Origin of the sequence: Streptomyces sp. NPDC088812 (assembly GCF_044750285.1) — a bacterium.
In the GTDB taxonomy this organism is placed as follows: Bacteria; Actinomycetota; Actinomycetes; order Streptomycetales; family Streptomycetaceae; genus Streptomyces.
In genome coordinates this window covers 1-112,679 of sequence record NZ_JBIVJP010000021.1, presented here as the reverse complement: position 1 = coordinate 112,679, position 112,679 = coordinate 1, and the positions used below count along the sequence as shown (strand labels likewise).

Below are 112,679 nucleotides of genomic sequence, written 5' to 3'. Positions count from 1 at the left end.
TGACGCGCCAGGGACACCGCGTGGCGACCGCTGCGAGCGGTGAGGACGGTCTGAAGCTGCTGCGCGAACAGCGGCCGGATCTGATCGTGCTGGACGTGATGCTGCCCGGCATCGACGGATTCGAGGTGTGCCGGCGCATCCGGCGCACCGACCAGCTGCCGATCATCCTGCTCACCGCGCGCAGCGACGACATCGACGTGGTCGTCGGGCTGGAGTCCGGCGCCGACGACTACGTCGTCAAACCGGTGCAGGGCCGGGTGCTCGACGCCCGGATCCGCGCCGTGCTGCGGCGCGGGGAGCGCGAGTCGAACGACTCGGCGACCTTCGGCAGCCTCGTCATCGACCGCGCCGCGATGACGGTGACGAAGAACGGCGAGGACCTCCAGCTCACCCCGACCGAGCTGCGGCTGCTGCTCGAACTGAGCCGGCGCCCCGGTCAGGCGCTGTCCCGGCAGCAGCTGCTGCGCCTGGTCTGGGAGCACGACTACCTCGGCGACTCCCGGCTGGTGGACGCCTGCGTCCAGCGGCTGCGCGCCAAGGTCGAGGACGTACCGTCGTCCCCCACCCTGATCCGTACCGTGCGCGGGGTCGGCTACCGCCTGGACGCCCCTCAGTGACACAGCGGCAAGGGGGGATCCGCGGCTGGTCCGCGGCGCGCAAGGGACATCTGTCACGGCTGCGCCTCACCAGCCTGCGGCTGCGGCTCGTCGTGGTCTTCGGGCTGGTGGCGCTGACCGCGGCCGTGTCCGCGTCCGGCATCGCGTACTGGCTCAACCGCGAGGCCGTGCTGACCCGTACCCAGGGCGCGGTGCTGCGCGACTTCGAGCAGGAGATGCAGAACCGGGCCGGCTCGCTGGCGGAGTACCCGTCGCAGGACGAGTTGCAGTACACGGCCGGCCAGATGGCCACCAGCAGCCAGCGGTTCAGCGTGCTGCTGGTCGCCGAGGACGGCACCGGCAAGACGGTCTACGGCAGTTCCGGGGGGCTGAACGGCTTCTCCCTGGAGGACGTGCCCGAGTCGCTGCGCAGGGCGGTGAACAAGCAGCAGGGCACGACCGCCGGCAACACGTCGCCGTACCACCTGTACTGGCAGCGGGTGGTCGACCACGGGACGCCGTACCTGGTGGCCGGGACGAAGGTGATCGGGGGCGGCCCGACCGGCTACATGCGCAAGTCGCTGGAGCCGGAGGCGAAGGACCTCAACTCGCTGGCCTGGTCCCTGGGCATCGCCACCGGTCTGGCGCTGATCGGCGCCGCGCTGCTCGCGCAGGCCGCCGCCACGACCGTGCTGAAGCCGGTGCACCGGCTCGGCGTGGCCGCCCGCCGTCTGGGCGAGGGCAAGCTGGACACCCGGCTACGGGTCTCCGGGACGGACGAACTGGCCGATCTGTCCCGTACGTTCAACCTCGCCGCCGAGTCGCTCGAGAAACGGGTGGCGGACATGGCGGCCCGGGACGAGGCCTCCCGCCGCTTCGTCGCGGACATGAGCCACGAACTGCGCACCCCGCTCACCGCCATCACCGCCGTCACCGAGGTGCTGGAGGAGGAACTGGACGCGGAGTCCGGTGGTATCGACCCGATGATCGAGCCGGCCGTCCGCCTGGTGGTCTCTGAGACCCGGCGGCTGAACGACCTGGTCGAGAACCTGATGGAGGTCACCCGCTTCGACGCCGGCACGGCGCGCCTGGTCCTGGACGACGTCGACGTCGCCGACCAGATCACCGCGTGCATCGACGCGCGCGCCTGGCTGGACGCCGTCGAGCTGGACGCCGAGCGCGGCATCCACGCCCGCCTCGATCCGCGCCGCCTGGACGTGATCCTCGCCAACCTCATCGGCAACGCCCTCAAGCACGGCGGCTCGCCGGTGCGGGTGTCCGTTCGAGCGTCGGCCGACGAGGTCGTCATCGCCGTGCGCGACCACGGCCCCGGCATCCCCGAGGAGGTCCTGCCCCACGTCTTCGACCGGTTCTACAAGGCGAGCGCCTCCCGCCCCCGCTCCGAGGGCAGCGGGCTGGGTCTCTCCATCGCCCTGGAGAACGCCCACATCCACGGCGGCGAGATCAGCGCCGCCAACTCCCCCGAGTCGGGCGCGGTCTTCACCCTCCGCCTGCCCCGGGACATCTCGGACCTGGCGGAACAGGGCGAGCAGAAGGACAAGGAGGCCACCTGATGACCGTTCACGCCACGTCCGTACGCCGCCGCCTCGCCCTGCCTCTCCTCCCTCTGCTCCCCGTCCTCGCCGTCCTGCTCACCGGCTGCGGCATCCGCGCGACCGAGGTGCCGACCGACTTCGGCCCGGCCCCCTCCCGGGTCCACTGCTCCCTCTCCGGGCCCGAGGTGACCGCCCAGGCCTCCGGGGGCGTTCCCGTACGGGTGTTCCTCCTGTGCGGTTCCTCCCTGGTCGCCGTGGACCGCACGGTCCCGGTCCCCGACGGCACGGCCGACTCCGCGCGCCGCCTCCTGGTCGCCCAGGGCCTGCTGGACGAACTGGCGCAGTCCCCCTCGGCCGCGGAGAAGGAAGCCGGCTACACCACGGACGTGCGGGGCGGAACGGCGGTGAGCGGCCCGGCCGCCGAGGACCCGGACGACACCCTGCGCCTGAGCACCTCGCCGGACGACCTGACCTCGTACGCCCTGGCCCAGATCGTCTGCACCTTCTCCGACTCGGCGGCGGCGGAGGGCGACGGCTCGGTGGTCCTGGGCGGTCCCACGGGCCCTCCCCGCCGCTACCAGTGCACGGACGAGGTCCGCTCCCGCCCGGGCTCGGCGGAACCCCCGTCGACGGAGGTCACGGGGGGCTGACGGCGGGCGGGGGCATGGGCCGCTGCCGGTCCTGCGAGCCAGGCGGGCTCGGCCGGTTCAGGCGACAGGCGGGCTCGGCCGGTTCGGCGGGCCCCGTGTGGTCCCGTCCGGCCGCCGCCGTGGCGCGGGCCCCGGTGCGGCTGCCGCGGCGCCGGAACCGATCCCGCCGCCTCCTGCGTCTAGGGGGACGTGCAGCGTCAAGGCTCCATCGGCGGCAGCGCCGCGTTCCGCGTTCGCGCGACCGGGAGTGTTCTCCTGGTCGCCCACCTCGTGTTCGTCGCCTGGTGCACGCTGCGCCCCCTGGACGTTCCCTGGGTGATGCCTTCCAACCTGCACCCGTTCGCCGGCATCCGCGCCGACCTGGAGCTGGGCTGGCCGCAGGCGGCCTGCCGGATCGGCGGGGGCCTCGCCCTCCTGGCACCGCTGGGCGTCCTCCTCCCCCTGACGCACGGCAGGCTCCACGTCTCGCCGCTCGTCTCCCTGGTCCGCACGGTCACGGCGGGCGCCCTGCTGTCGCTGGCCATCGAGCTCCTCCAGACCGGGGTGCCCGGCCAGGTGGCCGACGTGGACTCGCTCCTGCTCAACACCGTGGGCGTGGCCCTGGCGCACACCGCGGTGGTCCCCGCGACCCGCGCCCGCCTGCGGCACCGGGCCGAACGCCGTACGGACCGGGCAGACCGGGCGGACCGCCAGGAGGAGCCGGCTCAGGGGCGGACCCCGACGATTCCCAGGGTCGGGATCGCCCCGTAGGGCGACGTTTCACCCGCTTCGTCTCCGTAGCGTGGACATCAGACGGGGCAGCCACCGAAAGGCCGCCCCGGACCGACTCACGAAGGAGCCGCAGATGTCCAGCAGCCTCGCCCGCCCCACCCACGGCCGCATGATCGGCGGAGTGTGCGCCGCGCTGGCCCGGCGCTTCGGCACCTCCGCGACGACGATGCGCGTGATCTTCCTGCTGTCCTGTCTGCTGCCGGGCCCGCAGTTCCTGCTCTACATAGCGTTGTGGATCTTCCTGCCGTCCGAGGACAAGGCCCGCACGGCCTGGTAGGCACCGGGTACGGAACGAGCCGCGTACGGAACGAGCCGCGTACGGGAAAAGCCGTCGGGCGCACCCGGAGGACCCGGATGCGCCCGACGGCGCCGCGACGCGCGGGACTCAGCCCAGCGGGATCCCGTTCACCCCCACGCCGTTCGTGGGCAGGCCCTTGAGGACGGGCAGACCGCCGAGCAGATCGCCGACCGGCGCGGTCGGCTGCTCGGCCACCGCCTGCTGGGCGATCGGCTGCACGGCGGCCAGGCCGGCGCCGAGCGTCGGCTGGGCCTGCTGGACCGCGTCACCGGCTCCCGGCAGCGCCGTGGCGAGCTTCTCCGCCGGCAGCGACTGGGTGATGCCGCCCAGTGCCTGGGTGGCGTCCGGGACGGCCGGGGCCGCGGTGGCGGCGCCCGCACCGGCAGCGGCGAAAGCGGCACCGAGCGCGGCGACGCCGAGGGTCTTGGCAGCAGACTGCTTCATGATAAATGCGTCCTCGAATATCGGGGAACTGAGCGGTCCACGACCGTAAACACAAAAAGGCACCCACCGCAAACATCAGAATGCGGACAGGCCGTGAAGGCCCGCCCGCATTCTGATCCGGAAATTCGCGCCCCTCAGCTCTCCCCGGCCACGGAACCCCTGGTGGAGGCGGTCTGCTGGAACAGCCATTCGGACTTGAGCTCGGCATAGCCGGGCTTGATCACGTCATTGATCATAGCCAGTCGTTCATCGAAAGGAATGAATGCTGACTTCATAGCATTGACCGAGAACCATGCGAGATCGTCGAGCGTGTAACCGAACGCGTCGACAAGGTGCTCGAATTCCCGGCTCATGCCGGTGCCGGACATCAGCCGGTTGTCGGTGTTGACCGTGGCCCGGAAGTGCAGTCGGCGCAGCAGCCCGATCGGATGCTCGGCGTAGGAGGCGGCCGCCCCGGTCTGGAGGTTGGAGCTGGGGCACAGTTCCAACGGGATGCGCTTGTCCCGGACGTACGAGGCGAGCCGTCCGAGCTTCACGGAGCCGTCCTCCGCGACCTCGATGTCGTCGATGATGCGGACGCCGTGCCCGAGGCGGTCGGCGCCGCACCACTGCAGCGCCTGCCAGATGGACGGCAGCCCGAAGGCCTCCCCGGCGTGGATGGTGAAGTGGTTGTTCTCCCGCTTCAGGTACTCGAAGGCGTCGAGGTGCCGGGTGGGCGGGTAGCCGGCCTCGGCGCCGGCGATGTCGAAGCCGACCACGCCCAGGTCGCGGTAGCGGTTGGCGAGTTCGGCGATCTCCAGGGCGCGGGCGGCGTGCCGCATGGCGGTGAGGAGAGCGCCCACCCGGATGCGGTGGCCGTTCGCCCGGGCGAGCCGTTCGCCCTGCCGGAAGCCCTCGTCGACGGCCTCGACGACGTCCTCGAGGCGCAGACCGCCCTCCAGGTGCTGCTCGGGCGCGTAACGGACCTCGGCGTAGACGACCCCGTCCTCGGCGAGGTCCTCGGCGCACTCGCGGGCGACCCGGACCAGGGCCTCCCGGGTCTGCATGACGCCGACGGTGTGCGAGAAGGTCTCCAAGTACCGTTCCAGGGAACCGGAGTCGGCGGCCTCCCGGAACCAGAGGCCGAGCTTTCCGGGGTCGGTCTCGGGGAGCCGTGCGTACCCGGTCTCCCGGGCGAGGTCGACGATCGTGCCGGGGCGCAGCCCGCCGTCGAGGTGGTCGTGCAGCAGAACCTTGGGCGCCCGGCGGATCTGGTCCGCGCTCGGGGTGACGCCCTGTCGAATGGTCTGGCTCGTCATTTCCGCACTCTAACTCCTACGCGCGTAGATCGCGCGCTGTACACCTGCGTCGATATGTAACGGTGACCGCACGGACGGGTGGAGTACACCGGCGCTTCTGACACTGTTCTGTCATGGGACAGCAAGCGACGCCGGTGCGAACGGCCAGGCTGGGGAAGGGAATCGGCCCGGAGCCGGAGACGGTGAGCGGCGTGGTGCTGCTGCTCCCGGGGGGCGACGAGGTCTCCGACCGCAGACCCTCGCCCCTGTGGGGGAACGGCCCGGTGCGTGCCGTCGGGCGCAGACTCGCCCGCGCGGCCCGGCAGGACGGCCTGGCCGTCCACGTGGTGCGCTACCGCTGCCGGGGGTGGAACGGCAGCGAGGCCCATCTCGCCACCGACGCGTCCTGGGCCGCCGACGAGGCCGTACGGCGCTACGGGGACGTCCCCGTGTGCCTCGCCGGTGTCGGCATGGGCGGGCGGGCCGCGCTGCGCGCGGGCGGCCACGAGGCCGTCAACTCGGTGCTCGCGATCGCCCCTTGGCTGCCGGAGGAGGACGTCGCGGCACCACCCGAACCGGTGAAGCACCTGGTGGGACGGCAGGTGCTGATCGTGCACGGCACGAACGACCAGCGGACCGATCCCGAGCTGTCCTTCCGGTTCGCGGCGCGGATGAAGAAGGTGAACCGGGAGGTGTGCCGGTTCGAGGTGCACTCCGACGGGCACGGGCTGCACCAGTACCGGCAGGAAGTCCTGGCCCTGGCGGAGGACTTCGTGCGGGGCGTGCTGTTCGGGCACGGCTTCTCGCGGCCGGTGCGGGACGCCCTGGCGGCGCCTCCGCCGCTGGGGTTGAGGATGCCGTTGGCCGCGGGGTTCGGCAGTTCGCTGCGGCGCTGACCTGCTCCTCGGGCTGAAGCCCGAGGACGGACGACGGAACCGCCGGGTCCGGTGCGGGCGTGCTTGACCACATGGGTGATCGGGGTGGCGAGCCGGAGCCGGTACGGGGACGAGGCGGCGGACGCCGGTGGGCGATCGCGGGCGGCGCGGCGGCCCTGACGCTGGCCGTCGTGGTCGGGGCCGTCGTCGCACGGGACGGCGACGGGACCCTCACCGCCCCGCACGCCTGTCACACCTCCGCCCACGGCACCGCACCGGCCGGGGGCAGCGCGGCGACGGGCGGCGGGACCCCGGCCGGGGGCGCCCCCGCCGCCGACTTCGACGGGGACGGCCACCCCGACCTGGCCATGGGATCCCTGGGCGACGTGGAGAACGGCAGCGGCGGCGGCAGCATCGAGGTGGCGTACGGATCGGGCGACGGGACCGGCCTCGCCCGCTGCCAGTACCTCACGCAGAACGACGCCGGGATACCGGGCGAGGGCCGCGACGAGGCGTTCTTCGGCAGCGACGTGATGGCCCGCGACTTCGACGGGGACGGCTGCACCGACCTCGCCGCCTCCGTCTTCGACTGGAAGCCGAGCGTGATCGTCATGTGGGGTTCGGCGGACGGCCTGAAGAGCGCCGTGCGGGTGCCGGGCACGGACGGCAGTGACGTGCCCTGGATGACGGATCCGATCCTGGAGGAGCAGCTCGTCGCCGGGGACTTCGACGGGGACGGGCATGCCGATCTGGTCTTCGGGCTCGGTTCCGGCAGGGGCCTGCTCAAGGGCCCCTTCGGGCGCGACGGCACACCGGCGGCCACCGCCCCGGTCCCCGCCCCGCGCCGGCCGGCGAAGGACGTCGACGGCGCGAACTATGCGGAACTCGTCGCCGGGGACCTGGACGGCGACGGCGCCGACGACCTGGTGGCCTTCCACGACGACTCGCCCCCCGACGCGGCCTGGTCCGAGGAACACCGGCCGGTGAGTCACCTCCGGGGCGGCCCGGACGGCTTCACCCAGCCCGACGACGTCGGCCTCCCCGACGCGGCGACGGGCGCGGCCGGCGACGTGGACGGCGACGGGATCGCGGACCTCGTGCTCAGCCCCCGCGGCGGTGACGTGAGCCGCAGTGCGGTGACCGTGGTGTACGGCTCGGAGTCCGGGCCGGGGAAGGGCCGGCGGACGACGACCCTCGACCGTGGCGCGCCGGGGGTGCCCGGCGAGGAACCTCAGGACGAAGACGCCGCCTTCACCTCCCTGGACACCGGTGACGTCGACGGCGACGGCTACGCGGACGTGGTGGCCGGTTCGCCCCGCGACCAGGTGTACGCGAAGGCGGGTCCGGAAGAGGTGCTGTTCCTGCGGGGCGGCCCGGACGGCCTGACCGGCGAGGGCGCCCGCGCCTTCGGGGAGGCCGGTCTCGGCGGCGACCCGGACGTGCGGCGCGTGTTCGGCGCGGCGGTGCGCCTGGTCGACATGGACGGCGACCACCGGTCCGACCTGGTCGTGGCGGCACCCGGCACCGACAGGACCGACAGCTCCGCGTGGCTCCTGCCCGGCACGGCGGACGGGCCGGCCACCGGGGCAGTCACCCGGCTGTACGGCGACGGCTTCGACTCCACCGAGGGGCTGGACCTCTCCATGGGAGGCGGGGGGATCGCCCGCTAGTGCCGTTACACGGGAGGCGGGGGGAACGCCCGCCAGTGCCGTGACCCGCCGGTGCCGTGACCGGAGACAGGGCCCGGCAGGGCCTACGGAAGCAGACTGCCCCGCCGCGACAGCAGGAACCTCTTGAAGGCCGCCACGGGGGGTGTGTCCGGGTGGCCGTCCAGCCAGGCCACGCCGATCTCCCGGACCGCCCGCGGTGCCGTGACCGTCAGTTCCACCACGCCGGGCCGGGGTACGGCGGGCGGGGGCAGGAGGGCGACGCCGAGGCCGGCCGCCACCAGGCCGCGAAGGGTCTCCGCCTCCTCCCCCTCGAAGGCGACCCGGGGGCGGAAACCGGCCTCCTGGCAGAGGTCGTCGGTGATGCGGCGCAGGCCGTAGCCGGGTTCCAGGGTCACGAAGGTCTCGTCGGCGGCCTCGGCGAGCCGGACGCGCTTGCGGGCGGCGAGACGGTGGTCGGCGGGGACGACCAGGCGCAGTTTCTGCTCGTCGAGGCGGCGGGCGACGAGGTCGGGGGCGTCCGGCACCGGCGAGGTCAGGCACAGGTCGAGCTCGCCGGCCCGCAGCCGCTCCAGCATGGCCTCGCCGTAGTTCTGGACGAGGCTGAAGCGGACGCGGGGGTGGTCGGCGCGGAAGGCGTGGATCAGGCCGGGTACCGTCTCGGCGCCCATGGTGTGCAGGAAGCCGAAGGCGACCTTGCCGGTGGCGGCGTCGGCGTCGGCACGCACCTCGTCGGCGGCGCGCTCGACCTCGGCGAGGGCGCGCTCGACGGAGGTGAGGAAGGTGCGACCGGCGGGGGTGAGGGAGACGGTCCGGCCGTGGCGGGCGAACAGCTCGACGCCCAGGTCCTGTTCGAGGCGGACCATGGCCCGGGAGAGCGTCGACTGCGGGACCTGCATCTCCTGCGCGGCCCGCGTGACGTGCTCGGTGCGGGCGACGCCCGCGAAGTATGCGAGCCGTGGCGCGAGCAGCGTGACGATGTCTTCTGTGTCACTGGACGGTGACAGGCGCGCCCGTGACCTCTGCTGATGCTCCATGGGAACGATTATGACGATTCCATGCATTGGACGGATGAGTGGGGTCGTCCTAGGTTCGGGGTATGTCTCCCGCCAGTACCGGGGCGTCCACCGTCGTGGGCGCCGTTCCGTCCGTCCCGTCCGTCCCGTCCGTCCCGTCCTCCTCCGACTCCCGTATGACCCCGGGCGGTCCCGGCTACCGCCGGATGAGCCTCGCCCTCTTCCTGGCCGGCGTGGCGACCTTCGCCCTCCTGTACTCCACGCAGGCGCTGCTGCCGCTGATCTCCGGCGAGTTCGGCGTCGCGGCGAGCGAGGCGAGCTGGACGGTGGCGGCGGCGACCGGCGGGCTGGCCCTGTTCGTGCTGCCGATGAGCGCCCTGTCGGAGCGCTACGGCCGCCGTACGGTGATGACGGCCTCGCTGGCGGTCGCGGTGGCCGTCGGGCTGCTGGTCCCCTTCGCCCCGTCGCTGGGCGCGCTGGTCGTGCTGCGCGGTCTCCAGGGCGCCGCCCTGGCCGGGCTGCCGGCCTCGGCGACCGCCTATCTGGCGGAGGAGGTGCGGCCCAAGGCGCTGATCACGGCGATCGGCCTGTTCGTGGCGGGCAACAGCGTCGGCGGGATGAGCGGCCGGGTCATCACCGGCTGGGTCGCGCAGGAGTGGGGCTGGCGGGTGGCCGTCGGCGTGATCGGCGCGGTCGCGGTGGGCTGCGCGGTGGCGTTCCGGATGCTGCTGCCGGCGCCGAAGCACTTCGTGGCGGGCTCGCTGCGCCCCCGCGTCCTGGCCCGCACGGTCCGCGACCACCTCACCGATCCGCTGCTGCGCCGCCTGTACGCGATCGGCGCGCTGTTCATGACGGTGTTCGGCGGGGTGTACACGGTGATCGGCTACCGCCTGACGGAGGCGCCGTTCTCGCTCCCGCAGGGCATCGTCGGCTCGATCTTCCTGGTGTACCTGGTGGGGACGGTGTCGGCGTCGACGGCGGGCCGGCTGGTCGGCCGGCTGGGCCGCCGCGGGGCGCTGTACCTGGCCGGCGGCACGACGGCGGCGGGCCTCCTGCTCTCCCTGGCGGACTCGCTGGCCCTGGTCCTGCTGGGCCTGGTCCTGATCACGTCGGGCTTCTTCGCGGGCCACGCGGTGGCGTCCTCGGCGGTCAGCAAGACGGCGACCACCGGCCGGGCGCAGGCCTCCGCCCTCTACCAGTCCGCGTACTACATCGGCTCCAGCGCGGGCAGCACCGTCGGCGCGACGGCCTTCCACGCGGGCGGCTGGGCCGGCACGGTCGGCGTGGGCGTCCTGGCGGTGCTCGGCGTCGTGACGATCACGGCGTTCGGCACGCGGGCGGCGCGGGTCGCGGCCCGTCGGGAGCCGCTGGCCGCGCACTGACCTTCGCCGCACCCCTTCCGTCCCCCCGCTCCGGACCGTCGGTCCGTGGTCGCCGCCGGCTCCGGCGGACCACGGCCGGTCCGGGCGGGGGGTCCGTCGGGTACCGGGCCGGATGCGGCCGGTCCGGCACCCGACGAAACCCCCTCCACCTGGGCTTTCGTCGACTCGGGGGGCCGTTGTCAGTGGCCTGCGTTAGCTTCTGGAGTACTGGACGCACGCACAGGCGCGTGACAGAAACGGCCACAGGGGTGGGTGGACGACGATGACGGACGGTACGGCGACGGTGGACGACCTCGACGCCAGGCTGGAGCGACACCGGGTCGAGCTGACGGGCTACTGCTACCGGATGCTCGGCTCGTCCTTCGAGGCCGAGGACGCGGTGCAGGACACCCTGGTGCGCGCCTGGCGCAGCTACGACACCTTCGAGGGCCGTTCCAGCCTGCGCTCGTGGCTCTACCGCATCGCGACCAACGTGTGCCTGGACATGCTGACGGCGGGCAACAAGCGGGCCCGGCCGATGGACCTCACGGAGTCCACCCCGCTCTCCCGGGCGGTCCTCTCCCCCCGCCCGGACACCACCTGGCTGGAGCCGATGCCGGACGCGCGGGTGCTGCCCGCGGTCGAGGACCCGGCGGAGGCGGCCGTCGCCAGGGAGTCGGTGCGGCTCGCGTTCATGGCCGCGTTGCAGCGGCTGCCGCCCAAGCAGCGGGCGGTGCTGATCCTGCGCGAGGTCCTGGCGTGGCGGGCGAGCGAGGTCGCCGAGCTGCTCGGCACGACGGTCGCCTCGGTCAACAGCGCCTTGCAGCGGGCCCGCGCGACCCTCGCCGAACAGCGGGACCGGGCGGCGGACGCGGCCGTGTCGGACCCCCTGGACGAGGAGCAGCGGAAGCTGCTGGAGCGCTATGTGGCCGCCTTCGAGGAGTACGACATGACGGCGCTGACGCGGCTGCTCCACGAGGACGCGGTCATGACGATGCCGCCGTTCGACCTGTGGCTGACGGGCCACGCGGACATCACCGGCTTCATGACCACGATCGGCTCCGCCTGCACGGGCTCACGGCTGCTGCCGGTCCAGGTCAACGGCGCGCCGGGCTTCGCCCAGTACAAGCCGGACCCCGAGGCGGGCGGACACAGCCCGTGGGCGATCCAGGTGCTGGAGATCTCAGACGGCGGCCTCACCGGTTTCCACTTCTTCCTCGACACCCAGCGCTTCTTCCCCCTCTTCGGCCTGCCCCTCCACCTCGAAGCGGAGTCCGACGAGGTCGAGCAGGGCGCGTAGCGCCGGGTCGGGGGCGCGCAGCCGGAGGCGCCCCCCGGCACGGCGGGCCGTGAGCCGGAGCCGGGCCAGCGCGTCGACGGCCGCCAGACCCGGTGGCCCAATCCCGGCGACGTCGCACACCACGACCGCCGCCCCGGTCCCGTCCAGCAGCGCCCTCAGGTCGTCGCAGAGGCCCGCCACCCGGCTCGGGGTGAGGGGTCCGCTCAGGCCGATCACCGGCGGTGTCGTCGCGTCCACGAGCGGTAGACCGGGCGGAACGGCACAACTCATCGCCTCCTCTCTCCTAACATGTCTAGGGCGTCGGCTAAAACTTGTAGGCAAAGCCGTGGTCGACGTCAGTGACGGCCGCGACGAGACCGGAGACCTCCATGGCACGCGCAGGGCTGACTCCCGAACGTCTGGCCCGGGCGGGGGCGGAACTCGCCGACGAGGTCGGCTTCGAGCAGGTCACCGTCTCGGCGCTCGCCCGGCAGTTCGACGTCAAGGTCGCGAGCCTGTACGCGCACGTGCGCAACTCCCACGACCTGAAGACGAAGATCGCCCTGCTGGCCCTGGAGGAACTGGCCGACCGCGGATCCGCCGCCCTCGCCGGCCGCGCCGGCCAGGACGCCCTCGCCGCCCTGGCCAACGTCTACCGCGACTACGCCCGCGAGCACCCCGGCCGCTACGCCGCCGCCCGGTTCCCCCTGGACCCCGAGGCCGCCGCGGCCGGCGCGGGCCCCCGGCACTCCCGGATGACCCGCGCGATCCTGCGCGGCTACGACCTCACCGAGCCGGACCAGACCCACGCGGTCCGCCTGCTGGGCAGCGTCTTCCACGGCTACGTCAGCCTCGAACTGGCCGGCGGCTTCAGCCACAGCGCCCCCGACTCCCAGGAGTCCTGGGACCGCATCCTCGACGCCCTCGACGCCCTGCTGCGCACCTGGCCCCCGGCGCCGGCGGGCCACGGCGGTGCGGCGCGGGCCGACGCCCACGACCTGCCCTGAGGGATGTCCCGCCACCGCGTTTCCCCGGCCGCCGAGCGGACAGCCGCTGGGGAAGCCCCGTACCCCGCCGACCCGGAACCGAGGCCATGCCCACCGAGAATCCCTGGATCACCACGCCCGTCACGGCCGACCTCCTGCGGGGAGCCCTGGAGGTGGAGCGCACCGACCACGGCGTCCTGCCCCACCGCCTGCCCGCCACCGCCCGCGCCCAGTGCGCCGACGCCCAGCTCGCCATGGTGGAGTCACAGCCCTCGGGCGTACGGCTGGCCTTCCGGACCCGGGCGACCGCCGTCGAACTCGACTCGCTGCGCACCCGGCGCGTCTACGTCGGCGCCCCGCCCGTCCCGGACGGCGTCTACGACCTGCTCGTCGACGGCCGCCTGACCGGGCAGGCGAGCGTCACCGGCGGCCGCACGGTGACCATCGACATGACCGACGGGACCGTCGAGCACCGGACCGGCGAACCGGGCACCGTCCGCTTCACGGACCTGCCCCCGGGCCGCAAGGACATCGAGATCTGGCTGCCCCACAACGAGACGACCGAGCTCCTGGCACTGCGCACCGACGCCCCCGTCGAACCGGCGCCGGCCGACCCGAGCCGCAAGGTCTGGCTGCACCACGGCAGCTCGATCAGCCACGGCTCCGACGCCGCGAGCCCCACCGCCATCTGGCCCGCCCTGGCCGCCTGTCTCGGCGGCGTGGAACTGGTCAACCTGGGGCTGGGCGGCAGCGCCCTGCTCGACCCGTTCACCGCGCGGGCCATCCGGGACCACCCCGCCGACCTGATCAGCGTCAAGGTGGGCATCAACCTGGTCAACCTCGACCTGATGCGGCTCCGCGCGTTCGGACCCGCCGTCCACGGCTTCCTCGACACCGTCCGGGAGGGCCACCCCACCACGCCGCTGCTGGTCGTCTCGCCGATCCTGTGCCCCCTGCACGAGGAGACGCCCGGCCCCAGCGCGCCGGACCTCGACGGGCTCGCCGAGGGGCGGCTGGGCTTCGTCCCGCTGGGCGACCCGGCGGAGGTGGCGGCGGGCAAGCTGACGCTGCGGGTCGTCCGGGCGGAGCTGGAGCGGATCGTCGCGCAGCGGACCAAGGAAGATTCTCACCTGCACTATCTGGACGGGCGGGAGCTGTACGGGGAGGCAGACGCCGTCGAGCTGCCGCTTCCCGACGGGCTGCATCCGTCCGGCGACGCCCACCGGCGCATGGGGGAACGGTTCGCCGCGCTGGCCTTCGGGGAGGGCGGGGCGTTCGGGTGAGGGCGGGGGCCCGCCCCCGCCGCGGCCTTCACCGTGGGCACGCTCACCAGCCGTGAGTACCTGCGCGTGTCCCAGGACGGCGACCTTGAGTTCCGGACTGGGCTCCCGGGTCGGCGCCCCGGGCGTTGCCGACTACGCGGCGACCAAGTCGGGGGTCGAGAGGTACACCATGGGGCTCGCACGGGACCTCGGACCCCGGGACATCACGGCCAACGTCGTGGAGGCCGGCCTGATGGAGGGCGGCATGGAAGGGCCGGACCCCGAGACCCTCAAGGCCCTGGTCGGCTCGCTGTCCCTGCAACGCATGGGCCACCCCGAAGAGATCGCCGAGGGGATCGCGTATCTGGCGAGCCCCGCCGCGTCGTACGTCACCGGCGCGGTGCTGGACGCCCACGGTGGCTACAACGCCTGAACCGAACCCCTGCCGCGCGCTCCGGAGGACACCACGCCTTCGGGGCGCGAGGCCTGAGCGGGGTTGCCGATGCCGCTTCTCGGCATCTGATGGGCCGATGCGGACTTCCACGAGGGCAGGCGGCGCCACCGACCCGGTTCCCGCGAGGACCTGCGCAAGAGGCCACTTGGACAGGGAAATCGCAACTTCGACATGGCTCGTAGAGGCGGCTACCGTCACCTGGTCTTCGGTGATCGCCACGGTCGCACAGGGGGTTCCTTCAGGCTTCAGGCTGGGCCGGCCGTGACGGAACGAGTCGGTCGCGCCCCACAAACCCTCGCCCCCCTGCGTAAGCCACCGAACCGGGTCCACGCCAGGCAGCCCCCATCAGGGAGAGACGCATGCCCCATCTTGCTCTGTACACATTCGGCGTCCTGAAGTCACCTCTCGCCGATCCCGCACCTCTCACGCGCGAGTTCTACGACATCGGTGAGGCCGTCTACCGGAAGATCGGTCAGCACCCCGGATACCTCGCTCGTGCCGAAGCGGCAGACGGTGACCGGGGCTCGCTCTTCGAGGCGGACTGGGGTGTATGGGGAGAGTTCGCCGTACCGACGTGGTACGGCAAGGGCCGTACGGTGGACACCACCGCCCTGGCCGCGACCCTCTCCCTCTGGACCGACCTGCGCCCCGCATTCGACGCCGTCTACACCGGTCTGCACCGTGAGGCGCTGAACAGGCGTTACGACTGGTTCGAGAGGACCGAGCACCCGAATTACGTGTTCTGGTGGGTCTCCGACGGCGTGATACCCACCTGGCAGGACGGGGTTTCCAGGCTGGAGCACCTCCACGCCCACGGCCCCGCGCCGCACGCCTTCACCTTCCACGACTCCTTCACCCCGGGCGGAACGACCAGGATCAAAGGAACCGAGCCGGAGAGCGACCAGATTCGCTGACAAGGAAGCCTGAACAACCAAATTCGCTGTCACACGCCTCGATGGGATGACGACGAACACCACGCAAACAAGATCGTGTCACGAGCTCTCAGCCTTGAGAGGTTATCGACACTCCCCTTGACCACAGCTCTTCGGCGTGATCGGCGAACCGGGCAAACATTCCGGTGTCACCGATCTTCCGTAGGTGCAGCAAAGGCGAGTCATGCCCGACCAGTCGGGCCAGATGAGGGGTTACCAGCGCCTCGTCATCGAAACGGAAGACCGACAGCGAAACGTGATTGATCGCGTCACCCGCCGCGGAGAAACGCGCCTCCAAGCCCTGGTGTGCACCGAGTTTTCCCAGATGCTCAAGCGTGATGCGAATACGCGTGGAAACAGTGAGGGCCACGTCTTCGATCTGCTCGCGGTTGCGCGTCACCTCACCGTCGGGGTCACCCAGCAGGAAGCGCACACGACATCCGCTGTCGAGTTTCTGCCGCAGGGTTGAAACGAACGCAGGCTGGTCAATCCAGAGGAAATAGTTGGTGTACCCCGCGAAAAGGATGTCTGTTTCCGACCTTTCGATGAGTTCGGCCCAGACCGTCGATGGACAGGAGGACCGATAGGGGTAGGAGTGGATGATCTCACGGTCCCCACCGGTCTTGATTCGGTCCTTTACCGCTTTCGGCCACAGCATTTCTTCGTCAACCCCCAATGCCTTACAGGCACCTTCCCGGCTTCTGGCATGCGGCATCAGTCCGGCGTCCGCCACCCACCGTTCCACCGTCTTGCCGGAAACGCCTACCCGTACCGCCAACTACTTAGGCGACAGGTCGGCCGACTGCATAGCCGATCTCAGTGCGCCCTCTTAGGCGCCGATAACCTTCAAACCCTTGTACGTCTCGCGCAAGTCGGATGCTTCCGGTAGTTGCCTAGCCTCAACCACCTTGACAACCTCCAGCGCCCGCCAATGGTTCGAGGGAACCACCCGACCACTCAGTATGGCCCTCTGGGCGGAGTCGCAGGCTTCATCAAGGCGGTTGTCCGTAAGGAGGACAAGTGCCAGATCAATGTTGGCAGAAGCCACCCGACGGGGCCATTTGCTGATGTCGTCTGAGGGGCTGAGTCGCGCGATCACTTCACGCGCGTACGGCTCCGCAGCCACGTCGCCCAACCACGCGAGAGTTGTTGCCGTATACGCGAGGCACTTTGCCGGATCATATTGGTAGTGGTGCTCTGTCGGATGCTCAGGGGTTCCAAGCTTGGCAGCCATTTTCTGCACCCGGTCGATAGCCGCGTATGTCTCTGCCCCGTGGCCAAGTCTTGCGCGTGCGCGGCCTTCCTGGGCGGTTGCCTGAATGAGGGCGGAGGTACCTCGCGGGGCAACGTTTTGAGCGGCTAGGGACAACTCCAGTGCGCGCACATAGTCACCGTCCGTGAGAACACGCCACGCGTCGGTTTCGAAGCACCATGCTTCGAGTTCAGGATGTTCCGCCTGTCGGGCAAGGGATACCGCGGCTTGTAGTCTGGCCGCTGCCGCATGCTCCTGTTTCAGGTCGATATGGAGCGTGGCACCGAGCAGTGACAACCAACCGCCTACGACCAACAGACGCCGATGTTCCGAAAGCGTCTTACGGGCGTCGAGCAGCTTCATGACGTAGGTGGAATGTTGCCGTACGCGTTCCAACAGTCGCGCCGGAGGGGTTGTCGGGTAAGCAGTCGCCAACTGATCAAAGGCGCGCTCTAGGCGGGTCAGTGTCTCGGACCCCACATCGCTTGCCTGCACGCGTCGAGACAACTCCCAAGCGGCCACTTCATCATCGGTGGCCGGTGCGCCGGGGATGGCCCAACTGGGCGCCACGACAACGGGCAGAACGTCTGCTGCAAGTGCTTCCTCAAGCTCTCTGGAGGTGAGTCGTAAGAGCTTTGCCATCTTCGGCCGTTGATGCGGTTGCGGGTCAACTTCCCCGCGTTCCCAGCGCTGCACCGTGGTGCGGTCGACGCTCAGGGCGTCCGCGAACTGCTCTTGTGTGTAGCCGCTCGACTTCCGACGCTGGGCCAGACGTTGCCGCTTCACTGCCATACCCGTACTCCGTCCGGGATGCCGTCTCCGCTGGTCAGAGTAGCGCGTGCAGCCTTCCTGCCGCCCAGATGCGGCATTTCTGCCGTGGTGCGACCTGTGGGCGGCGCGGAAGTGTGGCCCAGACGCAAGGACCCCCGCAGCCGCGCGAACGGCCCGGGGGCATGGCCCACGCTGACTAGGAGCGTCGACAGTCCATGCTTATCACGCAGCTACTCGAATGGGTGAGAGTGGTCCTGTTCGGATCGCGCACCCCCGGCAGGCACAGGCGCCTTGCCATGCACCCCGTGACACTCCCTGCCCCCTCGCACCGTCTGTCGCCGGACGTCTGGGGCGCCCGGTTGGTCACCGTGCGCAGGCTCCGCGCGAAGAAGCGCCCAACGCCCCCGCGGTCGTTCTGCCATGTGGAGGCAGAGGAAGCCTGGGAGCCCACGGGCGCCCTTGTCCGGCCCTATGTCGCGCACCTGGGCGCCTCGCCCAGGAACAACCGCGCAGATGACCAGGCAACGCCCTGGGCAGGCCCCTGGGCGCACCCCTGGGGGGATGTCCGGTGACGATGACGATCGCGGTCTATCGGATCGATCCGCGGACCGGCGTCCGCACCCAGGTACGGCCGTTGCGGACCGTCGAGCCTCCGGACGTACCCGAACTCTTCGGCAGGTTTCCGCCCTGCGCCTGCCCGCGGTGCCGGGCGGGGACGGACGCGAGGCTGCGCGCCCAGGTGGCGGAGGTCAACAGGCGGAGCCGGGAGGCACTGTGACGCGCTCGGTCGTCACAACGGCTGAATGGACGCTGGGGCCGGAACCGGCAAGGGCGCCCCGCAGGCCGTCTGCTCCGCACTGTGCATGACGTGCAGGGCAGAGGCACCGGCATCGGACAACTCCCCTGCGTGTCCCGGTGCCCGCGTCCGGTACGGGCAGCGCCCCGACTGCGGAAGCAAGGGCCGCAGTCGGGGCGCATCGCTTCCAGCGTCAGGCGATCCGCTCCAGTACCACCGGGGACGCCTCGTACGGCGTCCCCGCGGCGGCGATGTCGTAGGAGCCCGCGATCGCCTCCAGGGCGTACGCGAAGCGTTCGGGGGTGTCGGTGTGCAGGGTCAGCAGGGGCTGGCCCGCGGTGACCGGGGTGCCGGGCTTGGCGTGGAGTTCGACGCCGGCGGCCGCCTGGACCGGGTTCTCCTTGCGGGCGCGGCCGGCGCCCAGGCGCCAGGCGGCGATGCCGATGTCGTAGGCGTCGAGGCGGGTGAGCACGCCCGAGGCGGGGGCCGTGACGACGTGCTGTTCCCGTGAGGTGGGGAGGGGGGCGTCCGGGTCGCCGCCCTGGGCGGCGATCATGCGGCGCCAGACGTCCATCGCGGAGCCGTCGGCGAGGGCCTTCGCCGGGTCGGCGCCCGTCACGCCGGCCGCGTCGAGCATCTCGCGGGCCAGGGCGATCGTCAGCTCGACGACGTCGGCGGGGCCGCCGCCCGCCAGGACCTCCACCGACTCGCGGACCTCCAGGGCGTTGCCCGCGGTCAGGCCGAGCGGGGTCGACATGTCGGTCAGCAGGGCGACCGTCCGCACACCGTGGTCGGTGCCCAGGCCCACCATCGTCGATGCCAGCTCACGGGCGTCCTCGATCGTCTTCATGAAGGCGCCGGAGCCGACCTTGACGTCCAGGACGAGCGAGCCGGTGCCCTCGGCGATCTTCTTCGACATGATCGAGGAGGCGATCAGCGGGATCGCCTCGACGGTGCCGGTGACGTCCCGCAGGGCGTACAGCTTCTTGTCGGCGGGGGCCAGGCCGTCGCCCGCCGCGCAGATCACCGCGCCGGTGGTGTCGAGGACGTGCAGCATCTCCTGGTTGGAGAGCAGGGCGCGCCAGCCGGGGATCGACTCCAGCTTGTCCAGGGTGCCGCCGGTGTGGCCGAGGCCGCGGCCGGAGAGCTGCGGGACGGCCGCGCCGCAGGCGGCGACCAGCGGGGCCAGCGGCAGGGTGATCTTGTCGCCGACGCCGCCCGTGGAGTGCTTGTCGGCGGTGGGGCGGGACAGGGAGGAGAAGTCCATGCGCTCGCCGGAGGCGATCATCGCGGCCGTCCAGCGGGCGATCTCCCGGCGGTTCATCCCGTTGAGCAGGATCGCCATGGCGAGCGACGACATCTGCTCGTCGGCGACCTCGCCGCGGGTGTACGCGTCGATGACCCAGTCGATCTGCTCGTCGCTGAGTTCACCGCGGTCCCGCTTGGTGCGGATGACGGAGATGGCGTCCATGGCCATGGCTTTCCTTCCGGTGGTGCACAAGACGTCTGAAGGGGGAGACGTGCGGGACGTGCGCGGCCCCCCCCACCCGGGTCGAGCGAGTCGGAGGGGCCGCCGTGGAGTTACTTGAGGTGGTCGGGGCCGAAGGCCTGCGGGAGCATCTCCGCCAGCGGCAGGATCCCGGCCGGCGTCTCCAGCAGCAGCTCGGGACCGCCGAACTCGTACAGCAGCTGCCGGCAGCGGCCGCACGGGACGAGGATCTCGCCCCGGCCGTCCACGCAGGTGAAGTGCGTGAGCCGGCCGCCGCCGGTGCGCTGGAGCTCGGAGACCAGCCCGCACTCGGCGCACAGGCCGATGCCGTAGGAGGCGTTCTCGACGTTGCAGCCGGAGACCGTGCGGCCGTCGTCGACCAGGGCCGCGACCCCGACCGGGTAGCCCGAGTAGGGGGCGTAGGCGTGGCGCATGGCCTCCCGGGCCAGCTCCCGCAGGGCGTCCCAGTCGACAGCGGCGGCCGGGGTCACTTGCCCTGCCCCTTCCGGTACGGCAGGCCGTCCGCCTTGGGCATGCGCAGGCGTTGGGCGGACAGCGACAGCACCAGCAGGGTGACGAGGTACGGGGCGGCGGAGACGACCTGGCGCGGGACCTCGTCCACGCTGGCGTACCAGAGGAACATCACCGCCGAGATCACCAGGGTGACGACGGCGGAGACGTACTTCTTCTGCCAGGCCAGGTAGGCCGCGCCGAACACCAGCAGGATCGCCAGCAGCAGGATCAGCGCGTGGACGTTGGTGGTGCCGCCGCGCAGGTTGAGGCTGTCGGTGTAGCCGAACAGGCCGGCGCCGAGGGCGAGGCCGCCCGGCATCCAGTTGCCGAAGATCATCGCGGCGAGGCCGATGTAGCCGCGGCCCGCGGTCTGGCCGTCGAGGTACACGTTGGACGCGACGATCGACAGGAAGGCGCCGCCGAGGCCGGCGAAGCCGCCCGAGACGATCACGGCGATGTACTTGTACTTGTAGACGTTCACGCCGAGGGACTCGGCCGCGACCGGGTTCTCGCCGCAGGAGCGCAGGCGCAGACCGAAGGCGGTGCGCCACAGCACGTACCAGGTGGCCGGGACGAGGGCGACCGCGACGACGGTGAGCGGCGAGAGGTTGGTGACCAGGCCGCCGACCAGGCCCGCGAGGTCGGAGACCAGGAACCAGTGCTTCTCGTTCAGGGTCTCCAGCCAGGACGACAGGCCGGGGATGTCGAAGGTGCCGAGGGAGTCGATCGGCGGGGACTGCTTGGAGGAGCCCTGCGGGACGTCCTCGAAGGTGAACTTCGACAGGTAGCGGGTGGTGCCCAGGGCCAGGATGTTCAGGGCCACACCGGAGACGATGTGGTTGACGTTGAAGGTGACGGTGGCGACGGCGTGCAGGACGGCGCCGAGCGCGCCGCCGATGATGCCGAAGGCGACACCGGTCCACGGGCCCCACTGGTAGCCGGCCCAGGCGCCGAACCAGGTGCCGAGGATCATCATGCCCTCGAGGCCGATGTTGACGACGCCCGCGCGCTCGGCCCACAGGCCGCCGAGGCCGGCCAGGCCGATCGGGACGGCCAGGCGCAGGGCGGTGGACATCTGGCCGGTCGAGGTGATGCCGTCCGCGCCGCTGATCAGGCGGACGATCGAGGTGAGGACCAGCACGCCCGCGATGACCAGCAGGAGTACCGGGAGAGACATGCGGCGGCCGCCCTTGCCGGGCTGCTTCGCCTGCGGCTTGGCGATGGTCGCGGTGGACATCAGGCCGCCACCTCCTTCTTGGCGTTGTTGTCGGCGGCCTGGGCGGCGAGCTCGGCGCCGACCCGCTTCTGCTGGCGGCGCAGCCCCCACTGGCGTACGGCCTCGTAGGAGATGACGACCGCGAAGACGATCAGGCCCTGCATGATCGTGGCGATCTCCTTCTCGTACGCGACCGGGGTGGCGTAGTCGAGGGCGGGGGACGTCTTCTCCAAAAAGGCCCACAGCAGGGCGGCCAGGGCGATGCCGCCCGGGTTGTTGCGGCCGAGCAGGGCGATGCCGATGGCGGTGAAGCCGAGGCCGGCCGGGAAGCTGAGGCTGTAGGTGTGGGCGTCGCCGAGCAGCAGCGGCAGGCCGGACAGGCCGGCGACCGCGCCGGAGATCAGCATCGCGGTGAGGACCATGCGCTTGGCGTTGACGCCGGAGGCGGCGGCCGCCGTCTCGGAGGCGCCGGTGGCGCGCAGGTCGAAGCCGAAGCGGGTGCGGTTGAGGACGATCCAGTAGCCGATGCCGAGGGCGGCGGCGAGGAAGACCAGGCCGTAGATCTCGCCGACGTCCGGGCCCAGGTCGATGCCGGGCACCCAGCCGGACTCCTTCATCTCGCCGGTGGTGACGTTGTCGCCGACCAGGACGCCGAAGTTGTCGCGGAGGGTCAGGTAGCCGATGAAGCTGGTGGCGATGGCGTTGAGCATGATCGTCGCGACGACCTCGCTGACGCCCCGGGTGACCTTCAGGACGCCCGCGATGCCCGCCCAGAACGCGCCGGTGAGCGCGCCGACCAGCAGCAGCAGCGGGATCTGGAGGAAGGACGGGAGCGCCACGTGCGCACCGACCACCGCGGTCATCATGGCGGCGAGGCGGTACTGGCCGTCGACGCCGATGTTGAACAGGTTCATCCGGAAGCCGAGGGCGACCGCGAGGGCGGCGATGTAGTACAGCGACGCCTGGTTGACGATCAGAACCTGGATGTCGGAGAAGGGGATCTGCTCCAGCATCAGCCGGTACGGCTCGAAGGGGTTCTTGCCGGAGGCGATCAGCACGACCGACGTCAGCAGGATCGCCGAGACCAGCGCGATGGCCGGGCCGGCCACCGCGAGGAGCAGCCGCTCCTTGTCGAACTTCTTCATCGGGCCTCGTCCTTAGGGGCGGCTTCTTCTTCGACGTGCTCGAGGTGCCCGGACGCGGCGCCGGTCATGGCCGAACCCAGTTCCTCCGGGGTGATGGTCGCGGGGTCCGCGTCGGCGACCAGCCTGCCGTCGTAGATCACGCGCAGGGTGTCCGACAGGCCGATGAGCTCGTCGAGGTCGGCGGAGATCAGCAGTACGGCCAGTCCCTCGCGGCGGGCCTCGCGGATGCGGTCCCAGATCTGCGCCTGCGCGCCGACGTCCACACCGCGGGTGGGGTGGGCGGCGATCAGGAACTTCGGGCCGTGGCTCATCTCGCGGCCGACGATCAGCTTCTGCTGGTTGCCGCCGGAGAGGGAGGCGGCGGTGACGTCGATGCCGGGGGTGCGGACGTCGTACTCCTCGACGATCCGGCGGGTGTCGGCCTGGGCGCCCTTGGGGCTCAGCCAGAAGCCCTTGGCGTTGGGGGTCTCGGTGACGTGGCCGAGGATGCGGTTCTCCCAGAGGGGGGCCTCCAGGAGCAGGCCCTGGCGGTGGCGGTCCTCGGGGACGTAGCCGACGCCGGACTCGCGGCGCTTGCGGGTGGGCCAGCCGGTGATGTCCTCGCCGAGGAAGGCGATGGTGCCGGAGTCGGCGTGCCGGGTGCCGATCAGCGCGTCGATCAGCTCGGTCTGGCCGTTGCCCTCGACGCCGGCGATGCCCATGACCTCGCCGGCGTGGATGGTGAAGGTGACGTCGTCGAGGACGCGCTTGACGTCGCCGCCGCCCGCGAACTCGGTGAGGCCCTCGCCCGCGGGCTCCTCCTCCCAGCCGACGGAGGCACCGCCGGCGGCGTGGACGGTCAGGTTCTCCACCGTGATGACGGGCCGGTCGGTGACCGTGGACTCGGCGGTCTGAGGGGTGGGCAGCTCGCTGCCGACCATCATCTCGGCGAGCTGGCGCGGGGTGGTCGCGGAGGGGACCGCGGTGCCGACGGTGGTGCCGCGGCGGATGACGGTGATGTCGTCGGCGACGGACAGCACCTCGCCCAGCTTGTGGGAGATGAAGATGACGGAGAGGCCCTCGGACTTCAGCTCGCGCAGGTTGGCGAAGAGCGCCTCGACCTCCTGCGGGACGAGGACGGCGGTCGGCTCGTCGAGGATGAGGGTGCGGGCGCCGCGGTAGAGGACCTTGAGGATCTCCACGCGCTGGCGGTCGGCGACGCCGAGGTCCTCGACCAGGGCGTCGGGGCGGACGCCCAGGCCGTAGCGGTCGGAGATCTCCTTGATCTTCCTGCGGGCGCCGCCGCCGATGCCGTACAGCTTCTCGCTGCCGAGCACCACGTTCTCCAGGACGGTCAGGTTGTCCGCGAGCATGAAGTGCTGGTGGACCATGCCGATGCCGCGCGAGATCGCGTCGGCGGGGCTGCCGAAGCTCACCTGCTCGCCGTCGACCGCAATGGTGCCTTCGTCCGGCTTCTGCATGCCGTAGAGGATCTTCATCAGGGTCGACTTGCCCGCGCCGTTCTCACCGACCAGGGCGTGCACGGTCCCCTTGCGGACGGTCAGGTGGATGTCGTGGTTGGCGACGACACCGGGGAATCGCTTGGTGATGCCCGCGAGCTCCACCGCGATGGTCGACGGGGCGGTGGGCGGAGGGCTGCTGGACGCGTCGATGGCGCACTCTCCTCGGGAAAGGGGCCTCTCTACGCGCGTAGCGCCCCTGCATTGAATAGTGCCCGGATCTGATCGACTCGTTGGAGCCGATCTGTTCCGAGCATTCTGCCGCGCGAACGGGGCACCGGGAGGTCATGTTCCCAGGGCCCCGTTCCGTGGCCGTAACGCTGTCATCACAGCGCCCTTTTGGCCATGCCTTCGACAAGCCCTCGACAGGCCTGCGACACGGTCGTCAGGAGGTCTTCACCGTGATGGTGCCGGCCTTGATGGCCTCCGCGGCCTTGGTGACGGCGTCCTGGATCGTCTTGTCCGAGGAGAACGTCGGGTTGGAGGAGGCCAGGCTGACACCGCCGTTGGAGAGGCTGCCGCGGACCACGCCGGACTGCGGCTTGCCGTCCTTCACGGACTTCGCCAGGTCGTAGACCGCGCCCTCGACGTTCTTCATGGCGGAGGTCAGGATCGAGGACTTGTACGCCTTCAGCGCGTCCTGCTGGTACTGGTCGGAGTCGACGCCGATCGCCCAGATCTTGGCGGCGCTGGCGGCCTTGATGACACCCTGGCCGGACAGGCCGGCGGCCGCGTAGACGATGTCCGCGCCGGCGTCGATCTGGCCCTCGGCGGCGCTCTGGCCCTTGTCGGGGCTGGAGAAGCCGCCCTCGGCGGCGGTCTCGGTCAGGTACTGCTCCTTGACCGTGACGCCCTTCTTGGTGTCCTGGACGCCCTGCTTGAAGCCGGCCCCGAACTTGTGGATCAGCGGGACGTCGACACCGCCGACGAAGCCGACCACGTTCGACTTGGTGGCCTTGGCGGCGGCGACGCCGGCCAGGTAGGAGGCCTGCTCCTCGCTGAAGACGAGGTCGGCGACGTTGTCGGCCTTGACCTGCTCGTCGTCGACGATGCCGAAGGTGGTGTCCGGGAACTTCGCGGCGGCTTCCTTGACGGCGGGCGCGTAGGCGTAGCCGACGCCGACCACCGGGTTGTAGCCCTGCTTGGCCAGGGTCTCCAGGCGCTGCACCTTGTCCGCGTCCGACTCGCCGTCCTGCGGCTCCACGGCGGTGGACGTGTAGCCGAACTCCTTGTCGGCCTTCTCCATGCCCGAGGTGGCGGCGTCGTTGAAGGACTGGTCGCCCTTGCCGCCGACGTCGTACGCGAGGGCGAGGCCCAGGTTCTTGTCGTCGCCGGAGGAGGCGGCGGACGACGTGGACGAGCTTCCGCAGGCGGAAACGGTGACGGCGAGGGCTGCGGTGGCAACACCCGCAACAGCGATACGGGACACCCGGCGCATGGAACGAGACTCCTTCGTGCAAGCGCCCAAACCAGGCGCTGGTTCCGCCGCAGCGTAACGCGCGTAGACCGGACGGAAAAACCCTTCTGTCCGGTCCGTTATCGAGCTGTGGCCACAGTTACTGTCCAGACTACGGACAGCTGAGCGCCCCTTGCCGTGGGCAAGGGGCGCTCAGCTGCGAGGACGCCGGCAGAGGCGTATCAGGGGCCGGACGGAGGTCCGGGTGGGCGGAAGCGCTACTTGGTGTTGACGGTGACCTTGCCGTCGACGATGTCCTGCTTGGCCGCGTTCACGGCGGCGACGACCTCGGTCATGGCCTGGTACTTGGGGTTGGAGTCGGCGAAGCCGACGCCGTCGTTGGAGAGGCTGCCGCGGACCACGCCGGACAGGGGCTTGCCGTCGTGGACGGACTTGGCGAGGTCGTAGACCGCGCCGCCGACGTTCTTCAGGGCGGAGCCGAGGATGTAGTCCTTGTAGTTGGCGAGCGAGCTCTGGTTGTACTGGTCGGAGTCGACGCCGATGGCCCACACCTTCTTGGCGGCGGCCTCGGAGATCACGCCCTGGCCGGAGAGGCCGGCCGCGTGGTAGATGACGTCGGCACCGGCGTCGATCTGGCCGCTCGCGCCCGCCTTGCCCTTGTCGGGGCTGGAGAAGCCGCCCTCCTGGGGGGTCTCCGTCAGGTACTGCGACTCGATCTTGATGGCCGGGTCGACGGACTTGGCGCCCTGGACGTAGCCGGCCTCGAACTTGTGGATCAGCGGGATGTCCACACCGCCGATGAAGCCGATGTGGCCCGCCTTGGACGCCTTGGCGGCGGCGACGCCGGCCAGGTAGGAGGCCTGCTCCTCGTGGAAGACCAGGTCGGCGACGTTCTTCGCCAGGACGGTCTCGTCGTCGATGATCCCGAAGGTGGTGTCGGGGAACTTCGCGGCGACCTCCTTGACGGCCGGCGCGTAGATGTAGCCGACGCCGATCACCGGGTCGTAGCCGGCCTGGGCGAGCTGGGTGAGGCGCTGTACCTTGTCCGCGTCCGACTCGCCGTCCTGCGGCTCGACGTCGCGGCCGCCCATCTTGAATTCCTTGTCGGCCTTCTGGAAGCCCGCGTAGGCGGCGTCGTTGAACGACTGGTCGCCCTTGCCGCCGATGTCGTAGGCGAGGCCGATGCCCTTGCCGGAGTAGGTGCCGGACTCCTTGTCGTCGGCGGCCTTGGAGCCGGTGCTGGACTCGCCGCAGCCGGCGGCCGCGAGCGCGACGACCGCGACGGTCACCGCGGCCCGGGAGAACCCGGTCCTCCGAGATATGAGACGCACAGCAGCCACCCCTTCATCCCCACGGCGCCGTCACCGGCCCGCTCGTCCCCAATGTGACGCCTGCGGCGCGGCTCCCCGACGGGCCGTTCCGGCTGGCGATTCCGGCGCACAGTAACGCGCGTAGAAGGGGAGGGGAACGGGGTTCCTCGCGGCCGTTATCGATTCGTGCCGACCGTGCGTTACGGGCGGCCTCCGCCGGTTACGGCGGGGTGACGCGAGCGGACGAAGGGGCGCCTTTCCGGCGCCCCTCCGGTCGGTACGGCGGCCGGCGCGCTCAGTTCACGCGGGTCGCCGCGTCGAGCAGCGCGGCGGCGGTGAACAGCTCCACACCGACCTTGATCGAGAGCTCGTCGGCGTCGAAGTCGCCCTGGTGCAGGTCGCGGACGGTGCGCTCGCCGGGGGTGCGGACGCCGAGGCGGGCCATGGCGCCGGGCACGCGCTCCAGGTACCAGGAGAAGTCCTCGCCGCCGAGGCTCTGCTCGGTGCTCTCGACGGTCTCCTCGCCGTGCCGGGCGAGCATCGCGTCCCGCAGGAGGGCGGTGACGCCGGGCTCGTTGACGACCGGGGGGACCCCGCGGACGTAGTTGATCTCGGACTTGGCGCGGTGCAGGTTGGCGACCTCGTCGATCGCGGCGACCACGAGGTCGGGGGCCTGGCGCCAGGCCTCGATGTCCAGGCAGCGCACGGTGCCGGACAGCTCGGCGTGCTGCGGGATGACGTTCGGGGCGTGGCCGCAGTCGATCCGGCCCCAGGTCACCGCGAGGCCGGCCCGGGTGTCGACCCGGCGGCCGACGAGCGCGGGGACGTCGGTGACGACCCGGGCGGCGGCGGTGACGAGGTCGGTGGTCAGGTGGGGGCGGGCGGTGTGGCCGCCGGGCCCGTCGAGGGCGATCTCCAGCCGGTCGCAGGCGGAGGTGATGGCCCCCTCCCGCAGTCCGATCAGACCGGCGTCGACGCGCGGGTCGCAGTGCACGGCGATGATCCGGCCCACGCCGTCCAGCGCGCCGTCCTCGATGGCGTCGGCGGCGCCGCCCGGCAGCACCTCCTCGGCGGGCTGGAAGATCAGCCGCACCGGGCGCGGGAGCCGGCCCTGACGGTGCAGGTCGGCGAGGACGAGGCCGGCGCCGAGGACGACGGTGGTGTGCACGTCGTGGCCGCAGGCGTGCGCGCGGTCGGGCACGGTGGAGCGGTAGGAGCACTCCGTCTTGGTGTCCGGGATGGGCAGCGCGTCGATGTCGGCGCGCATCGCCAGGACGGGGACGCCGTCGTCCGCCCAGTCGCCGATGTCACAGATGAGCCCGGTGCCGCTGGACAGGACGCGCGGCTTCAGGCCCGCCTTCTCCAGACGCTCCTTGATCGCTGCGGTCGTGCGGAACTCCTGGTTGCCGAGCTCCGGGTGCATGTGCATGTCGCGGCGGAAGGCGACGAGCTCGGCGCGCAGGGATTCCGGAAGGGTGCCGGGGAGCGCGTCTTCCCCGGCGGAATCGGCCTCGGGCTCTCGGGACATCAGTTGCTTCACCCTCTGAAGGGTAGGACGCCGAGGCGGTCAACTGACCCGATCAACAAAACTTCAACCCATTCGGTGAAGAAAAGTTGGCCGCGCGGCGCATGGCTGTCATTCGAGATGGGTAAACTCGGCCGACTTCGCCCGAGTGATCATGACATCGTCACCCATCTCACTCTTTTCTCCCTCCACGGATACCACGGCCCACGCGAACCACGCCCCGGTTGTCCAACTGCCGGAACCCACGTCGCGGTCCGCGTACCGGTTCCGGCACGCGGAGGTACCGGCTCCGGGCGTCTCCGTGACCCCGGGCGGCGGTTCGTCCGGGGGGTTCGGCCGTTGGGAGGACGGCCGGCGCGGGCCGGAGGACGGACGCGCGGGCCGGCGGAGGCGGGACGCGCGGGGCCCGGGGGCGGGACGCGCGGGGCCCGGGGGCGGGACGCGCGGGGCCCGGAGGCGGGACGCGCGGGGCCCGGAGGCGGGAGCGGGGTGTGTCGGCTCATGACGGGTCATGGCGGCTCATGACGGGTCATGGCAGGTCATGGCGGGTCATGCGGTGGGGATGTCCGCCACCAGTCCGGTCTGGCGAAGAGGCGTCGGCGGAACGCGCGGGGCGCGGTCTCCGCCGCGGGCACAGGCTCCGCCGCGTCCGCCGCGGGCGCCGCGTCCGCCACGGGCGCCGCGTCCGCCACGGGCGCCGCGTCCGCCACGGGCGCCGCGGGCACAGGCTCCGCCGCGGGCGCGGGTCCGACCGCGGGCGCGGGTCCCCCGGCGGCCGGGGCTCCGGCGGACGCCCGGTCCCCGGGAGGCTCGGGCGCCGGTCGCGGCGCGGCGGCCGGCATCGCCGGGCCGGGGGCGGGTCCCCGGTCCGACGGCGCTGCCCCCGTGGCCGCCCGCGGACCGCGTATCCGTTCCTCATGGGCCGCGCGGCGTTCCAGGAGGAGAGTGACGTACTCCTCGATGGAGACGTCGCGGTCCTGGCGCAGTCCGTTGGCGGCGCCCCGGATGTTGCGCGGCACCCCGGCGCACAGGTCCACCAGCCGGGCCAGCGCCTCGGGCTCCCGGGCCGGGCGGCTCTCCCCCTCCACGCCCAGGTGCAGCAGCGACTCGACCAGACGCAGGGCGTGCTCCGTGGACAGGGGCCGCAGCGGCAGCTGGTGGGCGTCGAGGTCGACGAGATCGGTGAGGCCGCCGCGGGAGGTGACCAGAACGCGGTGATGGGCCATCCCCGGGCGCAGGCGTTCGATCTGGCCGGCGGTCCGCGCGTGGTCGAGCACGAGGAGCGCGGGGCCCGGCCGCTGGGCGAGGCAGGTCTGGTAATGGCCGTCCCAGGCGGCGGGGATTCCGGAGAGTTCCTGGTCACCGACGCCCAGGGCGCTGAGCAGGACCCGCAGGGCCTCGTGGTCGGACAGCGGTTGCGTACCCGCGCGGTGCAGGTCGAGGTAGAACGTGCCGCCGGGGAACATGTCCCGGGCGACGGCCCGATGGGCGGCGTGCACGGCGAGGGCCGACTTGCCCATCCCGTCGTCCCCGGACACCACGCACACGGGCGGATGCGGGTACGCCGGGTCCCTGGGCGGGTTCGCCGGGTCGAGGAGCCGCAGCAGCTGCTCCGCCTCGTCGTCGCGGCCGACGAAGACCGTGGGCGTGCCGGGCAGCGACGAGGAGGCCTCGCGCGGGGCCCGTGGGTGGTAGTGCTCCTCCCGGGCGTTGAGGGTGTCGATGCGGGCACCCCGGAAGTCCTGGTGGTCGCCGCGGTAGGCGCTGCCCCCGGACGGACCGTCCGCCCGGCCCGGGTCTCCGGGTTCCCCCGCCGCCATCTCAGTGGGCGCCTTCGGCCTGGCGCCGCGCCTCCGCCGCCTCGGCGGAGGCGCCGGCCCGGTCGTAGGCTTCGGCGGCTCCCGACCAGTACCCGCGGGCCGCGTCCCGGTCGGCGGCGGCGAGGGAGAGGGCGAGGTTGTGGAGGGAGTTGCCCTCCCCGTAGGCGTTGCCGGTGTTGCGGTGGAGGTCGGCCGCCCTCCGGAAGGCGGCGACGGCCTCGTCGAAGCGGCCGGTCGACTGGAGGGTGATCCCCAGATTGTTCAGGACGTCGCCCTGGCCGGCCGCGTGGCCGATCTCCTCGAAGGAGTTCATGGCCCGGGCGAACGCCGATACCGCCTCGTCCGCCCGCCCGGTGTCGCGCAGGGCGATACCGAGGTTGTTCCAGACGGCGGCCTCACGGACGGTGTCGCCCGCCTGCCGGTAGCCGAGCAGGGCCCGGGTGAAGGCGTCGACCGCCTCGGACGTCCGTCCCGTGTCGTGGAGTACGGCGCCGAGGCGGTCCGAGCTGACCGCCTCGCCCTCCGCGTCGCCGAGGCTCCGGAAGAGGTCGCGTGCCCGGTCGAGGGCCTCGACCGCCTCCTCCGTCCGGCCCGCGTGCGACAGGGCGAACCCCAGTCCCAGGCAGGCGTGGGCCTCGCCGCCGCGTTCGCCGGACCGCCGCGTGGCGTCCAGCGCGATACGCCCCAGGACCAGCGCATCCTCGGTGTGGCCCTCCGAGGCCAGGTACGGCAGCAGGGTCAGCGCCAGGACCGCACCTGGTTCGGCATACCGCTCGTCCCGCGCCCACTCGGCCGCCGCGATCAGGTTGGGGCGTTCCTCCCGCAGCCAGCTCAGGGCCTCCTCACGGTCGGCGAAGCCGCCGTGGCCGGCTTCCGGCCGGTCGGCCGGCCAGTGCAGGGGAGCCTCGACGCGGTCCTGGTAGAAGGCGAGGAGGCGGCACCTGGCGCGATGCGCCTCCTCGTCTCCCGCCGGTATCAGCCCGAGTAGGTAGTCGCGCAGGAGGTTGTGGAGCCGCCAGCGGCTGTCCTCGGGGCGCGGGCCGGAAACCCGCACGACGAGGGCGTGCACCGCCAGTTCCTCGAGGAGGGCCGTCGTCTCGGCGACGGACTGGGCGGCCAGGACGGCGACCGCGTCGGCGCCGGTCTCATGGGTGGGGGCCAGGGCCAGCATGCGCAGCGTACGCGCGGGCCCGGGCGGCAGACGCCGGTAGGAAGAGGCGAAGACGTGCCGCGACTGCTCCGCGACGACCGCGTTCCCGGCGTCGTGCAACTCCTCCACCAGCGAGGCGACGGTACGCCCGGGACTGCGCCCGAGTTGCGCGGCCGCCAGGGCCAGGGCCAGCGGCAGACCGCCGCACAGATCGGCGAGCGTGGCCAGGGCCTCCGGCTCGCGGGCGAGGCGGGGGTCGTCGGGGTCGCGGATGCGCAGCGCGCGGACGAGGAGGTCGACCGCGTCGTCGGGTGGCAGGGGGCCCAGGTCGAGCAGGCGGGCCTCCAGCTCCGCGAGCCGGTGGCGTGAGGTGACGATGACCCGGTGGCGGTCCGTGCCCGGCAGCAGCGGCAGGATCTGACCGGGCCGGGAGGCGTTGTCGAGGATGAGCAGCACCGGATCGGTGCGCTGGGCGAGCAGGGTCCGGTAGAGCGCGAACTGCGCGGACGGGGTGGGCGGCAGCTGCGGCCCGGGAACGCCGAGCGCGCTCAGCAGTGCCACGACGGCCTGGTCGGGGCCGACCGGGTCGTCGTAGCCGCGGAGATCGACGAAGAGGGCGCCGCCGGGGAACCAGCCCCGCTTCAGGGCCTCGTGCCCGGCGCGCAGCGCGAGGGCGGTCTTGCCGATGCCGCCGAGCCCGGACACCGAACAGATGAGGACGGGCGTCCGCCCGGCCGCGTCGGGCGCCAGGACGGCGAGCAGCCGGTCCAGGGTCTCGTGCCGGCCGGTGAATCCCGCCGGAGGCGCGGGAAGGGAGGAGGCCGCCACCGGGACGGAGCCATGGGCGTTCGACACCGAGCCGGCGTCCGACGCGACGCTGAAATTGTTGAAGTCGAACTGCCCGCCCGCTGGTTCGCTCATCGGCCGCCCCCCTTGGCTTTCGCCATCGTAGGGCCGTGACCGCGGCGGCCGGGCCCGATCGGCGATGCCCCTGACCGCCCTGCGCAGCCACGCTCCACGCCTGTGGCCACGCCGTGCGCCACGCCACGCACGCCCACACCACACGCCGTGCGCCACGCCAGGCACGCCCCACGCCGTGCGCCACGCCGCACGCCGTGCGCCACGCCACGCACGCCCCACGCCGTGCGCCGCGCCGCACGCCGTGCGCTAGGCCACGCTCACCGTCGCCAGCCGGTCCACCCCCCGGGCCGTTCCCGTCACGCCGGAGAGGAAGCCGTGGGCGCGGGGGGAGGCGTGGGCGGTGAGCCAGGTGGGGTCGATGTCGCAGACGGCGACGCGGACGCCGGTGCCGGCCAGGGCGAGGGGGAGGGTGTGGACGACGGTGGAGGGGAAGCTGAGGACGGTGCTGCCGATGGGGCCCCGGCGGGCGATCAGTTCGAGGGGGAGCTCCGGGCGGACGACCTCCAAGCCGGTCTCCCCGGCCAGCCGGTGGAGCTTGTCGGCGCTCTCGCGGCGGTGGGCGAAGTAGCGGGTGGCGCCGTGTGCCCGGGAGAGGGCGCCGACGGCGTGCAGGTAGCGGTCGCCGTCCACGACGCCCGTCTCGACGAGGGAGGTGCCGACCAGGTCCGCGCCCCTCGTGACGCGGGGCGGGCCGAAGCGGGCGCGGGTCCAGGCGAAGGTGTGGGGGGTGACCGTGACGTCGGCGGGGGCCTCGGTCACCGGCATGGAGGTGAAGACCTCCACCCGCCGGTCCGCGCGCGGTGTCAGGCGGCGCCGGGCGGAGGCGGACACCGGGGCGAAGAGCAGGTCGCGGGGCCCGGGAGTGCCGCCCTTGCGGTGCCAGCGCACCAGGCGTTCGCCGCGGGCGAGCTGTCCGACGAACTCCATGGTGGCCGTGCCGTCGTCGACGACGACCAGGTCGGCGGCCCGGGTGATGGTCAGCAGGAGCTGGACGTAGCGGGAGAAGGGGTCCCCCATGACGACCCGGCGTGCCCCGCGCAGCAGGGGGGCGAGGCCGCCGATGGTGCGGAAGGGGGCCGTGGTGCCACCGCGGGCCTCCTCCCAGCGGACCTCGTGGCCCTCCTCGCGGGCCAGCTCGGCCATGCGGCGCAGCTGGCCGCGGGTCATCGGGTCGGTCGGGGACAGGACGACGAGGGTGAGCCCCACGCCGGGTTCCTCCTGGGGGTGGAGTGCCTGGGCGTGCGCCCACTCCAGGACGTTCAGGAGCTGCACCGGGCTCTCGACGAACGCGAGGGTGTGGGGGGTGGTGCCGGTGGACCCGGCGCGAGGGCTCATCGTCGTACGACCGTCCCGTAGGGCACTGGTGGCGGTGGTCGGAGGGGGGTCCGGGGTCGGGGTCCGGGTCAGACCGCGACGGGCTCGCCGGCCGCCGCGGCGATCTCCGCCTCGGCGACGACGCCGGTGACGCGGCGCAGCTTCTTCATCGGGCCGAGCTCGGAGTCGTAGACCTTCTTGACGCCGTCTCCGAGGGAGGCCTCGATGGTGCGGATGTCGCGGACGAGGCGGGTGAGGCCCTGCGGTTCGACGGAGGCGGCCTGGTCGGAGCCCCACATGGCGCGGTCGAGGGTGATGTGGCGCTCGACGAAGCCGGCGCCGAGGGCGACGGCGGCGAGGGTGGTCTGCAGGCCGGTCTCGTGGCCGGAGTAGCCGATCGGGACGTTCGGGTACTCGGCCTGGAGGGTGTTGATGACGCGGAGGTTGAGCTCCTCGGCCTTCGCCGGGTAGGTCGAGGTGGCGTGGCAGAGCAGGATGTTGTCGCTGCCGAGGACCTCGACGGCGTGGCGGATCTGCTTCGGGGTGGACATGCCGGTGGAGAGGATCACCGTGCGGCCGGTGGCGCGCAGGGCGCGCAGCAGCTCGTCGTCGGTGAGGGAGGCGGAGGCCACCTTGTGGGCGGGGACGTCGAACTTCTCCAGGAAGGCGACGGCCTCGGTGTCCCACGGGGAGGCGAACCAGTCGATCCCCTTCTCCTTGCAGTACTCGTCGATCTGCCGGTACTCGTCCTCGCCGAACTCCACGCGGTGGCGGTAGTCGATGTACGTCATCCGGCCCCAGGGGGTGTCGCGCTCGATGTCCCACTGGTCGCGCGGGGTGCAGATCTCCGGGGTGCGCTTCTGGAACTTGACGGCGTCGCAGCCGGCCTCGGCGGCCACGTCGATGAGCTTGAGGGCGTTGTCCAGCTCGCCGTTGTGGTTGATGCCGATCTCGCCGCAGATGTACACGGGCTGCCCCGGGCCGGCGGTGCGCGAGCCGAACTGGCGGAGGCGGGAGTTGGTGCTCATGTCAGGAAGTTCCTTACTGGGTGACGGGGTCGAGAGAGTCGAGAGAGGGTCCGAGGATCCAGCCGGCGATCTCCCGGATCGCGCCGTCGCCACCGGCGAGGGTGGTGACCGCGCGTGCGGCGCCGCGTACGACGTCGTGGGCGCTCGCGACCGCCACGGGCCAGCCCACGAGGGCGAAGCACGGGAGGTCGTTGACGTCGTTGCCGACGTAGAGCACGCGCTCCGGCGCGATGCCCTGCTCCTCGCACCACTGCTTGAGGGCGAGGTCCTTGCGGTCGATGCCGTGCAGCACCGGCAGCCTCAGCTTCCGGGCGCGGGCGGCGACGACCGGGTTCTGTTCCGTGGACAGGATGAGCAGCTTCAGTCCGCTGCGGCGCAGGGCGGCGATGCCCAGGCCGTCCCCGCGGTGCACGGAGACGAGCTCCCGTCCGTCGGAGTCGATCAGCACCCGGTCGTCGGTCTGGGTGCCGTCGAAGTCGAGGACGACCGCGTCGATGTCGTCGGCGGTCGGAAGGGCGCCGGGCAGGTCCGCGTCGAGGAGGGGCGCGAGGGCGCGGGCCCGGGCCAGGTCGTGCGGGTCGTCGATCTCCAGCACGCGGGCGGGGTCGGTGCGGACCAGGTCGGTGCGGCCGAAGAAGCGGTGGCCGTGCTCGCGGAAGCCGGCCGCGTCCATCGCGTAGGCGGCGCCGGTCTCCAGGAAGTCCTGGGGGCGGTCCTGGCGGCGGGGGCGGTAGGACTTGTCGTGGTTGACGCCGTGGCCGCCGGTGCCGTTCCGCGCGTCCCCCGACGCGCGCTCCGCGGCCCTCGGCGCCTCCTCCCCGACCCCCGGCGCGCGCTCCGCGACCCTCGGCGCGCTCTCCCCGACCCCCGGCACGCTCTCCGCGACCCTCGGCGCGTCCTCCCCGACCCCCGGCGCGCTCTCCACGGCCCTCGACTCGCCGGCGTCGCTCGGCGTGTCCTCCGCGTCCCGCCACACGAACCCGTGGAAGGGGGCGACGGTCACCGCCGTGTCCGCTCCGTTCTCGACGACGGCCGCGGCGACCCCATCGACGTCCTCACGGACCAGGAACGGGCTGGTGCACTGCACGAGCAGCACCACGTCGACGGCCGCGCCGTGCAGGGCCTCGTGGGCGTCCAGGGCGTGCCGGACGGCGGCCTCGGAGGTGGCGGTGTCGCCGGCGATGGCGGCGGGCCGCAGCACGACCTCGGCGCCGGCCTCGCGTGCCGCCGCCGCGATGGCCCGGTCGTCCGTGGAGACCACGACGTCCGTGACCAGGCGGGCGGCCCGGCACTCGCGCACGGCCCGCACCACCAGCGGCACACCGCCGACGGCGGCGAGGTTCTTCGCGGGGACGCCCTTGGAGCCGCCGCGCGCCGGGATCACGGCGAGCACCCGGCGTACCCCGGCCTGGGAGTGGGACATGGGCTGGACTCCTTGACGTGGAAGCGGGACTCCCCGGCGGGAGGGGCGGTGGTTCACGACGCCCCCCGTGCTCCCCGCCCGGCAGCCCGGCGGTGCGGCGGTACGGCGGTCTCCGGGCGGTGGGCGTTCACAGCTCCCCCATGCGCCGGATGACGGGTGCCACGCGCTGGACGCCGTGCCGGTAGGCGCCGCGGGCCGCGCGGCGGACGATCTGGCGGACCGGTCCGGGGGCCCGGTCGCCGGCCGGGGCGTTGGGCAGGGGACTGCCGTCGGCGGCGAGGTGGTGGCGGGCGAGGATGCCGGGGAGGTAGCCGGGGGCGGTGGCGGGGGTGTAGTAGGGGGTGAGCGGCGGGAGGCCGCCGGGCCGGGCGAGGAGGTCGGTGATGCGGGCGCGGGCGGTGTCGTAGGCCCGGTCGTACCCGCCGTCGGCGGCGACGCCCTGTCGGGCCACCCAGTCCTCGTCGGGGGTGGGGCGGTGGCCGGCGTCGAGCTGGTCCCAGGAGGCGAGGCAGCCGGAGCCGACGAAGTGGTGGTTGCCGAGCGCCTCGCGGATCCCGAGGTCGGTGAGGATCGCGGTGGGGACGCGGCGGTGGAGGGATTCGAGGGCGGCGGTGGAGCTGACCGTGACCAGCAGGTCGGTGCGGTCGAGAACCTCGCCCATGTTGCCGTACACCAGGCGGAAGTTGGACGGCGCGTCGAGCTTCTGCGCCAGCTTCTGGTAGGGCAGTTCCTCGATGTGGGTGGTGTGTTCGCCCGGCCGGGAGCGCAGCTTGAGGAGCACTTCGCGGTCGGGGTGGAGCCGGGCGTGCCGGATGAGCCGTTCCAGCAGGTAGGTGCGGTCCCTGCGGTTCTCCGGCACGGAGGGCTGGGCGGCGAAGACCACCGTGCGGGTGTCGGGTCCGCCCGGGTGGGCGGCGCCCCCGAGGAACGGCAGGGCGACCTCGGTCACCGAGGAGGCGTCGGCGCCCACGCCCTCGTACACCGCGCGGAAACGTTCCGCGTCCTGGCGGGAGTTGGCGAGGACGAGGTCGGCGCCGTGCCGCAGCAGCAGACCGTCGGCGAGCTTCTCGTAGACGACGCCGACGTAGCCGGTGACGACGACGGGCCGCTCGCTCGTGCCCTCCGTGATCCGCTTCAGCCCGTGCAGGACCGCCTGGACGCCGCCGCCGACGAGGGCGAGGACGAGGACGTCGTACCGCTCCCGCGCCATGGCGCGCAGGAACTCGACGGCGGTGACCTCGTGCAGGGAGTCGGCGCGCACGCCCACCTCGGCCAGCTGCCGGGGGGTGGGGGTGGCGCGGCCGCGCAGGAGGAAACCGTCGAGAACGGGGGCGGCTTGCGCCGCGTCCGGGGATCCGGCTTCGATGGCCGGGCCGCCGGGCGCGATCCGGGCCGCGGTCGCCGCACCCCATTTCCAGCGGGTGTCGGAGTCCGCGAGCACGGCGATCCGCAGGGGGTTCGAAGTACGTGGTGGCACGTCGAAGACGCTAGGAAGCGAAATCCAGGTCCGGCCCAACCTCGACTCAACAGGAAGTTAACAACGCCCCACCGGTCACCGAACTGGCCCGTCGATTCATGGGAATTACATGGGGTGCACCGTTCCGTCACACCGATTTCATCGCCCGTACCCGCGCCGGAAATACTCGCTGTCCGGCGCGCTCCTAGGCTTTCGCGGGTGCCAAAGCTCTCCGTGATCGTGCCGTTCTACAACGTGCAGCAATACGCCCCGGACACCCTCAGAAGCCTTCGGACGAACGCCCGTCCGGACTTCGAATTCGTCCTGGTGGACGACCATTCGAAGGACGGAACCCCGGCCATTCTCGAACGGGCGGCCGAGGGGTTGTCGGCGGTCGCCCGGGTGCGCCTGATCCGCCACGCGGAGAACGGGGGACTCGCCACCGCCCGCAATACCGGCCTGGACGCCGCGCAGGGCGAGTACGTGACGTTCCTGGACGGCGACGACTGGCTCGCGCGCGGCTATCTGGACGAGCTGGTCACCGCGATCGAGGAACTGGGCTGCGACTTCGTGCGCGTCGACCACGTGCAGGCCACCGGGCGCGCCCGCACGCTCGTCCGGCACCCGCTCGGGCGGCGCGGGGAGGTGCTCCGGCCGCGCGAGGCGATCCTGCCCGCCGACCGCACCACGTCCGTGGACTACGCCTACGCCTGGGCCGGCGCCTACCACCGCCGGCTGCTCGACAAGGGCCTGCTGCACTTCACCGACGGGCTGCGCACCGCCGAGGACCGGCCGTGGATCTGGAAGCTGCACCGGGAGGCGGAGTCGTTCGCGGTGCTGAACCTGCACGGCGTCTTCTACCGCCGCGGGGTCGCCTCCTCCCTCACCCAGATCGGTGACGTCCGGCAGCTCGACTTCATCCGCGCCTTCGACCAGGTCGTCGACGAGACCGCGCGGGACCCCGACGCGGACCGGCTGCTGCCCAAGGCGGTGCGCACCTACTGCGCGATCATCGCCCACCACCTCGCCGAGACCGAGAAGTTCGAGCCGGCCGTGGCCCGGCAGCTGCGCACGATGAGCGCGGCGGCCATACAGCGCATGCCCCAGGAGCTGCTCACCGACGTCCTGGACCGCATGGACCTGCGCCGCTCCGCGAAGCTGCGCCGTCTGCGCCGCAAGATCACCTCCCAGAAGACCGGCCCGTCGAAGACCGGCACGTCCAAGCCCGAGGCTTCGAAGACCGGCACATCCGAGGCGGCCGCCTGATGACCCGTACGACCCAGATCCTGTGCGCCTCCACCCTCTACGGCGCCGCCACCCTGGCCGCCGCCCTGGACTCCGGGAGCCTGTCGCCCGCGGACCGGCGGCTGCTGCTGGTGTGCAACAACGCGACGACCCCGGAGACCACCCCGGCCGTCGACGAGATGCCCGGCTTTGAGCCGCTGCGGGACCGCTTCGACGCGGTGCTGTCCTGGAACGCGGCGATCAGCCCCTTCCACCCCGGCGCCTGGTCGCCCCGCCCCGACGACGTGCCCCTCTTCGAGCGGTACCTGCGCCTGCTGTGGGGGCTGGACGAGGACCGGGTGGAGATCGTCCTGGAGTCGATCCAGGTCGACCCGGCGCAGGCCATCGCCCAGATCTTCACGGGCGCGCCCGTCGACGTGTACGCCGACGGACTGATGAGCTACGGCCCCACCCGCAACAAGATCGACCCGCTGATCGGCACCCGCGTGCGGCGGCTGCTCCACCTGGACCTGGTGCCGGGTCTGACGCCGCTGCTGCTCACCGAGTTCGCGGTGCCCGCGCGGACCGTGCCGGTGAGCGCGTTCCTGAAGGTGCTCGGCCAGGTCGGCGAGGCGGTGCCCGCGCTGCCGGCGCTGCCCGACGGCAGCGCGCTGCTGCTGGGCCAGTACCTGTCCGCGCTGGGCATCCTCTCCCCGGACGAGGAGGAGGACCTGCACGTGCGGATGATGCGCGGGGCGGTCGCCCGCGGCCACCGCGCGATCGTGTTCAAGCCGCACCCCACCGCGCCGGCCCGCTACAGCCGCGTCCTGGAGGCGGAGGCCGCCACGCTGGGCGTGGAGCTGACCGTGCTGGAGACGCCGGTCCTCGCCGAAGTGCTGTTCGAGCGGGCGCGACCCGCGCTCGTCGTGGGCTGCTTCTCCACGGCCCTGTTCACCGCGCGGGCGTTCTACGGCCTGCCGGTCGCCCGGATCGGCACCGGGCCGCTGCTGGAGCGTCTGTCGCCGTTCCAGAACAGCAACCGGATCCCGGCCGTGCTGGCGGACGCCCTGCTGCCGGACCTGGAGGACCGGGAGGGCGAGCAGCCGCTCGACGCCGACTCGGTGGGCGACCTCGTCGCCGCGGTCGGCTTCGTGATGCAGCCGACGATGCACCCCGGCCTGCGCCCGGCCGCCGAGGAGTACCTGCGCACCCGGCTCGGCCCGCGCACCCAGCGGTACGTCCGCCGCAAGCGGCTGACCTCACTGGGACTGCCGGGCGGCATTCCGGAACGGCTGTCGTTCCTGCCCCGCAACGCCACCGCCCGCCGCGTGGTACGCCGGGCACGGGCACTGCGGAAGGCGGTGCGGCGGGCCTAGATGTCGTTTCCTCCCGATGTCTCATCGCGAAAGAAGCGTTTGATCACGTGGTGTCGGATCGCGTCGGGCGACGGTGGGGCATCAGTCAGCCGTAGGGGCACTCCACGGTCCAGCGCTTGGGCAGCGGGGTGAATGCCCTGGTGTCGGGCGTGGGTCGGACGACTTCCATGTCAATGCCGAGGGTGGCGGCGTGCTCGGTGAGGTGCTGGCGACAGCCGCCGTCCACCCAGACTTTACGGATGGTGAGGTGCTGGGAAGCCACCTGCTCGATCGGGTTTCGTGCCGGCCGCGGAGTCCTGCTCGAATACGGACAACGTTGGACCATGACTCGGACGTGCCGCCGGTCACGGGTGCACGCGCATTCCGCCTCAGCCGTCACCCCATAGAGCACGTGAGCCACGTCAACCCCGCCAGCCCCAGCGGGACGACGACCCTGCCTTGAGGAACAGCGGAGAAAGCACGTCTCAAAGGAGAGAGCGACCTCTGAGTCCGACCGCGTGACGGCCGCCCGGACCACGTCCTGAGTGTCGGTGCGTTCACCGTGCCACAATGAGCCCCAACGCCCCAGGTGAGGAGGGCTCGCAAACCATAGGGTCGCGCATTTCACTGGCGGGAGCGACAACGCGAGCGCCGCCACCGGAGGACTCCGCGCGGTGCCGAGCCGAGAAACGCCACCCCACAGTGCACACGCATCGAAAGACTGCCGTTCCGCAATACAAGGAGATTGGTGTCCACGCCGCAGCACGAGCCCTCCGCCTACCACGATGTTCCGACCGCCATGGTCTTCGACGTCTTCGCCGAGACGGCGACGCGTCTGATCGGCCGCTACAACCACCTGTCCGAGACGGCCCTCACCAAGGACGAGCAGGACGCCTGGTGGGAGAAGGTCATACGCCTGCGCGACGCTAAGCGCGCCGTTCCGGCGCAGGACCGCGACCAACTCATCGCCCGCATTCAGGAGTGGGCCAAAGAGCTTGAACTCCTGGAGTCGGCCGACCGTGACTGACGCGAGCGACTACGCCCTCTCTCAGGACGAGTTGGAAGAGCTCTTCGAGCGCAAGGTACGCAGTTTCATCTTCGACGGCCACTTCCCGAGCACACAGCCGGCGCTCGTGCTGCTGGGAGGGCAGATGGCCGCGGGGAAGAGCCATGCAATGCAGGCCGCTCAGCAACGGCACCAAGCCGCGGGGCTCATCGCCCTCACAGTCGACGAGCTGCGCGTCTTCCATCCGCAGTACACGAAGCTGATGCGCGACGATCCTCTGTCCATGGTGGGGGCCACCACGCAGGCGGCCACCGCATGGAACGCGATGGCGTTCGAACACGCCAGGCAGCACGGGTACAGCCTGATCATCGAAGGCACGTTCAAGAACCCTATGGCAACGCTCGGCGACGCGGAGAGTTTCGCTGCGGCAGACTTCCAGGTCGAAATGGTGGCCCTGGCGGTGCGGGCCGAGCGGAGCCGCCTGGATGCGCTGTACCGGTTCTTACCGACTGCCGCCTCCCAACCGGGGCGTTGGGTCTGGCCGGAACGTCATCAGGAGTCCTATGCCGCGATACCGGGCACCGTGGCGGCCGGTGAGTCCAGTCCCTGGGTGCACCGCCTCAGGGTGACCAACCGGCTCGCTGAGGATCTGTACGTCAACGAGCGAGGTGCGGACGGGGCACTACTGCATGCAGCTGGCGGCGCCGAAGCCGTGCATGCAGAGCGGGCCCGTCCGTTCTCCAGCGATGAGGCGGACTCGTGGTTGTCGCGGTTCCACTCGGTGATGGTGAACTTCGCAGTGGGTGGCCAGGTCAACGCGACTACCCGGCCTGCGCTGGAACAGGTCCTCGCCGACAGCCGGACGGTGGTGGCCATGGCCGGAGAAGACGCGCGCATGGTGCACGCGGCCACGCTCCCGTTGCTGATGACGTTGACGCGGGAGCGTGTGGCCGGTGCCAGCAGCGCGCTCCCGCACACACTGCTGCCCTCGCGTGACCTACCAGCAACGCCGGGGACCTCCGTCGAGCTTGCGCGTCGTGAGGCGCTCAGTCCCCAGCGGCGCCGAGCGGAGGACGCGTTGCGCCAGGCGGTCACCGATGCCAGAGGAGAGGTGGCTGCCTCGGCTCAAGGAGATCGCGAGGGAGCAGGTCCATCGGATGGGCCTGCCTTCAGGTCGGGCTCACCTGTGTCCGCAGTCAAGGCGCGGGCCCGGTCGACCACCACGTCGGGCACGCCAGCAGGGAAATCGTCAGAGCGTGGGGAGCGGCCTTCGAAGCCCTCCTCACAGGCTGCTGGCCAGGAACAGCAGCGTCGGCGAGGAAGAGACCGCTAACCGTGCGACATCTCAAGCCAGCAAAGTCCCCGAACGCCGCCTCGCTCCCCCTGGCCGAGCGTCACTCTGACCACGAAGAGCTACGCGTCACTTCGCTACGTCGCCACCTGCAAGAGACCGACGCGACACCCGCCGAGCGCGCCGCAGTGTATGAGCGCAAAACCCCCTACTCGACCGGATTGCCGTGGAGGACGGGAACCCTGAAGCCGCCGCACAAGCCATCGACGTCCGAGCTCGCGCCGCCCGGCTGCGTGCGCAGGGCGCCGAGTAGCGGGCGGCCCTCGGGGCGACCGTGCACGACGGCGCCTCCACGACGTAGTGGACTTGGTGTGACCGCACCCGCCACCGGATGATGATCACTACACCGGCCACCGTCCGCCGACTCCTCACGGAGTAGGCGGTCGACGAGCCACCGACCACCATCCAGCTCGCGGCCGGGCCGGAACGTGACGCGGGGGTGGTCCTCACCCGGGCCGTCACCGCCGAGCGACGGCGGCGGGCGAGCTGGGACGCCGTGGGGGGGCGCCTTCGCGACCACCCGGCAGGCTGCCTGGCAACGGTTCCACCAAGTCGTCGGCAGACAGCAGTAGCAGGCGACCCCTTAGGCCTGGACCAGTGCCGAGTAGCGGGCCGCCATCAGGGCGCTGCGGCCGACCTTGATCAGCTTGCCCGGACCGCCACAACGAAAGACAGGCGGATCAGATCAAGCCCGCCCCGTACGACAGACCAGTCCCCGGCCTTCCTTACAGGAGCACCTGTAGGCTCGATGCCCCATAAGGAGATGCGCGTGATCACACCGACGCCCGCGCTGAAGAGCACCCTGCTCGTGATCTACTGCGAAGCCCTGGAAGAGTGCCACCGCTTCTATGCGGGACTGGGCCTGCCCTTCGTCCGGGAGCGCCACGGCAGCGGGCCCGAGCACTACGCCGCGGTACTCGACGACGGCCTGGTCATCGAGCTCTACCCGGCCACGAGCGAGCGCGTCACCTGCACGATTCGGCTCGGCTTCACCGTTGACGGAGCCGCGCTGGAACCTCCCCTTGCTCCTGGACGTCACCTCCGTAAAGATCCAGAAGGCCGAACGGTCGAACTTCACGTCAGCGCACCGGAAGTCACCATGAACGAACCATCAACCCAGGACATCCCAAACGCCGTCCATTCCGCCCTGGGCGCGGACGCCGACGTCTCCGTGCAGCCCTTCTCGTCGGGCGCCGTTGCGGTAACGATTCACCAGGGCGGGCGCACCGCCGTCATCGACGCCCACCCCCCACTCGAGTGGGCGGTGTCCGTCGATCCCGCGGACACCGAGGCGTTCAGCGGCCACGACCACGCCGCCGACTCGCTGGAGGACGCCCTCGACATCGTGCGTCGAGCCTGGGGCCTGGCGTAACTCTCCCTGCCTGAGCGTCTCACCATCGTCTACGACAGGCTCGCCGCCCTACCGGCTCCCAAAACGGCAAAGGAAGCGCTGGAGCAGCTCAGCACCACTCTCGATGAGGTAGAGGACGAGGACAGCGGGGTGGCCCGCGATCCGAACCCGGGTCTGAAGTTCGACGGACGGATGTATCCGCCCAGCTCCGACTTCATCGAGCGCACTCCGGACGGCGGTCTCGTGGCCACGACCCGGGGCAACATGATCTACGCGTCGCCGACGGAGCCTTGCGGATAACCAGCCGACGGAGCGGCAAGGAGGTCTACAGCCGCGCCGGCGGGGAAGCGGCTTCTCCCCCACTGTCCCGGAGAGCCGCTGCGGCCCGGTCCCGGAGCACCACCACCAAGCGGGGCCCCGGACCGGCAAGCGAGACCTCCTCGCCTCAAGCCGCGCCCCCGGCCCACCGCCATCAGCCCGAGCAGCACCGACGTGGCAAGGGACGGTAGAGCCGACGTGCCAGGCTCGCTGTGAAAGGCGTTCCGTGAACACCCGCAGCGCCCAGCAGGGGCGCAAGCCGACCCAGCGGCAGCCCCGAGGACGTGGAGCAGGGCCCGGCTTGCCGACATCGGCGGTCTGGGCCCTTGTGCTGCCGGTCGGCGCCTACCTCGTACCTGCCCAGGGCTCACTCTTCGTGGAGTCCCGGGGACCTGTGCGCACGCTGCGCCAAGACGACGACGGCTGCTGCCTGCGCGGCAGCCTCGGCTCCTTTGGGTGCACGCCTCATGAGCGGTCAGCGTGAGCGCCGTGTGTGACTGCTCCGGTTCTCCAGACGCTCTCCAGACGCCGGGGCCTGTGGTGAGGCAACGGAAGCGGAGGTGCCCGGCGCTGGTCGCCTTCTCGTGACGGACCGCAGCCTCGCCGCTTCGGAGACCCCAGCAGGACGACGAGTAGGTTCGCGGGCCGTGAGCATGGAGGCCGCCAGTTCGTCTACGCTGCGCAGCCGGTTCGCCCAGTCGTCTCCGCTGGTCGCTGCTGTTGCGGTGCGACGCCGGACGAAGTCGGCGGCGACCTCTTGGCTCCACGGGCGCAGTTGTGTTTCCTCCAGGGCGTATTCCGCCGGTCGCGGTGGCGCCCATGTACCGTCGGGCATGCGTTGCTTGCTGAAGGTGATTCCCTAGGCGGCCACGATGTGGATGGCATCGACGGTGCCGCGCCATTCGGCCTCGGTCAGGATGCTCGGGGTCTTAAGGCTGGCGGAAGTGGCGAAGTCTTTCCGCCTCGGCCTCGGTACCGCTCTCCCCGATGCGGCTGCTGTAGGCCGCAACGACTGCACCCAGCAGTGCGTGAGCTCGTTCGTAGGCGTCCATTTGCTCGCCACTCCATGGGGCCCCCGCCGGAGACCCGTTCGATGCCGAACTGGTGTTCATGGTCAGTCCCATCTCCCTCGTGTGCAGTTGATCCGGTTACCTGCGTCCTTGCCGAGTCATAGACTGCGGCAGCTTGCCATGGAAAGGAGCGCGTATGTTGCCGAACGATGGATGGCGCAAGAGCAGCCGGAGCAGCGAGACCAATTGCGCTTGCGTCGAAGTCGCCCGCCATGAGCGCGGTGTCCGCGTTCGTGATTCAAAGGACGTGTCGCACGCTTCGATTCCATTTGGACCGCAGGCGTGGACAGACTTCCTGGACGCGGCTGGCCACGCGGCGCGTTGATTCTCGCGGCGTAGCCCCTGTCGGTGAAGTCGCACCGTTCATGGGGAGAGACGCCGCGTCTCTGCCTTGAGATGGCAGGGCGGGTGAGCCGATTCGAGCCGGTCACTGCCCAGCCCCCCCTCAGCCGCCACCCTGCCGCCACGCGCTGGGCACGGTGCCAGGCAACCGGTGGTCGATCTGGTGCTCACCCTTCACGCATCCGGCGAACGGTCCGCCAGCGGCGCGCAGTTCGCGTATGCAGGGGTCGAGGTGGTCGCGGTGCCACACGGACGGTCCGGTGTAGCCGCAGGTGGCGGGGTCGGTCAGTTCCTGCCAGGCGAGCCAGCAGGCGTGGAGGCGGGCGACGGCGACGGGGTGCTCGAACCACCGGTGGCACCAGCGGGCGTCGGAGGAGGGTTCGGCGAGGTAACCGGTCACGAGGACGCCCTCGACCCACTCGATCAGGGCGCGCAGTTCGTCCTCGTACTCCGGCGAGTCGAGCAGGAGGACGAACGGGGGGAACTTCCACTCGTCCTCGTCGTTCCCCGCCTCCGGGGACGTGTCCTCGCCGGTCGGCGCCGCACCGCCGTCCGCGCCTCCGGTGAGCCGGGTGACCTCGGCGGTCAGGCGGGCGACCTGGGCCTTGAGGTCCTCGATGTCCTGGAAGAGTCCGACGGGTACCTCGAAGCTCGGTTCATCGGCCACGGCGGGCGGCCTCCTTCTCCTCGTGGGCGGCGACGGCCCGCTTGGTGATGGCGGCCTCCTCGGCCTTCATCTGGGGGCCGATGTGGGCCATCGACCGCTCCTCGTACCAGGGGCGCAGGGCGATCTGCGCGATGGGCATGCCGGTGGCCATCAGCAGGGCGGTGCCCTTGCGCATGGCGCGGATGTCGGCGGCGTCCATGACCTGCTCGCGCTGCTCGGAGACGGAGGTGGAGTGGCCGTCCTTGCTCTTGGAGTACGAGCCGCGGTGGACGAAGTGCGCGCCGACCAGGCTGGAGATGTCACCGGCGAACTTGGCGTCGTCGGCGCCGACGCCGATCAGCTTCTTCGTGGCGGCCGACCACATCGCGTCCATGCCGACCTCGCCCCACGCCTTCACGCCCTGGCGGTAGCTCTGCAGGATCACGAAGGGGGTGATCCCCCGCGACCCGAGGTGGCTGTAGAGGTCGGGCAGGTCCGCGATCTTGCAGATGTTGGCGGCCTCGTCGAGCACGGCGCGCATCGGCTCGGGCAGGCGGCCGCCGGCCCGCTCGCCGGCCTCGGCGGCCGCGGTGAACACGGAGTCGGCGAGGGCGGCGACGAGGGCACTGGTGGGGCCGCCCTTCTTCGACAGCAGGTAGAGGGTGTCCTTGCTGGTGGCGAAGGCCTCGGGCTCGAAGCGGGGGCGGCGTTCGTCCGGGGTGACCCAGGCCAGCACCTTCTCGTCGCGCAGGGCGGACATGGCGGTGCGGGCGTTCTGGTAGATCCCGGACTGGGTCTCCTCGGCGATGTTGACGGAGGAGTCGACCTGTTCGGCGAGGACGGGTTCGTTGGCGTAGAGGATCCGCAGCGGCGCCTTCTCCCAGGGGTCGGCCAGCCACTTCATGACGTCGCGGACGGTGCCGCCGTCCCACCACGCGGCGCGGAACAGGCCGACCAGCAGGTCCTGGGCGGACTGGGACCAGAACGGGTCGGCCTGCTCCGAGCTGATCTGGGCGACGAAGTGGGAGGCGAGGCGCTCGGCGCTCTCCAGGGTCTCGGCCTGAGCGATCACGTCCCACCACATGGTCCGCTCTGCCTGGGCGACGCCCTGGGTGTCGAAGACCCAGGTGGTGCCGACGCGGGAGCGGGAGGCGAGGGTGGCGGCGTAGACGTCGGCTTTGTTGGACGTCATCAGCAGGGCGCCCGGGGCCTCCTCAGCCACTGGGATCGCCAGGGACGTCGACTTGCCGGCGCGGGGCGCCATGATGGCGACGTAGGTGTCCTCGTCGTTGCCGCGCAGTTCGACCCCGGACGGCAGGTGGTCGCCGAGCAGCACGCCCCGGTCGGCCGGGGCGACGTCCTTGGGCTTGACGTCCTTGAGGGAGGCGCGCAGCTGGGTGGCCTTGCGCGCCGCGTGCGTGGGGGTGAGCTCGCGCATCTGGTGCAGGGTCGCGAGGTGGGAGGGGTTGCGGAACCAGCGGAACGCCCAGCGCAGCCCCCACGCCACCAGGGCGATGACCACGGCGTCCAAGGCGACGGCGCCGATCGCGGAGGCGGTCCGGGAGTGCGGCCACACCCCGGCCCAGTCGGTGGCCATCCGGTAGACGGTCAGCACGTCGGCGGGCGCGGCGTCCGCGCCGGTGAGGACGGCGCCGGCCGCCGCCCCGGCCCAGGTGGCCGCGGACAGCACGACGGCACTGCCGAAGAGGATGCCGCCGGCCGCCCATGCGCGGTCGTTCTCCGTCATCATCAGCGCGCCACCCCCGTGGTCGTCGTCGCCCTGCGGCGGTTGTTGTCCGTGCGGTACAGCCGCTGCTCGGTCGCGGTGAGTTCCAGGGCCGCGGCGATACCCGGCCGGGTGCCGAGCTTGATCAGGTACTTGCCGCGGCCGGGGTGGCGCACCGTCTCCTCCTCGGCGGGCCGGGCGTCGTCCTCGTCGTAGGTGGTGGGGTCGATGTCCAGGCCGGTGGAGGTCGCCGACGCCCACGAGCTGACCATCATGACCTCCTGCTCGGTCAGCATCCGCTTGCCCGTGACGCGCCCGAGTTCCTCGGTCGTGGAGGCGCCCAGCACCCAGGTGTCGCAGCGGTCCATCAGGCCGCGGGCCTTGGCCCGGTCCATCTCGGTGGGCAGTGCCTCGACGTCGAGCAGCGAGTGCGTGACGTAGATCGTCACGTCGTCGGTGGTGCGGTTGAGGCGGGAGATCGCGTCCATCGCGTCGACCAGTCCGGGGCCGGAGCGCAGCGCCCGCCACATCTCGTCCATCGGCAGGACCAGCTTGCGGTCCAGCAGTCCGATGGAGCGGGCGGAGTCGATGGAGGAGTAGGTGTACGCCCAGGTCGCGATCATCCCGGCGGAGACGACGTCGTTGCCGCGCGCCCTGAGGGCGGAGATGTCCACGGAGACGGCGGGTGCGTTGATGTCCAGCGGTGTGGTCGTCGCGCCGTCGAAGAGGCCCTTGAGCGGACCCCCGATCAGGTTGTCCAGCCCGGCGACGACCGAGCGGGTCAGGTCCTGGTACCGCGTCCCGTCCGCGGCGAGCTTGCTGCGCAGCTCCTCCGGGGCGGAGCGCAGGACGGCGGTGACGTCCGCGACGACGGGATCGCTGCCGGAGGGCTGGGCGGCGGAGGCGACCTGGACGGCGGTGTCGAGTGCGCTGCGCTCGATCTCGTCCGGGCTGCGGCCCAGCCCGTGCTTGGTGGACAGCAGCGCGACCAGAGTTTCGAGCCTGCGGCCGTTGAGGACGTCCAGCAGTGCCTCGCGCCGGTCGGCGGGCAGGGACTGCACGCGGCCCTTGAGCGGGCCGGAGTCGAGCGGGTTGATGCGGCCGATGCCGTCGCCGATCCGGACGACGGAGCCGCCGAGTTCGGAGATCAGGCTGCTGTACTCGCCCTTGACGTCGCCGGGGACGCACACCATGTGCCCGTAGGCGGAGTAGACCAGGCAGATCCGTTTGACCAGCGCGGACTTGCCCGCGCCGGGCTGCGACATCACCCACACGCCAGGGTTGGTGGTGAGCCGTCCGGTCCAGCCGGAGGGGTCGATGCACACCAGCTCGCCGGTCAGCACGTCGCGGCCGACCGGCACGCCGCGCGGCGGCAGGCCGGAGCCGAGCAGGAACGGGTAGATGCCGCCGGCCTGGCTGGTGGGGCCGGTGTAGACGGTGCCGGTGTCCTCCACCGGCACGCGGCCGCCGAACGCACCTCCCCACCCGAGACGAGGCGCGAACCGGGCACGCAGCTTCCTCTCCGCGCGGCGTTCCTCACGGCTCGGAGCTGCTTGCTCGACCGGCCGGGTCATCCGCCTGGGGGTGGTCACCGCCGGCGGGCGGGGTTTGCGTGGTGCCATGGGGTCAGTCCTTCACCAGCGGGTGGTAGCCGAGCGGCAGTCCGGCCGCGAAGACCGCGGCCTGCGCGCCATAGGCGGGCCGCATGCGGATGCCGCGCGTGGCCTTGACCGCGCGTTCCAGTTCCTGGCGGGCCGCGGGCAGGTCGGCGGTGCTGCGGGCGGTCACGGTGACCATAAGCGTCCAGTCGCAGACCTGGGAGCCCCCGGCGACCTGGGCGGCGGCCTGCTCGGCGCGCTGGGCGTCGGCCTTCTGCGACCACTTCGCACGGCCCTTGACCTCGGCGGTGGCCTGCGCCCGGTTGTAGGCGTGGGAGATCTCCCGCTCCAGCACCGCCTCCCCCTCATGCGGGTCCAAGACCCGGTAGGCGAGGGTGATGCGCCGCTGGAAGCGGCCCGGCGCGAGCAGGGGCAGCAGCACGCTGTAGGAGATGGGGCGGCGCGGCATCTCCCGCAGCACCCAGGAGACGGAGACGCCGCCGTCGTGGGCGTACTCCTCCCAGCCGTCGTCGGCGGCCTGGGGCCCGCACTCCGACCAGGACAGCTCCTCGAACTCCTTGTCGCGGGCGTTGAAGACGTCCGGGTCGTAGGCGGACCGGACCAGGCGGCGTAGGTCGATGTCGGTGGCGCGGCGTTCGATGTCGGTGCCCGTGCCGGACAGGTCCAGCCCGTCCACCACGCGCAGGGCCTCGGCGACCTGGTCGGCGAGTTCGGTCGGCGCGTTGGCGGAGGCGGTGGGGTCGACGATGACGCTCATCCACGGCGCCACGCTGGCGGTGGCGTGCGGGGTGGTGCGGACCAGTTCGTCGATGATCTGCGTGGCCAGCCGCGGGGCGCGCGGGTCCTTGCGGGCTTTCACGTCGTCGCCCAGAGCCTCCCCCGCACCGGGGGTGATCTGGATGGTGACGCTCGCGCCCCTGACGTGGTCGTCGGTGGACATGGCGTCCAGCACGCTCGACCAGGTCCGCAGACTGCTCTGCACGGCGCCGGTCGGCGCCATCAGGCTGCCGCCGGGCGCCAGCAGCGTCGTGACGGTCATACGGCCCGAGCCGCGGTCGTGGACGACGCCAACGTGCCTGCCGGTGGTGGGGTCGTAGGCCTTGATCAGGGTGGAACTGGCCCCCACCCCCGGCAGATCCAACGCGTACGGGTAGGGCAGCAGCACCCTCCGGTAGGCGGTCGCGTCCACCCGGGCGGCCCGCTTCCACGACAGGCGGGCCCAGCAGTAGGCCAGCGCGGACATGCCGTGCCGGCGGGCGGCCGCCGCGACGATGCCCAGGAACGTGACCGGAAGGGTGACGAGGAGGGTGCCCGGCGCCTGCGAGCCGACGATGCCCTCGGCGACCAGGACCCCCGCGGCCACCATCGTGGCCGTCTTCGACAGACCGCCGAACCCGAAGGACTGCCGGGTCCGGAAACCGTCGACCATCAGTGTCCGCGGCACCTCATGGCTGGTCACTGCGTGTTGCCCCCGTTCGCGATCTCATTGCTCGCCCCCTGGAGGGCGTTGTTCACCCCGTCGAAGATCTGAATGGCGATACCGGCCGCGCCGGCCGCCGCCGTACCGCCGGTGCTCGCGGTCGAGCCGGGCGCTCCGGCCGTCTGGACGCCGGGGGCTCCGGTCTTCGCGGTGTCCGCTCCGATGCCGGCCGTGGCGCCGTCGGCCGGAGCACCCTGAGCGGGAACCCGGCCCGCCTCGTTCCGTGCGGCCTGCGTCTGGGCGTCGCGCCCGGCCTCCCCCTCGCCGCCGGTGCCGCCGCTGCCCTGACGGCCCATGCTCTGCTCGACGTACTTGGCGCGGTCCATCGGAGTGGGAAGCTGCGCTCCGGCGCCGCCGTCCTTGCCGTCCTTGCCGCCAAGGCCCCCGAAGTAGTCCGCGGCACTGCCCAGCGCGCCGCCGATGCCCCCGGTGGCCAGGCCCGACCCGAGGGCCGCGCCGAACGGAGCGAAGAGCTTCGTCAGCGGGCCCGGCGCGAGGATCGCCAGGACGAACGTGGCGCAGCCGCGCAGCCAATCCGCGAGCGTGTGCGAGTCGTTGCCGAGCTCGCTGAAGCCCACGCAGATGATCACCGCAAGAATCGGCTTGTAGGCGATGACCACGAGGATCGACGTGATCAGGCGGGGCGCCCACTGCCGGGTGGCGTCGCCGCCGACCCGACCGCCCGCGGCCACGGGCAGCAGCAGACACTGGATCGGGATCGCGGCCTGCCGCAGGAAGACCATGACCAGCTGGATGAACCCGATCAGCAGCAGGACCACGACGACGCACAGCATGGTGACCGGGTTGTGGACCGCTGCCGTCGCGGGCACCATGATCCCCACGATCGTCTCGTAGGCATCGCCGTCCTTGCTGAAGGTCGCGTCGACCAGCCCGGCGGTCAGGGCGTCCCCCGCGGACAGCAGGACCGCGATCAGGCTGACGCCCACCGCGGACAGCAGGACGTTCTCCACCCAGCCCAGCGCGGCCCGTCCCAGGTGTTTGGCCTGGCCGGTGACAGCCATCTTGCCGATCTGCCACATCGCGCCGGCAGTGGCGACGACCAGCCCGAACCAGGTCAGAATGCCTGCCAGAGTGGCGTCCTCGCCGAACAGGCCGGTGCCCGCCAGATCCAGCGACGGGCCCATCAGGGAGACGGTGAACACCTTCCTGATGACCCACTTCGTCACGTCGGCACCCGAGGTAATCACGTCACCGAGAACGGAGTCCCAGACCGCGTCCCAGGCCTCGTTGGCCTTCTCTTGGGCCTCTTCACCGACCTTCTCGCACATGTCGTAGACGCCGCCGCCCGTGACGAGGTTGCCGATCAGTCCCGGTGCCGTGGTGGTGGCGCCGACATCGCACATGCCCTCCACGACGTCGCTGATCGGCCCGTCGTCAGCCGCCGTCGGCTGCGCCGCTGCCATCCCCAGCCCGAGCATGGCGACCAGAGCCAGCAGCACCGCCGCCAGACGTCTCACGACGCCTCCCTGATGGCGGTCCAGCCGTACTCGTTGAACTTCTCATCTCCCGGCACGGCCATCCCCGGCTTGTCCGAGCCCACTTGCTGCGAGGCTTGGACGCTTGCCTGTGTCGACAGCTTCCAGTCCTCTGTCTCCCAGCGGGCGGCCATCAGCACGCGGATGTACTCGGCGGTTTCCTTCTCCAGCTCGCCCTTCTTCGTGACGACCTTCGCCAGCATCCATGTGCTGACCTCGTCGTCGGCCGCCTGGATGACCTTGAAGCCGATCACAGTGGTGCGCACGTACGAGCCGGAAGGCAGCTCACTGTCCGCAGACACCCCCATCTGCTGGTGCAACTTCTTGTCGGTCTCCTGCGCACCCTTCTCGATCTTCTCGACGTTTTCGTCGCTCCGATCGTCGGCGCTCATGTACGAGCGGTAGAGGCGCATCTGCACATCGACCGTGCTGTGCCCGGGCTCCACGCTGCCGTTGGTAGAGGTCACCAGAAGCGACACCGCACCTTCGGTGGTGTGCGGGAAGCCAACCTCGCTGCCGTACGTGTCGGTGCGCTCGCCTTGCGGAAGCGCCACCCACCGCTCCGGCTCCGTCCAGTCCCCCGGCTCGGTGTAGTCCGGGACCGGGCTCGCCGTGGCGGAATTGGACGCGCTCGCCGTCGCCCCGCCCTTGCCCGCCGCGTCCGATCCGCCGTCGTCGCTACCGCCGAGCACCACGTACCCGGTCAGGGCGAGCACTGCCGCGAGCGCGGCGCCGGCCAGCCAGGTGGCCGGGGTGTTCCAGGTTCCCCTCGTCCGTGACACAGTCCGCCGCCTAGCCCGCGATGCCGTTGAGGATCGTGATCAGAGACCCCGACAGCAGGATGGCCGCCACTCCGGCACCCATCCACTTGAACGGTTCGCTGCCGCCGCCGTTCCGGGACTTGTCCGACACGGCCAGCTTGTAGACGCCGAAGCCGGTGCCGCCGGCGCCCGCCAGCATCAGCAGCCACAACCCGTAGTCGAACAGGTCGCCGACGGTGTCATCCAGTCCCTCGATCTGCTTCGGCTTGCTCCCGGGGATCAGGTCCCCGTCGGCCGCAAGGTTGATCAGCTGCATGGCCGCGTGCATGGTCATCGTCCTTCCATCTGCCGCCGCAGCCTCTCGGCGGCGGCCTGTACGTGCTTGTCCTGGAGGGCCTCGTCGGCCGACTCGACCGTGCGGAGCACCGGCAGGTACGGCACGGTCGCGGTCCCGGCCAGGCGGGAGCGCAGTGCCCGGAAGCGGTAGCGCGCGGCGGGTACGGGCCGGGCGGGGGCGTCGGAGATCAGCACCAGCCAGGGGCGGGGCAGTGCGGTGCTCCAGGTGCGGACCATGTGCTCGACGCACACCGCGCCGTACACGGTGGTCTCCGCCAGCAGCACCGGCAGCGCCCCGTACGGGACGGACTCCCCCGGGTGCAGCAGGCGGGCCTGCCCGCCGCCCTCAGAGTCGAGCATCCGGGCCGCCGTGGCACCCGCAATTCCGTAGCCGTGCACGGAAATCAAGGCGAACCGGAGGTCAACAGACGGCCGACCTTCGGTGATTGAGGTCACCGGGTGGGTGGACATGCCTCAACTCCCCCGTGGCACATTTGCGTTCGCCCATATTGATCTTGGGCTTCTGAGAGTACAGAGGCTAGCGTGACCCGCTGACAGTGCTGGGTAGCGTTTTTTACGTCGGGGGAGGTCAGGGGGCGTTGTCGCTGTTCAACGGTCAGCGGGCACGGGCGTTACGCCTGGAAGCCGGGGTCGACGTCGAAGACCTGGCGGCTGCCGCGGGCATCAGCGCCAACACCGTACGGTCGGCCGAAAAGGGCTCTCACCAGCCACAACCTCGGGTCGCGCGTGCTCTGGCCCGCACCCTTGGGGTACCGCTTGAGGATCTCTTCCATCGTGGTCCGGGTCTGACGCTGCGTGAGACACGCCGCCGGATGGGGCTCACACAGGAGCAGATGGCGGCGCGTATCGGTGTGGTGCGGCAGGCGGTTTCACAGGTTGAGCGGGGCGTTTCCGGGGTGAGCGACCCGGTTTCCTGGGCCGCCGGCTACGGGCTCACGCTCGCGCAGTGGCGGCAGGCCCACGCAGCCGCCCGTGACCTCGTCCGGCAGAAGGTCGCCGAACGGATGCGCACGACTCGGGGGACACACGCGTGAAGGTGCTCATCAGAGCCGCCGCCGCGGTCATAGGCCTGTTCCTGCTGGCCGTCACCGGCCTGGTGGCCGCGGTGCTCGTCGACGAGGACGCGGCGGCCGACGAACTCTCGGACGGCGGCGGTGGCCTCCAGGGCGTGCCCGCCGAGTTCCGGCCGTGGATCCTGAAGGCCTCCGAGGAGTGCTCGGAGTCGGAGCTGACCCCGGCCCTGCTGGCCGCGCAGCTCTACCAGGAGAGCAAGTTCCAGACCAGCCGCGAGGCGGCCACCTCCGACGCCGGCGCGCAGGGCCCGGCCCAGTTCATGCCCAGCACCTGGGCGACCTGGGGCCGTGACGCCGACGGCAACGGCGAGGCGAGTCCCTGGGACATCGGCGACGCCGTCATGGCGCAGGGCCGCATGATGTGCTCCCTGCTCAAGCAGGCCAAGTCCTCCGGGTACTCCGGTGACGTCCGCGCGCTCGCCCTGGCCGGCTACAACGCGGGCTGGGGAGCCGTCGAAGACGCACGGGGCATCCCCCCGTACGCGGAGACCCAGAACTACGTGAAGATCATCTTGTCAACGATGGTGAAGTTCCAGGGGGCAGGCCTGTACGAGGTGTCCGGCTCCGGCGACGGCGCCGACGCCGTCCGGCGGGCCGTCGCCCGCCTCGGCACCCCCTACGCGTGGGGCGGCGGCTCCCCCTCGGGCCCGACCACCGGCTTCTGCGACGGCGTCAACGGCTACCTCAACGGCACGTGCTCCGCCTCCTCCACGGTCGGCTTCGACTGCTCCTCGCTCGTGCAGTATTCCTACTGGCCCTCCCTGCACCTGCCGCGCACCGCGGCCGCCCAGTACGGCGCCACCTCCGACCACGCCGTCTCCCGCAACGACCTGAAGGTCGGCGACCTGCTGTTCTGGTCGAACGGCGGCTCCAGCGGGATCTACCACGTCGCCATGTACGCGGGCGACGGCAACGTCATCCACGCCCCACGCACCGGCAAGAACGTCGAGATCGCCTCCCTGACGTCCGCCATGCCGGAGTCCGACTACTACGGTGCCACCCGCCCCTGACCCGTCGCGGGTCCCGGAACGAGGCCACGGTACCCAGGTGATCCGTCGTCACCATGGCGGCCGTTCGGGGCACGGTTCTCTGGGAGCGCCACGATCACGCCCACCCTTAGCCGGAGAGGGCCGCCCACGCGGGAGGCCCCCTCCTCGTCCACGACGGCTTCGCGGCTACCGGGTCCTGCCGTGCGTCGGTGCGGGACCGCTCTCCCGTCGGTGCGGGGCGTCTCCGGCCTCCACGAGTGCCGCACCCCGCACCGCCCGCCGCCCGGCGGGGCGCACGGTCGTCGATGTCGCCCGCGCCGCCGCGGTACTGACCTCCCCGGGCGCGGCCGCCGTGTCGCCGAGCGACCGGCACAGCGCGCCTCAGGCCCGCTCGGCCGCCGTCGGCCGTGCGGACAGACCGAGGCGGTCCGCGTGGACGCAGGGCCAGGCCGGGCCCGGACGCACAGCGCTCGCAGACTGTTCACCGGGCGTTCCCTCGGGATTCCCCATTACGGGAAACCTGATCGTATTTCATGCACGAAAGAAGGTATGCCTGGTCCTCCGTCACCGAGGCCGGTACTCGTGGTGGCTACCGCGTTCTGAGCGCCTTCCCCGCCGCCCAAGATTTCGGAGTGGACTGGTACATCGATGCGCATCGCTGTGTTTGTCGAGAACCGCAACGGCGTCAACCTCGCGTCGGAGATCATGCGCGCCGAGGGCGCCGACGCCCATTCGTTCCACCTGGTCACCGCGGACCGGGACGGAAACGTCGCCGGATGGATCGCGGAGGAGGCGGCGGCCCGTTTCGACGGCCTCACGGCACGCAATCTCTTCACCGTCGACGAGGCGCTGAGCGACGCCGAGTTCCTGGAGGAACTGGGCCACCGCATACGCGCCTTCGCCGAGGAGGAGGGCATCGACCGGCTGGTGTTCTTCAACGACCAGTCGCAGCGCGGACGCCGGGTGGCCGGGACGCTGGGCCGCTCCCTCCCGCTGGTCCTCGTCCAGGACGGCCATCTCGACTTCCACTTCAAGCGGACCGACGCCGGGCTGCACGACCAGAACTGGTACTACGGCTCCTCCGGCCCGGCCGCCGTCTGCGTCTGGGGCCCGGCCACCGCCCACCACCTGCTGTTCCGCTCCGCGGACGCCGACGCGCCGGTCCACATCACCGGCGCCCTCGGGCACAGCGACGACCCCGCCCTGCTGCGGGCGGCCCGCTCCACCACCCACCGGCACGCCAAGGACCCCGGTGAGCCGCTGCGCATCGTGGTCCTCGACCAGCCGCTGGGTGACCAGCGCAAGCTCTCCCGGAACCAGCACCGCGAGCAGCTCACCGAACTGTGCGCCGCGCTCACCGAGTTCGGCCAGGTGGAGATCAAGCCGCATCCGTCCACGCTCGACGGCCACCTCACCTGGCTGCGCACCCTGCCCGACGTGACGGTCCTGGACGAGAAGGCACTGCTGGACGCCGACGCCCTCGACGGGTACGACCTGGCGGTCACCTTCTTCTCGACGACGTATCTCCAGACGCTGCGGGCGGGCACCCCGCTGGTCCTGTTCAGCCCGCCCCCGCTGAACATCGTCTTCCCCACGGTCAACCACCCGCTGCTGCGCAACGTGGGCACCGTCGGAGAGCTCGTCGACGTGGTCGCCGACCTCCAACGCTCGGGCAAGTTCGCGGCCAACGTGCACGGCGAGCCCGTCGAGCACTTCATCGCCTTCCAGGACGACGTGGCCGAACGCGTCCTGCGCCTGGTCGAGCGGGCCGTCGTACCCGCCGAGCGGCCCGCCCCGCGCTGGACGGCGGGCGAGGACGACGGGCACGCCGGCCTGTCGCGGGCCGAACGGGCGCTGCGCGCCGTCCAGGGGCGGATGGACCGGCCGCGTTCGCTGGCGGTGCTGGGCCTCGGCTTCTCGTACGTCACGGGCGTGGCGATCCCCGTCCTCACCTACACCCAGGCGCTGCTCGCGCAGAGCCCGGTGGACGTCCGCTACTTCGACCTCGGCGCCTACAGCCGCGCCGAGGACGTCATGGCGGACCTGGAGGGCGCCGAGGTGGTCCTGGTCAACAGCCTGGCCCCGTTCTGGCGTTCGCCGCTGGCCAACGAGCTGGTCCAGGCGCTGCGGGACGCCGGGAAGTCCGTGGTGCTGTACGCCCACGAGACCGAGTACGTCATGAACTTCGAGGGCGGGCAGCACACCCTGCGGCACCAGGAGATGCTGACCCTGCTGCCCAAGCTGAAGGTGCTGTGCGTCTCCACCGCGCAGGCCGACATGTTCCGCCAGCTGGGCGTGAGCGACCCGGTCGTGGTCTACAACACGGTCCCCCGCGACACCCACCGCGCCCGCGCGCGGCGCACGCCCGGGGAGCGGCCGCGGGTCGTGATGGTCGGTTCCATGCAGGACCGCAAGGGCCTCGACCTGTTCTCGCGGGTCGCCGAACTGGCCTACGCGCAGGGCCTGCCGTGGCGCTTCGCGTGGATCGGGCACAAGACGTGGCGGATCAACGCCGCCACGCTGCTGTCGGACCGCGTCGAGTGGATGGGAGCGCTCTCCCGGGACCGGGTGCGGGAGGAACTCGCCGCCTCGGACGTCTTCTTCCTGTCCAGCGTCGACGACCCCATGCCGCTGTCGGTGGTGGAGGCGGTGCAGCAGCGGCTGCGGACCGTCACCTACCACCGGGTGGGCTCCCGGGAGGTCCTGGAGGGCGTTCCCGGCTACCGCTCCTTCGCCGAGTACACGCCCGAGGCGGCGCTCGACGCGCTGCGCCGGGTGCTGGACGAGGCCGTGTCGGAGACGGAGTACCAGGACGTCGAGGAGCTGTTCGACATTCCCGCGTTCACCGCCCGGATGACGACGGCGCTGGGGCTGCCCGGACCGGGCGAGTCCCGGCGGCGCCCCGTCGCCGACGGCAGGTCCCCCGTAGCCGCCGGCGGGTCCCCCGTAGCAGGTGGCGGGGCGCCGGGGGCGTCCGGGACCGGCGCGGGGACAACGGCGGACGGCGTGTCGGAGGGCGGCGAGGGGACGGCCCACGGCGTGTCGGAGGGCGGCGAGAGGACGGCCCACGGCGTGTCGGAGGGCGGCGACGGGACCGGTGACGGCCTGCCGGACGGCGCGGAGTCGCCGAACGCGCGGTTCGCCGCGGTGCTCGCCCGGCACGGCAAGTACCTCACCGAGGACTTCACCCGTCACTTCGAGGCGGGCAAGCACGACGACGCCCTGCGGGTGGGCACCGAGATCCTGCGCCGCCGGCAGCCGGTGGACGTCCTGATCGGCATGGCCGAGATCCGGGCCCGGCGCGGCGAGGCCAAGGAGGCCTGCCGGCTGCTCTCCGCGGCCGCGATCGCGGGCGGCGAGCGGGCCCGGGTGTGGACGGAGGTCGCGCGGGTGGCGAACCTGCTCGGCACGCGGGGCCGGTCCATCCGGCAGCTCGCGCGCCGGGAGGCGGTGCGCGTCCAGCTCGGCAACCGCTCGGCCCGGCTGCTGAAGTCGGACTGAGGCACGCGCACGGCCCGGCCCCCCGGGAGTCCGGGGCGGGCGGGAGAGACGAACCCACGGCGCACTGCGAGGGATACAGCGTGACGGAAACGGTCGTGAGCACCTCGGCATCACGGTCCGGCGCGGCGCCGGCGGCCCCGGAGCCGGACGTTCCGGCCCCGGCCCCGCACCCGTCCGCGCCGGCTCCGGGGCGGCGGGAGGGCAGGCTCCGGGCCCTGGACGGGCTGCGGCTGGTCGCCGCGCTGATGGTGGCGGTGTACCACTACGCCGGACGCGGCGGTGACGTCACCCAGGCCTGGGGCACCTCGCCGAAGCTCCAGTTCCCGACGCTGAGCGCGTTCGCCGCCTACGGCTGTCTCGGCGTCCAGATCTTCTTCGTGATCAGCGGGTTCGTGATCTGCATGAGCGGCTGGGGCCGTTCGCCGCGGTCGTTCTTCGCCTCCCGCGCGTCCCGGCTGCTGCCCGCGTACTGGGTGGCCGTCGTCCTGGTGACGGCGGTGTTCGCGCTGCCGGCGGTCGTGTACGAGGCCGTGTCGCCGAGCGACGCGCTGGTGAACCTGACCCTGCTCCAGCAGCCGCTGGGCGCGGACCGGGTGCTGGGCGTGTGCTGGACGCTGTGGGTGGAGATCCGCTTCTACGCGCTGTTCGCGCTGTGCGTCGTGCTGCCGGGCGCGAACCGGCGGCGGGTCGTGCTGTTCTGCGCGGTGTGGACCCTGGCGGCGGTCGTCGCGGAGGCGGCGCACGAGCCGCTGCTCGACCTGGTGCTGATGCCGGAGTACGCGCCGTACTTCATCGGCGGCATCGGCCTCTACCTGGTCCACCGCGACCGGCGGGACGCCCTCGCCTGGGGCATCGTCGCCGTCGGCTTCCTGATCGGGCAGCACTACGCGGTGGACTCGCTGTGGAACGCCTCCGACCCGGACGCCTTCGCCCACCGCACCACGTTCGGCATCGTCGGCGTGGTCGCCTTCGGCTTCGCGGCGGTCGCGGCGATCGCGCTCGGCCTGCTGAACCGGGTGAACTGGCGCCGGCTGACGGTGGCCGGGGCGCTGACGTACCCGTTCTACCTGGTCCACGAGCACCTGGGGTGGGTGGTGATCCGCGTGCTGCACCGCGGCCTGCACCTGCCGTCGTCGGCCGCCTTCGCCCTGACGCTCGCCTCGATGCTGCTGCTGGCCTGGCTGCTGAACCGGTTCGTGGAGAAGCCGCTGACGCCCCGGCTGCGGGCGGCGCTGTCGCGGGTGCGGTGAGGGAGAGACTCCTACGGAAACTCCTACGGAAACTCCTACGGAGACCGCCTACCGCATCCCGTACCGCGCCGCGATCCCGTCCAGGACGATCGCCAGCCCTTCCTCGAAGTGCCGGTCGAAATCGGTGAAGATCTCCGCGCCCGCCCGGGCCGCCAGGGGGAAGTCGGCCATCATCCGGGCGCGCTCCTCGAGGTCGAAGCCCTCGCGCCGTTCGCCGGGCAGGGGGAGGACGCCCTGTTCCTCCGTAACGAATCCCAGGGTGTACAGGTGGGTCGTGGTGACCGCGCGGACGGCTTGGGCGAAGGGGAAGCCGGCCGCGGTGAGGAGGCGCAGGCCGTCCTCCATCTGCCCGGCGTGCTCGACGCCGGTGAAGCGTGAGCCGCTGAAGACCTTCGCGCCGTCGCGGTAGCCGAGCAGCGCTGCCCGCAGTCCGCGGTTGGCTTTCAGCAGCCGCTCCCGCCAGGTGTCGTCCGGGTCGAGGGGCGTCCCGGCGACCATCCGGCGGTACATCTCCGTCGCCATCTCGTCGAGCAGCGCCTGCTTGTCCTTGAAGTGCCAGTACAGGGCGGGCGCCTTGACATCCAGCTCCCGGGCGATGGCCCGCAGGGTGAGGCCGTTCAGGCCGACCTCGTCGAGCAACCGCAGGGCGGCGTCGGCCACCTGCTTCCGGTCCAGCGGGGCGCGTCGTTCGGGAGTCACGCTTGACAGTTTAACGCCGTTAAGGACACCCTTGCGACCGACAGCACTTAACAACGTTAAGGAGAGTGGTCGTATGACGGCGTACGCGTACGAGACGGACGTGCTCGTGGTGGGCGCGGGCCCGAGCGGGCTGGCCCTGGGCATCGAACTGGCCCGGCGTGGGGTGGACGCGGTCCTCGTCGAGCGGGCCGACGGGCTGTTCCCCGGCTCGCGGGGCAAGGGGCTCCAGCCGCGCACGATGGAGGTCTTCGACGACCTCGGCGTCCTCGACGCGATCCGCGCGGCCAGCGGCGGCTATCCGGTCGGGATGATCTGGCAGGACGGGCGGCGGGCGGGCGAGCACCGGATGTTCGACCCGGTGGAGCCGACCGAGGACTCCCCCTACGACGAACCGTGGATGGTGCCGCAGTGGCGCACGCAGGAGATCCTGCGGGCGCGTCTGGAGGAACTCGGCGGGAAGGTCGCCTTCGGGCGCGAGGTGACGGGGCTCACGCAGGACGCAGCGGGGGTGACGGCGCACTGCGCCTCCGGCGGGGACGTGCGCGCCCGCTACGTGGTCGCCGCCGACGGGGGCCGTTCGGCCGTGCGCCGGGCGCTCGGCATCGGTATGACCGGCGAGACGGTCGACCCGAGCCCGACGCTGGTGGCGGACGTGCGGGTGGCCGGTCTGGACCGCGACAACTGGCACATCTTCCCGCCGGGCGACGGGGAGGGCGGCGGCTTCCTCTCCCTCTGCCCGCTGGCGGGCACGGACGACTTCCAGCTGGTGGCCCGGTTCGCGGAGGGGACCTCGGTGGACCTCTCCCTCGACGGCATCCGCGCGGTCGTCGCCGCCCGCTCGCACCTCACCCCGGAGCAGGTGACCGAGGTCCGCTGGGCGTCGGACTTCCGCCCCCGGGCGGCCCTGGCGGACCGTTTCCGCGACGGGCGGGTCTTCCTCGTGGGGGACGCCGCGCACGTCCACTCCCCCGCGGGCGGGCAGGGCCTCAACACCAGCGTGCAGGACGCGTACAACCTGGGCTGGAAGCTGGCGGCGGTCCTGCGGGGACAGGCCCCGGCCGCCCTGCTGGACACCTACGAGGAGGAGCGGCGCCCGGTCGCCGCCGAGGTGCTCGGCCTGTCGACGAGCATCCACCGGGGGGAGACCCGGCGCGGGGACGCGACGCGTCAGCTCGGCCTCGGCTACCGGGAGTCGTCGCTGTCCCGGGAGACCCGTACGGCCCCGGGCCGGGTGCGGGCCGGTGACCGGGCACCCGACGGGAGGGTGGGCGGCGTGCGGCTCTTCGACGCGTTCCGCGGGCCGCACTGGACGCTGCTCGCGCTGGACACCGCCGGTGAGGTGCCGGACCTGGGGGACGGCCTCGGGGACGGCCCGGGGGACGAGGTGCGTGTCGTCCGCGGTGCCGCCCCGGAGCTGTACGGGGCCGGGTGGTTCCTCGTCCGGCCCGACGGGTACGTCGGCTGGGCCGGTGACACGGCGGCGGACCTCGCGGCGTACGTCACGGCACTGGGGTCGCGCCGGTAGTCGGCCCGGTCAGGAGCTCGCGAGGGACAGCTTCGCGGCGAACCCGAGGAACAGGGCCCCGGCCGCCGAGGTGGCCCCCGCCGAGAGGCGCCTGCGCCGCCGGAAGGCGTCCGCCAGCCTGGTCCCGCTGAAGATCAGCGCGCTGAGATACAGGAAACTGGCGAGCTGCGCGAACGCCCCGAGGACGACGAACGACAGGGCCGGGTAGGCGTAGTCGGAGTCGACGAACTGAACGAAGAAGGCGACGAAGAACAGAATCGCCTTGGGGTTGAAGAGGCTGACCACGAGGGCCCGCCGGAAGGGCCGCTCGTCGGGATCGGCGGCCTCGGGCCGCTCGGCGGCCGCCGCCCGCCGGTCCCGCCACATCCCCCACGCGGCCCGCAGCATGCCGACCGCCAGCCAGGTCAGGTACCCGGCGCCCGCGTACTTCACGATCCCGAACAGCACGGCGTTGGCCTGGAGGAGGGAGGCGACGCCGGCGGCGGACAGCGTCATCAGGACGGTGTCGCCGCACCACACCCCGGCCGCGGCGGTGTACCCGGCCCGCACGCCGCGCCGGGCGGCGACGGAGAGCACGTACAGGGAGTTGGGCCCGGGGAGGAGGACGATCAGGACGAGGCCTGCCAGGTAGGTGGGGAGATCGATGACGCCGAACATGAGGACGAGTGTCGCACGGGGGTACGACGGTCAGTCCTCGCCGTCCAGGAGGGTGTCGACGGAGAGCTCCAGGGCGACCCCTACGGACTCGGGGACGGGGACCGACTGGCCCCGCTTGTAACGAGCGGGGGCGGGGTACTTGCCGTCGGCGGGGTCGGTGTACAGGAGGACCTCGCCGTGTTTGCGGTCGGCGATGAAATAGATGGGGACGCCCGCCCTGGCGTAGATGTCGACCTTCGTAGCTGTGTCATTGGTCCAGTTCGAGGAGGTCACCTCCAGGACCAGGCGGAAGACATGAGGCGCGTAGCAATTCTTCTCTACGAACGCGTCTTTGTAATCGGCATCCACGACGGAGAAGTCCGGCACCGCGTAATCGTCCGGCCCCGTCGGTAGCCACAAGCCGACGCCTTGCAGGTATCTGAGCCCTGCCTGCCTGGCTCGGACCTTCGAAAACTCCTCGATGAGCCAGGTCAGCGTCTCCTGATGCGGCCCATCCGGCGGCGGTGTCACGACAATGCTCCCGTTGAGGATCTCCACCCGGTGCCCGGGCAGCTCCTCCCAGAGCCGGTCGGCAGCATCGGAAAGCGACGACTCGTGCAGCATCACAGCCACGGCACCCTCCCTTCGGAGACACTCTCCATGAGCGTAACCGGAGGCGGGCAGATTCCGCCTCCGATCACCCGTTCGGAGGAGTCACCCAGCTCAGAACGTATCCGACGGCACATAGGCCCCCCACACCCCCCGCAACGCGTCGCACACCTCCCCCACCGTCGCCCGCGCCCGCAGCGCCTCCTTCATCGGGTACAGGACGTTGTCGTCGCCCTCCGCCGTCTTCCGCAGGGCGTCCAGGGCGGAGTCGACCGCCGTCCGGTCCCGTTCCGCCCGCAGCCTGGCCAGCCGCTCCGCCTGCCGGGCCTCGATCGCGGGGTCGACGCGGAGGGGCTCGTAGGGCTCCTCCTCGTCGAGCCGGAAGCGGTTGACGCCGACCACGGTCCGTTCGCCGCTGTCGGTCTCCTGGGCGATGCGGTAGGCGGAGCGCTCGATCTCGGACTTCTGGAAGCCGCGTTCGATCGCCGCGACCGCCCCGCCGAGGTCCTCGACCTTCCGCATCAGCTCCAGCGCGGCCGCCTCGACGTCGTCGGTCATGCTCTCGACGACGTACGACCCGGCGAAGGGGTCGACCGTCGCGGTCACGTCCGTCTCGTACGCCAGCACCTGCTGCGTCCGCAGCGCCAGCCGCGCGCTCCTGTCGGTCGGCAGCGCGATCGCCTCGTCGAAGGAGTTGGTGTGCAGGGACTGCGTGCCGCCGAGCACGGCCGCCAGGCCCTGCACCGCCACCCGCACCAGGTTCACCTCCGGCTGCTGCGCCGTCAGCTGGACGCCCGCCGTCTGCGTGTGGAAGCGCAGCATCATCGACTTCGGGTTCTCCGCCCCGAACTCCTCCTTCATCACCCGCGCCCAGATGCGGCGCGCGGCACGGAACTTGGCGACCTCCTCCAGGAGGGTGGTGCGCGCCACGAAGAAGAAGGACAGCCGGGGGGCGAAGTCGTCGACGTCCATGCCGGCCGCGACCGCCGTACGGACGTACTCGATGCCGTCGGCGAGGGTGAACGCGATCTCCTGCGCGGGGGAGGCGCCCGCCTCGGCCATGTGGTAGCCGGAGATCGAGATGGTGTTCCACCTCGGCATCCCGGTCCGGCAGTAGCGGAAGATGTCCGCGGTGAGGCGCAGGGAGGGCTGGGGCGGGAAGATGTACGTGCCGCGCGCGATGTACTCCTTGAGCACGTCGTTCTGGATCGTGCCGGTCAGCCGGTCGGCGGCGACGCCCTGTTCCTCGGCGACCAGTTGGTACAGGAGCAGCAGCAGGGCGGCGGGGGCGTTGATCGTCATCGACGTGGACACCCGGTCCAGCGGGATGCCGTCGAACAGCACCCGCATGTCGTCGACCGAGTCGATCGCCACGCCGACCTTGCCGACCTCGCCGTGCGCGATCGGCGCGTCGGAGTCGTGGCCCATCTGGGTGGGCAGGTCGAAGGCGACCGACAGGCCGGTGGTGCCGTGGGCGATGAGCTGCCGGTAGCGGGCGTTGGACTCGGTCGCCGTGCCGAATCCCGCGTACTGCCGCATCGTCCAGGGGCGGCCCGTGTACATCGAGGGGTAGACGCCCCGGGTGAAGGGGTACGCCCCCGGCTCCCCCAGTTTCCGCTCCGGGTCCCAGCCGTCCAGGGCGGCCGGCCCGTAGACCGGCTCGATCGGCAGTCCGGACTCCGACTCGCGCGCCATGGTGTGATGCCTCCCGCCGAGCGATCGTGCGGATCGGTCAGTCACCACCATGCCGGGCCGGGCGCCTGCCGTCATCCCGGCGCGCGCCTGGGGCCGTCGTCTTGGGAGCGGGTTCTCGGGCGGGGTTTCTCGGGGAGGGGTTCTCGGCGCGGGCGGGACCGGGGGAACGTGTCCCGCCCGCGCCGGGTGCACGAGCCGCGGGTACGGGGGGAACCCCGGCTCGGTGCGAGGGCCGATGACCAGTCGGCTCACTCTGTACTGCGTCACGGCCGCGGAAAACGTCACACCCTGAGCCGAAGATTTTTCGGCGACCGAGAAACCGCAGGTCAGGCGGGTTCGAAGAAGGCCGGGGAGCGGTGGGAGAGGCGGGGTGGGATCACCGGAAGGCGCCGGACGGTTCGTAGCCGCCGGACCCACCGGCGCCACGGAACACACCCGGCGCACCGGAGGTACCGGACGCACCCGACGCACTGGTGCCGTGGAACGCGGTGGACTCACCGGTCACACCGGTCACACCGGTCACATCGTCCGCACGGGTGTCCTTGCCGCTCTTCCCGCCGCCGCTGTCCTCGTCGTCCCCGGTGTCCTGGCCGGCTCCGCCGCCGTCGCCGCTCTGCTCGCCGGCGATGCCCTGGTCGCCGTCGCCGTCCTGCCCGTTGCCGGTTTCCGTGCGGTCCTGGCCGCTGCTCGTGCCGCCCTCGGCCGCGCTGTCCCACGCGTCGCGGTCGTCGCCGGTGCCCAAGTCCTGGCCGCCGGTCGTGTCGAGGACCTGCGCGCAGTACGACGACACGCGGGAGGAACCGCCCGCCGCGTCCTCCAGGGCGCTGCGGCGGTCGGCGTCCAGCCGGTGGCCGTCCTGGACGTCGCGGCAGGCCGAGGTCACGCCGCTGGGCCAGCTCCGGTCGTCCTCGGTGCCGCGGGCGGCGGAGTCGTCGCCGGTGCCCTGCGCGGTCCCCTCGGCGTCCGGTGCCGGGGTGCCGCTCGCGGTGCCGTCGGAGGCGGTCGCGCCGCCCGCGCCGTCGTCCGGCGGGGGCGGGACGAGCGGGCGGTCCGGGCCGGGGGTCGCGGCACCCGAGACGGAGGACGCGGGTCCCGGGTCGGTGCCGTCGAAGGGTGTCGGCAGGATGCCCGTACCGGCCGCGACGGCGACCCCGCCGGCCATGCCGACGGCCAGCGCGGCGGCCAGCCCGAGGCGTACGGGGTGACGGCGGCGGCGTCGGCTGTCCGGCGCGCTCCGTCCGCCGATGCGGATCAGCCCGCCGTCGTCGGCGTGGTCGTCGTGCCCGGCCGCCGGAAGAGCGGCCGGTGCCGCCGTCCGGCCGGGGCGTCCGTCGCCGCCGAGGTCCGGGGAGGCCGTCGGGGAGGCCACCGGCTGGGGCAGGCGCTCGGCGCGGGCCTTGCGGAAGGCGGCCAGGGCGGCGGCCTCGCCGGGGAGTTCGCCGTCGGCCGGGGCGGGGGCGGCGGCGAGCGCGGCGAGGGCGCCGACGGTACGGGCGAGCCGTTCGGCCTCGTCTCGGTGGGCGGCACCGACAGCGTTGTCGGGTGCCTGACCGCTCAGCAGACGCTCCACCGCCGCCCGGTCCAGCCGGCGGCCGGAGCCGCGGTCCCGGCCGGGACCGCGGGCCGCGGCGGAACCGCCGGGGGGTTGCCCGTCCCCCGGGAAGACACAGCGCTCGTCGGCCATCACATGTCCTTCTGCGTCCGCGCGAGCGCAGGCGTCACACCGGCGGACGTCGCCGCGCGCGAGCGCGGTCCTCGCTGGGGCGGCAGGGTGCCGAGCACACCGGCCGTTTCCGGGTCGTCGCCGAGCAGCTCGGCGAGCTTCTTCAGTCCGCGGTGCGCGGCCGTCCGGACGGCGCCGGGCCGCTTGCCGAGCGTCTCGGCGGCGGTCTTGGCGTCCAGGCCCATCACGACCCGCAGGACGACGGCCTCGGCCTGGTCCTGCGGCAGCCGAGCGATGAGGTCGAGGGTGCGGCCGGTGGCGAGCGCCTCCAGGGCCTCCCCCGCGGTGTCGGAGTCGGCGGCCCGGCCGGTCAGCTCCGTCTCGTCGCCGCCGATCGCGGGGCGGCGGCCGCGCATCCGGACGTGGTCCAGGGCACGGTTGCGGGCGATGCGGGCTGCCCAGCCGCGGAAGCGGTCGGCGTCGCCGCTGAACCGCTCCAGGTCCCGGGCTATCTGGAGCCAGGCCTCGGAGGCGACGTCCTCGGCGTCGTGGTCGCCGACCAGTGTGCGGACGTACCCGAGGAGCCGCGGGTGCACCGCGCGGTACACGGCCCGGAACGCGGTCTCGTCTCCGTGCTGTGCCGCGAGCACCGCGGCTGTCAGCTCCGCGTCGTCCCCCACGTCGTGGTCCTCGGTCGATGGTTGCGGTGTGACCGGTCCGAAGGAGGTCCCGGCCCGCGGATGGTCACGGCCCGCGGATGGTCACGACCGTAGTGGTCACGGCGGCACGGTGGTCCAGCCGCTCCGCCGTCCGGCGCGAAAGGCACGTTACGACCTGAAACCGCCGGTCGTCCATGTCAGGACAATGTGCGGCGGGCTCGTGACGACCGCGGGCGGGTGCGAGGTGTGACAGAAAACGCACGCACGGCGCTGTAGGGAGTACGGGCCGCCGCGCGGCCCGTGCCGCGCGACGGCCGGGGCCTCTCCTGTGGGGGGTGGCGGCCCCGGCCGTTGCCTCGGTTCAGCGCCGAACGCCCCAGCAGGGGAGCAGAACCAGACCCCGAGAAGACGTCACGCCGACTGCTCACACGGCGACGAGACGGACCCGTTCTCCACAGAGCTTGGTCATGTCGTCGACATCCGAGGTCAGCATGACCACAGGCCGCTGCTGCCGAAGCGCCCCCTCGGCCACGGCCGCGTCGATGGCGTACTTGTGACCGTGCAGGCCGGCACCCATCAACAGGGCCGAGGCCGCCTTCGCCTCCTCGTCACCCACCGGGATCACGCGAAGGCCGGACAGCAGCCAGCTCAGCCGCGCCTTGTTGGTGCGGGCGTGCACGGCCTCGATGATGGTGAGCGCACAGATGACCACTTCCATGCCACGCGAGCGCGCCTCCGCGACCAGGGCCACCACGGTCTCGTCGTCAGCGAGCAGCTTGGAGAGCCCCTCGCTGTCCAGGACCAGCGTCCCCTCGTGACTCAGCTTGCGGCGGGCCACTGGTCTTCCTCGGCGAACACCTCGTCGAAGACCTGCCGCGCCCGCTGTTGCGCCTGCCCGGACACCGGCCCCTTGCGGCTCTCGTAGTCGGCCAGGTACTCGTCCAGCACCTGTCCCCTCAGCTCCCGCTCGACGGCAGCGGCGATGAACGCGGAGAACTCCCGCTTGCCGACCCGGGCCCGGATCGCCTCCGCGGTCCCCTCGGGCAGAGACAGGCTGACCCGGGTCGCCGGCCCCTCTCCGATGCTGTACGTCGTCTCAGACATGGAAGCGATTGTGTCAAACAAGTAGGAATCCAGAAAGTCCTGCCCGACCCGACAGCGGCCAGGGGCACTCCCGAGCCCTCCCTCCGCCCGTGCCCGGCCCCGTCCGGTTCTGTTCGCGCCGCCGTCTTCGGCGAGGTCCAGCCCCTGGTACGTACGGATCGCGGCTGCCTGTGTTCATGTCGCGTCCCCCTGCGCCTCCGGCGCCCGGAGGCGGTCGTCCGTCACGGCATCGTCGACCGTCACCTCGTCGACGCCCAGTTGGCGGGCGAGCCGTTTCAGCCCCCGGTGGGCGGCCGTCCGCACCGCACCCGGCCGCTTGCCGAGGACGCGCGCGGCGGTGGGCCCGTCCAGTCCGACCACGACCCGCAGCAGCACCGCCTCGGCCTGGTCGCGAGGCAGCCCGCGCACCAGTTCCAGGGCCCGTTCGGTGGAGAGCCCCTCCAGTGCCTGGTCGTGGGTGTCGTGCGGGCCGGGCAGTTCGAGCAGGTCCGGTTCGAGCGCGGTCGGCCGGGGCCGCGCCCGCTGCCGCCGCAGGTGGTCCAGCGCACGGTGCCGGGCGATGGTCGCGGTCCAGGCCCGGAAGCCTGCGCCGTCCCCCTGGAACCGTCCCAGGTCCCGGGCGATCTCCAGCCAGGCGTCGGAGGCGACGTCCTCGGCGTCGTCGCCGACCATCCCGCGCAGATAGCCCACCAGCCCCGGGTGCACGATCCGGTAGGCGACCGCGAACGCGGCCTCGTCCCCCTCCTGGGCCCGCGCCACGGCCGCACCCAGTTCCCCGTCGTACGCCTGCGCGCGCCGGGGTTCCCCTCCCTGGCCCAAGAACCGTCCTCGTCCGTGCGGAGTGTCCGGTGGGTGCGCGGCGCCCACCGTGTCCACGGTCGCACCGCGTCCACACCCCCGTCGTGATCAGCGTCACGCCGCACGGATCCGTCACAGTCCGGCCAGCTCGCACCACACGTACTTGCCGTGATGCCCGGACCTCGACAGCGGCTGCCAGCCCCACAGGTCCGAGCACGCCCGCACGATGGCCAGCCCCCGCCCCTCCTCCGCGTCCCCCAGCTCCTCGAACCTCCCCGGCGGCCCCGGCGGCTCCGGATCCGCGTCCCACGCCCCGATCCGCAACACCCCGTCCCGCCAGCGGACCCGGAGGGCGGCCGGCCCCTTCTGGTGTCCTACGGCGTTGGCGACGAGCTCGGTGGCCAGCAGCTCCGCGGTGTCGGTCACCCCGGCGAGCCCGTGGAGGGCGAGGACGGCACGGAGGGTACGGCGGCTGACGGTGACGGCGCGGGGGTCGTTGGGGACGTAGAGGGAGTACTCCCAGGAATCGGTGTCGTTCTCGGGCATGGGTGAGCTCCGTTCGGGTGGTGAGAGCGGTGGGGGCCGCGGTCGGCGGGCGGTGTCCTTGCCGCGGCCGTCATGGCAGGACGGGGCGGTGCGCTTCCGGTGGGCCCGGCGTTCCACTGTGTGTGCGTCGCGTCACCGAACGTAGGGGCCAACCTTGGTCCGGCGCAAGCTGTTGCCGTAATCTGACCCCGAACGGGGCCTTATCGGGCGCCTGTTGGACTGAGGAGGGGCATGGCGCGGAGACGGCATCCGACCGCTCGGCAAGCACGCCTCGGCGTGGAGTTGCAGAAACTGCGCGAAGAAGCGGGCCTGAAGGGACGTGAGGCCGCCGTCCTGTTGGGAACCGACGCGGCCCGCCTGAGCCAGATCGAATCCGGCGTCGCGGGTGTCAGCGTGGACACGGTGCGGCGGCTGGCAGCGCACTACGCCTGCACGGACGAGGGGTTGATCGACGCACTGGTGGCGATGGCCACGGATCGGACACGCGGCTGGTGGGAGGAGTACCGGAAACTACTGCCCGCATCATTCTTGGATCTGTCGGAACTGGAACATCACGCCACGTTCCGGTGGGACGTGGACTTCTTGCACGTCCCGGGCCTCCTCCAGAGTGAAGATTACGCACGGGCGCTCTTCTCCTGCCGGGTCCCGCAACTCCCGTGCAACGAACTGGAGGCGCGCGTTCACCACCGCATGGAGCGGCGCGTCATCATCACGGAAGAGCCGTCCATTCCCTACCAGGCACTGGTCCACGAGGCAGCGCTGCGGATCAGGGTCGGTGGGAGCGCCACCTCACGGGCTCAGCTGGCTCGCATCCTGGAACTCTCCGAGCGGGACCACGTCACCGTACGCGTCATCCCCTTCGCCCTGGAGGACTTCTCCGACATCACGGCCGCCATGGCGTACGCCGGTGGCGTGGTGCCAGAACTGGACACGGTGGTGCGCGACGCCCCTCACGGCACCGTGTTCATCGATTGCGAAGCCCAGCTCAACGTATTCCGAACACTCTTCCGTAGAGTCGAGGCGGTATCGCTCGAACCGAAACCGTCGCGTGACCTCATTCACCAACTGGCAAAGGACGTGTGAGGCATCCCATGGTCACCTCTGAGATCTGGCGGAAGTCCTCCTACTCCGGCAGCGGCGACGGCAACGCCTGCGTGGAGGTGGCCCACCACCACCCCTCCATATCCATCCGCGACTCCAAAGCCCCCGCCCGCGCCGCACTCACCTTCCCCACCACCGCCTTCACCTTCTTTCTCGAAGCCCTGAAGCGGAGTCCCCACTAGCCGCCCGTCGCGAAGGAGCCGTGAGGGGCGGTCCCGCAGGGGGCGAGGGGGCACCGGGAATATGTGAGACGGGCACGTGTGCAACCGGTGTCGGGTGTGTACTGGGTTCGATGAGGGGCGGGCTGTTGCGTCGCTGTCGACGTGGGGGGAGAGGCGCCGATGGTGGGCGTGGCGGCCGAAGAGCCGGATTCCGGCCGGGGCGGTGTTCGAGGCTTCGGTGACAGACAGCGCTCATGGGCTTCTGCGGTCGTCCAGGTTCTTGCCGGGGACGACGACGTGGTCGGGGCGGGATTTCTGGCTGATGAGGGCGTCGTCGTCACCTGTCCGCATGTGGTGCGGGCCGCCGGGTGCGGCCCGGGCGACGAGGTGAAGGTGCGTTTTCCGCAATAGCAGTCGTCCCGTTGGGCGTTTCCGTCGGCCTGGACCTTCATGCGGCACCCTCATGTCCATCGCGCGGCGGCGAGGACGAGCGACGCCATGGCCAGGCTCAGGTAGCCGCCCGGGAACGCGATGTTGTGGTAGACGCGGGCACGGACGTGTACGCCGACCGCGCCGACGAAGAACAGGACGAGTCCCGTCGCGGCGGCGACGCCGATGGCCGTGACGCCCGCGAGCCCGAGCAGGAGGCCGGCGGCTCCCGCGAGCTTGAGCGCGGCGAGCCACGGAATCCAGGTCTGCGGGACACCCACTTCGGTCGAGTTGGCGACGACGAACGCGGACCGCGAGAGGTCCGCGGCGGCCATTGCGGCGTTGGCCAGGACAGTGGCGACGGTGATGACGACGTAAGCCGTGAACATGTGCCTCGCCTTTCGGTCGAGCCCATCGGATGGTCGGCGAGCCCTGCGCACTCACCGCGACAAGCCTTTCCGAGGCTCCGGGCGACGTCCAATACCAGCGTCCATAACCTGGCGGCATGGATGTGGACACACGCCTGCTGCGCTCCTTCGTCGCCGTGGCGGAGGAGGGGACCCTGACCCGCGCCGCCGAGCGGCTGTTCGTGTCCCAGCCGGCGCTGACCAAGCAGATCAGGCAGCTGGAGGCCCAGCTGGGAGCGCGCCTGTTCACGCGGTCCCGCACCGGTATGGCGCTCACCGAGCCGGGCCGGGTCCTGAGCGAGCGGGCGCCCGCCCTGCTGGCCGAGTGGGACCGGGTGCTGCGGGAGACCAGGAGCGCGGCCGGCCGCGCGGCCCGCGTGCTGCGGGTCGGCTTCCTGGCGAGTGCCGCCAACGAGGCGACTCCGCGCATCATCGCGGAGTTCACCCGGCGCCGGCCGGGCTGGCGGGTGGACATGCGGCAGGCCGCCTGGTCACACCCCAGCGCCGGGCTGGTCGACGGAGACGCCGACGTGGCCCTGCTACGGCTGCCCTTCCCCGGCCAGGACGCCCTGCGGACGGAGGTGCTGTTCACCGAGGACCGCTGGGTCGCCCTCCCCGCCGGACACCCCCTCGCCACCCGCGAGGTGATCCCCTTCCGGGATCTGTGGGACGAGCCGTTCGTGGCCGCCCCGCCCGAAACAGGCTGGTGGCGCGAGCACTGGCTGGCCACCGACGAACGCGAGGGCCACCCGGTCCGCATCGGCGCCGTCACCGACCAGCCGGACGACTGGCTCAGCGCGATCGCCAACGGCTACGGCATGGCCCTGGCCCCCGCGTCCGCCGCCCGCTTCTACGCCCGCCCGGGCATCACCTACCGCCCCGTCAGCGGTGTCAGCCCCAGTCGGGTCGGCGTCGCGTGGTCCCGCGCCGACGACACCGATCCCGTCGTCCGGGACTTCGTCCGCTGCTGTCTGGACTGTCTGGACACCGGACCGCGGCCGGAGGAGACCCCGGCCCGATCCACAGGGCCGGTGCCGCCCCCGACCCGGACAGGTGCGAAGCCCCGCTAACCGCCCGTGGCGTCCCGGCACAGCAGCCGCAGCGAGCCGTGTCCGGCGAAGCAGCGGCGGGCCTCGTCGATCGGGTCCCAGAGGCGGCCGTCGGGCGTGCGGACCCAGTGGTCGCCGCCCGTCGCCCACCACTCGCCGCCGGTCCGCCGGACGATCACCTCACCGGCGTACGCGCCGAGCCCGCGCAGCACGGTCTCCACGGCGGCGTACGGCGTGTCCTCGCGGCGCAGGTCGCCGATGAGGCGGTCCACGCGCCACAGGCTCTGCGCCGAGAAGTCCAGGCGCGTCCGCGCGGCCTCGGGCAGGGTGGCCACGGCGTCCGCCGCCCACCGGGTGGGTTTCGTCGCGGCCTGCGGCCGGCCGCCCTGCTGGGAGAAAGGTTTCTGCGGTGTCGTCGCCTGCGTCATCGCACTGGTCATATCATGCGTTCCCGCGCTGGTCATAGAGGGCGGAGCGTGGTCCGCCCTCAATCCATCGCTCCTGGTCAGAGGCGCTCCCCAGGATGCATGCAGGACGCACGCAGGACGCACGCAGGACTCATGCAGGACTGCCTCAGCTTCCCCGCAGCGCGGGCACAGGAGCGGCACTCCCGCCGCCCGTGCCCCGGCGGCTCACCGCCGGCCGCGCGCCCGGCGCGACACGACCGCCCGCAGCACCCGCCGCCCCTCCGTGGAGACCTCCAGGGCCCGGCGCATCCCGCCCGCGCCGTTCCCGGCGAGCACTTCGAGGACGGTGACCTGGCGGCGCAGCTCGGCGGCGACGAGCGGCGGCATGCCCTCCGTGCGGCCCGCGCGGCGGGAGTCGAGCGGGGCGGGGTCGGCGGCGGGGTCGAGGAGCCGGTGGATCTGGAGCGAGGCGACGGAGCAGGCGTCGGCCCACCGCCGCAGCTCGGCGGCGCACCGCTCGGCGGGGGCCGCCTCCAGCATCCGTCCGGCGAGCACGACGGCCTCGTCACCGCCTCCGTCGGCGGGACCGTCGGCGGGACCGAGCGTGCCGCGCACCTGCTTCAGCAGGTCGCCCCAGGCGGTGGCGTCGGCGTCCTCCGCGAGGGCCCCCCACAGCGGGCGCAGGGTCTCGTCGTCCCCGCCCAGGAGGGGTACGCACCGATCCAGACAAGCCAGCCCGCTGGCGGCGAGCCCGCGGTCGTCGGCCCGGGCGATGAGGTCCACCAGGCTCATGCACGCCTCCCTGTCCGGGGCGCCGTCCGCACGGAGCCCGCACTTCCCCTTACTGCGTGCGACAGCCCGGGAGTGTCACAGCGCGGGCGCGCCGAGCCGGGAGGGATGCTTTTCGGCCAACCCGGCTCCAGGGTCGGTGGGGGGGAGAACCCGGTCAGCCGAGCCGGTCCGCCAGTGCCGTGAACTCGGTCCAGGACAGCGACGGCGTGCCCGGGTCCCACAGCTTCTGCACCGTGGCGCGCAGCGGCATGCGGATACCGGCCGCGACCTGGTCCTGGGTCTGGGAGTTCGACAGGTCGCACCAGACCGCGAAGGAGCCGCCGAGGATCTGGGCGTCGTAGCTCGCCGGGACGGCCGTCGTGCCGCGCAGGACCCTGGGGGTCCACTGGTCGTAGATGCGCTCGCCGGTCGGGTAGACGAAGGTCTGCGGCTCGCCGAGGACGTAGTACAGGTACTCGTCGTTGTAGTTGAGGACCTTGCGGCCGGCGCTCAGGTACTCCACCGGCTTGCGCGCCCCGATCTCCTTGCCCGTCCAGTAGGCGACGACCAGGTCGTCGGCGGGCTTCACCGAGGTCCCCGCGTAGAAGCCGTCGTTCCAGGCCCGCATGGTGCGGTCGTGGGCGCGGACGGTGTAGGCGCGGTCGTTGAGCCAGCCGGTGGCGAGGTCGGCGACGCCGGCGCCGGAGCCGTAGGTGTCGCGCGCGGCGGTGGCGAGCTGCGGGTAGGAGGCGGCCGGGTCGGACACCGTCAGCGCCTGGTACTCGTCGCCGCCGAGGTGCCACTGGCCGCCGGTGAACAGCCCGGCGTACTCGTCCAGCAGGTCGTCCAGGAGGGCGCCGGAGGCGTCCTTGGAGATGTCGATCGCGCCACGGGTCGCCGTTCCCTGGGCGTTCTTCAGCTGGAGCTCGGGGTGGGCGGCGAGGACGGCGCCGAGGTGTCCGGGCGAGTCGATCTCCGGCACGACGGTGATGTGCCGGCTCGCCGCGAGGTCGACGATCTTCTTCACCTGCGCCTTGGTCAGGTGCGGCGTCGAGACGATCTCCGGGTGGGTGTCGGACTCGATCCGGAACGCCTGGTCGTCGGAGAAGTGCAGGCCGATCTCGTTGAACTTGAGGTCGCCGAGCTCACGCACCCGGTCCTCGATCCAGTCGGCGGTGAAGTGCTTGCGCGCGATGTCCAGCATGAACCCGCGCCGCGGCTTGGCCGGCTCGTCGCGCACGACGCCCTCCGGTGCCGTGCCGCCGCCGTGCACCTCCTGCTTCAGCGTGCGCGTGCCGTAGAACACCCCCTCGTCGGACGGCCCGCTGACCGTCACCCGCCCGCCGCGCACGGTCATGGTGTACGACTCCGGGTTCGCGCCCTCGTCGTCGTTGAGCGCCAGCCGCAGGTCGCCGGCCTTCACGTCGTCCTTCTGGCCCGCGTACGACATCCCCAGCTCACCGGCGATCAGCCGGCCCTCGTCGGCGAGGTCGGCGTCGCTCACCACCACCCGCTGCCCGGTGGCCGGCCGCCACCCGGGGCCGCGCGCCGGGGTGTGGGCGCGGACGGCGGGGATGGTCCGCGGGGTCTGCGAGAGGGCGTACGTGCGGGTGGGCGTGGGAGCGGCCGCCGCCCCGGTGCCGGTCCCGTCACCGGTCGTCCGCGCCTGTGCCGATCCGGCCCGCGTCCCGCCGTCCCCCCAGGCCCACACTCCGGCGCCCGCGCCGATCACGACGACGAGAGCGCCGGCCAGCAGGGCCCGCCGGACGACCTGGGGCTGCGGGGTCCTCTCCGGCGCCCGGCGCCGCTGCCTGTGCCTGTGCCTGCTCACTCCGCCAACCTACGACTCCCGGCCGTTCGAAGCGCGCGGAAGGGGTCCACCGCATCCTCCGAAACTCTCTCGTTCGAGTGAAATTCGGGCAAGCGTCGGACACGTCATGAGCACTCTCGATAACGTAGCGCCACACCTTTCACGGCATCCCCTGCCACACCACTCGTGACGCGAGGATCCACGCTGCCTGCGCACCGCCTCTCCCGCTTCTCCGCCCGAGTCGCCATACCGACACTCCCGGAGCAGACCAGGACCTCTCCCCCGGCACGCCCGCCGGAGCCGTTCGAGACGCATCCGCCGGAAGTGTTCGACACGCATCCGCTGGAGGTGTTCAACACCGCCTCCGCCGAGGAGGCCCACCACACCCTCCTCGCCTGCCTCCACAGCCCCAGCTGGGCCCGGCGTGTCACCGCGCACCGCCCCTACCCCACCCCGGACGCCCTCCTCGCCGCGTCCGACGAGGCCGCCTACGACCTGGCCCCGGGAGACCTGGCCCAGGCCCTCGCGGCGGAGACCCTGCCGCCCCTCCCGGAGAACACCTACGAAGCGCCACACATGGCCCTGGACGCGGCCCACGCGGCGTACGAGGCCCGCTTCGGACACGTGTTCGTCCTCTATCTCGGTGACACCCCGCCCGAGGAAACCCTCGACCACGTCCTCGAGGCCATCCGGTCACGATTGACGAACGATCCCGAGAAGGAACGCGAGGTCGCGGCGGAGGAGCTCCGGCGCACGGCGAGAGGGCGGCTGACGGCCCGCCTCGGGGGCGCGAGGCCGTAACCGGCCCCCGGCCGCCGCCACATGGGCGCGACCGGCCGCCAGGACACCGCATCGGCGGATACCCGGACACCCCGCCCCGGAAGCGCCGGCCGCTCGCCCATCCGCGTGCCACTTCGATCACACCGGTAGGCCCGCTGTAAGCGCCGCAGGCACACGTCGCTACGATGCTGGGGGCCGGTGGACCGTACCCGGCCGGGCCCGTCCGACGCCGAAGCCGGCAGGCCCCAGTCCCCGCTCCCGGAGGGTTCTTCCGTGCCGGCTGGAACGCTGTACCGCGGCCGGGAAGGAATGTGGTCCTGGGTGGCTCACCGAGTCACCGGCGTCCTCATCTTCTTCTTCCTGTTCGTTCACGTGCTGGACACCGCACTCGTGCGTGTCTCCCCCGAGGACTACGACAAGGTCGTAGCCACGTACAAGACCCCGCTCGTCGCGTGCCTGGAGTACGGCCTCGTCGCCGCCATCCTCTTCCACGCTCTCAACGGCCTGCGTGTCATCGCCGTCGACTTCTGGTCCCAGGGACCGCGCTACCAGAAGCAGATGCTCTGGTCCGTCGTCGGCATCTGGCTCGTGCTGATGCTCGGGGCGATCTACCCCGTCCTCGGCCACGCCGCTCGTGAACTGTTCGGGAGCTGAGACAGATGGCCACCACTGAAACCACCGCCTCCGGAGTCGGCCCCGTCGAGGGCGGTTCCGTCTACAACGTCGACAACCCGGCGCCCGTGATCGAGGCCCCGCGCAAGCGCACCAAGAAGACCCCGAAGTCGACGCGGGGCAACTTCGAGATGGCCGCCTGGCTGTTCATGCGTCTGTCCGGCGTGGTGCTGGTCGTCCTGGTCATCGGCCACCTGCTGATCCAGCTCGTCCTCGACGGCGGCGTCTCCAAGATCGGCTTCGCCTTCGTGGCCGGCCGCTGGGCGTCCCCGTTCTGGCAGGTCTGGGACCTGCTGATGCTGTGGCTCGCCATGCTGCACGGCGCCAACGGCCTGCGCACGGTCATCAACGACTACGCGGAGCGCGCGAACACCCGGCTGTGGCTGAAGGGCCTGCTCTACACCGCCACGGTGTTCACCATCCTGCTGGGCACGCTGGTGATCTTCACCTTCGACCCGAACATCCGCTAGGCACGGGGCTGCGAGAATCATGAAGATCCACAAGTACGACACCGTCATCGTCGGCGCCGGAGGCGCCGGTATGCGCGCGGCCATCGAGTCGACGAAGCGCAGCCGCACCGCGGTCCTGACCAAGCTCTACCCCACCCGCTCCCACACGGGCGCCGCGCAGGGCGGCATGGCCGCCGCGCTGGCCAACGTGGAGGAGGACAACTGGGAGTGGCACACCTTCGACACGGTCAAGGGCGGTGACTACCTGGTCGACCAGGACGCCGCCGAGATCCTCGCGAAGGAGGCCATCGACTCCGTCCTCGACCTGGAGAAGATGGGCCTGCCGTTCAACCGCACCCCGAACGGCACGATCGACCAGCGCCGCTTCGGCGGTCACAGCCGCAACCACGGCGAGGCCCCGGTCCGCCGGTCCTGCTACGCGGCCGACCGCACCGGCCACATGATCCTCCAGACGCTGTACCAGAACTGCGTGAAGGAGGGCGTGGAGTTCTTCAACGAGTTCTACGTCCTCGACCAGCTGATCACCGAGGTCGACGGCGTCAAGCGCTCGGCCGGCGTGGTGGCGTACGAGCTGGCCACCGGCGAGATCCACGTCTTCCAGGCGAAGGCCGTCATCTACGCCTCCGGCGGCTGCGGCAAGTTCTTCAAGGTGACCTCCAACGCGCACACGCTGACCGGTGACGGCCAGGCCGCCGTGTACCGTCGCGGGCTGCCGCTGGAGGACATGGAGTTCTTCCAGTTCCACCCGACCGGCATCTGGCGCATGGGCATCCTGCTGACGGAGGGCGCCCGCGGTGAGGGCGGCATCCTCCGCAACAAGGACGGCGAGCGCTTCATGGAGAAGTACGCGCCGGTCATGAAGGACCTCGCCTCCCGCGACGTCGTCTCCCGCTCCATCTACACGGAGATCCGCGAGGGCCGCGGCTGCGGTCCCGAGGGCGACCACGTCTACCTGGACCTCACCCACCTGCCGCCGGAGCAGCTGGACGCCAAGCTCCCGGACATCACCGAGTTCGCGCGCACCTACCTGGGCATCGAGCCGTACACCGACCCGATCCCGATCCAGCCCACCGCGCACTACGCGATGGGCGGCATCCCGACGAACGTCGAGGGTGAGGTGCTCTCCGACAACACCACGGTCGTCCCGGGCCTGTACGCGGCCGGCGAGGTCGCCTGCGTCTCCGTGCACGGCGCCAACCGCCTGGGCACCAACTCGCTGCTGGACATCAACGTGTTCGGCCGGCGCGCGGGCATCGCCGCCGCCGAGTACTCCCAGAAGGCCGACTTCGTCGAGCTGCCGGAGGACCCCGCGTCGCTCGTGGTGGAGCAGATCGAGCAGCTGCGCGGCTCGACCGGGAACGAGCGGGTGGCGGAGCTGCGCCGCGAGCTCCAGGAGACCATGGACGCCAACGTCATGGTGTTCCGGACCGAGCAGACGATCAAGACGGCCGTCGAGAAGATCGCCGAGCTGCGCGAGCGCTACCGGAACGTGTCGATCCAGGACAAGGGCAAGCGGTTCAACACCGACCTGCTCGAGGCCATCGAGCTGGGCAACCTGCTCGACCTGGCCGAGGTCATGGCCGTGTCCGCCCTCGCCCGCAAGGAGTCCCGCGGCGGTCACTACCGCGAGGACTACCCCAACCGCGACGACGTCAACTTCATGCGCCACACCATGGCGTACCGCGAGGTCGGCGACGACGGCAGCGAGTCCATCCGTCTCGACTACAAGCCGGTCGTCCAGACCCGCTACCAGCCGATGGAGCGTAAGTACTGATGGCTACCCCCGTAATGGACAAGGTCGAGGCGGACTCCGCCGCCTCTCCCTACATCACCGTCACCTTCCGGGTCCGCCGGTTCAACCCGGAGGTCTCGGCGGAGGCGACCTGGGAAGACTTCCAGCTGGAGATCGACCCCAAGGAGCGCGTCCTCGACGGCCTCCACAAGATCAAGTGGGACGTCGACGGCACGCTGACCTTCCGCCGCTCCTGCGCGCACGGCATCTGCGGCTCCGACGCGATGCGGATCAACGGCAAGAACCGCCTCGCGTGCAAGACGCTGATCAAGGACATCAACCCCGAGAAGCCGATCACGGTCGAGCCCATCAAGGGCCTCACGGTCCTGAAGGACCTGGTCGTGGACATGGAGCCGTTCTTCCAGGCGTACCGGGACGTGATGCCCTTCCTGATCACGAAGGACACCAACGAGCCGACGCGCGAGCGGCTCCAGTCGGCCGAGGACCGCGAGCGCTTCGACGACACCACGAAGTGCATCCTGTGCGCCGCCTGCACGTCGTCGTGCCCGGTCTTCTGGAACGACGGCCAGTACTTCGGCCCGGCGGCCATCGTCAACGCGCACCGCTTCATCTTCGACTCGCGTGACGAGGCCGGCGAGCAGCGCCTGGAGATCCTCAACGACAAGGACGGTGTGTGGCGCTGCCGCACGACGTTCAACTGCACGGACGCCTGCCCGCGCGGTATCGAGGTCACCAAGGCGATCCAGGAGGTGAAGCGGGCGCTGATCACGCGCCGCTTCTGAGGTCCGGACGCCTCCGACACGCCGAGGGCCCCGCTCCAGCACGGAGCGGGGCCCTCGGCGTGGGTGCGCCGGAACGGCTCAGCCGCGCAGGACGCGGCCCTGCTTGTCGGTGCGGTCGTTGCTGGTGAGGAACAGGATGCCGTCGATCAGCGCCCAGAGGCCGAGGCCACCGCAGGTGAACAGCTGGGCGATGCCCACGCCGACGGAGCCGACGTAGAAACGGCCGATGCCGAGGGAGCCCAGGAAGATCTGGAGGATACCGGCGACGATCTTCGACTTGTCGGAGTACGGACGGCCCTGGGGGTCGACGCCGTAGGGGGCCTCAGGGGTGGGAACGCTCATTGCACTGCTCCTGGATGACTGCGAACGGGGACTCCAGGAGGGATGCGACGAGATGCTGCCCGAGAACTGCTCACGTACCCTGCCGTGCATGGACATGCAGGAACGTCCCCCCTGTGAGCCGTGAGCTTAGGGAGAGCTGTGGGGCGAAGGGGAGTGGGTGGGAACTTTCGTTCTAATTCCGTGATCTGGAATCTCGCGATCCGGATTACCTTGATCCGGATTCCGCCGGATTCCCGCGATCCGGATTCCCCCGGACTCCGACGATCCGGATTCCCCCGGACTCCGGCGATCCGGATTGCCGTGATCCGGATTGCCCTGATCCGGATTGCCGTGATCCGGATTGCCGTGATCCGGATTGCCGTGATCCGGATTGCCGTGATCTAGACGAGATTGCGGGCGACGGTCCACAGGACGGCCAGGCCGAGGATAACGGCCTGGGCGGGCCGGCCGAGCTGCGGCCGCCAGCGCCTCCCGCGCAGCCCCTCCGCCACCCACCGCGCCAGCAGCGCGAGCGCGAACGGTGCGGCGAGCAGCAGGGCGCGGTTGTCGAGCCAGGCCTGGGCGGGATGACCGTGCATCAGGTCGTAGACCATGCGGGTGCCGCCGCAGGCGGGGCAGAGCAGGCCGGTGACGAACCGGAAGGGGCACTGCGGCAGCAGGTGCCCGGGCTCGTGGGGGTCGGTGACGTAGAGGTAGGCGGAGCCGGCCGCGCCGGCGGCGAGCACCGCGAGGGGTGCCGCCGCCGGGTGCCGCAGCACGGACGTACGGTCCCCGCCCACCCCGTCAGCCACGCAGGACCCGCCCCTGGGCGTCGGTCTTGTCGCTGCTGGTCAGCAGGATGATGCCGTCGATGAGCGCCCAGAACCCGAGCCCGCCGCAGGTGAACAGCTGGGCGAGGCCCAGGCCGACGTGGCCGATGTAGAACCGTCCGACGCCGAAGGAGCCCAGGAAGAGCTGGAGGATGCCCGCGACGATCTTCGACTTGTCGGAGTACGGGCGGCCGTACGGGTCGTAGCCGTAGGGGGCGTTGGGGTCCGCGCCGTAGCCGGGGGGCGGGTACCCCGGCTGCTGGTAACCGGGCTGCTGGTAACCGGGGGGCGGGTAGCCCGCCTGCTGATAGCCCTGCTGGTAGGCCTGCTGCTGAGCGTCCTGGGGGTAGCCGTAGGGGCCGGCCTGGCCGCCCGCGTACGGCCCTTGACCGGCGTTCGGATACCCGTACCCCGGCTGGGGGGGCTGCTGCGGCTGCTGCGGCTGTTCGGACACGGTGGCTTCTCCCCGAGACCTGATGATCGGATGTGACACACAAGTGAGTTCAGGTCATCTTGCCCGAAGAATCGGACCCCGGAGAAGTCAGGTGGTCCATCGCCACGCTCGACCGGCCGGAAGTCCATGCGGCCCGGGCTGCCCCGCTCGCGGGCTGTTCGCCGCGCACACCGGCGGTACGGATTGCGCGAGGCGGCGCCGACAATCACGGCTTCGGGCCCGCTCGGCACCTATTCTGACGGTATGTCAGACGATGAGTCCTACGAACTGCTCGGGTTCGACCACGTCCTGCTGTCCGTCGGCGACCTCGGTGAGGCCGTGAGGTTCTACGAGCGGGCCGGGTTCACGGCGGCGTTCCGGTTCGACGAGGCCGGGATCGCGTTGCTGAGGGTCGGGGGCGAGACGCCCGGCATCCTGCTGCGCGCCGAGGAGGCGCTCGGGCACCGGCCGCCGCCGTGGGCCTCGCCGCGCCTGTGGCTGGAGGTTCCGGACGCGCGCGCGGCGGCCCGCACGCTGGTGGACGCCGGGATCGAAGCCCTGGACGAGCCGTTTCCGGTGGCCACCGGCTGGACCGTCGAGGTCGCCGACCCCTGGGGGAACGTCCTCGGCTTCACGGACTACTCCAAGCGGCCCGAACTGGGCCGGAGGGGGTGACGCGGCCGGGACGCGCAGGGCGCGGCCGTGGGATGTGACGCAGGCATCATCCCCCTCTCCTGCAAGGGAGTTGAACACGTTCAAACACGGGTCTAGAGTCTTCCCGTCAGCGTTTTTGAACACGTTCAGAAGGGGGAGGCGCATGGACCGCACGGTCGTCGCCTACGTCATCTACCTGGTCGTCAGCATCGCCCTGACCGTCTGGGTCGCCCGCACGCTCAGCCGCAACGGACGGATCTTCCTGGCCGACGTGCTGCACGGGAACGACAAGCTCGCCGACGCCGTCAACCACCTGCTGGTCGTCGGCTTCTACCTCGTCAACCTCGGCTTCGTCACCCTCTACCTCAACGGTGACGAGACCATCGAGGACACCCGCGGCGTCTTCGAGGCGCTGTCGACCAAGCTGGGCGTCGTCCTCCTGGTCCTCGGAGCGATGCACCTGGGCAACGTGTACGTGCTCAGCCGCATCCGGCGGCGCGGGGTCATGGAGCGGGAGCAGGTGCCGCCCGTCGCACCGCAGGGCTGGGTCGCCCCCTCGACCGGGGCCTGAGCGCCATGACCGCCCGACAGGCCACCGAGGCCACCGCCGACCGGGACGCCGCCCGCGTCCCGGTCCGCCGGCTCACCGTCCTGCACGACCCCGACTGCTCCCTGTGCGCCTTCCTGAGCGACTGGCTGCGCCGCCAGCGGCAGCTGGTGCCGCTGGAGCTGGTCCCCGCGGGCTCCGCCGAGGCGGCCCTGCGCTTCCCCGGGCTCGACCACCGCGCCACGCTCGACGAGATCACCGTCGTCGGCGACGCGGGCCAGGTCTACCGCGGTGCGGCCGCCTGGATCGTCACCCTGTGGGCCCTGCGCGAGCACCGGGCCCTCGCACACCGCCTGAGTACTCCCGCGGGCGCGCGGCTCGCCAGGGGCGCCGTCCTCGCCGCCGCCGAGTGGCGGGGGACCCGGCAGCACCGCGGCGGCTGGGGCGGGTCCGGGTACCGCCGGGCCGACGGATGGTCCTACGACCCGGCGCGGGGCTGGACCCACACGTCCGCTGCCTGCACGGACGGCCACTGCCCCACTGACTAGGCTCTCCCCCGTGCCCGCGAAAAACGACGGCCCCGCCGAGGCCGCTCCCCCGACCCGGTCCTCCGAGGACGCCGCCCCGACCAAGTCGGAGCAGACCCGCGCGCTCATCCTGGAGACCGCGATGCGGCTGTTCCAGGAGCGCGGGTACGACCGGACGACGATGCGGGCCATCGCCCAGGAGGCCGGGGTCTCGGTCGGGAACGCCTACTACTACTTCGCCGGCAAGGAGCACCTGATCCAGGGCTTCTACGACCGGCTCGCCGCCGAGCACCGGGAGGCGGTCCGGGAGGTGCTGGCCCGGGAGACGGGACTGGAGGCGCGGCTGGCGGGCGTGCTGCGGACCTGGCTGGACGTGGCCACGCCGTACCACGAGTTCGCCGTGCAGTTCTTCAAGAACGCCGCCGACCCGGACAGCCCGCTCAGTCCCTTCTCCCCGGAGTCGGAGCACGCGCGCGTGGAGGCGATCGGCGTCCACGAGCAGGTGCTGGCGGGGGCGGTGCGGACCAAGGTGCCGGAGGAGCTGCGGAAGGTGCTGCCCGAGCTGATGTGGCTCTCCCAGATGGGGCTCGTCCTGTACTGGATCTTCGACCGTACGGAGGGCCGTGAGCGCAGCTACCGGCTCGCGGAGCGGGGCGCCCGACTGACCGCGCGGGGCGTGGCGCTGTCCCGCTTCCGGGTGCTGCGGCCCCTCGTCCACGAGGTGCACGAGCTGTTCACGGACTTCCTGCCCGGCATGACGAAGGCCCTGCCGGACCCGGCGCGCAGAAGCGCGGCGGGCCCGGCGGAAGGCCCGGCGGAAGGCCCGGCGGAAGGCCCGGACGGAGCCCACGGAACGGATTGACCGGCCGGACCGGCCGGACCGGCCGGACGGGTCGGACCGGCCGGGCGGGCCTGTTCCACCGTGTCCGCCTCGTCTCACGACCGCCCTGTGAGGTCCACGCCGTACCCGCGGGCGGGGTTCCGGGGTCACGGGGTGTCCCGCGGGATCACCAGTGCCCACACCGTCTTGCCGTGCCGCCCCCGGTTCCAGACGCCCCACGTGGCGGCGAGGGTCTCCACGAGGAGGAGGCCGCGGCCGTGTTCCTCCCACTCCACGACGACGCGCGGGCGGGGTTCGAGCCGGCCCCCGTCGGAGACCTCGACGAGACAGGAGCCGTCGGCCAGGGCGGTGACGGCCACCTCGACCTCGCGCTCGTGCGGGGCCCCGTGCCGTACGGCGTTGGTGGCCAGCTCGGACACGATCAGGACCACGTCCTGGAGGGCCGGGTCGTCCGGGCCGTGGCCCCAGTCGGCCAGGTGGTCACGGACCCGGCGCCGGGCGAGGCCCACGGACGCCGGATGCCGGGGCAGCCGGAAGGAGTTGCGTCTCGACACGTCTGCTCCTCACCCCGCGCACACCTCCACCACATCGTGCCCCGTCGGGTGACTGCCCGGTGTCCCGCGGGCGCATGCCCGGGCAGCCCGCGGATCCGGCCCGGATCCGGCCCGGGTCCGGCTCGGATCCGGCCCGGGTCCGGCCCGGATCCCATACAGATCCGGTTCAGATCCAGTTCAGCCGCCACAGCCGGAACACGCCGTTGCCGTCTGCCAGATACTGGCCGCCGCCGACGTCGGCGCTGGTGAGGACGTACTCCTTGCGCTGCCACAGCGGGACGACCGGCACGTCCTGGGCGATGACCGCCTGGAGCTCGCGGAAGTCGGCGGCGGCGGCGCCGCGGTCGGCGTACTGCCGGCTCTCCCGGATGTACGCGTCGACGGCCTTGCTGCTGTAGCCGGTGTTCATGCTGGAGTCCGTGCCGACGAGCGAGGCGCCGAAGGTGTCCGGGTCGGGGTAGTCGGCAACCCAGCCGACGGCGTACGCGTCGAGCCCGCCGGACGCCCAGCGCTTCTGGAAGTCGGTCCACTCGTACCCCTTGACCGACACCTCGAACAGGCCGCTCGCCTCCAGTTGCCGCTTGAGCTCCTGGGCCTCCTGGGCGGCGGCGGCGCTGCCCAGGCCGTAGCCGTAGGTGAAGCGGACCGGGACGTCGACGCCGGCCTTCTCCAGCAGCCGGCGCGCCTTGTCGGGGTTCTGGTCCGGGTAGTCGTCGAAGAACGACGTGGTGTGGCCGGTGATGCCGGCCGGGATGAGCGAGTACAGGGGCTCGACCGTGCCCTTGTACACGGAGTCGGCCAGTTGCTCGCGGTCGATCAGCCAGGCCATCGCCTTGCGCACGTCGGTGTCGTGCAGCGGGGAGCCGGAGCGGGTGTCGAAGTACAGGTTGCGGGTCTCGGCGCTCTCGGCCTCGACGATCCGCTGGTCGCCGTCGCCGGGGTCGAGCGCGGCGAGCACGCTCGGCGGGAGCTGGCGCGTGGCGACGTCGACCTTCTCGGCCTTCCAGGCCTTGTCGAGCGCCTCCGGGTCGGCGTAGTAGCGCAGTTCGACGGACCCGCCGGTCTTCACCGCGCCCTTGTAGCGCTCGCTGGGGGTCAGGTCGACCCGCTTGCCCTTGCTGTACCGGGTGAGTTCGTACGGCCCGGTGCCGTCGGCCTGGTCGTCGGTGCGCAGGGCGTCGGCGGGGTAGCGCTCGCGGTCCACGATCGAGCCGGCCCCCGTGGCCACCTTGAACGGGAAGGTGGCGTCCGGCGAGCTCAGGTGGAAGGTGACGGTACGGCCCTCGGCCTCCACCGACTTCAGGGTGGAGAACAGGGACGCCGGGCCGACGTCGGAGTTGATCTTCTTGACCCGGTCGAAGGAGAACTTCACGTCCTCGGCGTCCGCCTTGCGGCCACTGGGGAACGTGAGGTCGTCGCGCAGCTCGCAGGTGTACGTGGTCAGCCCGCTGCCGTCGAAGGAGCAGCTCTCGGCCGCGTCCGGCACCGGCTCGGCGCCGCCCGGCTCGTAGGTGAGCAGTGACTGGTAGACGTTGCTGAACAGCGCCCAGGAGCCCGCGTCGTAGGCACCGGCCGGGTCGAGCGAGGTGACGGTGTCCGTCGTGCCGACCTTGACGGCCTTGCCCGAGGCGCCCTGCGACGGCAGCAGTTGCCAGCCGCCCACTCCGACGGCGGCGAGAACCAGCAGCGTCGCGAGGATGCGCATGCGAACCGATCGCACGGTGGTGCCCTGCCCTCCCCAGGCCCACCGGCCCGGTCCTCCCAGTGCCACCCCCCTATGGCGGCGGGGCTCACCTAATCACACGTGTTTCATCCGGGGAAGGGGAATCTGGCGAGATGGGAAAGAACTTGCCGACCGGTTGTTTCAGCCGAGTTTCACGGCTCCTCCGCACGTTCTCCTCGCCCTGGGCGGACGCATGGTGACGGAACGTCAGGCCCGGGTCGAGGCGAGTTCGACGACCGTGATGTCCGACGGCGCGCCCACCCGCGTGGGCGGGCCCCAGGCGCCGGCGCCGCGGGAGACGTACAGCTGGGTGTCGCCGTAGCGCTCCAGGCCCGCCACCGTCGGGTTCGCGGCCGCGGCGAGGAGGTTGCCGGGCCAGAGCTGGCCGCCATGGGTGTGGCCGGAGAGCTGGAGGTCGACGCCGTGGTCGACGGCGTCGTGGATCTGGACGGGCTGGTGGGCGAGGAGCACGCACGCGCGCGTGGTGTCGCGGTCGCCGAGCGCCGCGGCGTAGTCGGGACCCTGGCCCTCGCTCTCGCCCGCCACGTCGTTGACGCCCGCCAGGTCGAACCAGGGCAGCTCGGTGCGGGCGTTCTCCAGGGGGCGCAGACCGAGCCGGCGCACCTCCTCGACCCACTGCTCGGCGCCGGAGAAGTACTCGTGGTTGCCGGTGACGAAGAAGCTGCCGTGACGCGCCTTCAGCCCCGCGAGCGGGGCCGCCGCCGGGCCCAGGTCCTTCACGCTGCCGTCGACCAGGTCGCCCACGACGGCGATCAGGTCGGGCTGGGTGCCGTTGATCGTGTCGACGACCCGCTGGGCGAAGCCCCGGCCGAGGACCGGGCCCAGGTGGATGTCGCTGACGACGGCGATCCGGTAGCCGTGCGCCGCGCGCGGCAGCTTGGCCAGCGGGACCGTGACCCGCTTGACCGTCGGCCCGTCGAGGACGCCGTACGTGCCGTACCCGACCGTCCCGACGGCGGCCGCGGCCGCGGCGCCGCCGATCACACGCGAGACGAACAGCCGACGGGAGGGCGCGGCGACGAGCTGGGGGAACGGGGTGGCGGGGGGACCGTCGGGGGTGGCAGGAGAACCGTCAAGGGTGCCGGGAGAACCGTCGAGGGTGCCGGGAGAACCGTCGAGGGTGCCGGGGGAGGAATCGGCCGGGGCGTCGGCCGGGCTACCGGCGGAGGCAGAGGCCGGGCTACCGGCAGAGGCGGAGGCAGAGGCCGGGCTGCTGGCGGAGGCAGAGGCCGGGCTGCCGGTGGAGGCAGAGGCCGGGCTACCGGCAGAGGCGGAGGCAGAGGCCGGGCTACCGGCGGAGGCAGAGGCCGGGCTACCGGCAGAGGCGGAGGCAGAGGCCGGGCTGCCGGCGGAGGCGGAGGCCGGGCTGCCGGCGGAGGCGGAGGCAGCGGCCGGGCTGCCGGTGGAGGGGACGGACCGGGCCGGTGCGGGCTGCTGCTCGCGCGGCGCGCCGCCCGCCGGTGCCGGCCTCGGGTGGGACACGGCCGCCGGGGCGGGACCGCGCCGCTCCAGGTACCGCCGCAGCAGCGGGCGGACGGCCTCTCCCACGACCACCGCCAGCAGCAGGTAGATCGACAGCGCCAGCCACAGGAAGCCGGGCCAGGCGAGGACGCGCTGGAGCCAGAAGGGAGCACCCGTGCGCTCGGCGACCAGGGCGCCGACGGCCAGCGCCCACCCGCCCGCGATCAGCGCCGCGCCGCCGCGCCGCACCCACCCGGGAGCGCGGGTGGTGTCGCGGAACAGGCGGCGCCACAGGTACCAGTTGGCCGTCACCAGGACGGCCAGGGCGAGCAGCACGAAAAGGATGGCCACGGTGTCGTAATCCCCGCTGTCGGCTTGGGCGTCCGCGAACGGCGTCCGGCGGTCCGGCCGGTGCGCCGGGCGCCGGAGCGCCGGGACGATCGGTTATCGCGTGCGGCGCAGGGCGCGCAGTCCGCGCAACCCGATGACCCCGATGACCGTCCCCAGTACGAAGGAGACGACGGCGAGTGTCAGGTGGACCCAGAAGTACGCCGTGGGATCGCCGTCGTCGAAGGCGAGCCCGCTGCTGTCCTTGATCAGGTTTTTGACGAAAGTGACCCAGATGACCCAGCTCCACACCCCGAAGGCGAGCAGGAACCAGGACACCGGGCGGCTGAGCTTCATACGTCCAGTATCGCCAACCGGTGTCCGGTTCCGTGCCGGGGGTGGGGAGGGGGATGGGACTTCCCGTCGCCCGCCAGGTACGTTCTCCGTCGTGCCCGCTCCTTTGAAGCAGACCGTCAGGCGTTCCCTGCTGGTCACCTCCGCGACCCTCGCGTCCCTCGCGCTGACCGCGCCCGTGTCCCTGGCGGCCCCGAGCCCCTCACCGTCGGCCTCGGCGTCGGCCACTCCCCCGGCGGACATGTCCACCGTCGGCGGTGAACGCCTCGGGCAGGCCGGGACGCAGGTGGACCTCGCGGGCGGCGCCCCGGTGCTGCCCAAGGACCTGACGGCCCGGTCGTGGATCGTCGCGGACGCCGAGTCCGGCGAGGTGCTCGCCGCCCACAACGCGCACTGGCGCCTGCCCCCGGCGAGCACCCTGAAGATGCTCTTCGCCGACACCGTGCTGCCGAACTTCCCGAGCACCACGCAGCACAAGGTGCAGGCGACGGACCTGGAGGGCATCGGCTCCGGCTCCAGCCTGGTCGGCATAAAGGAGAACGAGACCTACACCGTGCACGACCTGTGGCTCGGTGTCTTCCTGCGTTCCGGCAACGACGCCGTGCACGTGCTGTCGTCGATGAACGGCGGTGTCGAGAAGACGGTCGCGGAGATGAACGCGCACGCCGAGGAGCTCCAGGCCCTCGACACCCACGCGGTCTCGCCCGACGGCTACGACGCCTCCGGCCAGGTCTCCTCGGCGTACGACCTGACGCTGATCGCCCGCTCGGGGCTGCAGAAGAAGGACTTCCGGGAGTACTGCTCGACGGTGACGGCGAAGTTCCCGGGTGCGACGACGAAGAACAAGAAGGGCAAGACGGTCCGCGAGACCTTCGAGATCCAGAACACCAACCGGCTCCTGTCCGGCGACTACGACATAAGCCAGTACGAGGGCATCGCCGGCGTCAAGAACGGCAACACCACCAACGCGGGCGCCACCTTCACCGGCGTCGCCGAGCGCGACGGCCGGGTGCTGCTGGTCACGGTGATGAACCCGGAGAAGACGGACCACAACGAGGTCTACAAGGAGACCGCCGCCCTGTTCGACTGGGGCTTCCAGGCCGCCGGCAAGGTGCAGCCGGTGGGCGAGCTGGTGGCGCCGAAGGGCACCGCCCAGGCCGGCGCGGAGCCCAGCGCGGGCGCCTCGGGCGACGCCTCCGGCGAGGCCGGCGGCACCGGGAACGTGTCGGGCAGGCCCGTGGCGAGCGCGGTGCCCGAGGGCGGCTCGGGGGGCATGGGCGTCGCGCTGGCCGTGACCGGGGGTCTGCTGGTGCTGCTGGCGGGCGCCGCGTTCCTGGTCAACCGCCGCTGGCCGCTGCCGGATCTGGTGCGGCGCCGCCGCTGACGCCGGTGTCCGGCGTCTCCGCCGCGCTGCCCGTCGCCGTCCAGGCGGCGCAGAACAGGACCAGCTTCGCGGTGAAGTTGATCCACAGCAGCAGGGCGATGGGCACCCCGAACGCGCCGTACATGCTCTTCGCGGCCACGCCCTGGAGGTAGCCGCTGAGCAGCAGTTTCAGCAGTTCGAAGCCGACCGCGCCGGTCAGCGCCGCCACCACCAGGCGGCGCCGCCGGGGCTCGACGCCGGGCAGCAGGGTCAGGACGTAGAGGAGCAGCAGGAAGTCGGCGAGGACGGCGACGGCGAAGGCGGCGAGGCGCAGCAGCACCCCGCCCCAGCCGCCCTCGTCGATGCCGAGCTGCCGGGTGATCCAGCCGACCATCGCGGAGGCGACGGTGGAGGCGGCGAGGGTGACGAGGACGGCGCCGCCGAGTCCGACGAGGACGCCGAGGTCCTTGGCCTTGCGCAGGACCGGGTTGTCCTCGTCGTCGGGCAGCTCCCACACCGCGCGCAGGCACTCGCGCGTCGCGCCCGCCCAGCCGACGCCGGTGAACAGCAGGGCGGCACCGGCGATGAGGCCGACGGTGCCGGCGTTCTGCACCAGGGCGTCGATGTCGAGCTGGTCGGAGATGCCGGGCACCTGCTCGGCGAGCCGGTCCTCCAGGGTGTGCTGCTGGTCGCGGCCGAACGCGGCGGCGGCGATCGCGGCGGCCACGGTGAGCAGCGGGAAGAGCGCGATGAAACTGGTGAACGTCATCGCCGCGGCCAGCCGCGTCCACTTCACCCGGTCCAGCCGCTCGAACGACCGCCACGCGTGCGTGGCCGTCAGGCGCGTGACGAGCGGCCCGATCCCGGGGAGTCTTTTCAGCCAGTCCATGCTCCGACCCCGCCCTCGTCAGTTCCGCCCCGTGCTCCGGCCCGCGCCGAACACCCATGTCCGTGTACCCCAGAACCGCAGGACGGTCGCCAGCGCCATGCCGACGCCGGCCCCGGAGACGGTGTCCGCGCGGTGTGAGGTGAAGCCGAGACCATAGTGGCTGACGGCGAGACAGAGGAGCTGGACGAGGGCGCCGGCGAGGTTCACCGCGAGGAACACGGCGTAGGGGCGCGGGCCCTTCACGCGCGCGTGCCGGTAGGGGCCGAGGATGTTGCCCGCGTAGGCGACCGTGCAGCCGGCCAGGAAGGAGAGGGCCTTGGCGGTGAGCGGGTCGAGGCCGGCCGGGCCGCGCAGGTGGGTGAAGAGGGCGAGGTCGGCGGCGTAGGCGAGGAGGCCGACGGCGGCGAAGCCGAGCAGCTCGCTCCGCCGCGGTGCCGTTCTCACCAATGGGCCACCGCCAGCCCGTACATGGCGGCCCAGGCGGCTCCGATCAGGGTGAGGGCGCGGTCGCCGAGGACGACCTCCTCGGGTTCGCCGGCGGTGCCGCGGTCGGCGAAGACGGCGTAGCGCAGGACCGCGAGGATGAAGGCGACCACCGACAGCTGGCGCCAGGGCAGCAGGCCCGGGTACGGGACGCCGCCCTCCTCCAGGGCCCACAGGCAGTAGCCGAGGACGGCGACCCCGGCGGCCAGTTGCCAGACGAAGCGCAGGTAGCCGGTGGTGTACTCGGTGAGCAGCGCGCGGGTGGCGCCCTCCTGGCCGGCCATCTGCACGGCCTCGGAGTAGCGCTTGGCCGACACCATGAACAGCGCCCCGAACCCGGTGGTGATCAGGAACCAGCGCGACAGCGGGATGCCGAGCGCGAGCCCGCCGACCATGGCCCGCATCAGGAACCCGGTCGCGACGACGACGAGGTCGACGACCAGGACGTGCTTGAGGCTGACGCAGTACGCCAGTTGCATGGCGAGGTACGCCGCCAGGAGGGCCGCGACGGCGGGCGAGGTCAGCCAGGCCGCGGTGGCCGGCGCGAGGACCGCGAGGGCGCCTCCCACGGCGTGGGCGAGGGGCACCGGGACCTGGCCCGCGGCGACCGGGCGGTGCCGTTTGACGGGGTGGGCGCGGTCGGCGTCGGCGTCCCGGGCATCGTTGATCAGGTAGACGGCGGCGGCGCAGGCGGTGAACAGGGCGAAGACGAGGGCCAGTTCGGTGAGGGCGGTCCAGGAGAAGAGCCGGCCGGCGGCCGCGGGGGCGGCCACGACGAGGGTGTTCTTGACCCACTGCTTGGGGCGGGCGGTGCGCAGGAGGCCGACGAGGAGGGAGCCGGTGCGGGCGGGGAGGGGGGCGGCGGAGAGGGAGGGATCGGGGCGGGAGGGATCGGGGCGGGAGGGATCGGGGCGGGAGGGATCGGGGCGGGAGGGATCGGGGCGGGAGGGATCGGGGCGGGAGGGGTCGGGGTAGGCGCGGGAGGGGTCGGTGAGGAGGGTCTTGGTACGGGGAGGCTTGGTGAGGGAGGTCTTGGTGAGGGGCGCGGTCTCCGTCATGCCCCGCCTCCTCGCACACCGTGGGCGCCCGCGTGTATCCAGCGTGCTCCCGCGCGCGCCGTGAGGGCCCCGAGGGCCGCGCCCGCCGCCACGTCGGAGGGGTAGTGGACGCCGACGACCAGGCGGGAGAGGCACATCGCGGCGGCGAGCGGGGCGACGGCGTACACGCCGAGCGCGCCGTAGGCGACCGCGGCGGCCGCCGCCGAGGTGGCGTGCGAGCTGGGGAAGGAATGCCGGCCGGCGGTGCGCACCAGGGGCTCGACGTGGGCGGGACGCGGACGGCGGACGATCCGTTTCACACCCGAGCCGGCGAGGTGCGCGCCCGCGGTGAGCGCGGTGGCGCGCAGCCAGGCGCCGCGCCGGGTGCCGTCCACGGCGGCGCCCACGAGTCCCCCCGCGAGCCACAGGGCGCCGTGCTCGCCCGCCCAGGACAGGGCGCGCGCGGCCCCCGCCACGCGCGGATCCGCACCACGCGCGCGGAGCGCCGCGAGGATGCGGTGGTCGAAGTCCGCCGGGGTGTCATCCGTGTGGTGGTCCATGGGGACTCACTGTTCACGCCGACCCCGCCGGAACTCCGCCAATATTGAGCGACATACCATTAATCACCCATTTTGGGGAGGGAGCGAATGTTTCACAACTAACCGCTCACAAAGGGGCGATACGGTCGCCGACATGGCTGCCGAGACCGTTTCCGACGCCCCTTCCCGGACCGTCCCCGTCATGGGGTGGGGCCGCACCGCCCCCACCGCCGCCCGTCTGGTCCGCCCCCGGACGTACGAGGAGGCCGTGGCCGCCGTCCGGGACTGCGGGGCGCGCGGCGGCATCCCCCGGGGCCTGGGGCGGGCGTACGGGGACGCGGCGCAGAACGCGGGCGGGACCGTGCTCGACATGACGGGCCTGGACCGGATCCACGCCGTCGACGTCGCCGAGGGGACCGTCCGGTGCGACGCGGGCGTCTCCCTGCACCGCCTCATGGAGGTGCTGCTGCCGCTCGGCTGGTTCGTGCCGGTGACCCCCGGCACCCGTTACGTGACCGTGGGCGGCGCGATCGGCGCCGACATCCACGGCAAGAACCACCACGTGTCCGGCTCCTTCTCCCGTCACGTCCGGTCGCTGGAGCTGCTCACCGCCGACGGCTCGGTCCGCACGGTCGGCCACGGCACTCCCCTGTTCGACGCGACCGCCGGCGGCATGGGGCTGACCGGGGTCGTCCTCGCGGCCACCCTCCGCCTCCAGCCGGTCGAGACGACGTTCATGAGGGTCGACACCGAGCGGGCCAGCGACCTCGACGACCTGATGGCCCGGCTGACGGCCACCGACCACGGCTACCGCTACTCCGTCGCCTGGATCGACCTCCTCGCGCGTGGAGCGGCCACCGGACGCGCCGTCCTGACCCGCGGCGACCACGCGCCCCTCGCCGCGCTGCCCGCCCGTGCGCGCCGGGCCCCGCTGTCCTTCCGCCCCTCCCGGTTCCCGCCCGCCCCCGCCTTCCCGGAAGGGCTGCCGGAGGGGCTGCTCACCCGCCGCACCGTGGGACTGTTCAACGAGTTCTGGTACCGCAGGGCGCCCCACGCGCGGACCGGCGAACTCCAGCGGCTCTCCGCCTTCTTCCACCCCCTCGACGGCGTCCCCCACTGGAACCGCGTCTACGGCCGCAGCGGCTTCGTGCAGTACCAGTTCGTCGTCGGGCACGGCGAGGAGGACACCCTGCGCACGATCGTGCGCCGCCTCTCGCGCCGCGGCTGCCCGTCGTTCCTGGCCGTCCTCAAGCGCTTCGGCGAGGCCGACCCCGGCTGGCTCTCCTTCCCCCGGCCCGGCTGGACCCTCGCCCTGGACATCCCGGCCGGGCTGCCCCGCCTCGCCGCCCTCCTCGACCAGCTGGACGAGCAGGTCGCCTCGGCCGGCGGACGGGTCTACCTCGCCAAGGACTCCCGGCTGCGGCCGGACGTGCTCGACGCCATGTACCCGCGGCTGGACGACTTCCGCGCGCTGCGCGCGGAGCTGGACCCGCGCGGGGTGTTCGTCTCCGACCTCGCCCGCCGTCTCTCCCTCTGAAACCCTTCAGGAGCTGTCGTGAAGGACGCCTTCGGCCTCCCCCAGTCTCTCCTCGTCCTCGGCGGCTCGTCCGAGATCGCGATGGCCACCGCGCGCCGTCTGATCGCCCGCCGCACCACCACGGTCTGGCTGGCCGGACGCCCGTCGACCGCCCTGGAGCAGTCGGCGGCCGAGCTGCGCGGCCTCTGCGCCGAGGTGCGCACCGTCCCCTTCGACGCGCTCGATCCCGAGTCCCACGAGACCGTGCTCGGCAAGGTCTTCGCCGAGGGCGACATCGACATGGTCCTGCTCGCCTTCGGCGTCCTCGGCGAGCAGGCCCGCGACGAGCGCGACCCGGTGGCCGCGGCGCGTGTCGCGCAGACCAACTACACGGGCGCCGTCTCGTCCTGCCTGGTCGCCGCCCGCGCCCTCCAGGCCCAGGGCCACGGCTCCCTGGTGGTGCTCTCCTCCGTCGCCGGCGAACGCGCCCGCCGCACCAACTTCATCTACGGCTCCAGCAAGGCCGGCCTGGACGCCTTCGCCCAGGGCCTCGGCGACGCGCTGCACGGCACCGGCGTCCACGTCATGGTCGTCCGCCCCGGGTTCGTCCGGTCCCGGATGACCGCAGGGCTGGACGAGACCCCGCTGGCGACCACCCCCGAGGCGGTCGCCACGGCCGTCGAACTGGGTCTGCGGCGCCGCTCGGAGACGGTGTGGGTGCCGGGGATGCTCCGGGTGGTGATGTCGGTGCTGCGGCACGTGCCGCGCGGGGTGTTCCGCCGGCTGCCCCTGTAGGCCCTGTGGAGGCCTACCGGGCGGGCAGGGAGTCGCGGTCCACGCAGGCCGCCTGCGGGGGCACCACCGGCCCGCCGAAGGCGTACTCGCGCAGCTTGCGCCACACCCCGTCGGCGCCCTGCTCGTACAGGGCGAAGCCGGTGCAGGACCAGTCCGCCTCGTAGGCGGCGAGCTCCTCGAACGCGCGGTCCATCGCCGCCTCGTCGATGCCGTGCGCCACGGTGACGTGCGGGTGGTAGGGGAACTGGAGCTCGCGGGGGACGGGCCCGGCGGGGTCCCGGACCTGCTGCTGGAGCCAGGCGCAGGCCTCGGCGCCCTCGACGACCCGGACGTACACCACCGGCGACAGGGGCCGGAAGGTGCCCGTGCCGGACAGGCGCATCGGGAACGGGCGGCCCGCCCCGGCGACCGAGGTGAGGTGCGCCTCCACGGCCGGCAGCGCGGTGTCCTCGACCTCCGTCGGCGGCAGCAGCGTGACGTGCGTGGGGATGCCGTGAGCCGCGGCGTCGCCGAAGCCCGCGCGCCGCTCCTGGAGCAGGCGGCCGTGGGGCTCCGGGACCGAGATCGACACACCGATCGTTACGGTCCCCACGTCGTCTCCTGTCGTCGTGCCGGAAGTGGTGCCGGATGTGCTGCCGGGTTCATGGCCCGTCGTCGACGGCCGTGGCCGGTCGTACGGCTATCGACTGTACGGCCACGGCTGTGCTGTGGGCAGGCGCAGCGGAAGTGATGTGCAGCGCTCTGCCCGGCGCACCCTGTGTGCGGTGGTGCGCCCTCAGTGCTTCGCGGGCAGGAAGCCGATCCGCCCGTACGCCCGGGAGAGGGTCTCCGCGGCCACGGCACGTGCCTTCTCCGCCCCTTTGGCCAGGATCGAGTCCAGCGTCTCGGGGTCGTCGAGGTACTGCTGGGTGCGGTCCCGGAACGGGGTCACGAAGTCCACGACGACGTCGGCGAGGTCCGTCTTGAGCGCGCCGTAGAGCTTGCCCTCGTACCGCTGCTCCAGCTCGGGGATGCTCGCGCCGGTCAGCGTGGAGTAGATGGTGAGCAGGTTGCTCACGCCCGGCTTGTTCTCGGTGTCGTAGCGGACGACCGTGTCGGTGTCGGTGACCGCGCTCTTGACCTTCTTCGCGGTGGCCTTCGGCTCGTCGAGGAGGTTGATGAGGCCCTTCGGCGTGGACGCCGACTTGCTCATCTTGACCGACGGCTCCTGGAGGTCGTAGATCTTCGCCGTCTCCTTGAGGATGTACGGCTTCGGGATCGTGAAGGTCTCGCCGAAGCGGCCGTTGAAGCGCTCGGCGAGGTCGCGGGTCAGCTCGATGTGCTGGCGCTGGTCCTCGCCGACCGGGACCTCGTTCGCCTGGTAGAGCAGGATGTCCGCGACCTGGAGGATCGGGTAGGTGAACAGGCCGACGCTCGCGCGGTCGGCGCCCTGCTTGGCGGACTTGTCCTTGAACTGGGTCATGCGGGACGCCTCGCCGAAGCCGGTCAGGCAGTTCATGACCCAGGCGAGCTGCGCGTGCTCGGGGACGTGGCTCTGGACGAAGAGCGTGCAGCGCTCCGGGTCGAGGCCGGCCGCGAGGAGCTGCGCGGCGGCCAGCCGGGTGTTGGCCGTGAGCTCCTTCGGGTCCTGCGGGACCGTGATCGCGTGCAGGTCGACGACCATGTAGAAGGCGTCGTGGGACTCCTGGAGGGCCACCCACTGGCGGACCGCGCCGAGGTAGTTGCCGAGGTGGAACGAGCCCGCGGTGGGCTGGATTCCGGAGAGCACACGAGGTCGGTCATTCGCCATGCTCACCATTCTCTCAGAGAGACGGGGGGCTTCCGTGCGGGGGGAACCGCGGATCGGGGTGAGCCGATCGCGCAGTTCCCCGCACCCCCTGCGGGGCGCTTCAGCCCAGGTCGATCTCCGGGTACAGCGGGAAGCCGGCGACCAGGTCCGTCGCCCGCTGGGAGATCTCCTCCGCCACCTTCGCGTCCAGGAGGTGGGCGGCCTTGCTCGGGGCGCCCGACTTGGTGGTGCCCGGCTCGGTGGTGGTGAGCACGCGGTCGATCAGGCCCGCCACCTCGTCCATCTCCGCCGTGCCCAGGCCGCGGGTGGTGAGCGCCGGGGTGCCGACGCGGATGCCGGAGGTGTACCAGGCGCCGTTGGGGTCGGCGGGGATGGCGTTGCGGTTGGTGACGATGCCGGAGTCCAGCAGCGCCGCCTCGGCCTGGCGGCCGGTGAGGCCGTAGGAGGTGGCGACGTCGATCAGGTTCAGGTGGTTGTCCGTGCCGCCGGTCACCAGCGTGGCGCCGCGGCGCGTCAGGCCCTCCGCCAGGGCGCGGGAGTTGTCCACGATGCGCTGGGCGTAGCCCTGGAAGGCGGGCTGCCGGGCCTCGGCCAGGGCGACGGCCTTGGCGGCCATGACGTGCGGGAGCGGGCCGCCGAGGACCATCGGGCAGCCGCGGTCCACCTGGTCCTTGAGGGAGTCGTCGCACAGGACCATGCCGCCGCGCGGGCCGCGCAGGGACTTGTGGGTGGTGGTCGTCACGATCTGGGCGTGCGGGACCGGGTCGAAGTCGCCGGTGAGGACCTTGCCCGCGACCAGGCCGGCGAAGTGGGCCATGTCGACCATGAGGGTGGCGCCGACCTCGTCGGCGATCTCCCGCATGACGCGGAAGTTCACCAGGCGGGGGTAGGCGGAGTAACCGGCGACGATGATCAGCGGCTTGAACTCGCGGGCGGACGCGCGCAGGGCCTCGTAGTCGATCAGGCCGGTCGCCGGGTCGGTGCCGTAGGAGCGCTGGTCGAACATCTTGCCGGAGATGTTCGGGCGGAAGCCGTGGGTGAGGTGGCCGCCGGCGTCCAGGGACATGCCCAGCATGCGCTGGTTGCCGAAGGCCTGCCGCAGCTCGGCCCAGTCGGCCTCGGTGAGGTCGTTGACCTGGCGGGCGCCGGTCTTCTCCAGGAAGGGGGCCTCGACGCGGTCGGCGAGGACGGCCCAGAAGGCGACGAGGTTGGCGTCGATGCCGGAGTGCGGCTGCACGTAGGCGTGGCGGGCGCCGAAGAGCTCCTTGGCGTGCTCGGCGGCGAGCGACTCGACGGTGTCGACGTTGCGGCAGCCGGCGTAGAAGCGGCGGCCGACGGTGCCCTCGGCGTACTTGTCGCTGAACCAGTTGCCCATCGCCAGCAGGGTGGCCGGGGAGGCGTAGTTCTCGGAGGCGATCAGCTTGAGCATCTCGCGCTGGTCGGCGACCTCCTGGCCGATGGCGTCGGCGACCCGCGGCTCGACCGCGCGGATCACGTCCAGGGCGGCGCGGAAGGCGGTGGACTCGGTGGAGAGGGGCTGCTGCTCGGGCATGTCGTCGGCCTCCGGTGGCGTGGCGTGCGAGCGGTCACGGTTCTCGGTCTGGCCCAGGCGCACGGCACTGTTACGTCAGGCCGCTCCCCGATGGTCCGTCCCATCCCAGCGCGCCAGTCACGGCCTGCTCGAAAGCCTACCGGGCGCGCCGCCGGGAACCGGCGTCACGTCCGCCAGACGAGACCTTCCGGGCCTGGTCTAGAGGATCACGTGGGGCAGGAAGCGGGCGTACTCGTCCGTGATCAGACCGGAGGACTCGCGGATGCCGAGGCCGGCGGACTCGTTCCCGACGACCCAGGCGCCGAGGACGACGTGGTTGCCGTCGAAGGCGGGCAGCGGGGCGAGCTGCTGTTGACATGCTCCTCGCCCTGAAGGGCGAGGATTCTGGCCTTCCCTGACTGGTTGCGTGCCGCTACGCGGCACGGTTTCCGGTCGGGAATCCGTGGCTTCCTGTTTCTTCGCGCTGTGCCAGAACGGGTTCTGGTCTTACCGGCGCTCCGCAGGCCGATACCGCCAGTCCGGCGGCCGTCTTCACATTGAGTGCGGCATTGTGGTCCCGGTCGTGGACCGTGCCGCAGGCGCTGCAGGTCCATTCCCGGATGTTGAGGGGTTTGGGCCCGTCCTTGACCCCGCAGGTGGAGCAGACCTGACTCGTCGGCTCGAACCGGCCGATCTTCACCAGGGTGCGCCCGTACCGGGCGGCCTTGTACTCCAGCATGTTCACGAACGATGCCCAGCCCGCATCATGGACGGACTTGGCCAGCCTGGTGCGCGCCAGTCCCGCCACCGACAGGTCCTCCACGGCGATCCCTTGGTTCTCGGAGATCAGCTTCGTGGAGAGCTGGTGGTGAAACTCGCGGCGCGCGTCAGTGACCCTGGCATGGGCGCGGGCGACCTTCAGGCGGACCTTGGCCCGGTTCTTCGATCCCTTCTGCTTGCGGGACAGCTCCTTCTGGGCCTTCTTCAGCTTCTTCTCCGCGCGCCGCAGGAAACGCGGGGAGTCGATCTTCGTGCCGTCGGAGAGGACGGCGATGGGGGTCCCCCCGGACGGAGTCTGGGGGAGGGTGAGGCCGAGGTCGATGCCGACGGTCTGATCGCTTGCGGGCATCCGGGCCTGGTCGGCGGCGGGGTCGGTGTCGATGACGAAGGACGCGAAGAACCTGCCCGCCGCGTCCCTGACGACGGTGACGGAGGTCGGGGTGGCGGGCAGCGTGCGGGACCACTTCACTCTCACCGCCCCGATCTTCGGCAGGTCCAGACGGCCCGCGACGGTGATCTTCCAGCGGGCGTTGGCGGTGAAGCGGATCGACTGCCGCGTGTCCTTGCGGGACTTGAACCGTGGTGCTCCCACCTTCGGCCCTTTACGGGTGCCCTTGAGGGAGGCGAAGAAGTTGCGGTACGCGGTTTCGGCGTCCCGCAGGGACTGCTGGAGCACCACCGCGGACACCTCACCCAGCCAGGCACGCCCGGCCGTCCGCTTCGCCTCGGTGATCAGCTTCCGGGACAGCTCCCCGGCCGTCGGGAACGGCCGCCCGGCCTGACGGGCGTCCTCACGGGCACGGACCACCTCGTTGAACACGACACGGGCACACCCGAACGCCCTGGCCAGCGCGGTCTGCTGGACGACGCTCGGGTACAACCTGAAGACGTACCGAAGCTGCATGCGAAGAGCGTACGAACGAGCCATACCGGATGTCGCCGGGAACATCCGTTCCCCACCCCACCCTCGGTGACCACGCTGTCCGGCTCCGCCGGACCTGAATCCGCGACGCTCCGCGTCGCCACTGATCAGATTCGCTTCACCACCGGCCTGAAGTGAAGGCCGATGCACTGCGAATGAAATCCGGTAGCGCCGGGCCGTGAGCCGGAGGCGGGCCAGCGCTTCGACGGCCGGGAGACCCGGTGGCCCGAGCCCGGCGATGTCGCACACCACGACCGCCGCGACGACGCCCATCCCGCCGATCCCGCCGAGCACGACCGTGCTGGAACGCAGCCGCCTGCGTGTGTCCGCCATGTCCTGTTCCCCCGTCGCAGCGGCCCGGCGATCCCTCGGGCCTGTCTCCCCATCGCGTCGGCCCGGCGATCCCTCCGGGCCTCTTTCCGCCGGTCAGCCTAGAGATCGTCGGGAGGGCGGCCCGGGCCCGGCCGCCCGCCCGCAGGCCGTTCGCGCGGTTTGCGGGGGTGTGCGTGGTCCTCGGTGCGGACCGGCGCGCGCCCTCCGGGCCTACGGCAGCACCCGGCACAGCGCGGCCAGCGCGCCCGCCCAGGCGTGGTCCGGTGGTGTTCCGTAGCCGACGACCAGGGCGTCCAGCGGGTCCGCCACGGCCGCCTCGTGGCGGAAGTACGACAGCCCGTACAGGGCGAGGCCCTGCCAGGCGGCCGCCCGGACCACCGACCGCTCGGCGCCGGGCGGCAGGCTCACCACGGCGTGCAGTCCGGCCGCGATGCCGGTCACCCGGGCGCCGGGGGAGGCGGCGGCGAGGGCCGTCACCAGGGCGTCCCTGCGGCGGCGGTAGCGCAGACGGGCGGAGCGCACCTGGCGGTCGTAGGCGCCGGAGGCGATGAACTCGGCGAGGGTCAGCTGGTCCAGGACGCCGCAGGTGTCGATGTGGCCCTTCGCCGCCGCGGCCTCCTCGGCGAGGCCGGGCGGCAGCACCGCCCAGGCGAGCCGCAGACCGGGGGCGAGGGACTTGCTGGCGGTGCCCAGGTAGACGACGTGGTCGGGGTCGAGGCCCTGGAGGGCGCCGACGGGCTGGCGGTCGTAGCGGAACTCGCCGTCGTAGTCGTCCTCCAGGACCAGCCCGCCGGTGCGCCGCGCCCAGTCCACGACGGCCGCCCGCCGGTCGCGGTGCAGCGGAACGCCCATCGGGAACTGGTGGGCGGGGGTGAGCAGGACGGCGCCCACGTCGGCCGGCGGCACGGGGTCGGTGCCGAGACCGTCGAAGGGGAGCGGCCGGGTGCGCAGGCCGGTCGCCGTCAGGAGCCTCTCGTGCTGGTCGAGGCGGTACGACTCGACGGCGACCGTGCGGACCCCGCGCGCCCGCAGGACCGCGCCGAGCACCTCGAGCGCGTGCACGAACCCGGCGACGACGAGGACGCGTCCGGGGTCGGTGCGCACGCCGCGGGCGCGGGCGAGGTAGCCGGCGAGCGCGGTGCGCAGTTCGACGCGGCCGCGGGGATCGCCGTAGCCGAGGGCCTCGTGGGGTGCGGCGGTGACGGCGCGGCGGGCGGCCTTGAGCCACTCCGCGCGCGGGAAGGAGGCGAGGTCGGGCGTGCCGGGGCGCAGGTCGTACGCCGGGCGGTGGAGCTCGCGGGGCGGGGAGGCCGCGCCGGGGGACGGCACGGCCGTCCTCCCCCGCTGCCCGGTGGGTACGGCGGGGACCCCCTCCGCGACCCGGGTGCCCGAGCCCTGCCGGGCGGTGAGCCAGCCCTCGGCGACCAGGTCGGCGTAGGCGTCGGCGACCGTGTTGCGGGCGATGCCGAGGTCGGCGGCGAGCGTGCGGGAGGAGGGCAGCCGGGTGCCGGGGGCCAGCCGGCCGCTGCGGACCGCCTCGCGCAGGGCGTCGGTCAGGCCCCGGCGCAGGCCGGGACCGGTCGGTTCGAGATGCAGGTCGACGCCCAGAGTGGCCCACGGTTCCGCCATGGAAATGGACCATACCCGTGGGCTGCCTCGCTCCTAGGGTCGACGGTATGACGACGAACGACACCACAGCGACGGCCGTGGAGTACGCCCCCGAGCACGCCCCCCGCCTCGCCTGGGCCGAGCTGGCCCCCGACGTCTTCAAGGCGATGCTCCGGCTGGACGCCGCCGCCCGGAAGGGCGTCGACCCGAAGCTGCTGGAGCTGGTGAAGATCCGCGCCTCTCAGCTCAACCACTGCGCGCTCTGCCTCGACATGCACAGCAAGGACGCGCTCGCGGCGGGCGAGAGCGTCGAGCGGATCGTCCAGCTCGGCGCGTGGGAGGAGTCGGAGCACTTCTACACGGAGAAGGAACTGGCCGCGCTGGCGCTGACGGACGCGGTGACCGTGCTGACGGACGGCTTTGTGCCGGACGAGGTGTACGCGAGGGCGGCGAAGCACTTCGAGGACGCCGAGCTGGCGCAGCTGATCGCCGCGATCACGGTGATCAACGCGTGGAACCGGTTCGGCGTGACCTGCCGGCTGGCGCCGGGTCACTACGAGCGGGGGCAGTACAAGTGACGGAGGCGGCACGGGTGGCGGGAGCGGTGACACGGGTGACGGGGGCGGCGGCACAGGTGGCAGGGGCGGCGGGACAGGTGGCGGGAGCGGTGACACAGGTGGCGGGGGCGGCGGCACAGGTGGCGGGGGCGGCGGGACAGGTGGCGGGGGCGCGTACCGCGCCGCTGGACCGGGCCGTCGGGCAGGCCCTGTCCGCGCTCAGCGCCGCCGCGAAGAAGGGGCTCGGTGACCCGGCGCTCGCCGAGCTCGTGGTGATCCGTGCCTCGCAGCTCAACCACTGCGCGTTCTGCCTCGACATGCACCTCGCCATCGCCCGGGAGCACGGCGTCCCCGGGAAGAAGCTCGACCTGCTGAGCGCCTGGGAGGAGGCCGGGGACGCCTACGACGAGCGGGAGCGGGCCGCGCTGGCGCTGACGGAGGCGGTGACCGTCCTCACGGACGGATTCGTGCCGGACGAGGTGTACGAGCAGGCGGCGAAGCACTTCGCGGACGCCGAACTGGCCCACCTCATCGCCCTGATCACCGCCATCAACAACTGGAACCGGGTGATGGTCACCCGCCGGATCGCGCCAGGAGGTTACCGTCCGTGAACAAGGTCGAGACGTTCCGCGCCCTGCACCGCCGCCCCGCCCCCGAGGACCCGCTGGTCCTGCCGGGCCCGTGGGACGCCGCCAGTGCCCGGGTCCTCGCCGACGCCGGTTTCCCGGCGCTGGCCAGCCCGAGCGCCGGGGTGGCCGCCGCCCTCGGGTACGAGGACGGTCGGACGCCCGCGGAGGAGATGTTCGCGGCGGTCGCGCGGATCACCCGGGCCGTGGACGTGCCGGTGTCGGCGGACGTCGAGGACGGCTACGGCCTGCCGCCGAAGGAACTGGTCGAGCGGCTGCTGGAGGCGGGCGCCGTGGGCTGCAACCTCGAGGACTCGCACCAGGGTGTCCTCAAGGACCCGCGGGCCCACGCCGACTGGCTCGCCGAGGTGCGGTCGGCGGCGGCCGACCAGCTGTTCGTGAACGCCCGCGTCGACACCTTCGTCCTGGGGGTCACCGACCCCGACCGGGCCGTGGAACGGGCCGCGCTGTACGTCGCCGCCGGCGCCGACTGCGTGTACCCGATCGGCGCGCCGGCCGCCGTGCTGCCGCTGCTGCGGGCCGGGATCGAGGGGCCGGTCAACGTGTTCGCCAAGGTCGGCGAGGGCGCCTCACCGGCCGAACTCGGCGGGCTCGGGGCCACCCGGGTCACGTTCGGCCCCGGGTTGCAGCGCCGGGCGGCCGCCGCCCTCGGGGAGATCGCCGGGGGGCTGCGTTGACGCCCTCTCCTGCCCGAGGGCAGGAGATTCCGGTCCGTACCGCTACGCGGTACCACCTTGGGTTCCTGTTTCACGGGCCTCTGCCGACCGGTGAGGGTCGGTCTTACGTGGCCTCCGCAGGCCTGACTTCCCGCCCGTCCGGCGGTAGGCCGGACAACTTCGTTGTCCGGCAAGGCGATGCTAGCCGTGCCGCTGCGACCCTCCGGGCCGCTACGGGCAGGATGCCCTACACCTCCCCCTGAAGGGTGGAGCACTGGGCAAGTGTTCGGTAGCGGGGCGCCCGGGACCATGTGCACGACGCAGCCGGGGACCAGGGACCGGGAACCGGGAACCGGGAACCGGGAGCCGGGAACCGGGAACCGGGAACCGGGAAACCCTGCCCGGTGTCCGGCCGGTACGTTTTGACGCAAAGGCCTGGTACGTGCCCGCTCTGTCGATCAGAATGCTGTCGTGTCCACCTCGATCAACACAGCGTTAGACGACGGCACTCCCGTCAGATTCCTCCTCGGGCCCGCCGCGGGTGCCCCTGCGGTGCGGGACGACGACGACCGTCCCGCGGGAATGGGCCGGGCGGTGCCCGTGGGGGCGGCCGGCGCGGCCGTCGCCGACCTCGCCGCCGGGGCGCTGCGCGGGGCGCTGCGACCGCTCGGGCCGCTGATCCAGGAGGTGCACGACTCCGTGCGGGGCGTGCCGGACCCGCCGGACGAACTGAGCGTCACCTTCGGGGTGCAGGTCGGGCAGGACCTCAAGCTGGGCATCGTCGGCGGGAACGGGCAGGCGCACCTCACGGTCACCGCCACGTGGAAACCGGCGACCGGCGCGGAGTGATCCGTGGGCTGGTTCAAGTCCGTCGGCCGTGCCGACGGCGCCGAGTCGGGTCCGTGCGTCGCGTCCGTGCGGCGCTCCGCCGACGGCGGGACGGCGGGCGGGGCGGTCGTCCTCGCCGTCGACACCCTGCTGACCTGCGCGCACGTCGTGAACGTGGCGCTGGGCAGGCGCATGTTCGAGTCCCGGGTGCCCCGGCTCGACGATGTGCTGGTCGACCTCCGGGGGCCGTGGCGCGACGAACGGTTCCCCGCGCGCGTGGTGCACTGGATCCCGCCCCGCGCGCCGGACGGCGGGCCGGTACGCGACGGCGACGACGAGTGGCTCGGCGACCTGGCGGTGCTGCGCGTGGACGCCCCGCCGGGCGGGGTGCCCGCACCGCACCGCCGTACCGCCATGGCGGCGGGGCAGACGGTGCGCGCCTGGCACGGCAGCGGGCGCGGCGCGACCTTCGCCGATCTGCGGGTCGCCGCGCTGGACGGGCCGGTCGGCTACCTCGACGGCAAGAGCACCGGCATGGCGGTCGGCCCCGGCTACAGCGGCGGACCGCTGTGGTCGGAGGAGGAGGGCGCCGTCGTGGGGCTGGTCGCGGCGCACTTCATGCCGGAGTGCGGCCCCGGCGGGGAGCCCGTCCCGCACAGTCCGCAGCATCTGATCCGGCGGAGCTGGGGCATCCCCTGGCAGCGGGTGGAGGCCGAGCTGCGGCCGCTGGGCGTACTGGACGCGGACGACGCCGCCGGGCCGGAGGAGTCCGACGACCCCGCCCACGGCATGCTCGTGGCGGCGATCCGCAACGCGCTGCCGTCGCCGTACACCCTCGGTGACACCGCCCGGCAGCTCGCCCACGCCTGCGGGGTCGCGCCGGGCAGCCCGGTGACGCCTCCGACGGTGGAGGAGTTCGCCGCCTTCCTCCTCCTCCAGCCCCGCGCCCTGGCCGCCTTCGCGGAGATCCTGCGGCCCCGCGACCCCCGGGCCGCCGACCGCGCCCTGGTCGCCGGACGGCTGTCCGCCACCCCGCTGCTGCTGTCGCCGCGTGAGCACCGGCGGCTGCACCAACTGCTGCGCCGGGTCGAACGGCCGGTGCTCACCCGGGTCCCGGAAGCGGTCCGCGAGGCCACCAAGCGGGTCGCCGCACCGTACGACGGGGAGACCCTCGACGTGCTGCTCGACCGGCTGGAGACCCTGCCCGGCGACGGCCACTCCGACGACGGCGGTCCGCGGGTGCCGGTGCTGCTCCGGGTCGTCGAGTACGTCGCCGCGCTGTGCCCCGCGCCCCGGCAGGCGGACCTGCGGCTGTGGTCGGACGGTGTGGCCGGGCGGCTCGGCATCCCGCTGGCGGCCCTGCGCGAGCGCCGCTCCGACGCCCAGGAGTGGGCCCGGACGCTGCGGGCCGGGGACCGGCGGGTGCGGGTGCTCGCCCGGGTGACGCGCGCCGGGCGGGGCCGCCACCGGCTGCGGGTGTGGTGCGACGAGGGCACCGGGCCCCGGCAGGTGTCCACCGACAGCTCCGCCACCTACTCGGCGTCCCAGGCGGCGCGCGAACTGCTGCGCGTCCTGGAGACCCTCGCGCCCGAGGCGACGGAGGCCGGCCGGCCGCTCGTAGAGGTGCTGGTCGACCGGGCGGACCTCAACCTGCCGGTCGACGAGTGGGCCGCGCAGGCGCCCGGCGAGGTCGTCCCCGGCGTCCTCGGCGTCGAGTTCCCCCTGGTCGTGCACTGCCCGGAGCTCCTCCACCGGCACGAGCGCTTCCTCCCCGACTGGCGTGAACGGTGGCGGCAGCTCGACTCGGGCGAGACGCTGGTCGTGTCCGACCCCGCCCAGGACCCGCACCAGGTCTACTACGAGCTGATGGGCCGGCTGGACACGGTCCGCGTCTCCGTCGACGTCCCCCCGGGCCCGCGCGACGCCATCGTTCAGATCTGTCTCGCGGTGGGCATACCGGTCGTGGTGTGGGACCGCGGGGGCGACAAGTCGCCGTCCTCGGTGTCATCCTCGGCGGCCTCCCCGGCGTCTTCCCCCACGACGTCCTCGTCGTCGCACGTCGTCCGGCACATGGCGCAGGTCGCCACCCGTGAACTGCCCGACGGAGTCCGCGTCTACCGGGCCAACGCCCGGGGGACGCGCGCTCCGGAGTTCCCCGGCCGCCCGGTCCTCGCCTGGGCGGACGCCGACCGCACGGTGCCCCGGCTGCACCTGACCGAGCCCCAGGAGGGCGCATGACCTCCGTACCCGAGGCCGACTGGCGCCTCTTCCGCGGCGACGGCGTCCCGCGTGCCGTCGACCTGCCCTCGGCACCGCCGTGGCGCCGGTTCAGCCCCGCCCCGGCCGTCCGGCCCGAACTGCCCTACCTGATCGAGCCGCAGCACGCCGACGTCGTCAACGCGGCCCTCCATCTGCGCCGCCCCCTGCTGGTCACCGGTCCGGCCGGCACCGGCAAGTCGTCCCTCGCCCGCGCCGTCGCCCACGAACTGCGCCTCGGCGCGCTGCTGCGCTGGTCCATCAACAGCCGCTCCACGGTCAAGGAGGCGCTCTACCAGTACGACGCGATCGGACGGCTGCGGGAGACGACGCTCAGCCGCGACCGGGGCGAGGGCGAGCCGTCCATCGGCACGTTCATCCGGCTCGGCCCGCTCGGCACCGCCCTGGTGCCGTCCGCCACGCCCCGCGCCCTGCTCGTCGACGAGATGGACAAGGGCGACGTCGACCTGCCCAACGACCTGCTGACCGTCTTCGAGGAGGGCTACTTCGACATCCCCGAACTGACCCGGCTGCCCGAGGACATGGCCGACGTCGACGTGCGGACCGCCGACCACCGCGGGACCGTGACGGTGCACCAGGGGCGCGTGCAGTGCGCCGAGTTCCCGGTGGTCGTCATCACCAGCAACGGCGAGCGCGACTTCCCGCCCGCCTTCCTCCGGCGCTGCGTCCGCCTCGACCTGCCGGTGCCGGACGAGACCCGGCTGCGGGCCATCGTCACCGCCCACCTCGGCGAGGAGGCGCTGCGCGACGCCGACGACCTGATCGACGCGTTCCTGCGCCGCCGCGCCCCCGGTGAACTCGCCACCGACCAGCTCCTCAACGCCGTCTTCCTGCGCACCGGCGGCGTCGACCTGGACGCCGAGGGCCTGCTGGACGCCGTACTGCACCAGCTCACCGGGGCCATGTGACGCCATGGACGGGGGGACGGGGCACTGGGGGCCGGATCACGGAGGACCGGGGCACGGAGGACCGGATCACGGAAGGACGGGGCACGGAGGACCGGGGCACGGAGGACCGGATCACGGAAGGACGGGGCACGGAGGGCCGGGGCACGGAGGGCCGGGGCACGGAGGGCCGGGGCACGGAGGGACGGCCCGCGGGCGTCCGGCGGGTGGCGGGGCGCGGCTCGCGGAGGCGCTGCGGGTGCTGCGGGCCTGCGGACACGACCTGGACGCCGACCAGGTGCTCGACGTGCTGTGGCTGGCCGGGCGGTTGCCCTCGGGAGCCGCCGCCCCGCTCCACCGCACCGGGCCCGTCGAACACCCGCCGGCCCCGCCGCGGCCCGACCCCGAGCCGGACGACACCGGCCCGGCACGCCCCGCGCCCCGGTCCGACGATCCCGACCTGCCCGACCTCACCGGCCGCTCCCTGTACGCGGCGGCCCGGCAGGCACCGGCGCCCCCCATGCCCGACATCCGGCTGCGGCACGCCCCCGACCCGGGCCGCGCGATGCCGGTCCGGGTCCCCGAGGACAAGGCCCTCGCGGGCGAACTCGCCGTGGGCCGGGCGCTGCGGCCGCTGCGCCGCCGCCGGGCCAGCCCGCACCGCCGGGAGATCGACGAGGAACGCACCGCCGCGGAACTCGCCGAGACCCGGCTGCCCGACGTGGTGCAACGGCCCGTGCAGGAACGCTGGCTGCACCTGGTGCTGCTCGTCGACGACGGCCTGTCGATGCTGCTGTGGCACCGCCTCGGCGCCGAACTGCGCACCCTGCTGGAGCGGCTGGGCGCCTTCGCGACCAGCCGGGTCCTCGGCCTGGACACCCGGGACGCGCCCGAACCGCGGCTGCACGCCCGCCCCTTCCGTCCGGACAGCACGCCCGTACCGCTGAGCCAGGTCAGCGACCCCTCCGGGAACACGCTCGTCCTGGTCGTCAGCGACGGCATGGGAGCGGCCTGGCGCAGCGGCGCCCTGCACCGGCTGCTGTCCCAGTGGGCCTCCCGCGGCCCCACCGCCGTCCTGCACACCCTGCCGCCCGACCTGTGGGAGGGCTCCGGCGTCCACGCCGAACGCTGGCAGGTCACCACCCGGCGCATCGGCGGCGCCAACACGTCCTGGGAGATCACCGACCCGGTCCTCCCGCCGGACCTCGCCGCCTTCAACGGCGTACCGGTGCCGGTGCTGGAACCGACGGCCGCCTCCCTGCGCCCCTGGGCCCACCTCCTGGCCTCCCCCGGCGCCACGGTCTCCCTGCCCCTGGCGGCCCCGCCCGGCCGCCACGGCCCCGGCGGCCCGGCCGGCGACCCGGGCGACCCCCAGCACTTCCGGGACGCGGCCACCCCGGAGGCGTACCGTCTCGCCGCCCACCTGGCCGCCGTGTCCCCGCTCACCGTGCCGGTCATGCGGCTGGTGCAGACGGCGGTCCCGTGGCGGGCGCGCACCTCCCATCTCGCGGAGGTCTTCCTCGGCGGTCTGATGCGCCCGCACCCGGCGCCGGTGCCCGGCCCGCTCCCCGCCAAGCACCAGGTCTTCGACTTCTCCGACGCGTCGCGCCTGGTCCTGCTCGACGCGGTGCCGCAGGCCGAACTGCTGCGCACCAGCCGGCGCATCGGCCGGCGCCTGGAACAACTCGCCGGCCACTCGCCCGACTTCCCGGCCTGGCTCGCCCACCCGGACGGCCCGGCCCAGCTGTTCGGGACGCGCCGGCCGTTCACCAGCGTCGAGCGCAGGCTCCTCACCCGCTTCGGGGTCTCCTTCGACCGGGAGACGCAGGGCCTGGGCGCCGGCCACGGCCACGGACCCGCCCCCTCGGACGGCTGGGGCCCGCTCACCGACGCCGACCCCCGGCGGCTGGGCCCCTACCGGCTGCGCCGGCGCCGGCGCCTGCGCCGTCTGACCGAGTACGACGGCGTCGACGACCGGGGCTCCACCGCCCTGGTGCGGACCCCGCGCGCCGACCTGCCCGCCGGCCACGCCCGGATGATCGAGGTCGAGGCGGAGGCGCTGCGCCGGCTGGGCGGGCAGTACGCCCCCGCCCTGCTCGCCACCGGGATCGAGGACGACCCGCCGTGGCTGGCGGCGGCGCCGGTCGACGACGGCTCCGGGCAGATCGCCGCCCCCCGCCTCGCGGAGATCTTCAACGCCGCCCACGCGGAGGGCACCGCCCCCTTCGACAAGATCACCGCGCTGGTCGTCGGCTGGCACCTCGCCGGCGCCCTCGCCCTGTGCCACCTGCACGGGCTCGTGCCCGCCGACCTCAACGCCGAGAACATCTTCGTGCTGCGCCGCTCGGTGGTCCTCGGCGACCTGTCCGACTGCGCCGTGGACGGCGTGTACGCCGGGACGGGCCCGCTGCCGACGCCCGAGGACAACGTGCGCGCGCTGGGCGAGCTGCTCCAGCTCGTCAGCAGCAAGGCGGGCTGGGAACTGCCGGGCCGCCCCGAGGGCATGCACCTGTGGCAGGGCGACACCTGGCGGCGGCTGCGCCGCCTCGTCCTGCGCTGCCTCGACCCGGACCCGGCCGCCCGCCCCGGCGCGGGCGACGTGGCCGACGTCCTGGCCCGCTACATCGCCCAGTCCCGCGTCGAACGCACCGTCCCGCCGGCGTCCTCGGTCACCGCCCGCCCCACGGAACGCGTCCCGCTCGCCCTCCCGGCGCCCCCCGCGCCGCCCGACGGCCGCGTCCTGCCGCTGCCCCGGTTCGGCGGCGCCCGCCGTGAGGCGGAGGCCCGCCTGGCCCGGCTGCGTGCGCCCCTCGGCCACGGCAGGCGGGTCACCCTGGTGGGCGCCTACCACTACAGCGGCCGTGCCACGACGACGATGGTCCTCGGCACGCTCCTCGCCTCCGTGCGCGGCGAACCCGTTCTCGCCCTCGACGGAGCGGCCCACGAAGGCGGCCTCAACCGTTTCCTCACGCGCCGCAACCCGGCCACCGTCCGCGATCTCGCCGGCCTCCCGGCCGACCCCTCCTACGCGGAGGTCCGGGCCCTCACCACCCGTCTGCCGTCCGGTCTGGAGGTCGCCGCCCACCCGCCCGGCCACTCCAACCCGAACCTGGTCCACACCCAGGCCTACGAGCACGTGCTGGCCCGCGCCGAGCCCTACTACTCGTTCGTCCTCACCGACTGGGCGCCGCAGCGGCTCGACGCGTCCGCCGACACCGTCCTGGACCTGACCGACCGGCTGATCCTGTGCTGCGGCACCGCCGACTGGTTCCTCGCGGCCGCCCGGCGCGTGCTCCAGCGGCTGCGGGAAGCCCGGCGCTGGCGCCTCGCCGACGAGGCGATCGTCGTCGTCAGCGAGGTCGAGGGCCCCTCGGCCCGCCGCGACCCGCTCGCCCTCGCCGGTCACCTCGGCGTCAGCGTCAACCAGGTGGTCCCCGTCCCCTTCGACAAGGCACTCACCGCCCCGCGGTTCAGGGACGTGAGCCGGCTGCGGGGGGCGACGGTGAAGGCGTTCGTCGACCTGGCGGAGAAGGTCGTGCAGGGGCCGTAGGGCCGGGCGGGGCGCTGTCGGGGCCCGGAGCATGGGGGCGGGCGGACGCCGTCGAAGCCCCGAGCACGAGGGCCGGGCGGGGCGCCGTCGGGGCCCCGAGCATGGGGGCGGGCGGACGCCGTCGAAGCCCCGAGCACGAGGGCCGGGCGGGGCGCCGTCGGGGCCCCGAGCATGGGGGCGGGCGGACGCCGT

At 72.3% G+C, this 112,679-nt stretch carries 105 protein-coding genes, 3 pseudogenes and 1 riboswitch (1 of these 109 running past the window's edge); of the genes and pseudogenes, 49 read left to right on the top strand and 59 right to left on the bottom strand.

Translation table 11 applies throughout. The annotated features are described in order from the left end of the window. The 5 genes from afsQ1 to ACIP67_RS31820 form a co-directional block, all read left to right on the top strand. Positions 1 to 617: the 3' portion of a two-component system response regulator AfsQ1 gene (gene afsQ1 / locus ACIP67_RS31840; protein WP_189933766.1), read on the top strand. The gene continues 61 nt to the left of window position 1, outside the view; only the last 617 of its 678 coding nucleotides appear in the window; its start codon lies off the left edge, out of view; the stop codon is at positions 615 to 617. Further along, the gene (locus ACIP67_RS31835; RefSeq protein ID WP_401696374.1) at positions 614 to 2,170 is read left to right on the top strand and encodes an ATP-binding protein; all 1,557 of its coding nucleotides are present in this window, start codon (positions 614 to 616) and stop codon (positions 2,168 to 2,170) included. Before afsQ1 ends, ACIP67_RS31835 begins: the two co-directional genes overlap by 4 nt. Continuing rightward, positions 2,170 to 2,802 (top strand): hypothetical protein, encoded by a 633-nt coding sequence (locus tag ACIP67_RS31830; RefSeq protein WP_401696372.1) that lies wholly within the window; start codon positions 2,170 to 2,172, stop codon positions 2,800 to 2,802. Before ACIP67_RS31835 ends, ACIP67_RS31830 begins: the two co-directional genes overlap by 1 nt. A gap of 189 nt (positions 2,803 to 2,991) precedes the next feature. Beyond that, the gene (locus ACIP67_RS31825; RefSeq protein WP_401696371.1) at positions 2,992 to 3,552 is read left to right on the top strand and encodes a VanZ family protein; all 561 of its coding nucleotides are present in this window, start codon (positions 2,992 to 2,994) and stop codon (positions 3,550 to 3,552) included. Between the two features lie 94 nt (positions 3,553 to 3,646). Beyond that, positions 3,647 to 3,850 carry a PspC domain-containing protein gene (locus tag ACIP67_RS31820; RefSeq protein WP_365470621.1) on the top strand — a complete coding sequence of 68 codons (204 nt, stop codon included), beginning with the start codon at positions 3,647 to 3,649 and terminating at the stop codon, positions 3,848 to 3,850. Between the two features lie 108 nt (positions 3,851 to 3,958). On the opposite strand, the gene ACIP67_RS31815 is transcribed toward ACIP67_RS31820, so the two are convergent. Both ACIP67_RS31815 and ACIP67_RS31810 read right to left on the bottom strand, forming a co-directional pair. Then, positions 3,959 to 4,315: an ATP-binding protein gene (locus ACIP67_RS31815; RefSeq protein ID WP_401696370.1), complete on the bottom strand. Its 357-nt coding sequence runs from the start codon at positions 4,313 to 4,315 to the stop codon at positions 3,959 to 3,961. Between the two features lie 134 nt (positions 4,316 to 4,449). Next, on the bottom strand, positions 4,450 to 5,613 hold the full coding sequence (locus ACIP67_RS31810; protein WP_389513601.1) for an adenosine deaminase: 1,164 nt from the start codon (positions 5,611 to 5,613) through the stop codon (positions 4,450 to 4,452). A gap of 113 nt (positions 5,614 to 5,726) precedes the next feature. Here ACIP67_RS31810 and ACIP67_RS31805 point away from each other — a divergent pair, with 113 nt between their 5' ends. Both ACIP67_RS31805 and ACIP67_RS31800 read left to right on the top strand, forming a co-directional pair. Next, on the top strand, positions 5,727 to 6,488 hold the full coding sequence (locus ACIP67_RS31805) for an alpha/beta hydrolase (protein ID WP_401696369.1): 762 nt from the start codon (positions 5,727 to 5,729) through the stop codon (positions 6,486 to 6,488). Between the two features lie 59 nt (positions 6,489 to 6,547). Beyond that, positions 6,548 to 8,137, top strand: a complete 1,590-nt coding sequence (locus tag ACIP67_RS31800; protein ID WP_401696368.1) for an FG-GAP-like repeat-containing protein — start codon at positions 6,548 to 6,550, stop codon at positions 8,135 to 8,137. Positions 8,138 to 8,220: 83 nt separating this feature from the next. Here ACIP67_RS31800 and ACIP67_RS31795 read toward each other — a convergent pair whose 3' ends face one another. Next, positions 8,221 to 9,171, bottom strand: coding sequence for a LysR substrate-binding domain-containing protein (locus tag ACIP67_RS31795; protein WP_401696367.1), 951 nt, complete (start codon positions 9,169 to 9,171; stop codon positions 8,221 to 8,223). Positions 9,172 to 9,233: 62 nt separating this feature from the next. On the opposite strand from ACIP67_RS31795, the gene ACIP67_RS31790 reads away from it, so the two are divergent. Together ACIP67_RS31790 and ACIP67_RS31785 are read left to right on the top strand one after the other, a co-directional pair. Beyond that, positions 9,234 to 10,532: an MFS transporter gene (locus tag ACIP67_RS31790; protein ID WP_401696366.1), complete on the top strand. Its 1,299-nt coding sequence runs from the start codon at positions 9,234 to 9,236 to the stop codon at positions 10,530 to 10,532. Between the two features lie 262 nt (positions 10,533 to 10,794). After that, a complete protein-coding gene (locus ACIP67_RS31785) occupies positions 10,795 to 11,811 on the top strand; it encodes a sigma-70 family RNA polymerase sigma factor (protein WP_401696365.1) in 1,017 nt (338 codons plus the stop codon). Here ACIP67_RS31785 and ACIP67_RS31780 read toward each other — a convergent pair. Then, a complete protein-coding gene (locus ACIP67_RS31780) occupies positions 11,695 to 12,081 on the bottom strand; it encodes an STAS domain-containing protein (RefSeq protein WP_401696364.1) in 387 nt (128 codons plus the stop codon). The two genes, ACIP67_RS31785 and ACIP67_RS31780, sit on opposite strands and share 117 nt — an antisense overlap. Before the next feature lie 98 nt (positions 12,082 to 12,179). On the opposite strand from ACIP67_RS31780, the gene ACIP67_RS31775 reads away from it, so the two are divergent. From ACIP67_RS31775 to ACIP67_RS31760, 4 genes are all read left to right on the top strand, one after another. Then, entirely contained in the window at positions 12,180 to 12,797 is a 618-nt protein-coding gene (locus tag ACIP67_RS31775) for a TetR/AcrR family transcriptional regulator (RefSeq protein ID WP_401696363.1), read from the top strand. 86 nt (positions 12,798 to 12,883) lie between these two features. Further along, positions 12,884 to 14,059: a GDSL-type esterase/lipase family protein gene (locus ACIP67_RS31770; protein WP_401696362.1), complete on the top strand. Its 1,176-nt coding sequence runs from the start codon at positions 12,884 to 12,886 to the stop codon at positions 14,057 to 14,059. Between the two features lie 85 nt (positions 14,060 to 14,144). After that, positions 14,145 to 14,471 carry an SDR family NAD(P)-dependent oxidoreductase gene (locus tag ACIP67_RS31765; RefSeq protein ID WP_401696361.1) on the top strand — a complete coding sequence of 109 codons (327 nt, stop codon included), beginning with the start codon at positions 14,145 to 14,147 and terminating at the stop codon, positions 14,469 to 14,471. Between the two features lie 380 nt (positions 14,472 to 14,851). Continuing rightward, positions 14,852 to 15,406, top strand: coding sequence for a DUF3291 domain-containing protein (locus tag ACIP67_RS31760; protein ID WP_401696360.1), 555 nt, complete (start codon positions 14,852 to 14,854; stop codon positions 15,404 to 15,406). Between the two features lie 88 nt (positions 15,407 to 15,494). On the opposite strand, the gene ACIP67_RS31755 is transcribed toward ACIP67_RS31760, so the two are convergent. Together ACIP67_RS31755 and ACIP67_RS31750 are read right to left on the bottom strand one after the other, a co-directional pair. Then, on the bottom strand, positions 15,495 to 16,082 hold the full coding sequence (locus ACIP67_RS31755) for an XRE family transcriptional regulator (protein ID WP_401696462.1): 588 nt from the start codon (positions 16,080 to 16,082) through the stop codon (positions 15,495 to 15,497). A 171-nt stretch (positions 16,083 to 16,253) separates the two neighbouring features. Beyond that, the gene (locus tag ACIP67_RS31750; protein WP_401696359.1) at positions 16,254 to 17,468 is read right to left on the bottom strand and encodes a helix-turn-helix transcriptional regulator; all 1,215 of its coding nucleotides are present in this window, start codon (positions 17,466 to 17,468) and stop codon (positions 16,254 to 16,256) included. Positions 17,469 to 18,021: 553 nt separating this feature from the next. Between ACIP67_RS31750 and ACIP67_RS31745 the strand changes: the two genes are divergently transcribed. Further along, the gene (locus tag ACIP67_RS31745; RefSeq protein WP_401696461.1) at positions 18,022 to 18,225 is read left to right on the top strand and encodes a hypothetical protein; all 204 of its coding nucleotides are present in this window, start codon (positions 18,022 to 18,024) and stop codon (positions 18,223 to 18,225) included. 211 nt (positions 18,226 to 18,436) lie between these two features. On the opposite strand, the gene ACIP67_RS31740 is transcribed toward ACIP67_RS31745, so the two are convergent. The 14 genes from ACIP67_RS31740 to ACIP67_RS31675 form a co-directional block, all read right to left on the bottom strand. Then, complete coding sequence (locus ACIP67_RS31740; RefSeq protein ID WP_401696358.1) at positions 18,437 to 19,720, bottom strand: thymidine phosphorylase; 1,284 nt, start codon at positions 19,718 to 19,720, stop codon at positions 18,437 to 18,439. Positions 19,721 to 19,824: 104 nt separating this feature from the next. Continuing rightward, the gene (locus ACIP67_RS31735) at positions 19,825 to 20,223 is read right to left on the bottom strand and encodes a cytidine deaminase (RefSeq protein ID WP_401696357.1); all 399 of its coding nucleotides are present in this window, start codon (positions 20,221 to 20,223) and stop codon (positions 19,825 to 19,827) included. Next, positions 20,220 to 21,482, bottom strand: a complete 1,263-nt coding sequence (locus ACIP67_RS31730; RefSeq protein WP_401696356.1) for an ABC transporter permease — start codon at positions 21,480 to 21,482, stop codon at positions 20,220 to 20,222. The genes ACIP67_RS31735 and ACIP67_RS31730 overlap by 4 nt, the downstream gene beginning before the upstream one ends. After that, positions 21,482 to 22,606: an ABC transporter permease gene (locus ACIP67_RS31725; protein WP_401696354.1), complete on the bottom strand. Its 1,125-nt coding sequence runs from the start codon at positions 22,604 to 22,606 to the stop codon at positions 21,482 to 21,484. The genes ACIP67_RS31730 and ACIP67_RS31725 overlap by 1 nt, the downstream gene beginning before the upstream one ends. Beyond that, complete coding sequence (locus ACIP67_RS31720) at positions 22,603 to 24,216, bottom strand: ABC transporter ATP-binding protein (RefSeq protein WP_401696460.1); 1,614 nt, start codon at positions 24,214 to 24,216, stop codon at positions 22,603 to 22,605. Before ACIP67_RS31720 ends, ACIP67_RS31725 begins: the two co-directional genes overlap by 4 nt. Before the next feature lie 274 nt (positions 24,217 to 24,490). After that, positions 24,491 to 25,543 carry a BMP family protein gene (locus ACIP67_RS31715; protein ID WP_401696353.1) on the bottom strand — a complete coding sequence of 351 codons (1,053 nt, stop codon included), beginning with the start codon at positions 25,541 to 25,543 and terminating at the stop codon, positions 24,491 to 24,493. A gap of 236 nt (positions 25,544 to 25,779) precedes the next feature. Then, complete coding sequence (locus ACIP67_RS31710; protein ID WP_401696459.1) at positions 25,780 to 26,844, bottom strand: BMP family protein; 1,065 nt, start codon at positions 26,842 to 26,844, stop codon at positions 25,780 to 25,782. A 283-nt stretch (positions 26,845 to 27,127) separates the two neighbouring features. Then, positions 27,128 to 28,360 carry an amidohydrolase gene (locus tag ACIP67_RS31705; RefSeq protein WP_401696457.1) on the bottom strand — a complete coding sequence of 411 codons (1,233 nt, stop codon included), beginning with the start codon at positions 28,358 to 28,360 and terminating at the stop codon, positions 27,128 to 27,130. 536 nt (positions 28,361 to 28,896) lie between these two features. Beyond that, entirely contained in the window at positions 28,897 to 30,177 is a 1,281-nt protein-coding gene (locus ACIP67_RS31700) for a hypothetical protein (RefSeq protein ID WP_401696351.1), read from the bottom strand. A 1-nt stretch (position 30,178) separates the two neighbouring features. Beyond that, positions 30,179 to 32,248, bottom strand: a complete 2,070-nt coding sequence (locus ACIP67_RS31695; protein ID WP_401696350.1) for a tetratricopeptide repeat protein — start codon at positions 32,246 to 32,248, stop codon at positions 30,179 to 30,181. A gap of 246 nt (positions 32,249 to 32,494) precedes the next feature. Continuing rightward, the gene (locus tag ACIP67_RS31690; RefSeq protein WP_401696349.1) at positions 32,495 to 33,583 is read right to left on the bottom strand and encodes a hypothetical protein; all 1,089 of its coding nucleotides are present in this window, start codon (positions 33,581 to 33,583) and stop codon (positions 32,495 to 32,497) included. Positions 33,584 to 33,651: 68 nt separating this feature from the next. Next, positions 33,652 to 34,590, bottom strand: a complete 939-nt coding sequence (locus tag ACIP67_RS31685; protein WP_401696348.1) for an N-acetylneuraminate synthase family protein — start codon at positions 34,588 to 34,590, stop codon at positions 33,652 to 33,654. 13 nt (positions 34,591 to 34,603) lie between these two features. Next, on the bottom strand, positions 34,604 to 36,013 hold the full coding sequence (locus ACIP67_RS31680; protein ID WP_401696347.1) for a cytidylyltransferase domain-containing protein: 1,410 nt from the start codon (positions 36,011 to 36,013) through the stop codon (positions 34,604 to 34,606). A gap of 127 nt (positions 36,014 to 36,140) precedes the next feature. Next, complete coding sequence (locus tag ACIP67_RS31675; RefSeq protein ID WP_401696346.1) at positions 36,141 to 37,490, bottom strand: DUF6716 putative glycosyltransferase; 1,350 nt, start codon at positions 37,488 to 37,490, stop codon at positions 36,141 to 36,143. Between the two features lie 198 nt (positions 37,491 to 37,688). Between ACIP67_RS31675 and ACIP67_RS31670 the strand changes: the two genes are divergently transcribed. Together ACIP67_RS31670 and ACIP67_RS31665 are read left to right on the top strand one after the other, a co-directional pair. Beyond that, positions 37,689 to 38,735, top strand: coding sequence for a glycosyltransferase family 2 protein (locus ACIP67_RS31670; RefSeq protein WP_401696345.1), 1,047 nt, complete (start codon positions 37,689 to 37,691; stop codon positions 38,733 to 38,735). Further along, complete coding sequence (locus ACIP67_RS31665) at positions 38,735 to 40,069, top strand: alpha-2,8-polysialyltransferase family protein (RefSeq protein ID WP_401696344.1); 1,335 nt, start codon at positions 38,735 to 38,737, stop codon at positions 40,067 to 40,069. The genes ACIP67_RS31670 and ACIP67_RS31665 overlap by 1 nt, the downstream gene beginning before the upstream one ends. An 88-nt stretch (positions 40,070 to 40,157) precedes the next feature. Here the strand turns inward: ACIP67_RS31665 and ACIP67_RS31660 are convergent. Continuing rightward, a pseudogene (locus tag ACIP67_RS31660) lies at positions 40,158 to 40,368 on the bottom strand (IS5/IS1182 family transposase); the annotation flags it as partial. 428 nt (positions 40,369 to 40,796) lie between these two features. On the opposite strand from ACIP67_RS31660, the gene ACIP67_RS31655 reads away from it, so the two are divergent. From ACIP67_RS31655 to ACIP67_RS31640, 4 genes are all read left to right on the top strand, one after another. Next, positions 40,797 to 41,075, top strand: coding sequence for a hypothetical protein (locus ACIP67_RS31655; RefSeq protein ID WP_401696343.1), 279 nt, complete (start codon positions 40,797 to 40,799; stop codon positions 41,073 to 41,075). Beyond that, a complete protein-coding gene (locus ACIP67_RS31650) occupies positions 41,068 to 42,387 on the top strand; it encodes a zeta toxin family protein (RefSeq protein WP_401696342.1) in 1,320 nt (439 codons plus the stop codon). The genes ACIP67_RS31655 and ACIP67_RS31650 overlap by 8 nt, the downstream gene beginning before the upstream one ends. Positions 42,388 to 43,174: 787 nt before the next feature. Beyond that, positions 43,175 to 43,777, top strand: a complete 603-nt coding sequence (locus ACIP67_RS31645) for a glyoxalase/bleomycin resistance/dioxygenase family protein (protein WP_401696341.1) — start codon at positions 43,175 to 43,177, stop codon at positions 43,775 to 43,777. Positions 43,778 to 45,280: 1,503 nt separating this feature from the next. Then, positions 45,281 to 45,469, top strand: a complete 189-nt coding sequence (locus ACIP67_RS31640; RefSeq protein WP_401696340.1) for a DUF397 domain-containing protein — start codon at positions 45,281 to 45,283, stop codon at positions 45,467 to 45,469. 120 nt (positions 45,470 to 45,589) lie between these two features. On the opposite strand, the gene ACIP67_RS31635 is transcribed toward ACIP67_RS31640, so the two are convergent. The 8 genes from ACIP67_RS31635 to ACIP67_RS31600 form a co-directional block, all read right to left on the bottom strand. After that, complete coding sequence (locus tag ACIP67_RS31635; protein WP_401696339.1) at positions 45,590 to 46,153, bottom strand: DUF4913 domain-containing protein; 564 nt, start codon at positions 46,151 to 46,153, stop codon at positions 45,590 to 45,592. Continuing rightward, positions 46,143 to 47,882 (bottom strand): type IV secretory system conjugative DNA transfer family protein, encoded by a 1,740-nt coding sequence (locus tag ACIP67_RS31630; RefSeq protein ID WP_401696338.1) that lies wholly within the window; start codon positions 47,880 to 47,882, stop codon positions 46,143 to 46,145. The genes ACIP67_RS31635 and ACIP67_RS31630 overlap by 11 nt, the downstream gene beginning before the upstream one ends. Then, entirely contained in the window at positions 47,882 to 49,480 is a 1,599-nt protein-coding gene (locus ACIP67_RS31625; RefSeq protein ID WP_401696337.1) for an ATP-binding protein, read from the bottom strand. The genes ACIP67_RS31630 and ACIP67_RS31625 overlap by 1 nt, the downstream gene beginning before the upstream one ends. A 4-nt stretch (positions 49,481 to 49,484) precedes the next feature. After that, positions 49,485 to 50,936, bottom strand: a complete 1,452-nt coding sequence (locus ACIP67_RS31620) for an SCO6880 family protein (RefSeq protein ID WP_401696336.1) — start codon at positions 50,934 to 50,936, stop codon at positions 49,485 to 49,487. After that, positions 50,933 to 52,435, bottom strand: a complete 1,503-nt coding sequence (locus ACIP67_RS31615; RefSeq protein WP_401696335.1) for a hypothetical protein — start codon at positions 52,433 to 52,435, stop codon at positions 50,933 to 50,935. The genes ACIP67_RS31620 and ACIP67_RS31615 overlap by 4 nt, the downstream gene beginning before the upstream one ends. Beyond that, a complete protein-coding gene (locus ACIP67_RS31610; RefSeq protein ID WP_401696334.1) occupies positions 52,432 to 53,169 on the bottom strand; it encodes a hypothetical protein in 738 nt (245 codons plus the stop codon). Before ACIP67_RS31610 ends, ACIP67_RS31615 begins: the two co-directional genes overlap by 4 nt. A gap of 76 nt (positions 53,170 to 53,245) precedes the next feature. Continuing rightward, a complete protein-coding gene (locus ACIP67_RS31605; RefSeq protein ID WP_401696333.1) occupies positions 53,246 to 53,548 on the bottom strand; it encodes a hypothetical protein in 303 nt (100 codons plus the stop codon). After that, positions 53,545 to 53,910, bottom strand: a complete 366-nt coding sequence (locus ACIP67_RS31600; RefSeq protein WP_401696332.1) for a hypothetical protein — start codon at positions 53,908 to 53,910, stop codon at positions 53,545 to 53,547. The genes ACIP67_RS31605 and ACIP67_RS31600 overlap by 4 nt, the downstream gene beginning before the upstream one ends. A 239-nt stretch (positions 53,911 to 54,149) precedes the next feature. Between ACIP67_RS31600 and ACIP67_RS31595 the strand changes: the two genes are divergently transcribed. From ACIP67_RS31595 to ACIP67_RS31580, 4 genes are all read left to right on the top strand, one after another. Next, on the top strand, positions 54,150 to 54,605 hold the full coding sequence (locus ACIP67_RS31595) for a helix-turn-helix transcriptional regulator (RefSeq protein ID WP_401696331.1): 456 nt from the start codon (positions 54,150 to 54,152) through the stop codon (positions 54,603 to 54,605). Next, positions 54,602 to 55,654 (top strand): NlpC/P60 family protein, encoded by a 1,053-nt coding sequence (locus ACIP67_RS31590; protein ID WP_401696330.1) that lies wholly within the window; start codon positions 54,602 to 54,604, stop codon positions 55,652 to 55,654. The genes ACIP67_RS31595 and ACIP67_RS31590 overlap by 4 nt, the downstream gene beginning before the upstream one ends. 627 nt (positions 55,655 to 56,281) lie before the next feature. Next, on the top strand, positions 56,282 to 59,134 hold the full coding sequence (locus tag ACIP67_RS31585) for a glycosyltransferase family 4 protein (RefSeq protein ID WP_401696329.1): 2,853 nt from the start codon (positions 56,282 to 56,284) through the stop codon (positions 59,132 to 59,134). A gap of 80 nt (positions 59,135 to 59,214) precedes the next feature. Further along, a complete protein-coding gene (locus tag ACIP67_RS31580; RefSeq protein WP_401696327.1) occupies positions 59,215 to 60,384 on the top strand; it encodes an acyltransferase family protein in 1,170 nt (389 codons plus the stop codon). 48 nt (positions 60,385 to 60,432) lie between these two features. On the opposite strand, the gene ACIP67_RS31575 is transcribed toward ACIP67_RS31580, so the two are convergent. Continuing rightward, positions 60,433 to 61,083 (bottom strand): TetR/AcrR family transcriptional regulator, encoded by a 651-nt coding sequence (locus ACIP67_RS31575; RefSeq protein WP_401696326.1) that lies wholly within the window; start codon positions 61,081 to 61,083, stop codon positions 60,433 to 60,435. A 73-nt stretch (positions 61,084 to 61,156) separates the two neighbouring features. Here ACIP67_RS31575 and ACIP67_RS31570 point away from each other — a divergent pair, with 73 nt between their 5' ends. Continuing rightward, on the top strand, positions 61,157 to 62,608 hold the full coding sequence (locus ACIP67_RS31570) for an FAD-dependent oxidoreductase (RefSeq protein ID WP_401696325.1): 1,452 nt from the start codon (positions 61,157 to 61,159) through the stop codon (positions 62,606 to 62,608). Between the two features lie 9 nt (positions 62,609 to 62,617). On the opposite strand, the gene leuE is transcribed toward ACIP67_RS31570, so the two are convergent. The 9 genes from leuE to ACIP67_RS31525 form a co-directional block, all read right to left on the bottom strand. Further along, positions 62,618 to 63,265: a leucine efflux protein LeuE gene (gene leuE / locus ACIP67_RS31565; RefSeq protein ID WP_401696324.1), complete on the bottom strand. Its 648-nt coding sequence runs from the start codon at positions 63,263 to 63,265 to the stop codon at positions 62,618 to 62,620. Between the two features lie 30 nt (positions 63,266 to 63,295). Continuing rightward, a complete protein-coding gene (locus ACIP67_RS31560; RefSeq protein WP_401696455.1) occupies positions 63,296 to 63,868 on the bottom strand; it encodes a Uma2 family endonuclease in 573 nt (190 codons plus the stop codon). A gap of 99 nt (positions 63,869 to 63,967) precedes the next feature. Further along, the gene (locus ACIP67_RS31555) at positions 63,968 to 65,548 is read right to left on the bottom strand and encodes a methylmalonyl-CoA mutase (protein WP_401696323.1); all 1,581 of its coding nucleotides are present in this window, start codon (positions 65,546 to 65,548) and stop codon (positions 63,968 to 63,970) included. Between the two features lie 376 nt (positions 65,549 to 65,924). Beyond that, the gene (locus ACIP67_RS31550) at positions 65,925 to 67,232 is read right to left on the bottom strand and encodes a hypothetical protein (protein ID WP_401696322.1); all 1,308 of its coding nucleotides are present in this window, start codon (positions 67,230 to 67,232) and stop codon (positions 65,925 to 65,927) included. Continuing rightward, complete coding sequence (locus ACIP67_RS31545) at positions 67,232 to 67,891, bottom strand: RNA polymerase sigma factor (RefSeq protein WP_401696321.1); 660 nt, start codon at positions 67,889 to 67,891, stop codon at positions 67,232 to 67,234. Before ACIP67_RS31545 ends, ACIP67_RS31550 begins: the two co-directional genes overlap by 1 nt. A gap of 403 nt (positions 67,892 to 68,294) precedes the next feature. Next, positions 68,295 to 68,708 carry a DNA-binding protein gene (locus tag ACIP67_RS31540; RefSeq protein WP_401696320.1) on the bottom strand — a complete coding sequence of 138 codons (414 nt, stop codon included), beginning with the start codon at positions 68,706 to 68,708 and terminating at the stop codon, positions 68,295 to 68,297. Beyond that, positions 68,690 to 68,974, bottom strand: coding sequence for a hypothetical protein (locus ACIP67_RS31535; RefSeq protein ID WP_401696319.1), 285 nt, complete (start codon positions 68,972 to 68,974; stop codon positions 68,690 to 68,692). Before ACIP67_RS31535 ends, ACIP67_RS31540 begins: the two co-directional genes overlap by 19 nt. Positions 68,975 to 69,148: 174 nt before the next feature. After that, positions 69,149 to 69,793 carry an RNA polymerase sigma factor gene (locus ACIP67_RS31530; RefSeq protein ID WP_401696318.1) on the bottom strand — a complete coding sequence of 215 codons (645 nt, stop codon included), beginning with the start codon at positions 69,791 to 69,793 and terminating at the stop codon, positions 69,149 to 69,151. A gap of 111 nt (positions 69,794 to 69,904) precedes the next feature. Further along, on the bottom strand, positions 69,905 to 70,318 hold the full coding sequence (locus ACIP67_RS31525) for an ATP-binding protein (protein ID WP_401696317.1): 414 nt from the start codon (positions 70,316 to 70,318) through the stop codon (positions 69,905 to 69,907). A gap of 231 nt (positions 70,319 to 70,549) precedes the next feature. Between ACIP67_RS31525 and ACIP67_RS31520 the strand changes: the two genes are divergently transcribed. From ACIP67_RS31520 to ACIP67_RS31510, 3 genes are all read left to right on the top strand, one after another. Next, on the top strand, positions 70,550 to 71,401 hold the full coding sequence (locus tag ACIP67_RS31520) for a helix-turn-helix transcriptional regulator (protein ID WP_401696316.1): 852 nt from the start codon (positions 70,550 to 70,552) through the stop codon (positions 71,399 to 71,401). Positions 71,402 to 71,409: 8 nt separating this feature from the next. Further along, positions 71,410 to 71,601 carry a DUF397 domain-containing protein gene (locus ACIP67_RS31515; protein WP_401696315.1) on the top strand — a complete coding sequence of 64 codons (192 nt, stop codon included), beginning with the start codon at positions 71,410 to 71,412 and terminating at the stop codon, positions 71,599 to 71,601. A gap of 159 nt (positions 71,602 to 71,760) precedes the next feature. Further along, positions 71,761 to 71,991 carry a hypothetical protein gene (locus tag ACIP67_RS31510; protein WP_401696314.1) on the top strand — a complete coding sequence of 77 codons (231 nt, stop codon included), beginning with the start codon at positions 71,761 to 71,763 and terminating at the stop codon, positions 71,989 to 71,991. A gap of 50 nt (positions 71,992 to 72,041) precedes the next feature. Here the strand turns inward: ACIP67_RS31510 and ACIP67_RS31505 are convergent, their stop codons facing one another. Beyond that, on the bottom strand, positions 72,042 to 72,398 hold the full coding sequence (locus ACIP67_RS31505; RefSeq protein WP_401696312.1) for a DoxX family protein: 357 nt from the start codon (positions 72,396 to 72,398) through the stop codon (positions 72,042 to 72,044). Positions 72,399 to 72,514: 116 nt separating this feature from the next. Here ACIP67_RS31505 and ACIP67_RS31500 point away from each other — a divergent pair, with 116 nt between their 5' ends. Continuing rightward, on the top strand, positions 72,515 to 73,486 hold the full coding sequence (locus tag ACIP67_RS31500) for a LysR family transcriptional regulator (protein ID WP_401696311.1): 972 nt from the start codon (positions 72,515 to 72,517) through the stop codon (positions 73,484 to 73,486). On the opposite strand, the gene ACIP67_RS31495 is transcribed toward ACIP67_RS31500, so the two are convergent. The 3 genes from ACIP67_RS31495 to ACIP67_RS31485 all read right to left on the bottom strand — a co-directional run bounded on the left by ACIP67_RS31495 (position 73,483) and on the right by ACIP67_RS31485 (position 76,396). Then, positions 73,483 to 73,905: a hypothetical protein gene (locus ACIP67_RS31495; protein ID WP_401696310.1), complete on the bottom strand. Its 423-nt coding sequence runs from the start codon at positions 73,903 to 73,905 to the stop codon at positions 73,483 to 73,485. The two genes, ACIP67_RS31500 and ACIP67_RS31495, sit on opposite strands and share 4 nt — an antisense overlap. A gap of 192 nt (positions 73,906 to 74,097) precedes the next feature. Continuing rightward, the gene (locus ACIP67_RS31490) at positions 74,098 to 74,664 is read right to left on the bottom strand and encodes a hypothetical protein (protein ID WP_401696309.1); all 567 of its coding nucleotides are present in this window, start codon (positions 74,662 to 74,664) and stop codon (positions 74,098 to 74,100) included. Between the two features lie 154 nt (positions 74,665 to 74,818). Then, on the bottom strand, positions 74,819 to 76,396 hold the full coding sequence (locus ACIP67_RS31485; protein ID WP_401696453.1) for a glycoside hydrolase family 20 protein: 1,578 nt from the start codon (positions 76,394 to 76,396) through the stop codon (positions 74,819 to 74,821). Between the two features lie 243 nt (positions 76,397 to 76,639). On the opposite strand from ACIP67_RS31485, the gene ACIP67_RS31480 reads away from it, so the two are divergent. The 5 genes from ACIP67_RS31480 (at position 76,640) to ACIP67_RS31460 (ending at position 80,910) form a co-directional block, all read left to right on the top strand. Beyond that, entirely contained in the window at positions 76,640 to 77,254 is a 615-nt protein-coding gene (locus tag ACIP67_RS31480) for a 2-oxo-4-hydroxy-4-carboxy-5-ureidoimidazoline decarboxylase (protein WP_401696308.1), read from the top strand. 252 nt (positions 77,255 to 77,506) lie between these two features. Beyond that, entirely contained in the window at positions 77,507 to 77,887 is a 381-nt protein-coding gene (gene sdhC / locus ACIP67_RS31475) for a succinate dehydrogenase, cytochrome b556 subunit (protein ID WP_389513517.1), read from the top strand. A 5-nt stretch (positions 77,888 to 77,892) separates the two neighbouring features. Next, entirely contained in the window at positions 77,893 to 78,375 is a 483-nt protein-coding gene (locus tag ACIP67_RS31470; protein WP_401696307.1) for a succinate dehydrogenase hydrophobic membrane anchor subunit, read from the top strand. A gap of 19 nt (positions 78,376 to 78,394) precedes the next feature. Beyond that, positions 78,395 to 80,149 (top strand): succinate dehydrogenase flavoprotein subunit, encoded by a 1,755-nt coding sequence (gene sdhA, locus ACIP67_RS31465; RefSeq protein WP_401696306.1) that lies wholly within the window; start codon positions 78,395 to 78,397, stop codon positions 80,147 to 80,149. Then, positions 80,149 to 80,910: a succinate dehydrogenase iron-sulfur subunit gene (locus ACIP67_RS31460; protein WP_401696305.1), complete on the top strand. Its 762-nt coding sequence runs from the start codon at positions 80,149 to 80,151 to the stop codon at positions 80,908 to 80,910. Before sdhA ends, ACIP67_RS31460 begins: the two co-directional genes overlap by 1 nt. A gap of 78 nt (positions 80,911 to 80,988) precedes the next feature. On the opposite strand, the gene ACIP67_RS31455 is transcribed toward ACIP67_RS31460, so the two are convergent. Further along, positions 80,989 to 81,252 (bottom strand): TM2 domain-containing protein, encoded by a 264-nt coding sequence (locus ACIP67_RS31455; RefSeq protein ID WP_401696304.1) that lies wholly within the window; start codon positions 81,250 to 81,252, stop codon positions 80,989 to 80,991. Between the two features lie 180 nt (positions 81,253 to 81,432). Between ACIP67_RS31455 and ACIP67_RS31450 the strand changes: the two genes are divergently transcribed. Beyond that, entirely contained in the window at positions 81,433 to 81,636 is a 204-nt protein-coding gene (locus ACIP67_RS31450) for a hypothetical protein (protein WP_401696303.1), read from the top strand. On the opposite strand, the gene ACIP67_RS31445 is transcribed toward ACIP67_RS31450, so the two are convergent. Together ACIP67_RS31445 and ACIP67_RS31440 are read right to left on the bottom strand one after the other, a co-directional pair. After that, positions 81,633 to 82,043 carry a DUF2752 domain-containing protein gene (locus tag ACIP67_RS31445; protein WP_401696302.1) on the bottom strand — a complete coding sequence of 137 codons (411 nt, stop codon included), beginning with the start codon at positions 82,041 to 82,043 and terminating at the stop codon, positions 81,633 to 81,635. The two genes, ACIP67_RS31450 and ACIP67_RS31445, sit on opposite strands and share 4 nt — an antisense overlap. After that, positions 82,036 to 82,515: a TM2 domain-containing protein gene (locus ACIP67_RS31440; protein WP_401696301.1), complete on the bottom strand. Its 480-nt coding sequence runs from the start codon at positions 82,513 to 82,515 to the stop codon at positions 82,036 to 82,038. The genes ACIP67_RS31445 and ACIP67_RS31440 overlap by 8 nt, the downstream gene beginning before the upstream one ends. Positions 82,516 to 82,758: 243 nt before the next feature. Here ACIP67_RS31440 and ACIP67_RS31435 point away from each other — a divergent pair, with 243 nt between their 5' ends. The 4 genes from ACIP67_RS31435 to ACIP67_RS31420 all read left to right on the top strand — a co-directional run bounded on the left by ACIP67_RS31435 (position 82,759) and on the right by ACIP67_RS31420 (position 85,084). Beyond that, entirely contained in the window at positions 82,759 to 83,169 is a 411-nt protein-coding gene (locus ACIP67_RS31435) for a VOC family protein (protein ID WP_401696300.1), read from the top strand. A 142-nt stretch (positions 83,170 to 83,311) separates the two neighbouring features. After that, positions 83,312 to 83,719, top strand: coding sequence for a hypothetical protein (locus ACIP67_RS31430; RefSeq protein ID WP_401696299.1), 408 nt, complete (start codon positions 83,312 to 83,314; stop codon positions 83,717 to 83,719). Positions 83,720 to 83,724: 5 nt separating this feature from the next. Continuing rightward, positions 83,725 to 84,243 (top strand): thiol-disulfide oxidoreductase DCC family protein, encoded by a 519-nt coding sequence (locus tag ACIP67_RS31425; protein ID WP_401696298.1) that lies wholly within the window; start codon positions 83,725 to 83,727, stop codon positions 84,241 to 84,243. 10 nt (positions 84,244 to 84,253) lie between these two features. Next, a complete protein-coding gene (locus ACIP67_RS31420; protein WP_401696297.1) occupies positions 84,254 to 85,084 on the top strand; it encodes a TetR/AcrR family transcriptional regulator in 831 nt (276 codons plus the stop codon). Positions 85,085 to 85,209: 125 nt separating this feature from the next. Here ACIP67_RS31420 and ACIP67_RS31415 read toward each other — a convergent pair whose 3' ends face one another. The 4 genes from ACIP67_RS31415 to ACIP67_RS31400 form a co-directional block, all read right to left on the bottom strand. Further along, positions 85,210 to 85,617, bottom strand: coding sequence for an ATP-binding protein (locus ACIP67_RS31415; protein WP_401696296.1), 408 nt, complete (start codon positions 85,615 to 85,617; stop codon positions 85,210 to 85,212). A 166-nt stretch (positions 85,618 to 85,783) separates the two neighbouring features. Next, entirely contained in the window at positions 85,784 to 87,322 is a 1,539-nt protein-coding gene (locus ACIP67_RS31410) for an ABC transporter substrate-binding protein (protein ID WP_401696295.1), read from the bottom strand. Between the two features lie 225 nt (positions 87,323 to 87,547). Continuing rightward, complete coding sequence (locus ACIP67_RS31405; RefSeq protein ID WP_401696293.1) at positions 87,548 to 89,173, bottom strand: metallophosphoesterase; 1,626 nt, start codon at positions 89,171 to 89,173, stop codon at positions 87,548 to 87,550. 93 nt (positions 89,174 to 89,266) lie between these two features. Continuing rightward, on the bottom strand, positions 89,267 to 89,506 hold the full coding sequence (locus ACIP67_RS31400) for an SCO4848 family membrane protein (RefSeq protein WP_385063974.1): 240 nt from the start codon (positions 89,504 to 89,506) through the stop codon (positions 89,267 to 89,269). A 91-nt stretch (positions 89,507 to 89,597) separates the two neighbouring features. Here ACIP67_RS31400 and ACIP67_RS31395 point away from each other — a divergent pair, with 91 nt between their 5' ends. Next, on the top strand, positions 89,598 to 90,887 hold the full coding sequence (locus ACIP67_RS31395) for a D-alanyl-D-alanine carboxypeptidase family protein (RefSeq protein ID WP_401696292.1): 1,290 nt from the start codon (positions 89,598 to 89,600) through the stop codon (positions 90,885 to 90,887). Here ACIP67_RS31395 and ACIP67_RS31390 read toward each other — a convergent pair. The 4 genes and pseudogenes from ACIP67_RS31390 to ACIP67_RS31375 form a co-directional block, all read right to left on the bottom strand. Continuing rightward, positions 90,841 to 91,755 (bottom strand): YihY/virulence factor BrkB family protein, encoded by a 915-nt coding sequence (locus ACIP67_RS31390; protein WP_401696291.1) that lies wholly within the window; start codon positions 91,753 to 91,755, stop codon positions 90,841 to 90,843. The two genes, ACIP67_RS31395 and ACIP67_RS31390, sit on opposite strands and share 47 nt — an antisense overlap. After that, positions 91,743 to 92,235 (bottom strand): annotated as a pseudogene (locus tag ACIP67_RS31385) (GtrA family protein). Before ACIP67_RS31385 ends, ACIP67_RS31390 begins: the two are co-directional and overlap by 13 nt. Further along, positions 92,196 to 93,296, bottom strand: a complete 1,101-nt coding sequence (locus ACIP67_RS31380; protein WP_401696290.1) for a decaprenyl-phosphate phosphoribosyltransferase — start codon at positions 93,294 to 93,296, stop codon at positions 92,196 to 92,198. Before ACIP67_RS31380 ends, ACIP67_RS31385 begins: the two are co-directional and overlap by 40 nt. Further along, a complete protein-coding gene (locus tag ACIP67_RS31375) occupies positions 93,293 to 93,835 on the bottom strand; it encodes a phosphatase PAP2 family protein (RefSeq protein WP_401696288.1) in 543 nt (180 codons plus the stop codon). Before ACIP67_RS31375 ends, ACIP67_RS31380 begins: the two co-directional genes overlap by 4 nt. A 133-nt stretch (positions 93,836 to 93,968) precedes the next feature. On the opposite strand from ACIP67_RS31375, the gene ACIP67_RS31370 reads away from it, so the two are divergent. Beyond that, positions 93,969 to 95,351, top strand: coding sequence for an FAD-binding protein (locus ACIP67_RS31370; protein ID WP_401696287.1), 1,383 nt, complete (start codon positions 93,969 to 93,971; stop codon positions 95,349 to 95,351). Between the two features lie 18 nt (positions 95,352 to 95,369). After that, on the top strand, positions 95,370 to 96,125 hold the full coding sequence (locus ACIP67_RS31365) for a decaprenylphospho-beta-D-erythro-pentofuranosid-2-ulose 2-reductase (protein WP_401696286.1): 756 nt from the start codon (positions 95,370 to 95,372) through the stop codon (positions 96,123 to 96,125). Positions 96,126 to 96,138: 13 nt separating this feature from the next. On the opposite strand, the gene ACIP67_RS31360 is transcribed toward ACIP67_RS31365, so the two are convergent. The 5 genes and pseudogenes from ACIP67_RS31360 to ACIP67_RS31340 all read right to left on the bottom strand — a co-directional run bounded on the left by ACIP67_RS31360 (position 96,139) and on the right by ACIP67_RS31340 (position 103,109). Next, positions 96,139 to 96,717 (bottom strand): 2'-5' RNA ligase family protein, encoded by a 579-nt coding sequence (locus ACIP67_RS31360; RefSeq protein WP_401696284.1) that lies wholly within the window; start codon positions 96,715 to 96,717, stop codon positions 96,139 to 96,141. A 183-nt stretch (positions 96,718 to 96,900) separates the two neighbouring features. Then, positions 96,901 to 97,914 (bottom strand): tryptophan--tRNA ligase, encoded by a 1,014-nt coding sequence (gene trpS, locus ACIP67_RS31355; protein WP_401696282.1) that lies wholly within the window; start codon positions 97,912 to 97,914, stop codon positions 96,901 to 96,903. A 100-nt stretch (positions 97,915 to 98,014) separates the two neighbouring features. Beyond that, positions 98,015 to 99,466, bottom strand: a complete 1,452-nt coding sequence (locus ACIP67_RS31350) for a glycine hydroxymethyltransferase (protein WP_401696451.1) — start codon at positions 99,464 to 99,466, stop codon at positions 98,015 to 98,017. Between the two features lie 44 nt (positions 99,467 to 99,510). After that, positions 99,511 to 99,597: riboswitch (ZMP/ZTP riboswitch) on the bottom strand. A gap of 70 nt (positions 99,598 to 99,667) precedes the next feature. After that, positions 99,668 to 101,129, bottom strand: a pseudogene (locus ACIP67_RS31345) (RNA-guided endonuclease TnpB family protein); the annotation flags it as partial. Between the two features lie 561 nt (positions 101,130 to 101,690). Then, entirely contained in the window at positions 101,691 to 103,109 is a 1,419-nt protein-coding gene (locus tag ACIP67_RS31340) for a PLP-dependent aminotransferase family protein (protein ID WP_401696281.1), read from the bottom strand. A gap of 47 nt (positions 103,110 to 103,156) precedes the next feature. Between ACIP67_RS31340 and ACIP67_RS31335 the strand changes: the two genes are divergently transcribed. The 7 genes from ACIP67_RS31335 (at position 103,157) to ACIP67_RS31305 (ending at position 112,487) form a co-directional block, all read left to right on the top strand. Next, entirely contained in the window at positions 103,157 to 103,666 is a 510-nt protein-coding gene (locus tag ACIP67_RS31335; protein WP_401696280.1) for a carboxymuconolactone decarboxylase family protein, read from the top strand. Positions 103,667 to 103,764: 98 nt separating this feature from the next. Beyond that, on the top strand, positions 103,765 to 104,256 hold the full coding sequence (locus tag ACIP67_RS31330; RefSeq protein ID WP_401696450.1) for a carboxymuconolactone decarboxylase family protein: 492 nt from the start codon (positions 103,765 to 103,767) through the stop codon (positions 104,254 to 104,256). Continuing rightward, positions 104,253 to 104,969, top strand: coding sequence for an isocitrate lyase/phosphoenolpyruvate mutase family protein (locus ACIP67_RS31325; protein WP_401696279.1), 717 nt, complete (start codon positions 104,253 to 104,255; stop codon positions 104,967 to 104,969). Before ACIP67_RS31330 ends, ACIP67_RS31325 begins: the two co-directional genes overlap by 4 nt. Before the next feature lie 450 nt (positions 104,970 to 105,419). Next, positions 105,420 to 105,797 carry a CU044_2847 family protein gene (locus ACIP67_RS31320; protein WP_401696277.1) on the top strand — a complete coding sequence of 126 codons (378 nt, stop codon included), beginning with the start codon at positions 105,420 to 105,422 and terminating at the stop codon, positions 105,795 to 105,797. 3 nt (positions 105,798 to 105,800) lie between these two features. Next, positions 105,801 to 108,014, top strand: coding sequence for a trypsin-like peptidase domain-containing protein (locus ACIP67_RS31315; protein WP_401696276.1), 2,214 nt, complete (start codon positions 105,801 to 105,803; stop codon positions 108,012 to 108,014). Beyond that, the gene (locus ACIP67_RS31310) at positions 108,011 to 108,961 is read left to right on the top strand and encodes an AAA family ATPase (protein ID WP_401696275.1); all 951 of its coding nucleotides are present in this window, start codon (positions 108,011 to 108,013) and stop codon (positions 108,959 to 108,961) included. The genes ACIP67_RS31315 and ACIP67_RS31310 overlap by 4 nt, the downstream gene beginning before the upstream one ends. A 235-nt stretch (positions 108,962 to 109,196) precedes the next feature. Beyond that, positions 109,197 to 112,487, top strand: coding sequence for an SAV_2336 N-terminal domain-related protein (locus tag ACIP67_RS31305; protein ID WP_401696273.1), 3,291 nt, complete (start codon positions 109,197 to 109,199; stop codon positions 112,485 to 112,487). The last annotated feature ends 192 nt before the right edge of the window (positions 112,488 to 112,679 follow it).

Coding starts and splice junctions, on each gene's coding strand:
- ACIP67_RS31740 (WP_401696358.1), bottom strand. CDS start 19,720: ATGGCCATGGACGCCATCTCCGTCATCCGCACCAAGCGGGACCGCGGT.
- ACIP67_RS31695 (WP_401696350.1), bottom strand. CDS start 32,248: ATGAGCGAACCAGCGGGCGGGCAGTTCGACTTCAACAATTTCAGCGTC.
- ACIP67_RS31555 (WP_401696323.1), bottom strand. CDS start 65,548: ATGGCGCGCGAGTCGGAGTCCGGACTGCCGATCGAGCCGGTCTACGGG.
- ACIP67_RS31760 (WP_401696360.1), top strand. CDS start 14,852: ATGCCCCATCTTGCTCTGTACACATTCGGCGTCCTGAAGTCACCTCTC.
- ACIP67_RS31350 (WP_401696451.1), bottom strand. CDS start 99,466: ATGCCCGAGCAGCAGCCCCTCTCCACCGAGTCCACCGCCTTCCGCGCC.
- ACIP67_RS31560 (WP_401696455.1), bottom strand. CDS start 63,868: ATGCTGCACGAGTCGTCGCTTTCCGATGCTGCCGACCGGCTCTGGGAG.
- ACIP67_RS31400 (WP_385063974.1), bottom strand. CDS start 89,506: ATGAAGCTCAGCCGCCCGGTGTCCTGGTTCCTGCTCGCCTTCGGGGTG.
- ACIP67_RS31425 (WP_401696298.1), top strand. CDS start 83,725: ATGACCGCCCGACAGGCCACCGAGGCCACCGCCGACCGGGACGCCGCC.
- ACIP67_RS31525 (WP_401696317.1), bottom strand. CDS start 70,318: ATGCCCGAGAACGACACCGATTCCTGGGAGTACTCCCTCTACGTCCCC.
- ACIP67_RS31795 (WP_401696367.1), bottom strand. CDS start 9,171: ATGGAGCATCAGCAGAGGTCACGGGCGCGCCTGTCACCGTCCAGTGAC.
- ACIP67_RS31380 (WP_401696290.1), bottom strand. CDS start 93,296: ATGACGGAGACCGCGCCCCTCACCAAGACCTCCCTCACCAAGCCTCCC.
- ACIP67_RS31640 (WP_401696340.1), top strand. CDS start 45,281: ATGTTGCCGAACGATGGATGGCGCAAGAGCAGCCGGAGCAGCGAGACC.
- ACIP67_RS31515 (WP_401696315.1), top strand. CDS start 71,410: ATGGTCACCTCTGAGATCTGGCGGAAGTCCTCCTACTCCGGCAGCGGC.
- ACIP67_RS31730 (WP_401696356.1), bottom strand. CDS start 21,482: ATGTCCACCGCGACCATCGCCAAGCCGCAGGCGAAGCAGCCCGGCAAG.
- ACIP67_RS31690 (WP_401696349.1), bottom strand. CDS start 33,583: ATGAGCCCTCGCGCCGGGTCCACCGGCACCACCCCCCACACCCTCGCG.
- ACIP67_RS31775 (WP_401696363.1), top strand. CDS start 12,180: ATGGCACGCGCAGGGCTGACTCCCGAACGTCTGGCCCGGGCGGGGGCG.
- ACIP67_RS31715 (WP_401696353.1), bottom strand. CDS start 25,543: ATGCGCCGGGTGTCCCGTATCGCTGTTGCGGGTGTTGCCACCGCAGCC.
- ACIP67_RS31665 (WP_401696344.1), top strand. CDS start 38,735: ATGACCCGTACGACCCAGATCCTGTGCGCCTCCACCCTCTACGGCGCC.
- ACIP67_RS31430 (WP_401696299.1), top strand. CDS start 83,312: ATGGACCGCACGGTCGTCGCCTACGTCATCTACCTGGTCGTCAGCATC.
- ACIP67_RS31685 (WP_401696348.1), bottom strand. CDS start 34,590: ATGAGCACCAACTCCCGCCTCCGCCAGTTCGGCTCGCGCACCGCCGGC.
- ACIP67_RS31750 (WP_401696359.1), bottom strand. CDS start 17,468: ATGGCAGTGAAGCGGCAACGTCTGGCCCAGCGTCGGAAGTCGAGCGGC.
- ACIP67_RS31470 (WP_401696307.1), top strand. CDS start 77,893: ATGGCCACCACTGAAACCACCGCCTCCGGAGTCGGCCCCGTCGAGGGC.
- ACIP67_RS31820 (WP_365470621.1), top strand. CDS start 3,647: ATGTCCAGCAGCCTCGCCCGCCCCACCCACGGCCGCATGATCGGCGGA.
- ACIP67_RS31830 (WP_401696372.1), top strand. CDS start 2,170: ATGACCGTTCACGCCACGTCCGTACGCCGCCGCCTCGCCCTGCCTCTC.
- ACIP67_RS31340 (WP_401696281.1), bottom strand. CDS start 103,109: ATGGCGGAACCGTGGGCCACTCTGGGCGTCGACCTGCATCTCGAACCG.
- ACIP67_RS31790 (WP_401696366.1), top strand. CDS start 9,234: ATGTCTCCCGCCAGTACCGGGGCGTCCACCGTCGTGGGCGCCGTTCCG.
- ACIP67_RS31680 (WP_401696347.1), bottom strand. CDS start 36,013: ATGTCCCACTCCCAGGCCGGGGTACGCCGGGTGCTCGCCGTGATCCCG.
- ACIP67_RS31410 (WP_401696295.1), bottom strand. CDS start 87,322: ATGCGCATCCTCGCGACGCTGCTGGTTCTCGCCGCCGTCGGAGTGGGC.
- leuE (WP_401696324.1), bottom strand. CDS start 63,265: ATGTTCGGCGTCATCGATCTCCCCACCTACCTGGCAGGCCTCGTCCTG.
- ACIP67_RS31700 (WP_401696351.1), bottom strand. CDS start 30,177: ATGGCGGCGGGGGAACCCGGAGACCCGGGCCGGGCGGACGGTCCGTCC.
- ACIP67_RS31500 (WP_401696311.1), top strand. CDS start 72,515: ATGGATGTGGACACACGCCTGCTGCGCTCCTTCGTCGCCGTGGCGGAG.
- ACIP67_RS31770 (WP_401696362.1), top strand. CDS start 12,884: ATGCCCACCGAGAATCCCTGGATCACCACGCCCGTCACGGCCGACCTC.
- ACIP67_RS31785 (WP_401696365.1), top strand. CDS start 10,795: ATGACGGACGGTACGGCGACGGTGGACGACCTCGACGCCAGGCTGGAG.
- ACIP67_RS31375 (WP_401696288.1), bottom strand. CDS start 93,835: ATGGACCACCACACGGATGACACCCCGGCGGACTTCGACCACCGCATC.
- ACIP67_RS31600 (WP_401696332.1), bottom strand. CDS start 53,910: ATGCTCGACTCTGAGGGCGGCGGGCAGGCCCGCCTGCTGCACCCGGGG.
- ACIP67_RS31755 (WP_401696462.1), bottom strand. CDS start 16,082: ATGCTGTGGCCGAAAGCGGTAAAGGACCGAATCAAGACCGGTGGGGAC.
- ACIP67_RS31535 (WP_401696319.1), bottom strand. CDS start 68,974: ATGTCTGAGACGACGTACAGCATCGGAGAGGGGCCGGCGACCCGGGTC.
- ACIP67_RS31455 (WP_401696304.1), bottom strand. CDS start 81,252: ATGAGCGTTCCCACCCCTGAGGCCCCCTACGGCGTCGACCCCCAGGGC.
- ACIP67_RS31605 (WP_401696333.1), bottom strand. CDS start 53,548: ATGACCATGCACGCGGCCATGCAGCTGATCAACCTTGCGGCCGACGGG.
- ACIP67_RS31460 (WP_401696305.1), top strand. CDS start 80,149: ATGGCTACCCCCGTAATGGACAAGGTCGAGGCGGACTCCGCCGCCTCT.
- ACIP67_RS31335 (WP_401696280.1), top strand. CDS start 103,157: ATGACGACGAACGACACCACAGCGACGGCCGTGGAGTACGCCCCCGAG.
- ACIP67_RS31490 (WP_401696309.1), bottom strand. CDS start 74,664: ATGAGCCTGGTGGACCTCATCGCCCGGGCCGACGACCGCGGGCTCGCC.
- ACIP67_RS31725 (WP_401696354.1), bottom strand. CDS start 22,606: ATGAAGAAGTTCGACAAGGAGCGGCTGCTCCTCGCGGTGGCCGGCCCG.
- ACIP67_RS31815 (WP_401696370.1), bottom strand. CDS start 4,315: ATGAAGCAGTCTGCTGCCAAGACCCTCGGCGTCGCCGCGCTCGGTGCC.
- ACIP67_RS31570 (WP_401696325.1), top strand. CDS start 61,157: ATGACGGCGTACGCGTACGAGACGGACGTGCTCGTGGTGGGCGCGGGC.
- ACIP67_RS31585 (WP_401696329.1), top strand. CDS start 56,282: ATGCGCATCGCTGTGTTTGTCGAGAACCGCAACGGCGTCAACCTCGCG.
- ACIP67_RS31510 (WP_401696314.1), top strand. CDS start 71,761: ATGGTGGGCGTGGCGGCCGAAGAGCCGGATTCCGGCCGGGGCGGTGTT.
- ACIP67_RS31705 (WP_401696457.1), bottom strand. CDS start 28,360: ATGTCCCGAGAGCCCGAGGCCGATTCCGCCGGGGAAGACGCGCTCCCC.
- ACIP67_RS31780 (WP_401696364.1), bottom strand. CDS start 12,081: ATGAGTTGTGCCGTTCCGCCCGGTCTACCGCTCGTGGACGCGACGACA.
- ACIP67_RS31810 (WP_389513601.1), bottom strand. CDS start 5,613: ATGACGAGCCAGACCATTCGACAGGGCGTCACCCCGAGCGCGGACCAG.
- ACIP67_RS31310 (WP_401696275.1), top strand. CDS start 108,011: ATGACCTCCGTACCCGAGGCCGACTGGCGCCTCTTCCGCGGCGACGGC.
- ACIP67_RS31550 (WP_401696322.1), bottom strand. CDS start 67,232: ATGGCCGACGAGCGCTGTGTCTTCCCGGGGGACGGGCAACCCCCCGGC.
- ACIP67_RS31625 (WP_401696337.1), bottom strand. CDS start 49,480: ATGGCACCACGCAAACCCCGCCCGCCGGCGGTGACCACCCCCAGGCGG.
- ACIP67_RS31630 (WP_401696338.1), bottom strand. CDS start 47,882: ATGATGACGGAGAACGACCGCGCATGGGCGGCCGGCGGCATCCTCTTC.
- ACIP67_RS31435 (WP_401696300.1), top strand. CDS start 82,759: ATGTCAGACGATGAGTCCTACGAACTGCTCGGGTTCGACCACGTCCTG.
- ACIP67_RS31390 (WP_401696291.1), bottom strand. CDS start 91,755: ATGGACTGGCTGAAAAGACTCCCCGGGATCGGGCCGCTCGTCACGCGC.
- ACIP67_RS31495 (WP_401696310.1), bottom strand. CDS start 73,905: ATGACCAGTGCGATGACGCAGGCGACGACACCGCAGAAACCTTTCTCC.
- trpS (WP_401696282.1), bottom strand. CDS start 97,914: ATGGCGAATGACCGACCTCGTGTGCTCTCCGGAATCCAGCCCACCGCG.
- ACIP67_RS31505 (WP_401696312.1), bottom strand. CDS start 72,398: ATGTTCACGGCTTACGTCGTCATCACCGTCGCCACTGTCCTGGCCAAC.
- sdhA (WP_401696306.1), top strand. CDS start 78,395: ATGAAGATCCACAAGTACGACACCGTCATCGTCGGCGCCGGAGGCGCC.
- ACIP67_RS31745 (WP_401696461.1), top strand. CDS start 18,022: ATGACGATCGCGGTCTATCGGATCGATCCGCGGACCGGCGTCCGCACC.
- ACIP67_RS31520 (WP_401696316.1), top strand. CDS start 70,550: ATGGCGCGGAGACGGCATCCGACCGCTCGGCAAGCACGCCTCGGCGTG.
- ACIP67_RS31370 (WP_401696287.1), top strand. CDS start 93,969: ATGGCTGCCGAGACCGTTTCCGACGCCCCTTCCCGGACCGTCCCCGTC.
- ACIP67_RS31805 (WP_401696369.1), top strand. CDS start 5,727: ATGGGACAGCAAGCGACGCCGGTGCGAACGGCCAGGCTGGGGAAGGGA.